Genomic DNA, 112,962 nt, shown 5'->3' on the forward strand with positions numbered 1-112,962 from the left:
ACTGCACCCGGGCGCCCCGGAACAGGAAGCGGGCGAGCAGGTTCATCCGCTGCGCATCGGGCAGCCCGGGCGCGTACGACGCGAAGTTCTCCGCCACCGTGCGGTCCAGGTCGAGCAGGTCCAGGCGCTGCGACAGGTACGCGATCCGGCCGTCGGCCCGCTTGATCTCGCCGCCGGCCGGTTCCAGGTCGCCGGTGACCAGCCGCAGCAGCGTGGACTTGCCGGCACCGTTCGGCCCGGTCAGCGCGATCCGCTCCGGCCCCCGGATCACCAGGTCGGCCCCGTCGCCCGCGAACAGCTCCCGGTCGTCGAAGCGGACCCGCAGCGCCTGTCCGGAGAAGACCGTCCGACCGGCCGGGACGTTGGTCCCGGGCAGGTCCACGACGATCCGGTCCTCCTCGCGCAGCGCCCGGCCGGCCTCGTCGAGCCGGGCCCTGGCCTGGCTGAACCGTGCGGAGTGCGTCTCCTCCGACCGCCCGGCGGACTCCTGGGCGCTGCGCTTCAGCCCGCCGGCGACGATCCTGGCCAGGCCGGCGTTCTTCAGGTTGCGGGAGGCGTTGCTGGCCCGGCGGTCGGCCCGCTCACGGGCCTGCTGCAGCTCTCGCTTCTCCCGCTTGACCTCCTGCTCGGCGTTGCGGACGTTGCTCTCGGCCACCTCTCGCGCCGCCCGCACCGCCTCCTCGTAAGCGGCGTAGTTGCCCCCGTACCAGCGGATCTCGCCCCGCTCCAGCTCGGCGATGCGGTCCATCCGGTCCAGCAGCGCCCGGTCGTGGCTGACCAGCAGCAGACAGCCGGTCCACTGCTCCAACACGTCGTAGAGCTTCTGCCGCGCGTCAAGATCCAGGTTGTTGGTCGGCTCGTCGAGCAGCAGCACGTCGGGGCGGCGCAGCAACTGCGCCGCCAGGCCGAGGGAGATCACCTGGCCGCCGCTGAGCGTGTGCAGGGGCCGATCCAGCGACAGCTCGCCGAGGCCCAGGCGGTCCAGCTCGGCCCGGCTGCGCTCCTCGATGTCCCATTCGTCGCCGATCGTGGTGAAGTGCTCCTCGCTGGCGTCGCCGGCCTCGATGGCGTGCAGCGCCGTGAGCTGCGGCGCGACGCCCAGCACCTCGGCGACGGTCAGGTCACCGGCCAGCGGCAGGGTCTGCGGGAGGTAGCCGAGCACCCCGTCGACGGTGACGCTGCCGGCGGTGGGCCGCAGCTCCCCGGCGATCAGCCGCAGCAGAGTGCTCTTGCCGGCGCCGTTAGGGGCGACCAGGCCGGTACGGCCGCCGGGCACGGTGAAGGACAGCTCCGTGAAGACCGGGGTGTCGTCCGGCCAGGAGAAGGACAGGTTCGAACAGACGATGAACGCATCGGACATGCGAAAAACCTCGAATGGGGTGTGGGCGCGCCGGAGCCCCCCGACGAACGGGGACCGGTGGAACGACGGCATGGCCACGGCGGCTGCGCAGGTGCGCGCCGAACGGTGGCCTGAGACATCCGGTATCACCCGGAGATGTCGTCGTCACCCGCCATGTCTGGTCTCCCTCGTCACCCGCTGACACCCAACGCCAACGAGTCTAACAACGGATCTTCCGCCCGCCACCGCGTTAAGGGTGTATAGGTGAGGCTAAACTTTTCCTCGTGAACCGCCACGTCGTTGGGCGATCAGGACGACAACTGATGTCCCCGACTGGCTGCGGTCGCTACGGCAGGCTGACCCGGCGACGTACCGCTCTGTCAACGTAGCGATCGACATGCTCGCGGAGATCGGTCCGGGTCTGGGGCGTCACATGGTGGACACACTCAGGAATTCCGCGTACGAGGGCTGGGCTTGCCTTCGAGAGGAAACGGAGGGAGGGCTGATGAGCGACTTCCATGACTGGGACGACATCCGGGCCGAGCTGCACGACGGGGACGACGAAGCGCTCGACGCGGAACGTGCCAGAACCGAGGCGTGGATCAGCGCTTTCCATCTTGCCGAGGAGCGGAAGCGGCTGGGCCTGACCCAGCGGCAGGTGGCTGAGTTGATGGGTGTCACGCCCGGCCGAGTCAGCCAGATCGAGAACGGCGATCTGGAGGCCAACGAGGTGGCCACGCTGAGCCGGTACGCACGAGCACTCGGCGCCCGTATGCGGATCATCTTCGACTACGGGGGCGACCTCCGGCAGATAGCCTGATGCGCCCGGCGTGACGACGGGCTGCCCGAGGCGGATCGCAGGAACGTCGGGCAGTCAACTGCGGGCCGGCGGTGTCGGATTCAGCGCTTACGATGGCCGCCATGGCGACGACGATCAATTACGTCACTGGCCAACTGACGAGCCTCGCCGGCGTTCCCTCGTCCGCACTGGAGCGTCTTCCCGGCGATCCTGTCGACATCTGCCGCCTCGCGGCAGGCCTGGTCATCCAGCCCAGTGATGCCAAGGGCCTGTCCCTGCCTGCCGAACGGTTCGCCGAGAACCAGCTTCGCCCGGTCGGCAGGCTCATCGACGCGGTGCTCGCCCTGGACCCGACCCCGCTGGACGTCGCGCGCGAGCCCGACCGCCGAGTGATCGGCACCTGCCGTCACTTCGCGGTGCTGAGCTGCGCGCTGTTGCGCTACCGCGGTGTCGCCGCCCGTGCGCGCTGTGGCTTCGCCACCTACTTTCAGCCGGGGCGAGGTGTGGACCACTGGATCACCGAGTACTGGCACGACAACGACGGTCGCTGGGCGCGCGTCGACCCGGAAATCCTGGGCGGCTCGGTGCTGGTGCGGGCCGAAGACCTCGCGGCCGGAGACTTCCTCACCGGCGGTGAGGCGTGGACTGCTTTCCGAGCTGGTCACCTGGATGCTGCGCACTTCGGTGTGTACGGGACCGGGAACTGGGGCCCGGCCGAGATCCGGGGCAACGCGATCCGGGACCTTGCCGCGCTGAACAAGGTCGAGATGCTTCCGTGGGATGAGTGGGGACGGATGGGCGAGTCCTACCGGGGTGAGACCGGCGCCGACTACGACGGACTCATCGACATGGTCGCTGCCACCTGCGCCAGCGACGCCCCCACGGCAGTCGCTGACCTCTATGCATCCGCGGACCTGCAGGTGCCGACGGAACTCATCGCCTGATCCTGGCAACCAGCGCCGGTCACGTCCGCCGGTACTCGACCTCGGGGCGCCCGGGTGTGCCGTAGCGGGGGCTGCGCACCGCACGCTCGATGGTCAACAGGTACTCCAGGTAGCGGCGGGCCGTCACCCGGGAGATGCCGGTGCGCTGGCTCACCTCGGTCGCGGACAGCCCGCTGTCGGCCTCGGACCGGTCGGCGAGGGCGGAGAGCACCCGATGCAGGGTCTGCACGTCCAGCCCTTTGGGCAGGGTGTGCGGGGCGGCGCCGCGCAGGGTGGCGAACATCCGGTCCACCTCGTGCTGGGCGGCCACCTCACCGTCGGCGAGCGCCTGCCGGCGGTAGTCGGCGTAGCGTTCCAGCTTGTCGCGGAAGGCGGCGAAGGTGAACGGTTTGAGCAGGTAGTGGGTCACCCCGAGCGAGACGGCGGTACGGACCACCGCCAGGTCCCGGGCCGAGGTCACCGCGAGCACGTCGACGCTGCTGCCCGCCGCCCGCAACGCCCGACAGACGTCCAGGCCGTGCACGTCGGGCAGCCGGAAGTCGAGCAGCACCAGGTCGATGTCCGTGCCGCCGCGCTGGCGCAGCGCCGCCATCGCCTCCCGGCCGGTGTGCGCCACCCCGGCCACCACGAAACCCGGCACCCGTTCGGTGTACGCCGTGTGCGCCTCGGCCAGCAGCGGCTCGTCCTCGACCACCAGCACCCGGATGTCGCTCATCGGGCCGCGCCCCGTACCGGCAGCCGGACGGTGAACAGGCTTCCGCCGTCGTCCGAACGCTCCACCTGGTAGCCGCCCCCGTGCCGACGGACCACCTGCCCGACCAGCGCCAGGCCGAGGCCACGTCCGGCGCTCTTGGTGGACCAGCCGCGCCGGAACGCGTCGCTCACCCGGGCCGGGTCCAGCCCGGGGCCGTTGTCGCCGACCCGGATCACCAGCTCGTCGTCCACGGTGCCGACGAAGACCCGGACCCGGCGGGGCGGTGCGTTGCCGGCGACCGCCTCCAGCGCGTTGTCCACCAGGTTGCCCACGACGGTGAGCAGGTCCCCGCTGGGCAAGGGGCTGTCGTCGAGCCGGCACTGCGGGTCGATCACCAGGTCCACGCCGCGCTCGCCGGCCCGCGCCGACTTGCCCAGCAGCAGGGCGGCCAGCGCCGGCTCGGTCACCGCGCCGACCACCCGGTCGGTGAGCTGTTGCGCCGCCGCCAGGTCGCGGGTGGCGAGGCGCACGGCCTCGTCGGTACGGCCCAGCTCCACCAGGGTCAGCACGGTGTGCAGCCGGTTCGCCGACTCGTGGGTCTGCGCCTGCAACGCCTCGGTCAGCGCGCGGACCGAATCCAACTCGCTGGCGAGCGTGCGCAGCTCGGTCTGGTCGCGCAGGGTGAGCACGGTGCCGAGGGTGACCCCCTCGAAGCGGGTCGTGCGCTGGTTGGCGACCAGCACCCGATCGCCGGCCAGCACGGGCTCGTCGCGGGCGTCGCGGGCCGACGTGAGCAGCTCGGCCACCGCGGGCGGAAGGTCGATCCCGGCCACCGGCCGGTCGGTGAGCACCGTGTCCGCGTCGAGCCCGAGCAGCCGGCGGCCCTCGTCGTTGACCAGGGCCACCCGACGGTCGGTGGTCAGCACCAGCAGGCCCTCCCGCACCGAGTGCAGCACCGCGTCGTAGTACTCGTACATCCGGGTCATCTGGGCCGGCCCCAGGCCGTGCGTCTGGCGGCGTAGCCGGCGGCTGAGCAGCCACGAGCCGGTGGCGGCGAGCGCGAGCGCCGGCGCGGCGACGCCGAGCAGCACCGGCCACTGGCCGAGCAGCTCACGGTCGATCGCCTCGGTGGTGATGCCGACCGAGACCAGGCCGACGATGCGCTCCCCGTCGTACACCGGCACCACCGCGCGCACCGACTCGCCGAGCGTGCCCACGTTGGTGGTGGTGAAGGGCCGGCCGGCCAGGGCCGGCGCGATGTCGCCGACGAACGGCTGGCCGATCCGCTCGGGGTGCGGGTGTGAGTAGCGGGTCCGGTCGGGCGCCATCACCACCACGAAATCGGTGCCGGTCGCCAGGCGGGTCGACTCCGCGTACGGCTGGAGGGCGGCGCTGGGGTCGGCGGTGCGCAGCGCAGCGCGGACGTCGGGGGAGCGGGCGACGGTCTGCGCGACCGCCAGCACCTCCTCCTGCGCCGCGTGCCGGGAGTCGCTGCGCGCCAGCCAGATGGCACCCGTGGCGCCGGCCAGGACCAGCAGTGTCACCACCACCGCCTGGAGGGCGAACAGCTGCCCCGCGATGCTCCACTGCCGCCGGGCCACGTTTCCCCTCCTCGTCCGTGCCGTCGTCGCCGGCGACGCGTCGCCCATGCTCCGCCGGGATGAACAGAATGACCGCAAGGCTGCCAAGCGGTGAGACCCACTTCACATTGTCGACATGGACACCACCACAGCCACCACCACACCGAGCCGGCCGGTCCGCCCGGACCGTACCCGCTACCTCTACCTGGCGGTCATCGCGGCCGTCCTGGCCGGCGTCGTGGTCGGCCTCGTCGCCCCCGAGGTCGGCAAGGAGCTCAAGCCACTCGGCACCGGTTTCGTCAACCTGATCAAGATGATGATCAGCCCGGTCATCTTCTGCACCATCGTGCTCGGCGTCGGCTCGGTCCGGCAGGCGGCGAAGGTCGGCAAGGTCGGTGGCCTGGCGCTGGGCTACTTCCTGGTGATGTCGACCGTCGCGCTCGCCATCGGTCTCGTGGTCGGCAACCTCATCCACCCCGGCTCGGGCCTGAACCTGGGCCAGGACCTCGCCGGCGCGGGCAAGGCCGCCGCCGGGGACGAGGCCGGCGGGACGGTCGACTTCCTGCTCGGGGTCATCCCGACCACTCTCTTCTCCGCGCTGACCGAGGGGGAGGTGCTGCAGACGCTGCTGGTCGCGTTGCTGGTGGGCTTCGCCGTACAGGCCCTCGGCCGGCGCGGCGAGCCGGTGCTCAACGCCGTGGGCCTGGTCCAGCGCGTGGTCTTCAAGGTGCTCGCCATGATCATGTGGCTGGCCCCGATCGGCGCGTTCGGCGCCATCGCCGCCGTGGTCGGCGCGACCGGCGTGGACGCGCTCAAGAGCCTCGCGCAGATCATGCTCGGCTTCTACGCCACCTGTCTGATCTTCGTGCTCGTGGTGCTGGGCGCCCTGCTGTGGTTCGTGGCCCGGATCTCGATCTTCTCGCTGCTGCGCTATCTCGGCCGGGAGTTCCTGCTGATCCTGTCCACCTCGTCGTCGGAGTCGGCGCTGCCGCGCCTGATCGCGAAGATGGAGCACTTCGGGGTTAGCAAGCCGGTCGTCGGAATCACGGTGCCGACCGGGTACTCGTTCAACCTCGACGGCACGGCCATCTACCTGACCATGGCGGCGCTGTTCATCGCCGACGCCCTCGGCAAGCCGCTGTCGATCGGCGAGCAGGTCTCGCTGCTGCTGTTCATGATCATCGCGTCGAAGGGCGCCGCGGGCGTGACCGGCGCCGGGCTGGCCACGCTCGCCGGTGGGCTCCAGTCGCACCGACCGGACCTGGTGGACGGGGTCGGCCTGATCGTGGGCATCGACCGCTTCATGTCCGAGGCGCGGGCGCTCACCAACTTCGCCGGCAACGCGGTCGCCACCGTGCTGGTCGGAACGTGGACGGGGGAGTTCGACCGGGACCGGGCCGGTCGGGTGCTGCGCGGCGACGACCCGTTCGACGAGGCCACCATGCTCGACGAGCACGACGAGGACGAGTCCGCGAAGGGACGGCCTGCCGACGAGTCGACCGCTGCGGCCGGCGTACCGGCCTGAGGGCGGGGGTCGCGGAACCACCCGGCTCCGCGTGGGCCGAGCCCGGACGCCACCTCCATCGGCGATGCTGCCGGTGGAGGTGGCGCCGTGGCTTCGACGCCAGTGTGGGACCGGCCGGGACCGGGCGGAACCTCAGTCCCAGCTGTCAATCTTGATGTCGTGGGGGTGCGGCGCGCCCTTGCCGGTCTCGATCAGCGACTTCAGGCTCAGCAGGTAGACCGCCCACTTGGTGCTGCAGTGGTGCATGAAGTCCACCGGCTCCTTCCAGCCCCGGTGGCTGAAGAGCACGACGGCGTGGTCGTCGACCTGAGCGAGGCGCCAGTCCACCTGCGTGCCGATCCACTCGTCGGGTCCGTCGACGACCTCCCACAGCACGCGCCTGCCGCGGTCGAGCTCGAGGACCTTCATGTCGAATCCGCCGGCTGCGAACCGGAACTGGAGCACGCCGCCGAGGCCGTCGCCGACGCTGCGCGTGTCGGTCGTCCACCAGCCGGCCAGTCCCTCGACAGTGGTCAGGGCCGTGTAGACCTCGGCCGTGGACGACGGGATTCCCACTTTGTGCAGGATGTCCACCATCTTCGATCCTTCTCTCCGGTGTCGGTTCTCGGATGACCTTCTGACGTCACTGCTGAGTGGCGCGCTGGTCCTTCGTTCGCTGGACAGCCTCGGCGATCCGCTTGATGCGCCGGAGCCGGGCGTCCCACGCCGCTCCGACCGAGGACAGTTGCCCGACCGCCCGGGCGAGCTGTGCCTCGTCCACGCGGTACCGTCGCTCGCGCCCGGCGGCGGTGGAGCGCACCAGACCGACGCGGTCGAGCACGCCGAGGTGTTTCGCGATGGCCTGCCGTGTCACGGGCAACCGTTCACTGAGGCTGGTGGCCGTACCGTCGCCGTCGGCCAGGAGCAGATCGAGCATCCGTCGGCGGGTCGGGTCGCCGACCGCGGACCACAGGTCGTCGTCGACGGCGGCGGTCATCGGATCGACACCAGCCGTGCGAGGTACGCCCCAAGCCGGGGGACGAAGGTGTCCCAGCCGGCGACGTGGTCGCGGTACAGCTCCTCCAGCTTCGCGGCCTCCCATCCCATCTCCCGGAAGCCGGTCTCGGTGAGCCGGATCCTGGTGCCGGTGCCCGACGGGGTGAGCTCGAAGGTGACCAGCAGCGATGTGGCGGGGTCGTCGACCCGGCCCTCTGGATGACACCAGCGGAACGAGAAGAGTCGGGGAGGCTCGGCGGTGACCACGACCATCGGGACGACCTGCGCCCGGTCGCCCCAGACCAGCTCGCCGACCGCGCCGGGAGTCGCCTCGAAGTCGGCGTCGTCGGTCCACCATTCGGAGATGTGCTCGGGGCTGCTGACCACCTCGAAGACCACCTCCGGTGCGGCGTCGACGTGGATCTCCCGTTCGATGCTCCCGTACTCCATGCTCCACCCCTTGACTTGCAACCATTGGTTGCAAGTCACGCTAGCCGGCCGTTCGTCGTTGCGCAACCATTGGTTGCTTAATGATGGCGTGGCGCTCAGGCGAACGGTGCCCGACGTGCTTGACGAGCGCGGTTGCTCCCGGCTGACCCGTCCTGGGATGCTTCGCGCATGTCCCTCCTCCCCGCGACGTTCGCCGAGGACGTCATCGGCCAGCCGGCCAAGGCCCAGTTCGAGGCGTTCCTCGACGAGCATCGGCGCGCTTTGAACGCCTGCCTGGACGGGTTGACCGAGGAGCAGGCCCGCCGCTCGTTGGTGCCCTCCCGGACCACGCTGCTCGGGCTGGTGAAGCACGCGACCTTCGTGGAGAAGGTCTGGTTCGACGAAGCCGTCACCTGTCGGCCGCGCGCGGAGATCGGCATCCCCGCGACGCCCGACGAGTCGTTCATCCTCGACGACGGCGACACCATCGCCACCGTCCAGCGAGCGCACGCCGAGGCCTGCGAGGCGGCGCGCCGTGCGACGTCGTCACTCGGCCTGGACGACCTGCTGCACGGCAACCGGCGCGGCCCACTCCCGCTGCGCTGGGTGTACCTGCACATGCTGCGTGAGCTGGCGCAGCACTGCGGGCACGCGGACATCCTGCGCGAGCAGCTTCTGAGCGAGTAGCGCGCCGCAGGTCCGCACCTGCTGCGGTCGTTGAACGTCCGTCCGATGGTGGAGCCGTCGAGCGCGGTGCCGCCTCGCGCCGCAGAGGCAACCGATCGAAGCCGACGTTACAGTCGGTGACATCTGGGCGGCCGTTGACGCACCAAATGACGAAGTCAGTTCGCCATTGTGGGCTTCCGTTCAGCGCTCGGTCAGAGCATTCACGGTCTCCTCGGACAGCTGCCGATCGCTGTACAGCAGTCGAATCGCCGAAGCGTCGGGATTCCCCGCGTCGGCACCGCGCCAGGTCAGCCTGAGCCCGGTACGCTCGACTGCGCGCCGAGACCGTTCGTTGCCCTCGAGTACGTGAGCGGTCATCGGCAGGTCGGCGCGCAGAGACCGCGCTGCGGTCGTTGCTGCTGCGCTGATCTCTTGTGCATAGCCCTGTCCCCAGAACTGGGGGCGAAGGCGGAAGCCGAGATTCCACGCGACGCCGTAGCGGATGAAGCACCCCCCTATGCCAACGAAGGTGCTGTCCGCACTGTAAGCAGTCCACATACCCAAGCCGTCACGGCGCCAAGCCGCACGCCAGTTATCGACCATTCTGTTGGTCTGCCCAATTGAGTCGTGGCGAGTCAACGGGTCGGGCCCCCACACTCGTGGGTCGGCGTACAGCTCGAACAGTTCCGGTAGGTCTTCTCGATTCGGCTCTCGCAGGACCAAGCGGTCAGTTGCAACGGCATCAGCTGCGATCTCGGGACCGGACACGCGCCCATGGTGGGCGGAGCAACGGAACATTTCAAGCCATATACCGGACCCGTCCGGGGCTTGCTTCACTTATCCCCAGTTGCGGCCAACTCTCGTGCCGCTGTCAGGGCGCCGGCCGCTGGTCGGCTCGTCACCGTCCGTGCCGCGGTCTGCGTGGCTACGGCATCCGGAACTGGCCGATGACCGGATGCGGGGGATTCAACCGGACGGAAGTGCCGAGCAGCGATGGATCTACGGGCCGCTCGGCGATGCGGTTGTCCGTGCCTCGTCGCGACGAGGCAGCCGGTCAGGCTCAGGCAGGGAACGAAGCAATGCCGGCAGGGCGCCAAACACGAGGGGAAGGCCGCCCAGCTCGCTGATCTCGACCCATGCGATGTCGTCATGCTCCTCAGGTGCACGGTTGGTGGGAGAGCCGACCCAGTCTCTGATTTGCCAGACGCCCACGTGGACGGCGTCCTCGCCACTGCCGCCATGCAGGTCACCCAACCGTGACGAGGACTCCGCCACAATGTGAACCCCCAGCTCCTCGTGCATCTCACGCGCGAGGGCTTGTAGTTCCGACTCACCCGCTTCGACGTGCCCCCCGGGCAGATCCCAGAGATCCGGGTATGCCCGGCGGGTCGGGCTGCGGTGTACCAGCAGGACCGCGCCGTTCTCCACGAGTGCACCGCAGACGACAACATGCATGACGGGATTGGAGCACAGGGGTAGGACAAGCTCGCTCCAGCCAGAGGGCACGCGCAGACATCCGGCTCTGCCGCCGTGCGTGCGCGCCGACTGTTGGATCGTTCGTCACCGCCCGCAACTGGCCTTCGTAGGCGTGAGCACCCTACTTGCCGTTCCTCGGGTCGCGCCCTCGTCGGACCGTAACCTAGGCTGCGTCGTCATGGACGAGTCGCGCGGGTCAGGAGTCCTCCGTCATCAGCCGCTGCATGACGGGTTCGTACCGACGCAAGGGCCGCAGCCGGCCTTCGCCGACGCGATCGACCGACACATCGAGGAACACTTCGGGACTGTCGAGTTCGTCTACCACGAGATCGCCTCGCACCTGGTCGGTGTGCATGTCTATGTCGTGGCACCGACCGAGGAACGCCCGTACCGGACGCTCATCACTTCTGGGATGAGTGAGCTGCCGATGACGGTCCCGGAGGGCCATGACATCAGCCCGTACGCCGAACTGATGCTCAGCCTGCCGGCGGATTGGCCGCTGACTGAGGTAGCCGGGCTCGACGACGCATCCGGGTGGCCACTGCGGATCCTCAAGCAGGTTGCTCGGCTGCCGCATGAGTACGGAACCTGGATCGGTGAGTGGCATTCTGTGCCGAACGGCGATCCCGCACAGCCGTACGCCACCGGCACTCCGTTCGCCGGAGTCGTCGTCACGCCAATGCTGCGTGTGCCGCCCGAGGCCCGGACGATCGAGGTCGGCGAGGGCATCCGGATCGCGTTGCTCGCGCTGATTCCTCTGCACCCGGATGAGATCGCGGTCAAAGTCGAACGCGGCACCAACGCACTCATCGATGTGCTCGATCGTAATCGCGTCACCGAACTGTTGGATCCGCTTCGTCCCTCTTACGCCTGACAGCTCGACCGTGCGCGCTGGCGCCATCGACGCGGAACTGATGCTGGGGCGGGCGTTGCCAGGACCAAGGAGTATCTCACCACCGTATGCACGAGGAAGCCCGAGAGATCCTCGATGTGATCACGTGGGTGGAGGAGGCGTACGACCCCGGACACTACGCAGCTTTCCTCGACAGGTACTACCGAGCTGGGTCCCACTCAGCACATCTTGGCCAGGGCTTCATGCCAGAACCTTCGGCTGCTCCTACGGTGCCGCCTCTCGATGCCATGTCTCGGCGAGGAGGGCGTAGGTGTATCCGTCCACCCAGCCCAGTTCGGCGTGCCAGGAATCGCCGACGCCGTGCTGCTCACGACGCATGCCGACCTTTTCGAGGATTCGCACCGAGGCGAGGTTGTCCGCGAAGCAGCCGGCGGTGATTCTCCGAATGCCCAGCCGGTCGAATGCGTGCGCCACCACCGCGGTGACCGCCTCGGTCGCGTAGCCATTTCCGCCGTAGGCTGGATCGAAGATGTAGCCGAGCTGGGCCTCGGTCCGTGGTGGCATGCCGGGTTGACCCATGCCGTCGACGACGCTGAGCGAGACGGTTCCGATCACCACGCCGTCGAGCGTGGCCGCCATGCTGTGGTCGTCCGGGTCTGCGGCCGCGCGTCGCCATGCCGCGCGGAAGGATGCAGGGTCGACCTGCGTGCGGAGTAGCCAGCGCGTGACCTGAGGCAGATTGCGGTACTCCAGGATCCGGTCGACGTCCTCGTCCCGCACTGGGCGAAGCTCGAGGCGTTCAGTGCGTACGGTGGTGTTCTCCATGAGGCGGGACGCTAGTGGACGCACCCCGGCGAGACGCCCGAATATCGGTCCGCCGGCCCGACATGACGCACTATCTGGTGGTCCCCGCCCCGTGTCCTCGGCAGCACCGGGCGCACGCTCATGCCGCTGTCCGACCCGCCCGCCGGGAGTCCGCACCTATGGTCACATCTCGAAGAGCTCAGTGCGTGCCTGCTACGGCTACTGACGGCGGCGGCTCGCGTGGATACGGTCGTGGTTGTCGATGTTCCCCGACCACCCGAGGAGTGATCGTATGCCACCCTCCCCGTCCCGGCTCTTCGCGCAGATAGCGACGGCCGAGCGGCCCGCCGACACCGCAGTGGTCATGCGGCGTGCGGTGGTGCTCGGTGGCAGCATCGCGGGACTGATGGCGGCTCGGGTGTTGAGTGACCACGCCGACGAGGTGCTGATCATCGAGCGGGATCCGTCCGACGTGGACAACGGGCCCCGGCCCGGTGTACCCCAGGGCAGTCAGGTGCACGCGCTGCTGCCCGCCGGCCAGGTTCAGCTGGAACGGTGGTTTCCCGGCATCGTCGACGAGGCGCACGCGCTCGGCGCCCCGCCGCCGCCGGCGGACGAGAGCGCCGCGAAGATCTTCGTGAACGGCGTACTCGGGTTGCCGCCGGCACCATCCGGCACCGGCCCGACGCTGATCACCACGCGACCGTTCCTGGAGGCGCTGGTCCGGCGGCGGACCCTCGCCGTCGACAACATCCGGATGGCGTACGGCCGGGCGGACGGCCTGGTCTTCGCCGACCGGCGGGTCACCGGCGCGCGGTACGTGCCCGAGGGCGGTGGTGAGCCCGTGGTCGAACCGGCTGACCTGGTGGTCGACGCGATGGGACGCTCCAGCCGGCTGAGCGACTGGCTGGCCGACAACGGGTGGCCCCGCCCGCCGATGCAACGGATGCCGATCAAACTCAACTACGCGACCGCGCTCTTCCGCCAGGACGAAAAGGTCAGCGACGCCTGGGTCGTGGTCTACCACACGATGGCCGGCAAGGGCCGGACCGCCCGGATCGGCGGCATCAACTCGGTCGAGGGGGACCGCTGGATGATGCTGGTCGCCGGCTACGACGGGGACCGGCCCAGCCGCGACGTCGGCGACTTCACCGCCCGCTGCCGCGAGCACTACCCGCAGCAGTTCGGGGACATCGCCGAACACGGCGAGATGCTCGGCGGCGTGGTCACCTACCACCAGGCCGACAGTCGGCGCCGGGACTTCCACAAGCTGGACCGGCTGCCCGCCGGACTGGTCGCCGCCGGAGACGCGATCGCGTCCTTCAACCCGGTGTACGGCCAGGGCATGACCTCCGCGATGCTGCACGCCTCCTGCCTGTCGGCGTACCTGCGCTCGCACCCGAAGCCGCACGCGGAGCCGGCGCGGGCCTACTTCGAACGGGCCCGGGTGGTCGTCGATGCCGCCTGGCAGATCTCCACCTCCGCCGACATCGAGCTTCCCCACGTCGACGGGCCCTACCCGCCCGGTTACCGGGTCACCAAGTGGTTCGGTGACCTGCTCTTCCGGACCTCGCTGACCGATCCGGTGCTCAGCGCCCGACTGGGCCGGGTCACCACCATGCTCGACCACCCGGCGGCGCTGAGCCAGCCCGGCATCCTGCTCCGGGCGCTGCGGCTCGGCCTGTTCCGGCGCCGCCCCGCCACCGGACCGGCGAGCGTCCTCGGGCAGCCCTGACATCGTTCGGACCGGTCAGGAATCGAGAAGCCGGATCAGCGAGCCGCGCCTAGCCTGATCGTCACGGACATCGGCGATCAGCCCGGTCATGCCTCCCGTGACCCCGCGGGCAACCTGGCCCGCATCCGCAGTTCCGCTGAGCCGTACGGTCGACGAGAGGACATTTCCATGTGTCACCCCTCATGGGGGCGCGCGCTGGCCGCGGCGCAGCGCCTCAACGAATTCGCGCGGCTGCGCCGTGTGCGCGACCGGATCGACCGGGAGTACGCACGGCCGCTGGACGTCGAGGCGCTCGCCCGGGGCGCCAACATGTCGGCCGGGCACCTGAGCGCTCGGTTCCGGTTGGCCTACGGCATGTCTCCGTACGCGTACCTACTGGCGCGGCGTACCGAGCGGGCGATGGCGTTGCTGCGTCGCGGTGATCTCAGGGTGGGCCCTGCCGAGGCCGGGCTTCGCACGACATGACTGGAGGAAGCATGACGATCGCGCCGCCGCGGGGGCTCGAGGAGAGGCTGCGGGACACCCGCGCGAGGCTGGCGAGCGACATCGATCTCTGGGTCGCCACGTCGGGCTCGCCGGACGGGGTCCACCTCATTCCGCTCTCGTACCTCTGGGACGGCACCGCGTTCCTCATCTCGACGCCGCGTACCTCGGTCACCGGCCGCAACCTGCTCAGGGACGGCCGGGTGCGACTGAGCCTGGGGCCGACGCGAGACGTGGTCGTCGTCGACGGCACGGCCGAGGCGGTGGACATCGCCGACCTCGGTCCGGCGGCGGTCGCCGCCCTCGCGACCAGGACCGGTTTCGACCCGAGCGAGCTCGACGAGCCCTACCAGTACTTCCTGATCCGGCCGCGACGCATCCAGGCCTGGCGGGAGGCGAACGAGTTGCGGGGACGCGTCCTCATGCGCGACGGCCGCTGGCTCGGCTGACCGCCGCACGGGCACCCAGCGGTGCGCGCCGCAGGCCGCCGGTCGCCGATTGGCCGTGCCCGTCGGGCGCCGCCCCGCCTAGCGTCGGTGGCGTGGACATCGAGCAGGCACAGCAGTTGTGGAAGCCGGAGCCCGGCTGGTTGAACACCGCCTCCTACGGCTTGCCGCCCGAGCCGGCCTGGACGGTATTGCAGGAGGCGCTGGCCGACTGGCGGACCGGGAGCAGTTCGTGGGAGGGCTGGGGGCGGTCCGTGGAGCGCGCGAGGGCCGCGTTCGCCGGTCTGGTCGGCGTACCGGCCGGGGACGTGGCGGTCGGCGCGACCGTGTCCCAGCTCCTCGCACCGGTGGCGGCGGCTCTCCCGGCGGGCGCGACCGTGGTGGTCCCCGAGGTCGAGTTCACCTCGAACCTGTTTCCCTGGCTGGTTCAGGAGCAGCGCGGGGTCCGGGTCCGCACGGTGCCGCTGGCCGGGCTGGTCGACGCGATCGACGCCGACACCGACCTTGTCGCGTTCAGCCTGGTGCAGTCCGCCGACGGCGCGGTCGCCGCGTACGACGAGATCGTGGCCGCGGCCCGGGCGCACGGTGCGCTGGTGGCGGTGGACGCGACCCAGGCGTGCGGTTGGCTGCCGCTCGACGGGAGCCGGGCCGACGTGGTGGTGGTGGCCGGGTACAAGTGGCTGATGGGCCCGCGCGGCTGCGCGTACGCCTACCTGGCGCCGGAGCTGCGCGAGCGGCTGCGCCCGGACGCGGCCGGCTGGTACGCGGGCGCCGACCCGCACGCCTCCTACTACGGCCCGCCGCTGCGGCTGGCCGACGATGCCCGCCGGTTCGACATCTCGCCGGCCTGGTTCAGCTGGGTCGGCGCGGCACCCGCCCTGGAGCTGGTCGCCGAGATCGGCGTGCCGGCGATCCGGGCGCACGACGTGGCCCTGGCCAACCGGTTCCTGGTCGGGCTGGGCCGGCCGCCGGGGGCGAGCGCTATCGTCGCCGTCGACGTGCCCGACGCCGAGCAGCGGCTGGAGCGGGCCGGTATCCGGGCGGCGGTGCGCGCCGGCCGGGTCCGGGCCTCCTTCCACGTCTACTCCACCGACGCCGACGTGGACGCCGCCCTGACGGCGCTCACCGGCTGAGCCCGCGCGGTTGGCCGGGTGGGCGACGGACACCCGTCGCCCACCCGGGCGCCCGGCTCACCGGGCAGCCAACTCCTCGACCCGAGCCGCCGGCTCCTCGACCCGCGCGATCGGCTCGGGGCGGCCCATCTGAGGCGTGCCGTGCCGGCCGGACCAGAGCACCCGGGCGACGATCCCCGGCGCGAAGAGCCCGGGCGGCGGCGTCATCAGGTTCGCGACGCTCAGGAAGCGGCGCCCGACGGCGGGGTGCCGCGCCGCGGCGGCGTGCAGCCGGGTGACGTACCCGTTGAGGAAGCGGGTCCGGCGGCTGCGCGGCCCGACGATCGTGGGGTGGCGCAGGTCGGCGCCGACGGCCATGTCCCACGGCACGTCCACCACCTTCGCCGCACCCGCGAAGAAGCGGCGGGGCAGCTCCCGCCGGCCCTCCCGCAGGCAGTCGCGCAGCACCATGGCCTCCACCGCGGCCACCGTCATGCCCTGCCCGTAGGCCGGGTTGAAGCTGCACATCGCGTCGGCGACGGCGATGAAGCCCTCCGGCAGGCGGGCGAGGTGCTCGTAGCGGCGGCGCACGCTGGTGGGCAGCCGCATCCGCCGGGGCGGGCCGAGCGGCTCCGCCCGGCTCAGCAGCGCGTGCAGCTCCGGGGCGGGCAGCCGGCCGGCGAACGCGAGGTAACCCTCCGGGTCCGTCGGCGGGGCCTGGTCCGGGCCGACGCCGAGCAGGGTGACCATCCACCGGTCGCCCTCCGCCGCGATGGCCACCCCGCCGTACGGCCCGGCCGGCGACGGGCTGCTGATGAACGCGGACCAGTTGGTCTCGCCGGCGGTACGGCGGTAGTCGCGCGAGACGTACACCGTGCGGGGGTCCACCCGGTCCTCGACGGGCGGCTGGTAGCCCAGTTCGGCGAGCCAGGTGGGGCCGCGGTTGCCGCGGCCGGTCGCGTCCACGACCAGGTCGGCGTCGTGGCGCTCCTCCGGGCCGCCCCGGGGCAGGATCCGCGCGCCGGTGACCGTCTCGCCGTCGGTGTCGGCGAGCAGACCCAGCGCCTCGCACCGGTCGCGCAGCTCCACGTTGGGCAGTGCCCGGACCAGGTCCCGGACGTACGCCTCCAGGGCGCGCCGGCTGACGCAGAGCCCCTCCAGCCCGGAGGTGACCCGCGGGATCCGGTGGCCGTCGTTGACCCAGAGGCAGTCCCGCTGGATGTCGATGGCGACGGCGCCCTGGGCGGTCAGGTCGTCGGTCAGGCCGGGGAAGAGCTCCTCCAGGACCTGGCGGCCCCGCGCGAGCAGACCGTGCGAGTGCCCGCTCTGCGGCACACCCTTGCGGTCGGCGGCCTCCGCCGGCAGGTCGTCGCGATCGAAGACGGTCACCTTGGCGTACGACTCGCTGAGCACCCGCGCGGCGAGCAGGCCGCCGATGCTGCCGCCGAGGACGATCGCCTGCCCGGTCTGACTGGTGGTGGACACGGTTGACTCCGTTTCGTTCGAATGGATGTCAACAGTGAGCGGCATGGCGTTGCTTCGGCGAAAGCGAATTGGCGGACGGCTAGCTGACAGTGAATTTCCGGTCAGCCGTGCCGTCCGTTCCGATCTGTCGGGCGGTTGACTTCCCTGCCGTAAAACCACTGCTCAAGGGCTTGCCCAGAGGTCACCGAGCGGCATGGTGACCGATGTCTCAGTCGTTTACCGGTCACTGTTCTTCGGCCGTGGGCTCGCCGAAAGGACGACGATTCGACCTGGCCGATCGGGCAGGAGCCAGCGACCATTGGACCGGCGCGCCGCAACCCGAGGGCCGTGCGGGGCGCGTCGGCTCAGGCGAGATGGCCGCCGATCTTCGTGTACCCGCGCAGCAGGTCCCGCGCGATGATCAGTCGCTGCATCTCGTCGGTGCCCTCGAAGATCCGGTAGAGCCGCACCTGCCGGTACCAGCGCTCGATCGGCAACTCCCGGGTGTAGCCCATGCCACCGTGGATCTGGAGCACCCGGTCCACGACCCGGTTGACCATGCCCGCGCCGTAGAGCTTGCCCATCGAGGAGGCGTGCCGCGGGTCCATGCCCTGGTCGACCGTCCACGCCGACTTCAGGACCAGCCAGCGGGCCGCCTCCAGCTCGGTCTCCGAGTCGGCGATCATCCACTGGATGGCCTGGTTGGCGCCGATCTTCGTGCCGAAGGTCTCGCGGGTGTTGGCGTGGTCGATGGCCATCTGCAACGCCCGCTCGGCGATGCCGATGGCGTGCGACGGGATGGTGTAGCGGCCCTTGCCGATCCACTCCATGCCCAGCGCGAAGCCCTGCCCGATCTCGCCGAGGATGTTGCGGTGCGGCACCCGTACGCCGTCGAAGATCAGCGACGCGGGCCCGCCCTCGCCCATGGTCTGGATGAACTCCGAGCGCCAGCCCATCGCCCGGTCCACCAGGAACGCGGTCGCCCCGCCGTTGCGGGCGCCCTTCTCCCGGTCGGTCACCGCCACCACGATGGCGAAGTCGGCGTCGTTGCCGCCGGTGATGAAGGTCTTCTCGCCGTCGAGGATCCAGTCGTCGCCGTCGCGGCGCGCGGACAGCCGGATGTTCGCCGCGTCCGAGCCGGCGCCCGGCTCGGTGATCGCGAAGCAGGATCGCCGCTCGCCCTCGATGGTCGGGATCAGGAACTCCCGCTTCTGCTCCTCGGTGGCGTGGAAGAGGATGTTGTCCGCCTCCCCGCCGAAGCGGAACGGCACGAAGCTGCGGCCCAGCTCGGTCCAGATCAGCGACTGGAGCACGGCCGGCAGGTTCATGCCGCCGTACTCCTCCGGGGTGGCCAGGCCCCAGAAGCCGAACTTGCGCGCCTTGAGTTGCAGCTCGCGCAGCTCGGAGTGGTCCAGGCCCGGCTGGTGGGCCCGCTCGCGGCGCAGCACCTCCTGCTCCAGCGGCAGCACCTCGCGGGTGATGAAGGAGCGGACGGTGTCGCGGACCGCCCGCTCCTCGTCGGTCAGCGAAAAGTCCACGGTGGTCCTCCTGGCGTCGGCGCTGCCCCTTAAACTAGCGGCGCAAGTTTCGCCGCGTCCAGACCCGCGAGGAGCACCGTGCCCCGACCCCGCGAGCCCCGGCTGAGCCGGCAGCGCATCGTCGACGCCGCCACGGCGGTGATCGACGCCGAGGGGCTTTCGGCGCTCTCCACCCGCCGCCTCGCCACCGAACTGGGGGTGCAGGGGCCTTCGCTCTACAACCACTTCGCCACCAAGGACGAGATCCTCGACGCGGTGGCCGACGCCGTCACCGCCACCGTGGACACCAGCGCCTTCGCCGGGCGGGACTGGTGGGCCGCGCTGCACGCCTGGGCCTGGTCCTACCGCCGGGCGCTCACCGCGCATCCGAACATCGTGCCGTGGCTGGCCCAGGGCCCGCGCCGCCGGCCGGCCGCCCTCGCCATGGCCGACGCCGTCTACGGCGGGCTGGTCCGGGCCGGCTGGCCGCCGGCGCGGGCCACCCACATCGGGGCGGCGCTGCGCTACTTCGTCGCCGGGTCGGCGCTCGGCTCGTTCGCCCGCGGTTTCGTCGAGGACCCCGAGCTCTACGCCGCCCACTATCCGCACCTGCGCCAGGCCCACCGGCTCGCCGAGCACCAGCAGAGCGTGGACGAGGGCGCCTTCGCCCTCGGCCTGGACGCCCTCCTGCACGGCCTGGCCGCCGAGTACGAACGCAGCGTCGGCCCACTCGCCCCGGTCGCACCCACCGGGTAGCGTCGAAACTCCCAGCGCTAGTTTCCGCTCACCCCCGAAGGGACGACATGGACGCCGCCGCCCCGCCGACCGAGCTGCTGCCCGCCGCGCTGCGCGTCCGGCGCCACCTGCACCTCGCCGGCGGGTGGACCGAGCCCTCCGACGGCGACGTGATCCCGGTGGAGAGCCCGACCACCGGGGAGATCATCGGGCAGGTGCCGGCCGGCACCCCGGCAGACGTCTACCGGGCCGTCGCCGCCGCCCGCGCCGCCTTCCCCGGCTGGGCGGCCACCGCCCCCGCCGAGCGCGCCGCACACCTCGACCGGCTGCACACCGCGCTCGCCGCCCGCGCCGACGAGGTGGCCCGCACCATCGCCCTGGAGCTGGGCGCCCCGCTGAAGCTCGCGACCCGGGTGCAGACCGGGCTGCCGCTGACCGTGCTGCGCGACCACGTGGCGCTGGCCGCCCAGCCGCCGGCCGAGGAGATCATCGGCAACTCCCTCGTCGTCCGCGAGCCCGTCGGCGTGGTCGGCGCGATCACCCCGTGGAACTATCCGCTGCACCAGGTGGTGGCGAAGCTCGCCCCCGCGCTGGCGGCCGGCTGCACGGTGGTGCTCAAGCCCAGCGAGCTGACCCCGCTGACCGCGTACCTGCTCTTCGACGCGGTCACCGAGGCCGGCCTGCCGCCGGGGGTGCTCAACCTGGTGCCCGGCACGGGCGCGGTGGCCGGCGCGTCACTCGCCGCGCACCCCGACGTCGACCTGGTCTCCTTCACCGGCTCCACGGCCACGGGCCGACGGATCGCGCACCTCGCCGCCGACCGGATCGCCCGGGTCGCGCTGGAGCTCGGCGGCAAGTCCGCCAACCTGATCCTCGCCGACGCCGACCTGGGTGCCGCGGTCAAGGTCGGCGTCGGCAACGCCCTGCTCAACTCCGGCCAGACCTGCACCGCCTGGACCCGGATGCTGGTGCACCGTGACCGGTACGACGAGGCGCTCGACCTGGTCGCCACGGCGGTGGCCGGCTACCGCCTCGGCGACCCCCTCGACCCGGCCACCCGGCTCGGCCCGCTGGTGTCCGCCGCCCAGGCCGAGCGGGTCCGCGGCCACGTCGAGCGGGCCCTCGCCGACGGCGCCCGGCTGGTCGTCGGCGGCCCGGACACCCCGGTGCCAGCGCGCGGCCATTTCGTCGCCCCGACCGTCTTCGCCGACGTGCGACCCGACAGCGCCCTCGCGCAGGAGGAGGTCTTCGGCCCGGTGCTCGCCGTCATCCCGTTCGCCGACACCGACGAGGCGGTCGCCATCGCCAACAATTCCCGCTACGGCCTGGCCGGCGCGGTCTGGTCCGCCGACACCGACGCGGCCCTCGCGGTGGCCCGACGGCTGCGCACCGGCGCGGTGGACATCAACGGCGCGCCGTTCAACCCGCTCGCCCCGTTCGGCGGCTACAAGCAGTCCGGCCTCGGCCGGGAGCTGGGCGTACACGGAATCGCCGAGTTCTGCGAGCTCAAGGCGATCCAGCGATGAGCGAGCCAGCCCCCGCCGCGCCGGTCACCGTCCGCGCGCTGGTCGCGCGCGCGTCCGGCGCCGACCTGCGGGTCGAGCGGGTACGCCTGCCCGCGCCCGGCCCCGGCGAGCTGCGGGTGACGATCCGGGCCGCCGGTGTCTGCCATTCCGACCTGTCCATGGTGAACGGCACCCTCGCCGCGCGGTTCCCGCTGGTGCTCGGGCACGAGGCGACCGGGGTGGTGGCCGAGACCGGCGCGGGTTGCCGGTTGCCGGTCGGCACCCCGGTGGTGCTCAACTGGGCGCCGGCCTGCCGGGCCTGCTGGTGGTGCCGGCACGGCGAGCCGTGGCTGTGCGCCGCCACCACCGCGCCGACCGTGGCGCGCGGCAAGACCGACGATGGCACCCCGCTGCACCTCACCCTCGGCCTCGGCGCGCTCGCCGAGGCGGTGGTGGTGCCCGAGAGCGCCGTCATACCGGTCCCCGCCGGGCTACCCCCGGAGCAGGCCGCCCTGCTGGGCTGCGCGGTGCTCACCGGCACTGGCGCGGTCCGCAACACCGCCCGCGTCGCTCCCGGCGAGTCCGTCGCGGTGATCGGCCTCGGCGGGGTCGGGCTCGCCGTGCTCACCGCCGCCCGCCGGGCCGGCGCCACGACGATCCTCGCCGTCGACGTCGCCGAGGCGAAGCGGGACCTGGCGCTCGCCGCCGGCGCCACCGACTTCCTGCTCTCCGACGACCGGCTCTCCAAGGAGGTACGGGCGCGCACCGAGGGCCGGGGCGCCGACCACGCCTTCGAGTGCGTCGGCCGCGCCGCCACCATCCGGGCGGCCTGGCGGCTGACCCGGCGCGGGGGAGCGGTGACCGTGGTCGGCATGGGCGCCAAGGACGACATGGTCAGCATCGGCGCACTGGACATCTTCCACTCCGCCCGTACGCTGCGCTCCTCGGTGTACGGCTCCTCCGACCCCGACCGGGAGGTGCCCGAGCTGGCCGAGGCCGCCCTCGACGGCACGCTGGACCTGGCGCCGCTGGTCAGCGGGGTGGTCACCCTCGACGAGGCGCCGGCCGCGTTCGACCGACTGGCCCGCGGCGAGGGCGCCCGCTGGGTGGTCGCCCCGGACTGAGCGGGAAAACCCGGCGCTGCATCCTCCCGGCGGGCGGCTCGCGGTGACCTCGTCTGAAAGCTCGAAGGGCGGCCGGGGCTGTCGTCGGCCGGGAGGCTGACAGGCTAGTTTGCTCGGATGAGTCTCCTGGATGACGTCGCGAGGCGTGACGGCTGGCAATGCTGGGTGTGCGACGAGCCGGTCGACGCCGACATGTCGGTGAACGACCCGCGTGGCCCCAGCGTCGACAGCCGTACCGCCGACCGGAAGGCCAAGGTCACCGAGCGACTCGCGCACCGCGCCTGCAACACCCGCAAGGGCGCGGTCAAGGTGGTCATCGCCTGGCCGGACCGTCTGCACGTGGTGGAGCCCGCGCCGCTGATCACCGTTGCCGAGCGACTCGAGCGCAAGGGTGGCCGCGAGCTGGTCGCCCGCTGTCCGAGCAGGAAGGACGCCCAGGAGGCGGCGGACTGGCTGGTTGACCGGTTCTCCCGGCTGGTACCCGGGCTGCCGGTGACCGCAAGCGTCGACGCAGGCGGCGGCCAGTTCCTCGTCGCCCTGGCCAGCGGCCGACGCTGACCGGTGGTCCTGGTCGGTGAGCCGCCTCGAAGTCCGGGTCGAGGCGGTCGGCCAGACAGGAGACGGCCTGCCGGTCAATCCCCTTGCCCCGTACGAGAGCCGGTCCGTACGGTTGCGCCGTGGCGGCGGATCTTTTCGATGCGACAGCGATGTACGACGAGGACTATCTGCACTTCTTCGCCGCGTCCGGGGCCGACGCACCGACGCACGGGCCCGTCGTGGGTACGGCGTATCCCGGTCGGTCGGCCGCCGCCGATCTCGTCTGGCGGTTGCTGGACCTGGAACCCGGCATGTCGGTGCTCGATCTGGCCTGTGGTCACGGCGTGCTGGCGAACGCCTTGGCCGCTCGAGGTTGCCGAGTCACCGGCCTGGACTCGTCGGCGGTGTTCCTGGAGCGCGCTCGAGCCGACGCGGCGGCCATGGCCGCCGACGTCGAGTACGTCTGCGGCGACATGCGAGACCTGACATGGTCAAGCAGGTTCGATCGGGTGGTCAACTGGACAACCGCGTTCGGATACTTCGACGATCTCACCAACCGAGCCGTATTGGCGGAGATCGCCGGAGTCCTACGGCCCGGTGGGCGTTTAGCCATGGACCTTGACAATCTGGCGAAGTTTCTCATGTCGTACACCGCATCCCGGATCACCGCGACCCGCGACAACAGCGACATGCTCGTCGACCGTCACCACCTTGATCCGGTGACCGGGCGCATCGAAGTGGAACGCACAGTGGTCCGCGACGGCAACGCCCGCACGCTCGCGTTCGTCAAACGGTTGTTCGCCTTCCCTGAACTGCGGGACTGGTGCGTTGCGGCCGGATTCGTCGACGTTCTGGGTACGGCGAGGATGGTCGCCCGCTGAGCATCGACCACAATCGGATGGTTGTGGTCGCCGATCTGCCGTAGCTCTCGGCCGCTCCGCAGCAAGGGACTCTTCGCCAGCCACCATCTGGCTGACCTAACCCCACGCCCGAGCAGGGGTTCGATCCCTTCGACTATCACCAGCCCAGCGATATCTCCTCGACGACGACTGGACCCCTGGTCAACAAATCCGACCAAGAGCCGCTCGCGCGCCTGCGGACACCCAGCACACCCACGACGCCGTGCTGCGAGCCCAGCGTCTGCCCACACCCGGCGATGCCAGCGACGCCCGCCGGCGACCCACTCCGCCACCGACCTCAATGCCCCTTCGAGCTCTTGGGGTGACCAGAGTCGGCATCCACCGTCCGCTGCCACCTCGACCTCGGCCCGCGTCCACCGACGAGCAGTGGGTCGGCCCGCTCAGCGGGATCCTGCCCGGCTGCACGCCCACGGGTTAGCTGGCCGGATCAGCACCGGCAGGATCGGGTGCGCTCATCGGCAGGAGCGCGGTCAGCGGCAGAAGCGTGTGTCTCGATTAGCGAGGCAGGCGCAGCGCTGACTCGGATGCGATGACGCCGAGGTTGAGCAGGTTGCGCGAGTGGTGATCACCACGGCACGCGGGTTCCGTCCCAGGAGAGGAATTCGCCGGTGGGGCCGTCGTCGGGCAGCAGTGCCAGTTGGACCGCGCCAGCTGCGGCTTCGGCCGGGTCTCCGCCGCTGGCGGCGGCGGTCACGTTGAGATTGGTTTTGCGTAGCCCGGGCGCGAGGGCGTTCACCTTGAAGCCGTCGCCGGCGAGCGCCTGGGCGTAGAAGACTGTCAGCGCGTTCAGTGCGGTCTTGGACGATCGGTATGCGGCGAGTGAGCCCGTCGCGGGGAACTGCGGCTGCGGGCCGGTACTCCAGCCCAGTGATCCGGTGCCGCTGGAGAGGTTCACGATCCGGGGCCGGGCGGAGCGGCGCAACGCGGGCAGGAAAGCGTTGGTGACCGCCACGACCCCGAACACGTTCGTTTCGTAGGTGCGGCGGAAGGCGTCAACGTCGGTCTCGGTCACCGGGTTCAGGTCGACCGAAATGCCGGCGTTGTTGACCAGGATGTCCAGGTTTTCGACTTGACGGGCGGCGTCGGCGACGCTCTGGCCGTCGGTGACGTCGAGGGTGAGTAGTCGAGCGTTGCCACCGATCTCGTCGACAGCCCGCTGTCCCCGCTCCGGGTCGCGAGAGCCGAGGTAGACGATCAGCCCGGCGGCCGCGAGCTGCCGCGCGATTTCCTTGCCGATGCCTTGGTTGGCGCCGGTGACCAGTGCCGTGGAATCGTTCATGGTGTTCATGCTGCAACGATGCCGGCGGCGACCGAGCCGATCCAGGGATAACCGATACCTGGCTCTGGAGGGGGGTGGATCATGGCGGGACAGGAGTTGGCGTGGTTCCTTCGGCAGCGGCGGGAAGACCTACGCCCCGCCGATGTCGGCCTGCCCGCCGGTCCGCGCCGTCGTACCCCCGGCCTGCGCCGTGAGGAAGTCGCCCAGCTGGCCCACATGTCCGTCGACTACTACGCCCGACTCGAACAGGCCCGGGGCCCCCATCCGTCGCCGCGGATTCTGGACTCCCTCGCCGACGCGCTGCGGGTCTCCCCAGCCGAGCGGATCCATCTGTTCCGGCTGGCCGGGGCGACTCCGGCACCACCCGTCGGGCCGGTACGCCAGGTCCGCCCGCATATGGTCAACCTGCTGCGCCGCATCCCCGAGGCGGCGGCCGTCGTCACCGACGCCAGCTACGACGTGATCGCCTTCAATCCGCTCGCCGACGCCCTGCTGGGTAACCTCAGGCAGGAGCCCAACCTGGCCCGCCGACGGTTCCTGGGCCTCGACAGCTACGAAAGCTCCAGCGCCGAAGAATTCGGTCACATCGCGGTGGCGCGGCTGCGCGCCGCCGCCGACCGTTACCCCCGCGACGAGCGCCTCGCCCGCCTCCTGACCGGACTGCGCGCCGCCAGCACCGAGTTCACCGAGATCTGGAACACCAACCCGGTACGAGCCCCTAGCCACCGGATCAAGACCATCACCCATCCACAGCTCGGCCCGCTGCGCCTCAACTGCGACGTGCTCACCATCCCCGACGACCAGCAAGTCGTCTTCATCACCGCCGACCACGGCACCCCCACCGCCCGCGCCTTACGCCACCTGGGCGCTGTCGGCTGACGAAACCCTTCATACACCGAGTCGACAAAGCCACCCGCTCTGTCAGCGGCGGTACAGCGAAGGGCCTTGGAGTCGCCGGACCGCCGGCCACGAGCCGCGTGAATCTGTAAGCCACAGCGTCCGCACATCGGCAGAGTTGGACGTTGCAGCGGCGCGACCAGCGGCATGGGTGATTTGCCCGCGTGTCGTTTCGACCGGTCGAGTCTCGTCAGCTGCCTTGTGCTCCTCGGACCGGCCTGCCAAGATCCGCGGATGGATCTCGTAGAGGTAGCAGAGATCGCGCCGGGTGAGTACTCCTTGTCGTTGGAGGCAGGGACCACCGACGTGGATGACATGATCTCCGAGCTTGGCCACGAGCCCAACGGTTACTTCTGGGAAGGGATCGTCGAACTGCTCGTCACGACCGAGGCCCCCACCCTTGAAGGCCGCTTCCTGCCGGATCCAGAGGGCGGCGCCTTCTACGCCACCAGCAACGACCGCCGGGCGCTCGAAGATTTAGCTGTCCTGCTCCGTGCGGTCGCGGTCGACGGGAATCGTCTGCGGCAGCTCATGGAGTTCGCCCAGACCAGTGGCTTCGAATTCGACGACTGAACCGCCGCTACGCTCGCACTACCCGGTGCACTGTCATCGACAGCAGTCAGTAGGGGCGATAGACGAACAGCGCCCAGAGAAGTGGAGCGGCGGCCAACGGCGCCACGGATAAGGCGAGGATCCGCATCCAGGGCGGCAGGCTAGCCCTGAAGGCCACGACAGCGGCCACCGTGGCGTAGCCGCCCGCCAGCAACGCGGTCGGAAGCACGGCCAATGGCTCGGGCCCGCAGTCCGACTTATCCTGCACGAACGGGGGCGCGCAGGCCTCGGACGGAGCCATGGACACGACAAGTTCAAGGCCCGACAGGCACATGATCGGCAGTAGCGGGATCGCCAACAGCGCGAGTGCGACGGTTGCGCCGACGCTGGTGCGACCCTGTGGCGTCGCCCCGCGCTCGTGCTCTCCGCCCGTGCTCCTGCGGTCGGTCATCGTCATCCCCCGTGATGCCTGGGCTATTTTCTTGTCACGCCGGACCATTGCGATCCAACCTCGACGCCTGCCGTCACAGCGCGGTCAACATGACACGGAAGTTGAGTAACGACAACCAGGGATCGACGCTGTCCAACGCGCGATCAGCGGCATCACCGGATGCCCAATCGCCGGTAGCCGGATCCTCGACCATCGATGCCACGATGGCGCTCTGAGGCTGCACCATGTCGGCGATGCCCGCCACAGGCGGACGCACTGTCATCGGCATGAAAGTGCGTCAACTGGCGGGAGCGACGCCGTCTGCCGGTACACGCCTCTCAGTGACGCGCCACTGGCTCGGCGCATGGCATGTCAGTCTTCGCGGACGTACGCCACCGCGATCTCGGATCGCACCGTCCAGCCGAGGGCGCGGTAGAGGCGGCGCCCGTCCTCGGTCGCGACGAGGATGCCGGTACCCAGCTCGTTGCGCGCGGCATGGTCGCTCAGTGCCCGCATGACGGTGGTGCCCAGGCCTCGGCGCCGGTGCTTCGGCGAGGTTTCCACCTGGTCGATGACACCGCACTCGCCGGCAGGTGCCAGGCGTCCGGAGGCCGCCGGGGCGCCGGTAGCGTCAACGACTGTCGCGACGACGACCTCGCCGTCTGTCCTAACTCGGGTCTCGTAGGGCCCGGGGGCGTCGGCGGAGCCCGCGGTGAACGGGGCGGTCATCAGGTAGCCGCTGCTCTCCATGGTCCAGCTTGCGGACAGAGCACCACACAGATCGGCGGCGCTACCGCTGACTTTGATCCAGGTTCCGGGTGTGGTGACCTGCCGGGCGAGGGCCTCGAGCTGGTCGGTGTCCCAGGTGTGCAGCACGTACCGGACCCGGTGGCCGGGTATGTCCACATCGGCTCGGAAGCCACCCGGGACGTCGACGGGAACGGGCACACCACGGGAGACGGCCCAGCCCTGCCCCCACGCCATGACCAGTTCGGGCAGGGTGATCTGGGCACTGCGGGTATGTGTCGGAGACGTTCGCGCGGTACCGAGGAGCGCCGGGGTGTTCGATTCGTCGATCATCGCCGGCATTATTGCAAATCTTGTGCAACAAGGCTGCGGAGGTGTCGGGCGGTGCGGCGGGAGCCGGCCCGCCCGCTACGGGCGGGCCGGCTTCCCGTCACTTGCCGGTGACGATGCCCGGGTTGATGCAGAGCCCCGGGTTGGCGCCGTTCTTCTCGGCGATCTCCAGGCAGCGGGTCACCTTGTCGACCTTCGCGTTGGTCTCGGTGATCTGCTTGGAGATCTCGGCGTTCTTCCGGTCCTGTTCCAGGTTGCGGGTCTGCGCGAGCTTGTCCTGGAAGGCCCGGATGTTGGTCTCGGTCTTCTCGTCGTGGTTCACGCGGGTGATCGTCACCGACAGGACGTCGATGTCGGCGGCGAGCCGGGTCTCCGCGCTGGCCTTGATGGTGTCGGCGAACGGCTTCAGGTCGACGTTCAGGTCGCCGGTCTTCGCGTCGATCTTCTCCAGCGGGTTGTACGCGGCGAAGGCGTCGTTGACGGCGCTGTCGAGCTGCACACCCACCCGCTGACCCCGGAAGCTGCCGAAGTCGCCCTTGTAGTCCATGAACTGCTTCGGCGCGTTCTCCGGCTTGACCTGCCACTCCACCAGAACCTCGACGCAGGCGTCGGCGAGCGTGCCGGTCCGCACCCGTACGCAGTTGTCGCCGCCGATGTGGTCGTACTTCTGCCGGCCGGCGTCCCACTCGCCGACCTTCTGCCAGGGGGCGACCCACTTGAGACCGGAGCCGGTGACCTCGCCGGTGGGCTTGCCGAAGCTCGTGACGATGCCGACCGAGCGGATGGGCACGGAGTGGGCGCTGGAGGCGACTCCGATCAGCAGCGCGCCGACGAGGCAGCCGAGCGCCGTGAGGGTGGCGGTCCGCTTCGCCGCCCTGGCCGGGACGATGAGTGCCAGGACGGCGCATACCACCAGCGCCACCGCCAGGATGATCGCCAGGGTGAAGCCGAAGGGCATGGGATCGGACCTTTCGCTGGGCTGTGTGGATCATCAACCTAGGCGGCCCGGTCAAGCCGGCCCCAGCGGTGACGGTGGGCCGGCCACATGGCGCGGGGGTGGCACGGTGTGGCCGGTCCGGTGCACGGCGACACGACGGGTCCCCGGCGGGACGCGGGATGGCGTCCACACACGTCCCGGGCCGGGCGAATATGGAGCCGATCGACATGGCTCGACCCGCGCGGCCGGCCGTAGGTTTCCTCCACGCGACGGCCCTGTGACCACGGTCACCGATCTGACCGTCGCCGTGAACCTGCGGAGGATGAGGCGATGGCCGGGCAAGCGCTCCTGTCGGCCCGTGGGCTGACCCGCGACTTCCGGGGCTTCCGCGCCGTGGACGGCGTCGACCTCGACGTCGCGCCGGAGAGCGTGCACGCGCTGGTCGGCCCGAACGGCGCCGGCAAGACCACCCTGTTCAACCTGCTCACCGGCTTCCTGAAGCCGAGCGGCGGGCGGATCGAGCTGGCGGGCCGGGACGTCACCGGCCTGCCGCCGGAGCAGGTGGCCCGGCTCGGCGTGGCCCGCTCGTTCCAGATCACCAGCCTCTTTCCGCAACTCTCCGCCCGCGAGCACGTCGAGCTGGCGTTGCAGTCCTCCAGCGGGCTGGGCTGGCGGTTCTGGCGCTCGGCGAAGCTGATGCGCCGCTACACCGACCGGGCCGACGAGCTGTTGGCCATGGTCGGGCTGACCGAGCTGGCCGAGGCTCCGGCCGAGGCGCTGGCGTACGGGCGCAAGCGGGCCTTGGAGCTGGCCATCGCTCTGGCGCTCGATCCGAAGGTGCTGCTGCTGGACGAGCCGACCGCCGGGATGGGCCTCGAAGACGTGGACCGGACCGTGGAGCTGATCGCCCGGGTCCGTACCGGCCGGACCGTGGTGATGGTCGAGCACAACATGAGCGTGGTCGGCCGGCTCGCCGACACCGTCACCGTGCTCCAGGCCGGGAAGGTCCTCGTCGAGGGCCCGTACGAGCAGGTTCGCGCGGACGAGCGCGTGATCACCGCCTACCTGGGAGCCGCTGATGCTGCGCATTGAGAACCTGTCCGCCTGGTACGGCGAGGCGCAGGTGCTGCGCGACGTCAGCCTCGACGTGGCCGCCGGCGAGGTGGTCACCCTGGTCGGCCGCAACGGCGCCGGCAAGTCCACCCTGCTGCGGTGCGTGATGGGGCTGCACCCGGGCCAGCGCGGCACGGTCGAACTGGACGGACGCGACGTCGGGAAGCTGCCGGCACACCGGCGGGCCCGGCTCGGGCTGGGCTGGGTCCCGGACGACCGGGGCAGCTACGCCACGCTGACCGTCACCGAGAACCTCACCCTGCCGCCCACGGTCGGCCCCGACCCGTGGTCGCTGCAGCGGGTGTACGACGCGTTCCCCGCCCTGTACGAGCGACGCGACTCCGCGGCCACGATGCTCTCCGGCGGCGAGCAGCAGATGCTCGCCCTGGCTCGGGTGCTGCGGATGGGCGCCCGGCTGCTGCTCTGCGACGAGCCCACCGAGGGGCTCTCGCCGCTGCTGGTGCAGCAGGTCGGTGACCTGCTGCGGGAGGCCAAGAAGCACGGGGTGACCGTGCTGCTGGTCGAGCAGAACCTGCACTTCGCCACCGGCGTCGCCGACCGGCACTACCTGCTGGCCGAGGGACGCATCGCGGAGGCGATGGATAACTCGGAGGTGCGCTCGCGGGAACGGGAGCTGCTGGCGTACCTCGGGATCTGAATTTTCCGACGACGACCCGCGCGACCGCGCGGGGTGGAGGGATGGGCATGCGGAGGACGGTGGGTGTGGCCGCGGCTTCGGCCGCGGTGGTGCTGGTCGCCGGCTGTGGCGGCGGCGGACCGGCGTCGGGCGGCGAGGAGAAGCTGACCGGCGACAAGATCGTGCTGGGCGTGCTCAACGACCAGTCCGGGGCGTACTCGGAGTTGTCCGGCAAGAACTCGGTCAAGGCCGTGGAGCTGGCCATCGCCGACTTCAAGGCGAAGTACGGCGACAAGGCGGTGACCAAGGACATCACCGTGGAGACCGCCGACCACCAGAACAAGCCGGACGTGGCCAACTCCAAGGCCCAGGAGATGTACGACCGCAAGGGTGTCGACCTGATCCTGGACGTGCCGACCTCGTCGGCGGCGCTCAAGGTGGCCGACGTGGCCAAGGAGAAGAAGAAGCTCTACTTCAACATCGGGGCGGCGACCACCGACCTGACCGGCAAGAGCTGCAACAAGTACACCTTCCACTACGCCTACGACACCTACATGCTGGCCAACGGCACCGGGAAGACCACCACCGAGCAGATCGGCAAGAACTGGTACATCCTGTACCCGAACTACGCCTTCGGTCAGGACATGGAGAAGAGCTTCTCCACCGCCATCGCGGCGGCCGGCGGCAAGGTCGTCGGCAAGGACGGCGCGCCGTTCCCGAACACCAGCGGCGACTTCTCCACGTTCCTGCTCAAGGCGCCGACGCTGAACCCGAAGCCGGACGTGCTGGGCACCATGCAGGCCGGCGCGGAGCTGGTCAACGTGGTGAAGCAGTACAACGAGTTCAAGCTGCGGGAGAAGGGCGTCGGTCTGGCCGTCGGCCTGATGTTCCTCACCGACATCCACTCGCTCACCCCGGCCGCGCTGGCCGGCACCACCTACACCGACGCCTGGTACTGGAACTTCGACGCCAAGAACCGGGAGTTCGCCGACCGGTTCAACAAGGAGACCGGCACCCGGCCGACGTTCGCGCACGCGGCCAACTACTCCGCCGCCACGCAGTACCTGGAGGCGGTGCAGGCCGCCGGCACCGACGACGCGGACACCGTCGTCAAGGGCCTGGAGGGTAAGAGCGTCGAGGACGTCTTCCTGCGCAACGGCAAGATCCGCGCCGAGGACCACCGGGTGGTGCACGACGCGTACCTGGCCCAGGTGAAGCCGCAGTCCGAGGTGGCCGAGCCGTGGGACTACGTCAAGGTGCTCAAGACGATCCCCGCGGCGGAGGCGTTCCGCGCGCCCTCGCCGGACTGCAAGCTATGAGTGGATTTGCCCAGAACACGTTCAACGGGTTGGTGAGCGGGGCGTTCTACGCCCTGCTCGCCCTCGGGCTCGCGGTCATCTTCGGCATGCTGCGGGTGGTCAACTTCGCCCACGGCGCGTTCTACATGCTCGGCGCGTTCGGCGCGTACGTGCTGCTCACCGAGGCGGGCGTGCCGTTCTGGGCGGCGCTGGTGATCATGCCGGTGGGGCTGGGCCTGCTCGGCATGGCGCTGGAGCGCGCTGTGATCCACCGGCTCACCAAGCTCGACCCGCTCTACAACTTCCTGCTCACCTTCGGGCTCACGCTGATCCTGCAGGACCTGGTTAAGCTGCGCTACGGCGTGCAGTCCAGCCCGTACGCCACCCCGGCCGGGCTGCAGGGCTCGGTGAACTTCGGGCTGTTCGACTTCCCGACGTACCGGGTGTTCATCCTGGGCTTCGCGGTGCTCGTCTGCGTCGCGGTGTGGTGGGTGCTCAGCCGGACCCGGATCGGCATGGTGGTCCGGGCCGCCACCGAACGGCCCGAGCTGACCCGGGCGTTCGGCATCGACGTCGGCCGCTGGGTGACCCCGGTCTTCGGCTTCGGCATCGCGCTGGCCGGCCTGGCCGGCGTGCTGGCCGCCCCGATGCGGGCGGTCAATCCGCTGATGGGCGCCGATCTGATCATCGTGGTGTTCGCGGTGGTGGTGATCGGCGGGCTGGGCTCGATCTTCGGCTCGGTGGCCGCCGGCTTCGGCATCGGCCTGATCCAGGCCTGGGGCGAGGCGTACCTGTCCGCCTTCCCGATCGTGTCGCAGACGATCGTCTTCATCGTGATGGCCGTCGTCCTGCTCTGGCGCCCGTCCGGGCTGTTCGGCCGTGAGGAGGCACCCGCATGACCAGCACCGTGGACACCCCGGCCGACGCGGCCCGCCCGGCGCCGCCGTCCGGGCTGGCCGCCGTGGCCCGCGCGCCCGGCTGGGTGCGCTACGCGCTGCTCGCCGTCGGGCTGCTCGTCGCCGTGTGGCTGCCCAACGGGCTCTATCCGGCGGTGGCGGTGGACATCCTGTGCTGGGCGCTGTTCGCCGTCGCGGTGGACCTGCTGCTCGGCTTCACCGGGCTGATGTCCTTCGGGCACGCCGCCTTCTGGGGCACCTCGGCGTACGTCACCGGGCTGGTGGCCATCCACCTCGGCCTGCCGTTTCCGCTCGCCGTGCTGGCCGGGGCGCTCGCCGCGGCCGTGCTGGCGGTGCCGATCGGCTACCTGGCGGTGAAGCGGACCGGCATCTACTTCGCCATGGTGACCCTGGCGTTCGCGCAGATGGTCTACTACGTGGCCAACGAGTGGCGCTCGGTGACCCGGGGTGAGAACGGCCTGCAGGGGGTGCCCCGCGAACTGTTCGGCGCCGACCTCACCGACGATTACTACTTCTACTACGCCATCCTGCCGATCGTGGTGCTCGGCCTGGCCGCCGCCTGGCGGATCGTGCACTCGCCGTTCGGTCGGGTGCTGGTCGGCATCCGGGACAATCCGGCCCGGGCCCGGGCGCTCGGCTACCCGGTGCACCGCTACAAGCTCACCGCCTTCGTGCTCTCCGGGTTCATCGCCGGTCTGGGCGGCGGGCTGTTCGCGGTCGGCCACCGGTTCGTCTCGCTGGACGTGCTGCACTGGACCACCTCCGGCAAGGCCGTCATCGTGGTGGTGCTCGGCGGGATCGGCACGCTCTGGGGCGGGGTGCTCGGCGCCGGCATCGTGGTCCGGCTGGAGGACTGGCTGTCGTTCTCCGGATTCGAGGCGATCGGCCTGGTCACCGGCGGCATCTTCGTCCTGGTCGTGGTGCTGTTCCGGCGCGGCGTCTGGGGCAGCGCCGCCGCGCTGGCCCGACGGATGGCGGCCCGCCGCAGGTAATTTCCGCGCTGCCGCATCCGCGGCGCGCCGCTCCGGCGAACCCCCTGGTAGAGAACACCTACCCGGGGGTACGTCTGGTGCTGACCGATCCGATGCCGGCCGATGCCGTCCAGACCGCGCACAAGCGCGTCTCGCTCGCGGCCGAGGACCTGGACGGCAATCGCGTCGCCGCGATCGTCGTGGAACTGGCCGGCGGCTGGGGGGTGCCGGCGCTCTGGGAGCAGGTGTGTCGGCCGCTGCTGTCCGGGCTGGCCGGGCACACCGCCACCGAGATCGCGGTCGAGCACGCCCTCAGCGAGGGCATCCGGGTCGGACTGGACGTGTTCCGTCGCGAGCCGGGCCGCTCGCTGCCCACCGGCGGGGTGCTGCTGGCCGGCGTCGAGCAGGAGTCGCACTGCCTGGGCCTGCACGCGCTCGCCGCCGCGCTGCGCGAGCGGGGCCGCGGGAGCCTGCATCTCGGCCCCGCGCTGCCCTGGGCCGCGCTGACCAGCGCGGTGTACCGGGCCCGTCCGCACACCGTGGTGCTCTGGTCGCAGACGCCGGTCACCGGGCACGCGTACCGGCTGGTGCGCTTCGCCCGTGACTTCCCGCTGCTGCGGGTGTACGCCGCCGGGCCGGGCTGGATCGAGCCGCTCAGCGCCCCGGCCCGCCACCTCGACACGCTTCCGGCCGCCGTCGCCGCCTGCCAGGCCGATCCGACCCCGCGCTGACGTCGGCGCCTCCTCGCCACGGCGCCCCGGCGTGACGGCCGCCACATACGATACGGATCGGTTCCGTATCGTAAATGCCAGCCGTAGGCTGGCGGTAGTTACGAGTCTGACCCGTATCGTATTGCGCCGCGGGTGAACCGGGGGGAGAACCGGGCATGGAACTGCACGAGAACACCGGACACGCGAGGAGGTGGGCGATCCTGGGGGTGCTGGTGATCAGCCTTCTCGTGGTCGTCCTGGACAACACCATCCTCAACGTCGCCCTGCGCACCCTGGCCGACCCGGTGCACGGCCTCGGCGCCAGCCAGGGTGAGCTGGAGTGGTCCATCAACTCCTACACGCTGGTCTTCGCCGGCCTGCTGTTCACCTTCGGGGTGCTCGGTGACCGCGCCGGCCGCAAGCGCTTCCTGATGATCGGCCTGGTGCTGTTCGGGCTGGCGTCGCTGCTCTCGGCGTACGCGCAGAGCCCGGCCCAGCTCATCGCGGCCCGCGCGCTGATGGGGGTCGGCGGCGCGGCCATCATGCCGGTGACCCTCTCGATCATCTCCAACGTCTTCGACCCGCGCGAGCGCGGCAAGGCCATCGGCGTTTGGGCCGGTGCCGTCGGCCTCGCGGTGGCGATCGGCCCGATCCTCGGCGGCGCCCTGCTGGAGCACTACTGGTGGGGCTCGGTCTTCCTGATCAATGTGCCCGTGGTGGTGGCCGGCGTGGTCCTGGTCGCGCTGCTGGTGCCCGAGTCGCGTGACCCGCGGCCCGGTCGGGTCGACCTGCTCGGCGTGCTGCTCTCCGTGGTCGGCCTGGTCGCCCTCTCCTACGGCATCATCGACGGCGGCGAGCACGGCTTCGACCGGCCGGTGGCCTGGGGCTCGATCCTGGCCGGCCTGGCGGTGCTGACCTGGTTCGTGCAGCACGAGCGGCGCAGCGACCACCCGTCGCTGGACGTCCGGCTGTTCCGGGTGCCGCGCTTCGCCGCGCCGGTGGCCATCGTCGGCCTGGTCTTCTTCGCCGCGATGGGCGTGATGTTCTTCAGCTCGTTCTACCTGCAACTGGTGCGGGGCTACAGCCCCCTGCAGACCGGCCTGCTGTTCCTGCCCTTCGCCGGCGCCCAGCTGATCTTCGCGCCGCGCAGCGCCGCGATGGTCCGCCGCTACGGCGGCAAGGCGGTCGCCACGGTCGGGCTGACGCTGACCGTGGTGGCGCTCGCCGCGTTCGCCTTCGTCGACGCGTCCACCCCGATCTGGATCGTGCTGGTCGTCTTCTTCCTCCAGGGCACCGGGATGGCCAACATCATGCCGCCGGCCACTGAGTCGATCATGTCGGCGCTGCCCCGCGAGAAGGCCGGCGTGGGCTCCGCGGTGAGCAACACGATCCGCCAGGTCGCCGGCGCGCTCGGCGTGGCGGTGCTCGGCTCGGTGCTCTCCGCGGTCTACCGCGCCGACGTGGAGGAGGCGTTGAGCGGCCTGCCCGCCCAGGCCCGCGACGCGGCCAACGAGTCGATCTCCGGCGCGTACGCGGCGGCCGCGCAGGTCGGGCCGGCGGCGCCGCGCCTGATCGCGGCGGCCAACGACGCCTTCGTCACCGCCATGCACACGGCCGCCGCGCTCTCCGCGGTGGTCGCGGCGCTCGGCATTCTGGTGGTGCTGCGCTGGATGCCGGGCCGGGCAGCCACCGCCGCCGCCCCGGTGACTCCGGTCGCCGAGCCGGAGTTGGCCGAGACGGCATAGGTTCGGGGACAATGTCCGACATGATGCCCGCCGCCGACGCTCCGCGGTCGCCTGGGCGACCGCGGAGCGTCCGCGCCGACGAGGCGATCATCGAAGCCACCCTCGACCTGCTCGCCGAGGGCAGCACGGTCGAGGCGCTCTCGATCGAGGCCATCGCCGCCCGCGCCGGGGTCGGCAAGGCCACCATCTACCGCCGCTGGGCGGGCAAGGACGCGTTGCTGCTGGACGCGCTGCGCCGGCTCAAGGGCATCCTGCCGCAGCCCGAGGGGCACTCCGTCCGGGACGACCTGGTGCTGCTCGTCGGGGCGATCGGCAAGAACATCGACCCGCGGGCGGAGAAGATCATGCCCTGCCTGGTGCCCGAGGTGAACCGCAGCCCGGACCACTTCCGGCTCTACCAGAACATCATCGCCCCGCGCAGACAGCTGATGCGCGAGGTGCTGCGGCGCGGCATCAGCGAGGGGGTGCTCCGGGCCGACCTGGACGTGGAGGTGACCATGGCGCTGCTCACCGGGCCGATGCTGATCCAGCGGGTGCTGCAGTGGAACCCGGAGCTGGACGAGCGGACCCTGCCGGAGCAGGTCGTCGACGCCGTGCTGGAGGGCGTCCGCGCCCGCTGACCGTTCGGCCCGTGCGGCGCGGTCGCCCCGGTGGGCGGCCGTGTCCGCCCGGGGGTCTTCAGCCGGCCGGGGTACGCAGGCGGTGCAGCCGCAGCGCCAACTGCACCTCCAGCGCCCGCTCCGGCTTCTGCCAGTCCGCGCCGAGCAGCTGCCCGACCCGCTCCAGCCGCTGGGTCACCGTGTTGACGTGCACGTGCAGCTGCTCAGCGGCACGGGCCAGGCTGCCGCCCACCCCGAAGTACGCCTCCAACGTCTTGACCAGCGCCGTGCCGCGCCGGGCGTCGTAGTCGACCACCGGCCCGACAGTGGTGGTGAGGAACCGGGCCACGTCCTGGTCGCCCCGGTCGCCGACCGTGCCCAGCAGCAGCCCGACGAAGCCCAGCTCCGCCGTGCTCGCGCCCTGCCCGGCCCGGCCCAGCGCGCCGAGCGCGGTGAGGCACCGGTCGGCCTCACGGAACGTGGTGGCCAACGACGTCGGCCCGGTCGACGGGCCACTCGCCCCGGCGGTCACCGGTCGGCCGGTCACCCGGGACAGGTCCCGGGCCACCGCGCGGGCGCTGCCGCCGGCGTCGCGCCCGGGCAGCATGAGCACCACCCGGCCGTCGCGTGCCGCCGCCAACCCACCCCGGGTCGAGGCGTACGTGGTGGCCCAGGAGAGCACGCGCTGCCGGGCCGAGCCGGTGGCGGCGATCGCGTCGTCGCCGACCGCCACCAGCACGTGCGGCGCGTCCAGGTCCACCCCGAGCCGGCGGGCCCGGTCGCGCAGCGCGTCGGCGTCGCGCAACGGCCGGGCGATCAGGTCGTCGAGCAGCTCGCCGCGAACCCGTCCCTCCGCCTCGGCGACGGTGCGGCGGAACAGCAGCAGCAGCGCGGTCACCAGCGCCGCCCGCTCCAGGATCCGCTGGTCGGCGTCGACCAGCTCGTCGTCGGGGCGCAGCACCAGCGCGCCCAGGTTCTCCGCGCCGGCGACCACCGCGGCGTACCAGAGCGGCCCCCGGCGCACGCTGCGTCCCTCGGTACGCGACGCGGCCACCGCCTCCACGATGTCCGCCCGTTCCGGCTCGTCGATCTCGCCCACCCGGGCCAGCAGCCGCCCCTCGGCGTCCAGCGCCAGCAGCGCGCCGCCCAGCACCTCGGTCACCGCGGCGGCCACGTCCTCCACCCCGCCGCCACGCAGCACCAGCGCGGTCATCCGGTCGTGCGCCGCGGCGGCCCGCTCCACCGAGCTGCTGTGCGCCCGGATGGTGGTGTTCGCCGTCGACAGCTCCTCCAGCGCCGAGCGGGTCTCCGCCAGCAGCCGGGCCGTGTCGATCGCCACCGCGGCGTGCGCCGCCAGGGAGACCAGCAGCGCCACCTCCTCGCGGACGAACGGCCGGGCCGAGCGGTTCGCCGCGTAGAGCACCCCGATCGAGGTGGAGCCGAGCCGCAGCGGCACCCCGAGGATGGCCACCAGCCCCTCCTCGCCCACCCCGGCGTCGATCTCGCCGGTGTGGTGGAAACGCTCGTCCTCCGGGTAGTTGGCGGTGACGTACGGGGCGCCCGACTGGGCCACCAGGCCGCCCAGGCCGGCGCCCATCGGCAGCCGCAACCGCTGGAAACGGGCCGAAACCGAGCCGTCGGTGACCCGCATGTAGGTGTCGCCGCGCTCGTCGTCGTTGAGCGTCATGTAGGCCACGTCGGCGCCGAGCAGGTTGCGGGCCCGGTGCACGATCGCGCGCAGCACGTCGTCCAGGTCGCGTAGCCCGGCCAGGTCGCTGACCGTGTCGTACAGGCCGGAGAGCTCGGTCTCCCGGCGCCGCCGGCGCTCCAGCAGCGCGCGCACCCGTAGCGCCACGGTCTTCGCCTGCTCCAGCTCGGCCAGCCGGTCCGCGGGCAGCCCGGCGGCGCGCGCGGCCACCAGCGGCCCCTCGAACTCCACCGTCGCGGCCTCGCGCGCGAGCAGTTCCAGGAACTCCACCGGCGACGACATGGTCGACATTGTGCTCGGGCCCACTAGTTGGCCGTCCAGCCCCCGTCGAGCGCGATCGACGCGCCCGTGATGAACGCCGCCGGCGGCGAGCAGAGGTACGCCAGCAGTTCGGCCACCTCCTCCGGCTCGATCAGGCGCTTGATCGCCGCCCGGGCCAGCATGATCTTCTCGATCACCTCGGCCTCGTCGATGCCGTGGCTGGCCGCCTGGTCGGCGATCTGGCTCTCCACCAGCGCGGTGCGTACGTACGCCGGGTTGATGCAGTTGGCGGTGACCCCGTGCGCGGCACCCTCCAGCGCCACGACCTTCGACAGGCCCTCCAGGGCGTGCTTGGCCGAGACGTACGCCGCCTTGTACGGCGAGGCGCGCACCCCGTGCACCGAGGAGATGTTGACGATCCGGCCCCAGCCCCTCGCATACATGTGCGGCAGCGCCCGGCGGATGATCAGAAACGGTGCCTCGACCATCACCCGCTGGATGTACTCGAACCGCTCGACGGGGAACTCCGGCAGCGGCGCGACGTGCTGGAGCCCGGCGTTGTTCACCACGATGTCGACGTCCACGTCGAGCGCGTCCAGCGCCGCAGCGTCGGCCAGGTCCACCCCCTCGGCGCGACCGCCGGCCTCGGCGGCCACCACCTTGGCCGCGTCGAGGTCGCGGTCCACCACGAGCACCTTGGCGCCGGCCGCGCCCAGCCGCAGCGCGCAGGCCCGGCCGATGCCGCTGCCGCCCCCGGTGACCAGGGCGGTACGACCAGCGAGGTCGACGTGTACGACGTGGGGGACCGCCACGGGTTCTGCCGTCATGGCGCAAGAAGTTACGAGCTGTGTGGCCCGGGGCACATGGGCCCGCGACACATACTCGCCCCCCGTCCTGTGTGGCCCCCGCCGAGCGGTCCCCGTGCGCGTCGGCGCGCACCACCACCATGATCGACAGGGGCGGGCGTGTCTCGTGAGGCTCGTGGGAGCGGGGGCAGTAGGGTGTCGAACACACGTACTGCTGACGGTCGGGGAGGGGGCGGCGTGCGGGTGCTCGGTGTCGACCCGGGGCTGACCCGGTGCGGGGTGGGCGTGGTCGAAGGCGTGCCCGGCCGGCCCTGCACCCTGATCGCCTACTACGTCGTCTACACCGACCCGGCCGACGAACTGCCGCTGCGACTGCTGCACCTGGACCGCTCGCTCACCGAACTGGTCGCCAAGCACGAGCCCGAGAGCGTCGCCGTCGAGCGGGTGTTCAGCCAGCACAACGTGCGCACGGTGATGGGCACCGCGCAGGCCAGCGGCATCGCTGTGCTGGCCGGGGCGCGCGCCGGGCTGCCGGTGCAGACGTACACCCCGAGCGAGGTGAAGGCGGCGGTGACCGGCTCCGGTCAGGCCGACAAGGCGCAGATGACCGCCATGGTGACCCGGCTGCTGCGGCTGGCCGAGCCGCCGAAACCGGCCGATGCCGCCGACGCGCTCGCCCTGGCCATCTGCCACGTGTGGCGCGGCGGCACCCGCTCCAAGCTGGCCGCCGCGGCCGACCGGGTACGACGAGGAGGAACACGATGATCGCCAGCGTGCGCGGCACCGTGACCGCGACGGGTCCGGACCAGGCCGTGATCGAGGTCGGCGGGGTCGGCCTGGCGGTGCACTGCGCCCCCGGGACGATCGCGGAGCTGCGGGTCGGGCAGCCGGCGCGGCTGGCCACCAGCCTGGTGGTCCGGGAGGACTCGCTGACCCTCTACGGTTTCGCCGACGACGACGCCAAGGCGCTGTTCGAGCTGTTGCAGACCGCGAGCGGGGTCGGCCCGCGGCTGGCCCAGGCGGTGCTGGCCGTGCACACCCCGGACGCCGTGCGCAAGGCGATCGCCAACGCCGACATCGCCGCGCTGACCCGGGTGCCGGGCATCGGCAAGAAGGGCGCCGAGCGCCTGGTGCTGGAGCTGCGCGACCGGATCGGCCCGGTGTCCATCGGCGCCGACGGCGCGGGCGGGGTGACCCGCGGCGCCTGGCCCGAGCAGGTCCGCCAGGCGCTGGTCGGGCTGGGCTGGACGGCCGGGCAGGCCGACCAGGCGGTGGCCGCGGTGGCCGAGACGGTCGACGGCGAGACCCCGCCGGTGCCGGTCCTGCTCAAGCAGGCCATCCGCCTGCTGGGCCGCACACGATGAGCGCGAGGACGCGCATTCCGGGGCGGCTCGCCTGGGATGCGGCCGAGCCGGAATGCGCGCCGGAGCCGGGTTTGCCAGCCCCGCAGTCGCGAATGAAGAGGGCACAGTGAGTGACTCCGACGCGCTGGTCTCGGCGTACGTCGCCGACGCGGAGCGGGACGCGGAGGCCACCGTCCGGCCGAAGCGGCTCGCCGAGTTCATCGCCCAGCATCGCGTCCGTGACCAGCTCGACCTGCTGCTGCAGGGCGCCATGCGACGTGGTTCCCCGCCGGACCACATCCTCCTGTCCGGGCCGCCCGGCCTCGGTAAGACCACCCTGGCCAACATCGTGGCGGCCGAGTTGGGGGCCGGCATCCGGGTGACCAGTGGCCCGGCGATCGAGCGCTCCGGCGATCTGGCGGCCATCCTAACCAGCCTCGCCGAGGGCGACGTGCTCTTCATCGACGAGATCCACCGGATCGCCAAGCCGGCCGAGGAGCTGCTCTACAGCGCGATGGAGGACTTCCGGGTCGACGTGGTGGTCGGCAAGGGGCCCGGCGCCACCGCCATCCCGCTGGACGTGGAGCCGTTCACCCTGGTCGGCGCGACCACCCGGTCGGGCCTGCTGACCGGGCCGATGCGGGACCGCTTCGGCTTCGTGGCGCACCTGGACTTCTACGCCCCGGCCGACCTGGAGGCGCTGCTGCACCGTTCGGCGCGGATCCTCGGTGTGCCGATCACCGACGAGGGGGCGGTGGAGATCGCCGGCCGGTCGCGGGGCACGCCCCGGATCGCCAACCGGCTGCTGCGCCGGGTCCGTGACTTCGCCGAGGTGCGCGCAGAGGGTGTGGTCAACCTGGAGACCGCCCGCGCCGCGCTGACCGTGTACGACGTGGACGCGCTCGGCCTGGACCGGCTGGACCGGGCGGTGCTGACCGCCCTGGTCGACTCGTTCCGGGGTGGGCCGGTCGGGCTCTCCACCCTCGCCGTGGCGGTGGGGGAGCAGCCGGACACCGTCGAGGAGGTCTGCGAGCCGTTCCTGGTGCGGGCCGGTCTGCTGGCGCGTACCCCGCGCGGGCGGGTGGCGACCGAGGCTGCCTGGCGGCACCTGGGGCGTACGCCACCCAATGGTACATTTGGTGCGGATGCCCCTCCCGTGCCCGATCTGTTCTCCCTGGACACCGATCAGCCGTGATGTGAACGTGATCTGTGCCGCTACCGGTGTTCCCAGGTGCAGGGATTAGACTCGCCGCGGTCTGTACAGGACGTGAGAATCCGCCTCCGCTCCGGCACTCCCGGTGCCGGACAGGTGGCCAATGGGAAGGTCAGTAACCGTGCTCTACGCAGCAGCGGGTGGTGGGGGAGCGGGCAGCTTCACACCGATCCTCATGATCGCCCTGCTCTTCGGCGTCATGTACTTCATGATGATCCGCCCCCAGCAGAAGCGCCGCCGCGAGTCGGAGGCGATGCAGTCCAACCTCGGCCCCGGCGACGAGGTGGTCACCATCGGTGGCCTCTACGGCACGGTCACCGGCATCGAGGACGACACCGTCCTGCTGGAGGTCGCCCCGGGCGTGCAGACCCGGTACGCCCGACCGGCGATCGCCCGCGTGGTGACCCGGGCCGAGTTGCCGGCCGAGCCGGTCAGCGAGGACGCCGACACCGTCAAGGAGTGATGCTCCCCGACGGGACGGGGCCGGCGTACGGCCGGCGCTCCGGCCCGCGGGGCCGCCCCGCGCCCGACGGGGCAGCGGACGCGACGTGAAAACTGGATAGTTGGGTCGACGCCGGGCGTCGCCACGTACCCGTGAGCATCCGGCGCCCCGCGTCGGTGCGTCGCGGGCCGCCGTGCCGGCCCGGCGCCGACCCAGGTCAGACCCGTCGGCCGGGACCCGGCCCGACACCCGCCGCCGCTGCACCAGCGGCGCGACCGTACAGGGAGACAGGACAGCCGTGGCACCACCTCAGGGACAGATGCGCCCCGGACGGCAACTGGCCGTGCTCGGGTTCATCTTCGTCGTCCTCTATCTTTTGGTGTTCTTCTCGGGCGGCGCCAAGGGCAGCTTCCAGGACCGGCTCGAGCCCAAGCTCGGCCTGGACCTCGTCGGCGGCACCCGGCTGACGCTGGAGGCGACCAACACCGTCGATGGCAAGCCCCCGACGGCCGAGAACCTCGAGGAGGCCCGCCAGATCATCGAGAGCCGGGTCAACGCGTTCGGCGTGGCCGAGGCCGAGGTGGTCACCGAGGGCAACCGGAACATCGTCATCTCCCTGCCCGGTGAGAACCGCGATCTCACCGACGTGGGCAGCGCGGCCGAGCTGCGCTTCCGCAAGGTGCTCAAGGCGGCCGACGGCAGCGGAGCGGTGGCTCCGCCCGCCGCGGCGCCGGCTCCGACCGGCAGCGCCACCCCGGCCCCGTCCGGCAGCGCGTCGCCGAAGCCGTCGGCCAGCGCGTCGGTGAAGCCGTCCGGCAGCGCGTCGCCGAAGGTGACCAGCTCGCCTAGCGGCGGCCAGGGCGGGATGGCCCCGGCGCCCAGCGCCAGCGCCACCCCGACTCCGTCGGCCTCCGCGAGCGCCGCCGCCCCGTCGGCCTCCGCGAGCGCCGCCGCCCCGTCGGCGAGCCCCAGCGCCGAGCCGGTGCCGGCCAGCGTCGAGGAGCAGCGCAAGGCCGTCGAGCAGAAGGTCGGCGCACCCGCGTGGCAGGCCGCCAGCGGGCTGAAGGCCCCGGCCGACCTGGCCAGCGACCCGTCGCTGGCCGACAAGCTCAAGCCGTTCGGCACGCTGTCGCCGCGCGAGGTGGCCGTGCTGCCGGCGACGATGCAGTTCAACGTGCCGACCATCGGCTGCGCCCAGCTCGACAAGCGTCCGCCCGCGTCGATCTCCGACCCGAAGCAGCAGGTGGTCTCCTGCGAGGACGGCGCCTCCAAGAACCTGCTCGACCAGGCCAAGGTGCTCGGCACCGACGTGGACGACGCCGACGCGGTGCTCGACCAGACCAACTCCTGGGTGGTCAGCCTCGACTTCACCGGTGACGGCCAGGGCAAGTGGACCGCCCTGACCCGTGAGGCCTTCAACAACGAGGGTCAGGCCTGCGACGCCACCGCGCTCGGTCAGGACGGCAAGTGCCGCGTGGCTGTCGTGCTGGACAACGAGATCGTCTCCTCCCCGGAGATCCAGGGCGTGCTGACCGGCAACTCCCAGATCACCGGCAACTTCACCCAGAAGGACGCCAGCGCGCTCGCCGGCCAGCTCCGCTACGGCGCGCTGCCGGTGACCTTCGAGCCCCAGGAGCAGCAGAACGTCACCGCCACCCTGGGCGCCAGCCACCTGCGGGCGGGTCTGCTCGCGGCCGGCATCGGCATGCTGCTGGTCATCATCTACGCGTTCTTCTACTACCGGCTGCTCGGCTCGGTGATCTTCCTGAGCCTGATCCTCTCCGCGCTGCTGGTCTTCGGCGCGCTGGTGGTGCTGGGCCGGCAGATCGGCTTCACGCTCACCCTCGCCGGCATCGCCGGTATGATCGTCTCGCTCGGCGTGGCGGCGGACTCGTTCGTCATCTACTTCGAGCGGCTCAAGGACGAGATCCGGGAGGGCCGCAGCCCACGTAGCGCGGTGCCCCGAGCCTGGATCCGCGCCCGCCGGACGATCATCTCGGCGAACGCGATCACGCTGCTCTCCGCCGTGGTGCTCTACGTGGTCTCGGTCGGCACGGTGAAGGGCTTCGCGTTCGCCCTGGGCCTGGCCACCGTGCTGGACCTGGTGGTGGTCTTCCTCTTCCGGCACCCGATCATGACGATGTTCGCCCGCACGCGGGCGTTCCTCTCCCCGCGGGTCAGCGGTCTGGGCCGGGCGCTTCCGGCCCGCACCCAGCAGGCACCGTCCCGCAACCCGCGCGCCAAGGAGGCCTGACATGGCTGAGAATGGTCTGGCGAGCCGCCTCTACAACGGTGAGGCCGGTCTCAACATCATCGGCCGGCGCAAGCTGTGGTTCAGCGTCGCCGGCGCGCTGATCCTGGTCGCGATCCTCAGCTTCGCGCTGCGCGGCTTCCAACTCGGCATCGAGTTCGCCGGTGGCAACTCGTTCCAGGTGCCGGCCAGCGTCGGCACCCTGGACGACGCCGAGCGGCAGGTCGACGCGGCGCTGGCCGCCAAGAACACCGGCGTCGAGGTGGTCACCGCCCAGAAGGTCGGCGGCCCCGGCGGCGACTACTACGAGATGCGCACCGGTCAGCTCAGCGCCGAGCAGGCCAACGCGGTCAAGAGCGACGTCGCCCAGCGGTTCGACATCAACGCCAACCAGATCAGCGGCAACCAGGTCAGCGAGGCGTGGGGCAGCCAGGTCACCGACCGCGCGCTGCTCGGTCTGATCATCTTCATCGCGCTGGTGATGGTCTACCTGATCCTGCGCTTCGAGTGGCGGATGGCGGTCGCGGCCGTCTCGTCGCTGTTCATGAACCTGATCCTCACCGCCGGCATCTACTCGCTTGTCGGCTTCGAGGTCACCCCGTCGACGATCATCGGCTTCCTCACCATCCTGGGCTTCGCGCTCTACGACGTGGTGGTGGTCTTCGACAAGGTGCAGGAGAACACCCGCGGCATCACCGCCAACAACAACCAGACGTACGGCGAGGCGGCCAACCTGGCCATCAACCAGAGCCTCATGCGGTCGCTGAACACCTCGGTGGTCGCCCTGCTCCCGGTGGGCGGTCTGCTCTTCATCGGCGCCGGCCTGCTCGGCGCCGGCACGCTGAAGGACCTCGGTCTGGTGCTCTTCGTCGGTATGGCGGTGGCGTTCCTGACCTCCATCCTGGTGGCCACGCCGCTGCTGGTGCTGCTGAAGAACTACGACCCGCGCATCCAGGCGCACAACAAGCGGGTGCTCGCCCGCCGGGGCGCGGTGGCCCGCGGCGAGATCCCCGCCAAGGGCGCAGCCCGCCCGGCCCAGGCCGGCGAGGACGCCGACGCCCCGCTCGACCCGGAGGCCGCCGCGCTGGCCGGCGCCGCTCCCAAGGTCGGCGCCCGCCCGGTGGGCAAGCGGCCCACCGGCGCCCGGGGCGGACGCCCCGGTGGCGGCGGCAACCGGCCGGGCGGCGCCAAGCGGCGCTGACCGACACCCGGGGCGACCCGGGAGGAAACGCCCCGACGGCGTCCGGCATGCTGTGCGAGCAGCAAGCCGGACGCCGTCGTCCGTGTGAGCAGCGAGCCGACGCCGTCGTCGTGAAGGGAAACACCACTGCCGTGACGGAGACCCACAGCAACGGGGCGCGCGGGGACAGCGGGCCACAGACCGCCCAACTGGTGGCCAGCCGGGTGCTGGACGTGCCCGACTTCCCCAAGCCCGGTGTCCTGTTCAAGGACCTCATGCCGCTCTTCGCCGACGGCGAGGCGTTCCGCGAGGTCATCGACGGGATCATCGCGTACCACGGGCCGGGGTCCTTCGACGCCGTGGTGGGCATCGAGGCGCGCGGGTTCGTCATCGCGGCGGCCGTCGCGTACGCCACCGGAGTGGGTGTGGTGCCGGTGCGCAAGGCCGGCAAGCTGCCCCGACCGGCCTACTCGGCCACCTACGCGCTGGAGTACGGCGAGGCCACCCTCGAACTGCACGAGGACGCCTTCACCGCCGGGCACCGGGTGCTGGTGGTCGACGACGTGCTGGCCACCGGTGGCACCGCCGAGGCCACGCTCGACCTGGTCGAGCGCGCCGGCGGGACCGTCACCGGCTTCACCGTGCTGCTGGAGTTGGGTTTCCTGGGCGGGCGCGAGCGGCTGTCCCCGCGTCCGGTGCATGCCCTCCTGACCGTTTGACCGCCGACCCGTCGGGCCCACCCCGCGCCGACCGTCCGGCGGAGCGGCAGGGGACCGTCCGTGCGGGTAGCATTGCCCTTTGCTGACGCCGGCGGTACCCCCGTCCGGCGGCAGGAGACCAGGCGGGCCGACGTACGGCCGGCTTTTTCCGGCGAGCGGTGAGGAGGCCGGTGTCCCACGATGTCGTCCCTCCGGCGGAGGGCACGGTGCACCCGACAGGCGACGCGGACGGCTCGGTGACCGAGCGGAGCGCTGACGCGAAGGCCCGGGTAACGGACGCCGGCAACGGTTCCGGCCCGGCCGAGATCATCCGCTCCGGTGCGACCCCGACGACCGGCGGCGCGCCCGTGGCGGAGGCGCTGCCCGGTGCCGACGGGGTCGTGGTCCCGTTCCCGACCGACGGCTCGACCGACCCGTTGCCCAGCGGCGGCTTCGGGCTGTCCAACGCGCCCACCGGCCGCCGGGTGCGGGCCCGGCTCGCCCGGTTCAACGCGCCCTGGCAGACCTCGCAGGTCAGCGAGGTCCTGGAGCCGCTCATCGCGAGCCACCGGGACAACCACCCCAAGGCCGACGCGCGGCTGCTCCAGCGCGCCTTCGACACCGCCGCCCGGTGGCACTCCGGGCAGTACCGCAAGTCCGGCGACCCGTACATCACCCACCCGCTCGCGGTCGCCACCATCCTGGGCAACCTGGGGATGGACACCACCACCCTGGTCGCGGCGCTGCTGCACGACACCATCGAGGACACCGAGTACACCCTCGACGCGATGCGCGCCGACTTCGGTGGCGAGGTGGCCCTGCTGGTCGACGGCGTCACCAAGCTCGACAAGGTCAAGCTGGGCGACGCGGCCAAGGCCGAGACGATCCGCAAGATGGTCGTGGCCATGGCCAAGGACCCGCGGGTGCTGGTGATCAAGCTGGCCGACCGGCTGCACAACATGCGCACGCTGACCTTCCTCCCGCGCCCCAAGCAGGAGCAGAAGGCCAAGGAGACGCTGGAGATCCTGGCCCCGCTGGCGCATCGGCTGGGTATGAACACGATCAAGTGGGAGCTGGAGGATCTGTCCTTCGGCACGCTGTTCCCGAAGCGCTACGAGGAGATCAACCGGCTGATCGGGGAGCACCAGCCGCAGCGCGAGGCGCTGCTGCGCCAGGTGACCCAGAAGGTGCAGACCGACCTCAAGGCCGCCAAGATCAAGGCCGAGACCACCGGTCGGCCGAAGCACCTCTACTCGATCTACCAGAAGATGATCGTGCGGGGTCGCGACTTCAACGACATCTACGACCTGGTCGGCGTGCGGATCCTGGTCGACACCGTGCGCGACTGCTACGCGGCGCTGGGCGTGATCCACGCCAACTGGCAGCCGGTGCCGGGCCGGTTCAAGGACTACATCGCCATGCCCAAGTTCAACATGTACCAGTCGTTGCACACGACGGTCATCGGGCCCACCGGCAAGCCGGTGGAGATGCAGATCCGCACCTACGCGATGCACCGCACCGCGGAGTTCGGCATCGCCGCGCACTGGAAGTACAAGGAGCACAAGGGCACCCAGATCGTCGGCCCGCCGGCGCACATCGACGAGATGACCTGGCTGCGGCAGTTGCTGGACTGGCAGCGCGAGGCGGCGGACCCGAGCGAGTTCCTCGACGCCCTGCGCTTCGACCTGTCCAGCCAGGAGGTGTACGTCTTCACCCCGAAGGGTGACGTCATCCCCCTGCCGACCGGGTCGACGCCGGTGGACTTCGCGTACGCGGTGCACACCGAGGTGGGGCACAAGTGCATCGGGGCGCGGGTCAACGGCAAGTTGGTGCCGTTGGAGTCGACGCTGTCCAACGGCGACGTGATCGAGATCTTCACGTCGAAGTCCGACACCGCCGGCCCCACACAGGACTGGCTGGGCTTCGTCAAGAGCCCCCGGGCCCGCACCAAGATCCGGCAGTACTTCAACAAGGAGCGCCGCGAGGAGGCGATCGAGGCCGGCAAGGACGCGATCGTCAAGGCGATGCGCAAGCAGGGCATGCCGTTGCAGCGGATGCTCACCTCCGACGCGCTGATGTCGATCGCGCGGGACCTGCACCTGGCCGACGTGGCGTCGCTGTACGCGGCGGTCGGCGACAGCCAGGTCTCGGCCCAGTCGGTGGTGCAGAAGCTGATGGCCGCGTACGGCGGCGAGGAGGGCGCGGCGGAGGACATCGCCGAGACCGCCGTCGCCACCCGGCCGCCGCGCAGCCGGCAGAGCAGCAGCGACCCCGGCGTGGTGGTCCGTGGCGTCAGCGACGTCTGGATCAAGCTGGCTCGCTGCTGCACCCCGGTGCCACCGGATTCGGTCTTCGGCTTCGTCACCCGCTCCGGCGGGGTCAGTGTGCACCGCGACGACTGCGCCAACGCCGAGGACCTGCGGGCGCAGCCCGAGCGGGTGGTCGAGGTGAGCTGGAAGCTGACCTCCGCCTCGACGTTCCTGGTCGCCATCCAGGTGGAGGCACTGGACCGGCACAAGCTGCTGGCCGACGTCACCCGGGTGCTCTCCGACGAGCGGGTCAACATCCTGTCGGCCACCGTGACCACCACCCGGGACCGGGTGGCGGTCAGCCGGTTCAGCTTCGAGATGGCCGACCCGAAGCACCTGGGCCACCTGCTGGCCACCGTCCGCAAGGTCGACGGCGTCTTCGACGCCTACCGGGTCACCTCCGGCGCCTGACGCGTACCCCGCACACGACAGCGCCCGCCGGCTCAGCCGGCGGGCGCTTCGTCGTGCGTGTGGGCGTCAGCCCTGCGGCGCGCTCATCGTGAGGTCCTTGATGATGACCTCCTTCTTGGGGTGGCCGCCGCCGGCCTGCTGGGCGAACGCCCCGTCGTCGCCGGCCTTGGCCACGTCCTTGACGATGTCCAGGCCACCGGTGACGGTGCCCAGCACGGTGTACGCGGCGTCCAGCGGCGAGTCGCCGTAGACGATGAAGAACTGGCTGCCCGTGCTGCCCGGCTGGCCCGAGTTGGCCATCGCGATGACACCCTCCGGGTACGGCGGACGCTTGTCGGTGGGCAGGTTCTCCTCGGGCAGCTTGTACGACGGGCCGCCGGTGCCGTCGGTGTCCCGCCAGCCCTTGCCGGTCGCGCTCGGGTCGCCGCACTGGAGCACCTTGATGCCCTCGGTTACCAGCCGGTGGCACTTGGTGTTGTCGAAGAAGTTCTTCTCGGCGAGGTGGGTGAAGCTGCCCGCGGTGCACGGCACCAGCGACCGGTCGACCTTGGCGGTGATCGGACCCAGGTTCGTGTCGATCGTCAAGGTCTGCACGCCGGTGCCGGACTGCTGGTTGCTGGGCGCCCCGACGTCCTTGATCTGCTTGGTGCGCTGGTCGGCGGGGAGCTGGTTGTAGACGCACTCGGCCGCGCCGGGGGCCGCGGCGTCGGTGCCGGCCTTCTTGTCGTCACCGCCCAGGCTCATTGCCAGCCACACGGTGCCGGCGACCACGAGCACCAGCGCGGCGCCCGCTCCGATGATCGCCTGGGTCTGCCGGCGCTTACGGGCCCTGGCCGCGCGCTCGGCCATCTCCTTCTCGAGTCGGGCGCGTGCCGCCGCGCGCTGCCGCTCTCTGGTGGACGTCACGCCTGGATCCTCCTGGACTGTCTGCTTCGGGTGCCGCTGGGTGGGGTGGGGCGACCGGTCAGCCGGCGCTCGGGCTGCTGGCCGGAGCGCCGGAGGCCGACGGCGACGGTGTCGCGGCGGTGGCCGGCGCACCGACGGTGAGGCTCTGGATCAGCACGTCGGTCTTGGGCTTGACCTTGGCTCCCGTCCCATTGTCCACGGTCGGGAGGGCACCGATCTTCTCCACCACGTCCAGACCGCCGGTGACCCGCCCGATGACCGAATACTTCGGGTCGGCGGTGGTGAAGTCCTTGAAGAAGATCAGGAACTGGCTGCCGTTGGCACCCGGCGGGTTGGCGATCATCGCCACGGTCCCCTTCGGGTACGTGGGCGGCTGGCCGGGCGCCGGGCTGGCCGACGGGGACGGCGAGGGGGCGGTCGGGATGTTCTCGTCGTAGAACGAGTAGGCCGGCCCGCCGAGGCCGGTGCCGCTGGGATCGCCGCAGCGCAGCGCGCCCTCGGCGGTGATCTCGTGGCACTTGGTGTTGTCGTAGAACGACTTGCCGGCGAGGTGGGCGATGCTCGCCGCGGCGCACGGGGCGGAGGCCAGGTCCAGCTGGGCGGTGATCGGCGCGCCCTGGTTGGTGGTCACGGTCATCGCCCGGGTGCCCTCGGTGGGCAGCCCGGTGGTCTCCGGGGTGCCGACGTCCTTGAGGTTGGTGTTGGCCGTCGCGTCCTGCGGCGTCCAGAGGCAGACGTCCTCCGCGGCCGTGTTCTTCTTCGGGTCGGAGTCGAAGGCGCCCAGCGCCCAGGCCGAGCCGACGACGATCAGCGCGAGGACCACGACGGCGCCCACACCGGCCTGGATCTGCCGACGGCGCCGGGCGGCGGCGGCCCGGCGGGCCAACTGCCGGTCGAGCTTGGCCCGCGCGAGTTTGCGCTGCCGGTCCCTGCTGGAAGCCACGCGTGCTCCCCTTTCCTCTGCCTGGTCGTCGCGGGGGGCCGGGCGGCCCGGCCCGGTGGGCGGCACGTGCGCCGCGCCACACGCCCGCCAGAGTGTACGGCTACCGACTGGGAATGTGGTGTACGAGGGCGGTTAGGCTGCGGGGGCAGGACGACAGCTCGACGGAAGGACAGCGCCCGTGCTCGTGGCCGGCTTTCCCGCGGACGCCTTCGGCACCAACTGCTATGTGGTGGCCACCGCGCCGGGGGAGCAGTGCGTGGTCGTCGACCCCGGCATCGGGGTGCTCGACCAGCTCGACGCGCTGCTCGCCGAGCACCGCCTGCATCCGGCCGCCGTGCTGCTCACCCACGGGCACCTCGACCACACCTTCTCGGTCGCGCCGGTCTGCGGCGCCCGCGGCATCACGGCCTACGTGCACCCGGGCGACCGGGAGATGCTGGCCGATCCGGCCAAGGGCCTGTCGGCCGACCTGAAGGCGCTCTTCGGTGGGCGGCTGAGCTACACCGAGCCCGAGGACGTGGCGGAGCTGACCGACGGCGCGACCCTCGCGCTGGCCGGCCTGGAGATCACCGTCGACCACGCCCCCGGCCATACCGGCGGGTCGGTGCTGTTCCGCCTGCCCGGCGCCGGGTCCTCGTGGGAGGCCGACGAGATCTGCCTCTCCGGCGACGTGCTCTTCGCCGGCTCGATCGGCCGCACCGACCTGCCCGGCGGCAGCATGCCGGCGATGCTCACCAGCCTGCGCGACAAGATCCTGCCGCTGGCCGACGACACCGTCGTGCTGCCCGGGCACGGCCCCACCACCACCATCGGCCGCGAACGCGCCAGCAACCCGTACCTCATCGAGGTGGCGGAGGCCGGCCGCCCGGCGGCTCCCACCCGGGGCCTCTAGCCCCCGCGTCCGCGCCGTGCGCGGACCCCAGACCGCACCCGCGCCACGACGCGGAACCGCAAGGAGTACGCCGATGAGCAAGCCCACGCCCATCTCCGGCTTCCCGGAGTGGACGCCCGCCCAGCGGATGATCGAGCAGTTCGTGCTCGACCGGATCCGGGCCACCTTCGAGCTGTACGGCTTCGCCCCGCTGGAGACCCGCGCGGTCGAGCCCCTCGACCAGTTGCTGCGCAAGGGCGAGACCTCGAAGGAGGTCTACGTGATCCGGCGGCTGCACGCCGACGCCGAGGGGGCGGCCGGTGACGACCAGCTCGGCCTGCACTTCGACCTGACCGTGCCGTTCGCCCGCTACGTGCTGGAGAACGCCGGCAAGCTGGCCTTCCCGTTCCGCCGCTACCAGATCCAGAAGGTGTGGCGGGGCGAGCGGCCGCAGGAGGGGCGCTACCGGGAGTTCATGCAGGCCGACATCGACATCGTCGACCGGGACACCCTGGCCCCGCACCACGAGGCGGAGATGCCGCTGGTCATCGGCGACGCCCTGCGCGCCCTGCCGATCCCGCCGGTGACCATCCAGGTCAACAACCGCAAGATCAACGAAGGCTTCTACCGGGGCGTCGGGCTGACCGACCCGGTGGCGGCGCTGCGCGCGGTCGACAAGCTCGACAAGATCGGTCCGGCGAAGGTGGCCGAGCTGCTGGCCGAGACCGCCGGGGCGAGCGAGGCGCAGGCCAAGGCGTGTCTGGCGCTGGCGGAGATCTCCGCACCGGACGCCTCGTTCGCCGACGCGGTGCGCGCGCTGGGCGTCGACGACCCGCTGCTGGACGAGGGCATCGAGGAGCTGGTCCGGGTGGTGGAGACCGCCGCCGAGCACTCGCCTGGTCTGTGCGTGGCGGACCTGCGCATCGCCCGCGGCCTGGACTACTACACCGGCACGGTGTACGAGACCCAGCTGCGCGGGTACGAGCGCTTCGGCTCGATCTGCTCCGGCGGCCGGTACGACAGCCTGGCCACCGCCGGCGCGGTGTCGTACCCGGGCGTGGGCATCTCGATCGGGGTGACCCGGCTGCTCGGGCTGCTCTTCGGCGCCGGGGAGCTGTCGATCTCCCGTGAGGTGCCGACCGCCGTGCTGGTCGCGGTGCTGAGCGAGGAGCGGCGCGGGGTCAGCAACCGGGTGGCCGAGGAACTGCGCGGGCGCGGGGTGCCGACCGAGGTGTCGCCGAGCGCCGCAAAGTTCGGCAAGCAGATCCGCCACGCCGAGCGCCGGGGCATCCCGTACGTCTGGTTCCCGGGCGTCGACGGTGCGCCGGACGAGGTGAAGGACATCCGTTCCGGCGAGCAGGTGGCGGCGAACGCGGGGGAGTGGACGCCGCCCCGGGAGGACCTGAAGCCGCTGGTCCACTGACATTACTGGCGCGTACGGCCGCGGGGACCTACGGTGGCGTAAGTTACGCCACCGTAGGGAGTTTCTCGTGACCGTGAGCACCACACTCAGCCAGACCGCCCTGCTCGTCGAGCTGGAGCCGGTGGTCGCCCGCAACCTGGACCGCCACCTCGCGGTCGCCAAGGAGTGGTTCCCGCACGAGTACGTGCCGTGGAGCGAGGGGCGCACCTTCGACGGGCCGCTCGGCGGGCAGCCGTGGGCGCCGACCGACTCCACCATCCCGGACGTCGCGCGTACCGCGCTGATCGTGAACCTGCTGACCGAGGACAACCTGCCCTCGTACCACCACGAGATCGCCACCCTCTTCGGCCGGGACGGCGCCTGGGGCACCTGGGTGCACCGCTGGACCGCCGAGGAGGGCCGACACGGCGTCGCCATCCGCGACTACCTGACCGTCACCCGGGCGGTCGACCCGGTCGCGCTGGAGCGCGCGCGGATGACGCACATGTCCGAGGGCTACCAGAACGCGCACGGCGACGAGGTGCTGCACTCGCTTGCGTACGTGTCGTTCCAGGAGCTGGCGACGCGCATCTCGCACCGCAACACCGGCAAGGCCACCGGCGACGCGACCTGCGAGGCCCTGCTGGCCAAGGTGGCCGCCGACGAGAACCTGCACATGATCTTCTACCGCAACCTGCTCGCGGCCGCCTTCGAGCTGGCGCCCAGCCAGGCCATGCGGGCCGTCGCCGACGTGGTGGCCGACTTCCAGATGCCGGGCAACGGCATCGAGGGCTTCGCCCGCAAGTCGGTGGCGATCGCCCTGGCCGGCATCTACGACCTGCGCCAGCACCGCGACGAGGTGCTGGTGCCGGTGCTGCGCCAGTGGGACGTGTTCAACGTGACCGGCCTCAACGCCGACGGCGAGGCCGCGCGTGAGCAGCTCGCCCGCCAGCTCGACGACCTGGAGCGCGCCGCCTCCCGCTTCGAGGAGAAGCGCGCCGCCCGCGCCGCCCGTCTCAGCTCCGTGCGCTGACCCGGTTGCCCGTCAGTCCAGGGGAAAGAGGAGACAGGTGCTGGTGGCGTGGGCCACCAGGCGGGACCGGGTGTCGGTGAGCCGGGCCTCGGCCAGGGCGGTGCGGCGACCCCGCTGGAGCACGGTGCCCTCGCACCGCAGCGTGCCGCTCGCCACGGTGACCGGCCGGAGGAACTTCACGCTCAGGTCCAGCGAGGTGTAGCCCACCCCGGCGGGCAGCGTGGTGTGCACGGCGCAGGCGGCGGCGGTGTCCAGCAGGGTGGAGATGACGCCACCGTGGACGGTGCCGAGTGGGTTGTAGTGGAACTCCTGCGGCACCAGTTCCACGGCCACCCGGCCCTCGTCGGCCTCCATCCGGGCCATGTCCATCAGGTGCATCACCGGCGGTGCGGCCAGCTCACCGGCGATCATCGCGCGGAGCAGCTCCAGGCCGCTGCGCTGGCCGAGCTGCGCCGCGTTCGCCGCCGGATCCGACCAGGTGAACGTCCGGCTGCGCGCCGGCTCCTGCGTCTGTGTCATGGACTCAGCCTGGCAGCGCGTTGCTGAGTCTGTCAATGAGACCTAGCCTGGTCGGATGAAGCCCGCGGCGCTGGACTGGTCGGTCGAGAACTGCACCATCGCGAGGGCGATGGAGATCCTCGGCGAGCGGTGGACGATGGTGGTGCTCCGCGAGGTGTTCAGCGGCGTGCGCCGCTTCGACGACATGCGGGTGCGTACCGGCATCCCGCGCCAGGTGCTCACCAACCGGCTGGGCGCCCTGGTCGAGCAGGGCGTGCTGCGCCGGGAGCCGTACCGCGAGCCGGGCAGCCGGTTGCGCCACGAGTACCGGCTGACCGAGAAGGGCCTCGACCTCTGGCCGGTTCTGGTCGCCGTGCTCGGCTGGGGCGACCGCTACCTCGCCGATCCGGACGGCTCGCCGCTGAGCGTCGGGCACCGCGACTGTGGCGCCGAGGTGCGCGTCGAGTTGCGGTGCGCGGACGGGCACGAGGTGCGTCAACCCCGCGACGTGGTGCCGCGGCCGGGCCCTGGCGCCCGCCGCCGTACCGCCTGACCCTCATCCGTCGCCGAGCCGCAGTGCGGCGCGCTGTCCGGAACCGATCCGCCGCGGCCGCGGTGTGACGGCGGGGGTCTCCGGATGTGTCGGGGGTGTTGCGGCGGTGTGACCGGCGAAGATCGACGAATCCGGACGAAACCAGGTCTTGTCAATGATCTTAAGTATGTGAATACTTCAGTTCAGCCTGGCCAGTTTCCCCAGATCGGCCGGGTTGTCCCCCCGGGTCTCACCGTCTCCGGTGCGACCCGATCCCCCGCCCAGGAGGTTGTTACATGCGACCCACGAGGTCCTCGCTCCGCCACGCGGTCACCACCGCCGCCGTGGCCGGAACCCTGGTCGTCGGCTCGCTCATCGGCGCGCCCGCTCAGGCTGCCCCCGCCGCCTCGCCCGACGCCGGAGCCGCCCTCGCCGCGCAGCTCGGTGACCGCTCCGCCGGCTCGTACATCGACGCCAGTGGTAAGACCGTCGTCACCGTGACCGACGCGGGCGCCGCCCGCAAGGCCAGCAGCGCCGGCGCCACCGTCCGCTACGTCACCCGCGGCGCGGCCGAGCTCAACCGGGCCACCGCCGAGCTGGAGCGCTCCGCGAAGATCCCGGGCACCGCCTGGTGGAGCGACCCGGTGACCAACCAGGTCGTCGTCTCCGTCGACAGCACCGTCACGGGCGCCAAGCTGGAGCGGGTCAAGGCCGCCGCCGCGCGGGCCAACGGCGCGGTACGGATCGAGGCCGAGGCCGGCGTGCTGAGCACCCGGATCTCCGGTGGCCAGGCCATCTACGCCGGCGGCGGTGGACGCTGCTCGCTCGGCTTCAACGTGCGCAGCGGCAGCACCTACTACTTCCTGACCGCCGGGCACTGCACCAACATCTCGTCGAGCTGGTACTCGAACTCCGCCCAGACCAACCTGATCGGCACCCGGACCGGCACCAGCTTCCCGGGCAACGACTACGGCATCGTGCGGCACAGCAACTCCGCCAACGCCGCCGGCAACGTCTACCTCTACAACGGCAGCTACCGGGACATCACCGGCGCCGGCAACGCCTCCGTCGGCCAGGCGGTGCAGCGCTCCGGCAGCACCACCGGCCTGCGCGGCGGCTCGGTGACCGCGACCAACGCCACGGTGAACTACGCCGAGGGCTCGGTCTCCGGCCTGATCCGGACCAACGTCTGCGCCGAGCCGGGCGACAGCGGCGGCTCGCTGTTCGCCGGCGGCACCGCGCTGGGCCTGACCTCCGGCGGCAGCGGTAACTGCCGCACCGGCGGCACGACCTACTTCCAGCCGGTCACCGAGGCGCTGAGCCGCTACGGCGTCAGCGTCTTCTGATCGATCCACCACCTGCGGGCCGCCGGAGAACTCCGGCGGCCCGCGTCGCGCGTACCCCGGCTATCCCGGGCGATGGTCGGACCCGGCGCGACGCGGTGCGGGCCGATCCGCGTGGGGGAGCGGGAGGGCCGTTCCGGCGAGGTGCGCCCGCCGGGTGGAGAGCACCGCCAGCAGCGGCCAGAGCGCGACGGCCAGCGCCGCCACCCGCTCGGCCAGCCCGGTCCGGGAGCCGCCGGTCACCTCGTACACGAACCAGCCGAACAGGCACAGCAGCACCGCGGTGACGCTCAGCGCCACCGACCGGCGGAACGCCCAGGGCCGCTGCGGCCGGGTCGGGTGCGCGGCGTCCGGGCCGCGCGGCAGCCACAGCGCCGAGCCGGCCGGCCAGAGCACCAGGGCGAGCACGGCCACGGTCGCCACGGTGCCGTGCTCGATGGAGCCGCCGACCTGCGGCCGGGGGAAGGCGACCAGCGCGATGGTGGCCATCCCGCCGACGGCGAGCAGGAAGCGACTGGGCAGACCCGCCGCGTGCAGCACGGCGGCGGTCGCCAGGTAGCAGCAGCCGAGCAGCACGAGACAGGCGGTCATGATCCAGGCGTCGGTCGCACCCGACCCCGCCAGTTCGCTGATGGTGTCCCGGACCGGGTCGTAGCCGGCGGGCTGTCGCGCGCCGGCGACCGTCCATCCGGTCACCAGCAGCGCGGGTGCCGCCGCCGCGGTGGCCACGGCCCAGTTCGGTACGGCGCGCATCCGGTCACGGTAACCGTGCGGCGGCACCACCGAGCCGGAGTTCGCCGGCCTGCCCCGGCGACCATTCGTCCCGGCCTGCCGGGTGCCCGGGAGGAACGACCGCCGCCCCTGACAGAATGCCGGTGAGGACTGTTCCACGATGAGGAGTTGCCAGCCGTGATCCGTACCCACAATGCCGGAAGCCTGCGCGCCGCGGACGCCGGCTCGACGGTGACGCTCGCCGGGTGGGTGGCCCGCCGGCGCGACCACGGCGGCGTCATCTTCGTCGACCTGCGCGACGGCTCCGGCGTGGTCCAGGTGGTCTTCCGCGAGGAGGACGCGCACGCGTTGCGCAACGAGTTCTGCGTGAAGGTCACCGGCGAGGTGACCCGCCGCCCGGCGGGCAACGAGAACCCGGAGCTGCCCACCGGCGAGGTCGAGGTGACCGCCGCCGAGCTGGAGGTGCTCTCCGAGGCCGCGCCGCTGCCGCTGCCGGTCGACGACCAGGTCGAGGCCGGCGACGACATCCGGCTCAAGTACCGCTACCTGGACCTGCGCCGCAGCGGCCCGGCGAAGGCGATGCGGCTGCGCTCGCGCGCCAACCAGCTCGCCCGGGGCGTGCTGCACGAGCGGGACTTCCTGGAGATCGAGACCCCGACGCTGACGCGGTCCACGCCGGAGGGTGCCCGCGACTTCCTGGTGCCGGTGCGCCTGCAGCCCGGCAGCTGGTACGCGCTGCCGCAGTCGCCGCAGCTGTTCAAGCAGCTGCTCATGGTCGGCGGCATGGAGCGGTACTACCAGATCGCCCGCTGCTACCGCGACGAGGACTTCCGCGCCGACCGGCAGCCGGAGTTCACCCAGCTCGACATCGAGATGTCCTTCGTCACCGAGGAGGACGTGATCGACCTCGGCGAGGCGATCGTCTCGGCGCTCTGGAAGGACCTGGCCGGGCACGAGATCTCCCGGCCCATCCCGCGGATCACCTGGCACGACGCCATGGCCCGGTACGGCTCGGACAAGCCGGACCTGCGCTACGGCGTGGAGCTGACCGAGCTGACCGACTACCTGCGCGGCACCGAGTTCCGGGTCTTCGCCGGCGCCATCGACGCGGGCGGCTACGTCGGCGCGGTCGTGATGCCGGGCGGGGCGGCGCAGAGCCGCAAGGAGCTGGACGGCTGGCAGGACTGGGCCAAGGCGCGCGGCGCCCGGGGCCTGGCGTACGTGGTGCTCGACGCCGAGACCGGCGAGGCGCGCGGCCCGGTGGCGAAGAACCTCTCCGCCGAGCACCTGGGCGGGCTCGCCGACGCGGTCGGCGCCAAGCCGGGCGACGCGGTCTTCTTCGCCGCCGGCGCCCACGCCCGCGAGGCGCAGGAGCTGCTCGGCGCGGCCCGCATCGAGATCGCCAAGCGGTCCGGCCTCATCGACGAGAGCGCCTGGGCGTTCTGCTGGGTGGTCGACGCGCCGATGTTCGAGCGCACGGACGAGGGTGGCTGGACGGCCGTGCACCACCCGTTCACCTCGCCGAACGCCGAGTGGGTGGACCGGTTCGAGGAGGCGCCGGACCGGGCGCTGGCGTACGCGTACGACATCGTCTGCAACGGCAACGAGATCGGCGGCGGCTCCATCCGTATCCACCGGGGCGACGTGCAGAAGCGGGTCTTCGACCTGCTCGGCATCACCCCCGAGGAGGCGCAGGACAAGTTCGGCTTCCTGCTGGAGGCGTTCAAGTACGGCGCCCCGCCGCACGGCGGCATCGCGTTCGGCTGGGACCGGGTCTGCATGCTGCTCTCCGGCGCCGACTCGATCCGCGAGGTCATCGCCTTCCCGAAGACCCGGGGTGGCTTCGACCCGCTGACCGGCGCCCCGACGCCGATCACCACCCAGCAGCGCACCGAGGCCGGCATCGACGCCAAGCCGAAGCCGCAGGCCACCGCCCACACCGGCACCGCCGGCCCCGCCGCCCCGGTAGCCGACCCCGTCTGACCGCACCACCCGTTTGGTTGATCAAGAGGTTTGCGTCATCATCGCCCGGTCGAGGTGACGCGAACCTCTTGATCGTCTACGGGGGAGTGGTGTGATGCGGGTGCTCGTGGTGGGGGCCAGTGGGTTTCTTGGTGGGCAGGTGTGCCGGCGGGCGCTGGGCCTCGGGTGGTCGGTGGTCGGGACGTACCACTCGGGTGTCCTTGAGGTGCCGGGGGTCACGGGGCGCCGGTTGGACGTGACCGACCGGACCGCAGTGCGCGCGCTGGTTGCCGAGGTGCGGCCGGATGCCGTGGTGGGTACGCCCTACCGGTACGGCGACTGGACGGTCACCGCCGACGGGGCCGCCAACGTGGCGGTGGCCGCCGCCGAGGTGGGTGCCCGGCTGGTGCACCTGTCCAGCGACGCGCTGCACGCCGGCCGTCGGACGCCCTACGCCGACGACGAGGCGCCCACCCCGGTGTACGCGTACGGAGCCGCGAAGGCGGCGGCCGAGACCGCCGTGCGGGCCGTCGATCCGGGCGCCGCGCTGGTGCGCACCTCGCTGATCCTGGGGGAGGGCAGCAAGCAGATCCAGCTCTGCCGGGACGCGCTCGCCGGCCGGGCCGCCCTGTTCAGCAACATGATCCGCTGCCCGGTCGACGTCACCGACCTGGCCGACGCTGTCCTCGAACTCGTCGACGACGACCACGCCGGCCCGCTCAACGTGGCCGGCCCGGACGCGGTCAGCCGCGCCGAGCTGGGCCTGCTCGTCGCCGCGCGGCACGGCCTGGACCCGGCCGGCCTGAAGACCACCACCAGCGTCGCCGCCGGCGTGGGTGGACCCACCGAGGTACGCCTCGACTGCACCCGCGCCGCCGCCCTGCTGCGTACGCGCCTGCGCGGGGTCCGCGAGCTGCTCACGCCCTGACCGGCCCCGCTCATCCTCTCCGGTGCACACTTTCTTTGCACACCTCTTGTGCATAGAAAGTGTGCACAGTTATTGTGCTAATCATGAGCGGGGACATGGACGACGACGGGACGAGGCGGCGGCCCGAGCCGCGCGCGGTGCGGCTGGACCACCGGCAGGTGCGGGTGCTGGCGCACCCGCTGCGCATGCGGCTCGTCGGGGCGCTGCGGGTGCACGGCCCCGCCACCGCCACCGCCCTGGCCGAGCGGCTGCACACCAACACCGGCGCCACCAGTTACCACCTGCGCCAGCTCGCCGAGGTCGGCCTGGTCGTGGAGGCCCCCGACCTCGGCAGCGGCCGGCAGCGGTGGTGGCGGGCGGCCCACGACGTCACCGACTGGGAGCCCACCGACTTCGACGACGACCCGGACGCCCGGGCCGCGATCGAGTGGATCCAGGGCGACCAGGTACGCCACCTGGTGGAGCACGCCGAGCGCTGGTTCGCCGTCCAGCACGAGTGGTCGCCCGCCTGGCGCGACGCCCTCGGCATGGGCGACATCTTCATGACCATCCCGCCCGCCCGGCTGGAGGCGCTCAAGGAAGAGCTGTGGCGGGTCCTGGAGCGCTACCACGCCGAGGCCGACCCGGACGAGCCCGGTGCCGAGCAGGTGCAGATCTTCCTGTCCGCCTACCCGCTGATCGAGGAGGGGCGATGAGCACCCTGTCCGTATCCCAGGTCCGGCGCCGTTTCCTGCTGCTGCACGGCCTGCGCTGGCTGCCCACCGGACTGATGATCCCGGTCATGATCCTGCTCATGCAGGAGCGTGGCCTGACCCTGCCACAGATCGGCCTGGTCGGCACCGCACAGGGCCTGCTGGTGCTCGCGTTGGAGCTGCCCACCGGCGGGCTCGCCGATGCCCTCGGCCGCCGGCCGGTCCTGCTGGCCGCCGGCGCGCTCAACCTCGTCTCCCTGGCACTGTTCGCGGTGGCCGACTCGTTCGCGCTGTTCTTCCTGGTGTGGGCGTTGCAGGGCGTCTACCGGGCCCTGGACAGCGGCCCGCTGGAGTCCTGGTACGTCGACGCCACCCTCGCGGCCGACCCGCAGGCGACGTACGAGCGCGGCCTCGGCCATGCGGGCACCGTCATCGGCGCGGCCATCGGCGCCGGCGCTCTGCTCAGCGGTGGCCTGGTCGCGCTGGGTCCGGTCGGTCCGGTCAGCGCGCTGACCCTGCCCGTCCTGGTCGCCGTCGTCGCCCAGGCGGCGGCTCAGCTGGCGCTGCTGGTCCTGCTGGTCGAGCGGCGGCCGGCCGTCGGCGTGGCGGCGCTGCGCGCCTCGGTGGCGCAAGCCCCCCGCATGATCGGCGAGGCGGTGGGGCTGCTGCGCCGATCCCGGGTGCTGCTGGCGCTGGTGGCGGTGGAACTGTTCTGGGGCTTCGGCATGGTGACCTTCGAGTCTCTGCTGCCGCTGCGGCTCTCCGAGGTGCTCGGCGACCCGGAACGCGCCGCCGCGCTGCTCGGGCCCGCCAGCTCCGCCGCCTGGCTCGCCTCTGCGGCCGGCGCCGCGCTGACCCCGCTGATGCTGCGCTGGCCCGGCGCCGCGCCCGGTGCCGCCCTGCTCCGGATCGCACAGGGCGTGACGGTGGTCGGGATGGGCCTGTTCGCCGGGCCGGTCGGGGTGCTGCTGGCCTACCTGGCCTGCTACGCCGTGCACGGCGCGTCCAACCCGCTGCACAGCGGGCTGCTGCACCGGCAGGTCGACGGCCCGTACCGGACCAGCGTGCTCTCGCTGAACTCGATGATGGCGCAGCCGGCCGGCGCGCTCGGCGGGGTGCTCCTGCTCGGGCTCGCCGCCACCACCAGCGTGACCACGGCGATGGTGGTCGGCGCGGTGGTGCTGGCCGTGGCCGCGCCGCTCTACCTGCCGGCCTGGCGGGCCGGCCGGGCGGTCCGGTCCGACGCGGCGTCGGCCGGTCAGGTCGACGGCGAACCTGACCTCGACCCGGCCGGTCCAACCTCCGGCCTGCCGGGCGCGGACGACCGCACCCCGGCCGGCGCCACCGGAGCGAGCGGCAACGCCACCTGAGGCGGTGCGCTGATGGTGCCGCCTGGTGTTAGCAAGGGGCCCCTGCCCTGCGTCCGGCGTTAACAGGGGGCCCTTCCTTCACCTCAGCCAGGTGCAGGGAGCTGCGAGGCAGCGTGCCGGTGAAGCCGAGCCGCCGGTACAGCCGGATCGCGCCGACGTTGTCGGTGTAGACGCCCAGCCCCACGGTGTCGTGCCGGGTGAGCAGGGCGCGGGTCATCCCGGCGGTCAGCGCCGCGCCCAACCCGCGACCCCGCTGCTCCGGCGCCACGGTCAGGCCGGCGACGAAGCCGATGTCGCCCCGGCTGCGGTCCGCGCCGCAGGCCACCAGCCGGTCGCCGTCGCGGATGCCGTACCAGTCGACGACCCGGGGATCCCCCGGACGGGAGGTGGTGGTCGGGAACGCCGCGTCGATCAGCGCGGTCAGCATCGGGTGGTCGGCGTCGGTGAGCCGTTCCACCCGCTCCTCGCCCGGCTGCGCCGGCGGCGGCGTACCGGTCCAGAGGAAGTCCCACTCGTCGTGCCGGACCACCGGTAGCCGCCCCGGCAGCCAGGCCGCGTCCACCCGGGGCAGGTGCACCCACTGGCCGGCCCGCAGGAGCCCGTCGCCAGCCAACGCGACGCAGACGTCGAGCGCCGCCGCGGCCGGCCCGATCGCGCCGGCGGCCGGGCCGTGCTCCGCCGGCAACAGCCAGACCACGGCGCCGTCGTGCCGGTAGCCGCGCGCCGGTGCGCCGCGCCACAGCGCGTGTCGGGCGTACGGGTGGTGGCCGGCGGCGGCCAGGATGGCGGCCCGGCCCTGGAGAACCTGGTCGGCGGTGATCATGCCCTCCAGCCTAGGAGCCGGCCAGGCGCCGGGCACCGGGTGTCCGGCCGGGCGGGGCGGTCCAGGATGGAGATTGGCGAGTCGACCGATTGGGTACATCCCGCGCCGACCTACTGGTAACCCCCACCGGAGGATTCACATGCTCGCCATTCTCGCGGCCATCGTCTTCGGCTTCGCCCTCCTGATCGACCTGCTCAACACGGACTTCGGCGCGCCGGACCTGTTCAACCAGACCACCCTGTTGATGCTCGGCCTCCTGCTGCTCTCCCTCTACCTGGCCGGGGTGGGCAGCGGCCCCCGCGGCGGTGGCGGCGGGCGCTGGTACCGCGGTCGGCGCCCCGGTCGCGGCTGACCGGAACAGATCACCGACGGCCCGGCCCACGGCGCGATTCCGGCGTCGCGGGTCGAGCCCGGTACTGTCTTCGTGATGGAGTCCGACGCCCTCTTCTCCCTCGGTGCACCCGCCGGGACGCCCAGCGCGCCCCCGGGTCCCGCCGGTGTCGACGGGTTCACTCCGGTAGCGGACGATTCGCCCCTGCCCGTCCGGATGCGTCCCGCCAACCTCGACGAGCTGGTCGGGCAGGACCACCTGCTCGCCCCGGGCGCGCCGCTGCGGCAGCTGGTCTCCGGCGCCACCCCGATGTCGGTCATCCTCTGGGGACCGCCGGGCAGCGGCAAGACCACCATCGCGCACCTGGTGGCAGGGGCCACCGACCGCCGCTTCGTGGCCATGTCGGCGCTCTCCGCCGGGGTCAAGGACGTCCGGGCGGTCATCGAGACGGCACGCCGCCAGCGCCGCTCCGGCGGCCCGCAGACCGTGCTCTTCATCGACGAGGTGCACCGGTTCAGCAAGACCCAGCAGGATTCACTGCTCGCCGCCGTCGAGGACCGTACGGTCACACTGCTGGCGGCGACCACCGAGAACCCGTACTTCTCGGTCATCTCCCCACTGCTGTCCCGGTGCGTACTGCTCACCCTCCAGCCGCTGGACGACGCCGCCGTACGCGGCCTGCTGCGCCGCGCGGTCGCTGACGAGCGTGGCCTGGGCGGCGCGCTCACCCTCGAAGCCGGGGCCGAGGACCATCTGGTGCGGCTGGCCGCGGGTGATGTCCGCAAGGCACTCACCGCGCTGGAGGCCGCGGCCGCCTCCGCCACCGCACTCGGCACCGGGCGGATCGACCTCGCCACCGCCGAGCAGGCGGTCGACGTGGCGGCCGTGCGCTACGACCGCGACGGCGACGCCCACTACGACGTCACCAGCGCGTTCATCAAGAGCATGCGCGGCTCGGACGTCGACGCGGCGCTGCACTGGCTGGCCCGGATGCTGGTCGCCGGCGAGGACGCCCGGTTCATCGCCCGCCGGCTGGTCATCTTCGCCAGCGAGGACGTCGGCATGGCCGACCCCGGCGCGTTGAGCGTGGCCACGGCCGCAGCCCACGCGGTCGAGTACGTCGGGCTGCCGGAGGCCCAGCTCAACCTGGCCCAGGCGGTGATCCACCTGGCCACCGCACCCAAGTCGAACTCGGCCACCACCGCCATCGGCGCCGCGATCGCCGACGTGCGTGCCGGTCGGGGTGGGTCGGTTCCGCGCGGGCTGCGCGACGCGCACTACGCCGGCGCCCGGGGGTTGGGCCACGGGACGGGCTACCGCTATCCGCACGACGACCAGCGCGGCGTGGTCACCCAGCAGTACGTCCCCGACGACCTGGTGGGCACCGACTACTACCGGCCGAGCCCGCACGGGGCGGAGCGGTCGGTGGCCACCCGGTTGCCGGTGCTGCGCCGGATCGTGCGCGGGCTGCCGGCCCCGGCCACCCGACCGGAGCCCCCGGCGGCCGGGCCGAGCGCCGAGCCTGCGGCGAACGGTGCGGGCACGCACGGTCGATCGACGACGGGCACCGGCGGTGCCGGCACGGCGCAGGAGAGCGGCAGCGACGCCGCGGGAGAGGGTCAACAGTGAAATCGCGTGGTGCGGAACGGCCGGACGAGGGCCCGGACGAGCGGCGCGATCCCCGCGCCAAGGGCCGCCGCTGGGGTCGCGGCCGAGCCGAGGCCGAGCCGGAGGAGCCGGTCGCCGGCGAGGAGTTCGGCTGGATCGACGACCTGCGGTCGGCCCAGCAGCAGCGCACCGAGCTGGGCCCGGACGGCGCCCCGGCGGGTCCCGGTGCGCCGCGCGGCGCGTCGGCGCCCGCCGGTCCCGGCCGACCGGGTCCGGACGCGCCCCCGCCCGGACGCGCCTCCGGTGGACCGTCCGCCACACCGCCGGTGCGCCGTGGCGAGCCGGACGGCGCCGGCCCGCGCCGCCCCGTCGACGGGCCCTGGCCCGGCGAGGCGCCGCCACCAGCCCAGCGCCGCCCGGACGAGCGGCCCGCCACCGACCGACCCCAGGCCGGCCGCGCCGGCACCCCCGGGCAGCCGGGACCGGGTCAACCGGTGCGGCGCGGGGCGGTGCCGGTGCCCGGCACCGGTCCCCGACCCGCCGCGGCACCGCCGCCCGGCGCTGCCCGTCCGGTCGGGGAGGACCCGGCCACGCCGCGCCCGACCTCCGGCTCCCCGACCGGCCCGACCCGCCCGCGCGCGGCGGCGGCGGTCCCGCCGGTCGGCCCGCCGACCTCGGCCACCCCGCCCGGACGCCCATCGGACGCCATGCCAGCGGGACGCGCATCGGACGCCATGCCACCGGGGCGTCCCGCGGACGTGCCGCCCGGGCGCCGCCCCGAACTCGACCAGCAGGGTCGGCGGCCCGCGCCCACCGAGCCCGGTCGACCGCTGCCTCCCGACGCGGCCGGCCGGCGTCGCCCCGGCCCGGTCGATCCCGCCGCGCCCGCCGGACCGGAGCCGACCGGTCGCGCCGCCGCCCGGCCGGCCACCGGTGGGCGCCGCCGAGCCGCCGAGCCCGACGAGCCGGTGGTACCGCGTTCGGGCAACGCGCCGCCGGTACCGACCCGTGCAGCCGCCGCTCGCGCCGCCGCGCCGCCCCCCGCCTCGGAGGACGGCCCCGAGCGCCACCGACGCGCCGCGTCCGAGCAGCCCGACCCGTCCCGGCGGGCATCGTCCGAGCAGCCCGACCCGTCCCGGCGGGGCGGCGAGCCCCGGGCCGACCGCCCGGAACGGCCGGCCGACTGGCTGCGCCAGGCGGGTCGCCTGCCGCACACCGATCCCGCGCTGCCGGTGATCAACCGTTCCACGGCCCCGCCCGCCGGCGACCCTGGACGACGCGCGGCAGCACCACCCGCGGACGATCCGACCGACCGGTCCCTCGGCCGCCGCTCCGCCGCCGCGGACCGGACGGCGGAGCGCGCCACGGGCCGTCGGGCTGGCGAGACGTCCGGCCAGCAACCGGCCGTGGCCGGTCCGGGTGGCCGGCAACCCGCCCGGCCCACCGGCGATGCCCCGACCGGCGAGCAGCCGACCGGCGGTCGGGGCAGCGCCCCGCCACAGCCGGGCCGCCCCACCGGCGAGCGCCCGACCGGCCGTCGGGGCGCCCCGCAGCCCGGCGTACCCGGTGTCGAGTCCACCGGCCGTCGAGGTGAACCGCAGCCCGGCGCGTCCCGCGGTGCCGTCCGGCCCGGTCCGGACACCCGCCGGTCCGGTCCGGACACCGCCGGTCGCGGCCTCCGCGCTGCGGAAGGCGCTGTCCCGCCGCGTTCCGCCCCCGACGGTCGGGGCCGGCCGGTCTCCGGCGCCGGCCCCGCGTCCGCCACCCCGCCGGTCTCCGGTGCGGTCCGCCGTGGGGTCGACGGTCCGCCCCGGCCCGAGCAGGATCCCGAGGCGGCCCGAGGTGCCGCCCGGCCGGGCGGCGAGCGGCCGGCCCGTGCGGGCGCCGGTTCCGATGGTCCATCTCGTTCGGACGGTCCGGTCCGCGCCGCCGCGCGGCCCGTCACCGGCCCCGGCGGTCCACCTCGTCCGGACGGCCCGGTCCGCGCCGCCGCACGCCCGGTCTCCGGGCCCGACGGCCCGGGTCGCCCACCCGCCCCCGACGAGCGGAGCGGCAACCCACCGAGCGGCGCGGCGCCGGTGGTCCGGGCCGCCGCCCGACCGGCGCCGGCAGACCGTGCCGCCGGGCGGGCCCTGCCACCGCACCGCGAGCCGGGCCGCCCCGAGCCGACCGGTGTCCCCCCGGTGCCGCCGCCACCCGGCCGCCCCGGCGAGCCCGTCGCGGTGGCTCGGGCCGCCGCGGTGGTGCCACCGGTCGGTCCGGTGCCCGAGCACCCCACGCCGGAGCCGGCGGACGGCCCCGGGCTGCGCCCGACCGGTCCGGACGGGGCCGACGACGACGCCCCCACCGGCTCGGGTGGTGCCCGCTCCGAGCTGCGCCGGCAGATGCGCGAGCGTCGGCGGCTCCGGATGGCGGTGCTGGCGCTGGTGAGCCTGGTGCTGCTGGGCGCACTGCCGCTCTACTTCGGCATCCGGACGCTGAGCCGGGACCCGGTCTTCGACACCCTGGACCAGCTCAACGTGCCGGGTTGGGCGGCGGCTAAGACGGTGGACGACGTCAGCGGCAGCCGCTGGTGCCTGCTCGACTGTCGACTGCGCGAGCGCACGGTCACCTCCCAGAAGTCACCGGACGAGACCGCGAAGGTCTACGAGAGCGCGCTGCGCCAGGACGGCTGGCGTCCCTGGAAGGTCACGCGCTGCCCGGAGCAGCCCGCGAAGGGCAAGTACACCTGCTGGCGCCGCGACGAGCTGACCCTCGACCTCTGGGTACGCGAGCCGACCTGCGTACCGCCGCCGGTCGACGGCGAGCCGGCGATCGTGCCGTCTCCCGATCCGTCGGCCGCAGCGGGAGAGTGCACCGGCTCGTTGGTGTCGGTGAAGGTCCGCAACGCGATCGACGACGAGCGGACCCGACCACAGCCGAGCACCGATCCGTCACTGACCGGAGAGGACCCGTTCCCCACGGTCAGCGCGGACCCACTGGGCGACGTGACACCCTCACCGTCGTGAGCCGGTTTCCATCACGGACGGTAGGGTCTGGGGCTGGCGGGCCCACCCGCTCCCGTTGACCGGTGGCGGATCGGCGGGCCCGACGTGGGTAGGACGGCCGTGCGTTCCGGGGGCGTCGGGTCCCCGGAACTCTGCTTGAGGAGGACAGGCGTGGACGACATGGGACAGATCGCAGCGCTGATCGCGGCGATCGCGTTCGCGGCGCTGGTGCTGATCCTGACGCTGCCCATCCTGCGGCTGCGGCACACGGTCGACGCCACCACTCGCATGATCAACGACCTCAACGACCGGACCGCGCCGCTGCTCGGTGACGTCAACACCACGGTGAAGAACGTCAACACCGCGTTGGAGCAGGTGCAGACCTCGCTCGACGGTGTCAACCTCCAGCTCGCCAAGGTCGACACCATGACCAGCCACGCGCAGAACGTCACCGCCAACGTCGCCAACCTGGCCACCGTCGTCTCCGCCGCCGCGGCCAACCCGCTGGTGAAGGTGGCCGCGTTCGGCTACGGGGTCCGCAAGGCCGCCTCCGCCCGCCGGCACGCCGAGACCGAGCGCGAGGTGCGCGACACCATCAAGCAGCAGCGGCGCGCCGCCCGACGCGGCGACCGCTGACCCGCCCGCGCACCAGGAGGTAGCGAAGATGAGGCGCTTGTTCTGGCTCGGCATCGGGCTGGCCGTCGGCGTGGTGGTGGTCCGCAAGGCGACCCGGACCGCGCAGGCGTACACGCCGGCCGGCATCGCCAGCACGTTGTCCGAATCCGCTGGCGGGCTGGTCGAGTCGCTGCGTAGCTTCGTGGAGGACGTTCGCATCGGGATGGCCGAGCGCGAGCAGGAGATCCACCAGGCGTTCGCCCAGGGCGAGGCGTTCGACGACCAGTTCGCCGAGCTGCGGGAGGACCCGCGGATCGGCGATCGACACATCTTTCCGGAGGAACACCAGCGATGAAGACGGCGGAGATCAAGCGGCGGTACCTCGCGCACTTCGAGGCGAATGGCCACGCCGTGGTGCCGTCCGCTCCGCTGCCCGCCATCAGCGACCCGAACCTGCTGTTCGTCAACGCTGGCATGGTGCAGTTCGTCCCCTACTTCCTGGGTCAGCAGACCGCGCCGTACCGGCGTGCGGTCAGCGTGCAGAAGTGCATCCGCACCCCGGACATCGACGAGGTCGGCAAGACCAGCCGGCACGGCACGTTCTTCCAGATGAACGGCAACTTCTCCTTCGGTGACTACTTCAAGGAAGGGGCCATCCCGCTCGCCTGGGAGCTGTCCACGAAGCCGATCGCCGAGGGCGGTTACGGCCTGGACCCGGAGCGGATCTGGCCGACGATCTACCTGGACGACGACGAGGCGTTCGAGATCTGGCGGTCGGTGGGTGTGCCGGCCGAGCGGATCGTCCGGCGGGGCAAGGCGGACAACTTCTGGTCGATGGGCATCCCCGGCCCCTGCGGTCCGTCCTCCGAGCTGTTCTACGACCGCGGCCCGGAGTACGGCCGTGAGGGCGGCCCGGCGGTCGACGAGGACCGCTACATGGAGTACTGGAACCTCGTCTTCATGCAGTTCGAGCGGGGGCCGGGCACCACCAAGGAGGACTACCCGATCCTGGGTGACCTGCCCGCGAAGAACATCGACACCGGCATGGGCCTGGAGCGGATGGCCTCCATCCTGCAGGGGGTCGACAACCTCTACGAGATCGACGAGGTCCGGCCGATCCTGGACCGGGCGGCCGAGCTAACCGGCAAGCGGTACGGCGCGCACTCCGGGCACGTGGCCAGCGAGTCGCACCCGGACGACGTCCGGCTGCGGGTGATCGCCGACCACGTTCGCACGGCGCTGATGCTGATCGGCGACGGGGTGACCCCGAGCAACGAGGGGCGCGGCTACGTGCTGCGCCGGATCATGCGCCGGGCGATCCGGTCGGTCCGGCTGCTCGGTTGGCAGGAGCGGGCGCTGCCCGAGCTGCTGCCAGTGGCCCGGGACTGCATGGCGCCGTCCTACCCGGAGCTGGCGACCGACTTCGACCGGATCGCGGACTACGCGTACGCGGAGGAGGACGCCTTCCTGTCCACCCTGCGCGCCGGCACCACGATCCTGGACACGGCGATCGCGGAGACCCGCACCGCCGGCGGAAAGGCGCTCTCCGGCGAGAAGGCCTTCCAGCTGCACGACACGTACGGCTTCCCGATCGACCTGACCCTGGAGATCGCGGCCGAGCAGGGGCTCCAGGTCGACGACGAGGGCTTCCGCCGGCTGATGGCCGACCAGCGGTCCCGGGCGAAGGCCGACGCGCAGGCCCGCAAGACCGGGCACACCGACCTGTCGGCGTACCGGTCGGTGCTCGACGCCGGCGGCCCGGTGACCTTCACCGGCTACAGCGAGGTGTCCCGTGAGTCGACGGTCCGGGCGCTGCTCGGCACCGACGGTCCGCGTCGGGCGGCGGTCGAGGGTGACACGATCGAGCTGGTGCTCGACACGACCCCGTTCTACGCCGAGGGCGGTGGTCAGCAGCCCGACCAGGGCATGATCACCGTGGGCGGCGGTCAGGTCGAGGTGCTCGACGTGCAGCAGCCGGTGCCCGGCCTGATCGTGCACCGGGCCCGGGTGATCCGTGGCGAGGTGCGAGCCGGCGAGACCGGCTTCGCCGAGATCGACACCACCCGCCGGCGGGCCATCTCCCGCTCGCACACCGCCACCCACCTGGTGCACCAGACGATGCGCAACTTCCTCGGCGAGTCGGCGACCCAGGCCGGTTCGCTGAACGCCCCGGGCCGGCTGCGCTTCGACTTCAACACCCCGACCGGGGTGGCGCCGAGTGTGCTGCGCGACGTCGAGCAGCAGGTCAACGAGGTGCTCCTGGCCGACCTGGAGGTGCACGCCTTCATCACCTCGCTGGACGAGGCGCGGCGGATCGGCGCGATGGCGCTCTTCGGTGAGAAGTACGGCGAGGAGGTGCGGGTCGTCGAGGTGGGCGACTACGCCCGGGAGCTGTGCGGCGGCACGCACGTGGCGCGCTCCGCTCAGCTCGGCCTCGTGAAGATCCTCTCCGAGTCCTCGATCGGCTCCGGCGTACGCCGGGTCGAGGCGCTGGTCGGCATGGACGCCTTCGGCTTCCTGGCCCGGGAGCACCTGCTGGTCTCCCGGCTGGCCGAGCTGTACCGGGTGCCCAACGACCAGGTCGCCGAGCGGGTGGAGCAGACGGTCACCCAGCTGCGTGACGCGGAGAAGGAGCTGGAGAAGCTGCGCGCCCAGTTGGTGCTGGGCGGGGCGTCGGCGCTGGCCGCGCAGGCGAAGGACGTGCGCGGGGTGGCGTACGTCGGCACCGAGGCGCCCGAGGGCGCGGCCGGCAACGACGTGCGGACCCTGGCGCAGGAGATCCGCGGCAAGATCGACCCGGCGCGGCCGGCGGTGGTCGCGGTGTCGGCCCGGGCCAACGGCAAGGCGTCCCTGGTGGTGGCGGTGAACCAGGCCGCCCGTGGCCGGGGCCTGGCGGCTTCGGCCCTGGTGAAGGCGGCCTTCTCCGGGCGTGGCGGGGGCAGCCCCGACCTGGCCCAGGGTGGCGGCCTGCCCGCGGCGGAGGCGCCGAGCCTGCTGCTCACCGTCGAGAAGGCGATCGCCGAGGCGTGAAGATCGACGATGCGGGATCAGGGCGGACCCTCCGGTCCGCCCTGGTTCGTACCGCCGGGGGAGTGACCGCGGGTGACTGAGTTGACGCGCGGGGTCCGCCTCGGGGTGGACGTCGGCCAGGTCCGGGTGGGGGTGGCCCGCTCGGATCCGCACGGTGTGCTGGCCACCCCGCTGGTGACCCTGGCCCGCGACCTGACCGCGGCGCCGGACGCGGTGCCGAGTGACCTGGCCGAACTGGCCGCGCTGGTCGCCGAGCACGAGGCCGTCGAGGTGGTCGTCGGCCTTCCGGTCAATCTCGCCGGCAAGCTCGGCCCGGCGGCGGTCCATGTGCAGGCGTACGCTGACCGACTGGTCGATGTGATAGCGCCCGTCCCGGTAACGCTCACCGACGAGAGGATGTCGACGGTGGTCGCTTCTCGTAGGCTGGCCGAGCGTGGTGTCCGGGGCAAACGTCAACGAGCGGTCGTCGATCAGGCGGCCGCGGTGGAGATTCTGCAGAGCTGGCTGGATGCGCGGCGGAGGCGGACGTAATGATCGACGATCTGGATCTGGGGTTTGACGAGCCGGAGCGGGGGGAGAAGGGCCGGCACCGGCGCGGCTTCGTCCGTAAGCGCAACGGTGGGTCCGGGGGTGGCCGGGGCAAGACGTTCCTGGCCCTGCTGCTCGCCCTGGTGCTGCTGGGTGGCATCGGCGGTGGTGCCTTCTACGGCTTCGACCGGATCCAGAACTACTTCGTCACCCCCGACTACGACGGCTCCGGCACCGGCGAGGTGACCGTGGAGATCAAGCAGGGTGCGCTGCTCGCCGACATGGCCGACGCGCTGGTCGCCGCCGACGTGGTGAAGAGCCAGAAGGCGTTCGTGGAGGCCGCCGAGGCGGACTCGCGCAGCAAGAACATCCAGCCGGGCACCTACAAGCTGCGCAAGCAGATGAGCGGCGCGAGCGCGGTGACCGCGATGCTCGACCTGAAGAACCGGATCGTCAACGGGATCACCATCCCCGAGGGCCGCACCGCCAAGAACATCTACAAGCTGCTCTCCGAGAAGACCAAGATCCCCGTCAAGGAGTTCGAGGCCGCCGCGAAGGACCCGGAGGCGCTCGGCATCCCGGACTGGTGGTTCAACCGCACCGACGGCAAGAAGGTGACCAGGTCCGTCGAGGGGTTCCTCTACCCGGACACCTACGAGATCCCGCCGAAGGCCACCGCGGAGAGCATCCTCAAGCTGATGGTCAGCAACTTCCTCACCGTGACCGAGGAGATGAAGTTCGCCGACCGGGTGCAGAAGGAGCGCAAGATCAGCCCGTACGAGGCGCTGATCGTCGCGTCGCTGGCCCAGGCCGAGGCCGGCAACAAGGACGACCTCGGCAAGGTCGCGCGGGTGGCCTACAACCGGGCGTACGGCGAGTTTCCCTGCAACTGCCTGGAGATGGACGTCACGGTCAACTACTACCTGGAGCTGACCGGGCAGAAGACCAAGACCTCCGCGCAGATGACTGCGGCCGATTTGGACAACCCGAAGAACCCGTACAACCGCAAGCTGCGGGGCCTGGTGCCGACCCCCATCGACAACCCCGGCAAGCAGGCACTGGAGGGAGCGATGGCTCCGCCGGTGGGCAAGTGGCTCTACTTCGTGGCGATCGACAAGGAGGGGCACTCCGAGTTCGCCGAGACCTACGAGCAGCACGAGCGCAACGAGGCGAAGGCCCGGGAGGCCGGGATCATCTGATCCCGGTTGGCGGGGCGGGGGAGTGAGGTGACGGTGTACAGGGCCGCGGTGCTGGGCAAGCCGATCGCGCACTCCCTCTCCCCGGTGATCCACAACGCCGGGTACGCGGCGGCCGGGCTGACCGGTTGGTCGTACACCCGGATCGAGTGCGCGGCGTCGGAGTTGCCCGGCCTGGTTGCCGGCCTGGGTCCGGAGTGGGCCGGGCTGTCGGTGACCATGCCCGGCAAGGAGGCGGCGCTCGCGGTGGCCGCCGAGGTGTCGCCGGTCGCCGCCGCCGTCGGCGCGGCCAACACGCTGGTACGCCGCCCGGACGGCTCCTGGTACGCGGACAACACCGACGTCTCCGGCATGGTCGAGGTGCTGACCGGCGCCGGGGTGCGTCCCGGGGCGACGGTGACCGTGTTCGGCGCGGGCGGGACCGCGCGTGCGGCGCTGGCCGCAGCGGCCCGCCTGGCGTCCGGTCCGGTGACCGTGGTGGCCCGCCGGGCGGACGCGGTCGACGAGTTGCGGCCGGTGGCCGACGCCCTCGACCTGGCGCTGACCGGCGCCGACTGGTCCGACGCGGCCCGGCATGCCGGGGCGGACGTGGTGCTCTCCACCGTCCCGAGGGGGGTCGCCGATCCGCTCGCCGGCGCGGTGGCGTGGCGGCCGGGCACCGTCCTCTTCGACGCGCTCTACGACCCGTGGCCCACCCCGCTGGCGGCGTCGGCCGAGGCGGCGGGCTGCCGGATCGTCTCCGGCCTGGACCTGCTGCTGGCTCAGGCGGTCGGGCAGTTTGAGCAGTTCACCGGCGTGGCCGCGCCGAGAGCGGCGATGGCCGCCGCGCTGGCAGCGGCGCGCGCCGGCTGACGGAGCGCTCGTGAGTCGCGTCCGGCGCCGGCGTCCGCCGGTGCCGCGCTGGACACGTTGACCGGGGTCCCCGGGCTTCAACGAGTGGGACATCTCCGCGCTGGTCACCGGCGGGGCGCGTTGCGTTGGGCCCGGCGCACCCTGCGGCGCAACCCCCGGGAGCCGCGCGCCTACCTGGCCCTGGCGATGGCCGGGCGGGTGGTCCGGGCCGACGCGGTGCTGCGGATGCTGCACAAATGCGGCCGAGGGATCTGAGTCGAGGCGTCGACGTCCGGGTGGACCGGGCGTCGGCGTGCCGGCGGCGGCGTCCGTAGGGCGGGACGCGGCGGGCACCGCACCGGGGCGATGACCCGGCGTGACAGACTGACCGCTGTGTTGCGCTGGTTGACTGCAGGTGAATCGCACGGCCCCGCCCTCGTCGCGCTGCTGGAGGGGGTGCCCGCCGGCGTGGAGGTGACCACCACCGAGATCGCCGACGAGCTGGCGCGCCGCCGGTTGGGTTACGGCCGCGGCGCCCGGATGGCGTTCGAGCGGGACGAGGTCGAGGTCATCGGTGGCCTGCGGCACGGCCTCACGCTGGGCAGTCCGGTCGCGATCCGGGTGGGCAACTCCGAGTGGCCCAAGTGGCGCACGGTGATGGCCGCCGATCCCGTCGACCCCGACGAGCTGGCCCGGCAGGCCCGCAACGCGCCGCTGACGCGTCCCCGCCCGGGCCATGCCGACCTGGCCGGTATGCAGAAGTACGGCCACACCGACGCCCGGCCGATCCTGGAGCGGGCCAGCGCCCGCGAGACCGCCGCCCGCGTCGCCGTGGGCACGGTCGCCAAGGCCCTGGTCCGTCAGGCGCTCGGTATCGAGATCGTCTCGCACGTGGTGGAGCTGGGGCCGGTCGCCGCGAAGGCCGGGCTGCGCCCGCGCCCCGAGGACGCCGCCCGCATCGACGCCGACCCGTTGCGCTGCCTCGACCCGGAGGCCAGCGCCCGGATGGTCGCCGAGGTCGATGCCGCGAAGAAGGCCGCCGACACCCTCGGCGGCGTGGTGGAGGTGCTGGCGTACGGGGTGCCACCGGGCCTGGGCAGCCACGTGCAGTGGGACCGTAAGCTCGACGCCCGGCTGGCCACCGCGCTGATGTCGATCCAGGCGATCAAGGGCGTGGAGATCGGCGACGGCTGGCAGCAGGCCCGCTCCCGCGGCTCCGAGGCGCACGACGAGATCATCCCCTCGGCCACCGGCGTCCGCCGGGTCACCGACCGGGCCGGCGGGTTGGAGGGCGGCATCACCACCGGCGAGCCGCTGCGGGTCCGCGCGGCGATGAAGCCGATCTCGTCGTTGAACCGGGCGCTGGCGACCGTGGACGTCACCACCGGCGAGCCGGCCACCGCGATCAACCAGCGCTCGGACGTCTGCGCGGTGCCCGCCGCGGCCGTGGTCGCCGAGGCGATGGTGGCGCTGGTGCTGGCCGAGGCGGCCACCGAGAAGTTCGGCGGCGACTCGGTCGCCGAGATCCGCCGCAACGTGGCCGGCTACCTCGACGCGCTGGTCATCCGCTGATGGCCCCGGTCGTCGTGCTGGTGGGCGCGCCGGGCTGCGGCAAGACCACCGTCGGCCGGGTGTTGGCCGCCACCCTCGGTGTCGAGTTCCGCGACACCGACTGCGACATCGAGTCGATGGCCGGCAAGCCCATCCCGGAGATCTTCATCGACGAGGGCGAGGCGCACTTCCGCACCCTGGAACGGGCGGCGGTGGCGGCGGCGTTGGCCGGCGGCACCGGGGTGCTGGCCCTCGGCGGTGGCGCGGTGCTGGCCGAGGAGACCCGCGCCGCCCTGCTCGGGCACCGGGTCGTGCACCTCTCGGTGGAGCTGCCCCACGCGGTGAAGCGGGTCGGTCTCGGCGCCGGTCGGCCACTGCTGGCGATCAACCCGCGGGCCACCCTCAAGCATCTGATGGACCAGCGTCGCCCGCTCTACACCGAGGTGGCCACCGCGACGGTGGCCACCGACGGGCGGACCCCGGAGGAGATCGCCGGCGAGATCGCCGCGCTCCTGCCGCGCTGAACCGGCGGCCCGCCCGGCGTCGCTCAGCCGGCGATGCGGTCGAGCACGTCGGCCAGGGCCTTCGGCTCGCTGAGCATCGGCCAGTGCCCGGTGGGCAGCGCGTGCAGCTCGCCACCGGCCAGCCCGGCGAAGAACGGGTGCCCCTGCCCGATCATCTGCTCCACCACATCGAGGGGGAAGGTGCTGGCCACCAGCGCGGTCGGCGCCGGACGCCCGCCGGTGCGCCGTACGGGTTCGGTGGCCGCGCCCAGCGGGTGCGGGGTGGCCCGCGCGCGCAGCAGCGCCAGCGTGGACTCGTCCAGTCCGGCCAGGTTCTGCGGGTCCGCCGCCGGGTCCCAGGCCGGCGGTGGCAGCAGGTGCCCGGCGCCGATCAGCGCGCGCAGCCGCTCCTGCTCCTCGGGCGGTACGGTGTCGAACTGCGCCGTGCCGTCCGGCAGTGGCCCGCTCTCCACGTACACCACCCGGGCGATCCGCTCCGGGATCCGGTCGGCCGCCTGGGCGACTGGCATGCCGCCGCCGGAGTGCCCCACCAGCAGCACGTCGCGCAGATCCTCGACCTCGATCAGCCGGACGATGTCGGTGGTGTGCGTCTCCAGGCCCACCTGCGGGCCGGCCAGATGGGCCCGCTCGGCGACCCCGGTCAGCGTCATCGGGTACACCTCGTGGCCCTGCGCCCGCAGGGTCGCGGTGACCTCCCGCCACGCCCAAGCACCCAGCCAGAACCCCGGCACCAGTACGAACGTCGCCATCTGTCACTCCTTCTCTCGGCTACCGGAAAGACCGTACGATCGCATCCGGACAGAATCCGCCCGGTTTAGAGGAGTGGTTCGTGTCACATCCCGCCGGCCGGGTGCTGGCTCTGCTGGAGCTGCTCCAGACCCGGCACCGGTCGACCGCCGCCGAGCTGGCCGGCCGGCTCGGCGTGGACGAGCGCACCGTGCGCCGGTACGCGGCGACCCTGGTCGAGCTGGGCATTCCGGTCACCGCCGACCGGGGCCGCCACGGCGGCTACCGCCTGCGCCCCGGCTTCAAGCTGCCGCCGCTGATGCTTACCGACGACGAGGCCGTCGCCGTGCTGCTCGGCCTGGTGGTGGCCGAACGGTTGGGGTTGGGCACGGAGCAACCGGCCACCGCGACCGCACTCGCCAAGATCCACCGCGTGCTGCCGGCGGCGCTCGCCGACCGGCTCGCCGCCGTGCAGGAACACCTGGGTTTCACCCTGCGCCGCGCCGAGCCCGAGCAGCGGCCGGCGTCGGGCACCCTGCTCACGCTCGCCGCGGCCGCACGCCACCGGCGTCGGGTGACGTTGGACTACCGCTCCTGGCGGGGGGAGCCGTCGCACCGCGACCTCGACCCGTACGGGCTGGTCTTCCACGCCGGCCGCTGGTACGTCACCGGCCACGACCACCGGCGCGCGGAGGTGCGGACCTTCCGGCTGGACCGGATCGGTGCAGTGACCACCGGCGCGGCGACGTTCACTGTGCCGGCGGACTTCGATCCGGTGGCCTGGGTGACCCGCTCGCTGGCCGGTGTGCCGTACACCCACGAGATCGAGGTGCTGTTGGAGACCGATCTGGCCACCGCCCGGCGCGGCGTCCCGCCCAGCGTGGCCGAGCTGACCGACACCGCCGACGGCGTGCTGCTGCGGGGCCGGGCCGAGAGCCTGGCCGGAGCCGCCCGACTGCTCGCCGGGCTGGGCTGCCCGTTCACCGTGCGCCGCCCGGAGGCGCTGTGCGCCGAGGTGGCCGCGCTCGCCGGCAGGCTGGCGGGGTGGGCGGCCCGGCCAGCAGGTGGACAGCCGCCGTCGCCGCGCCGTCCGCTCGACTAGGCTGCCGGCGATGGACGAGGTGACCCGGATCCCGGTCGGCGGCGAGCGGCCGTACGACGTGCTGGTGGGACGCGACCTGCTCGACGCCCTGCCTGAATTGCTGCCCGGCGCGACCCGGGCGGCGGTGCTGCACACGCCCCGGCTCAAGGACCTGGCCGACGCGCTCGGTGAGCGGCTGCGCGCGGCCGGCGTCGAGCCGCTGCCGATCGAGGTGCCCGACGCCGAGGCGGCCAAGCAGGTCGAGGTGGCCGCCGGCTGCTGGGACCGGCTCGGCGCGGCCGGCTTCACCCGTACCGACGCGGTGGTCGGCGTCGGCGGCGGCGCGGTCACCGACCTGGCCGGCTTCGTGGCCGCCTGCTGGCTGCGCGGCGTGCGCTGGGTGCCGGTGGCCACCTCGCTGCTGGGCATGGTGGACGCCGCTGTGGGCGGCAAGACCGGCATCAACACCGCCGCCGGCAAGAACCTGGTGGGCGCGTTCCACCCTCCGGTCGGCGTGCTCGCCGACCTGGCCACCCTGGACAGCCTCCCGCCGCCCGACCTGGCCGCCGGGCTGGCCGAGGTGGTCAAGTGCGGCTTCATCGCCGACCCGGTCATCCTCGACCTGGTCGAGCGCGATCCGGCGGCGGCCACCGATCCGCGGGGGCCGGTGGCCCGGGAGCTGATCGAGCGGGCGATCCGGGTCAAGGCCGATGTGGTCAGCGGTGACCTGCGCGAGTCCGGCGTGCGGGAGGTGCTCAACTACGGGCACACGCTGGCGCACGCGATCGAGAAGGTGGAGAGCTACCGCTGGCGGCACGGCGACGCCGTCGCCGTCGGCCTGGTCTACGCCGCCGCGCTGGCCCGCCTCGCCGGCCGGTTGGACGCGGCGACCGCCGAGCGGCACCGGGCCACGGTGGAAGCGCTCGGCCTGCCGGTGAGCTACCCGGCGGATGCCTGGCCCCGGCTGCTGGCCGCGATGCGGGTGGACAAGAAGGCCCGGGGCAGTCTGCTGCGCTTCGTGGTGCTGGACGGGCTGGCCCGCCCGGCGATCCTGGAGGGCCCGGACGACGCGCTGCTGGCCGCCGCCTACCGGGAGGTCGCGTCCCGATGAAGGTGTACGTCCTCAACGGGCCGAACCTGGGTCGGCTGGGCACCCGCGAGCCGCAGGTGTACGGGGCGACGACCCACGCCGACCTGGTGACACTCTGCGAGTCCACCGGCCGCGAGCTGGGCCTCGACGTGACCGTACGGCAGACCGACGCGGAGCACGAGCTGCTCGGCTGGCTGCACGCCGCCGCCGACGAGGGCGCCGCCGTCGTTCTCAACCCGGCCGCCTGGTCGCACTACTCGTACGCGTTGCGCGACGCCTGCGCGATGCTGCGCGGCCCGCTGGTCGAGGTGCACATCTCCAACATCCACGCGCGGGAGCAGTTCCGGCACCACTCGGTGGTCTCCGCGGTGGCGACCGGGGTGATCTGCGGGCTCGGCGTCGACGGGTACCGCCTCGCCCTGCACCACCTGGCCACCCGCGCCACCTGAGCCAGCCCCGCCAGCTCAGCCACCCCGAGCCAGCTCGACCCCCCGGGCCAGCTCAGCCACCCCGGGCCAGCTCGGCCACCCACCTGGCCGCCCGCCTCGTCCTGGCTGCCGGCCGGGCAGCCGCCCCTCACGTTGGGTGATCGGTGCCTGCTCTTTCGAGAGGAGTCACTCACTGCCACCATCAGACCGAGCCGGTCCAGCAGCCGACCGTCGCTTCCACCGCTTTGCTCTGCTTCAACGGACGCAACACCATCGCTGAACTGCGGTGATCCGATCCGGGACCGTTCGGCGATGTCTGCCAAGTCGCACAGCGCGTGACTGTTGCGTCGAGTGAAGCAGTGTAAAGGGGAGAGCGGAGGGCCCTCGGTCCCTGACCATAGGTGACGCTCTGTCACTGAGGCAGGTGTCGGCGACCCCCGCGCGAGCCCCGTGCGGCCTCCACCTGGCGCCCATCCGGCCACAGGCCGAACACGGCGGGGAGCGCGGCCGGCGCAGCTAGTAGACTTGCCAGGTCTGTCCGCCAATTGATGATCAAGGCAGGAAATGGCTTCCACCAACGACCTCAAGAACGGCCTGGTACTCAACCTCGACGGGGAGCTCTGGGCCGTCGTTGAGTTCCAGCACGTCAAGCCCGGTAAGGGTGGTGCCTTCGTGCGCACCACGCTGAAGAACGTGCTGTCCGGCAAGGTGGTCGACAAGACCTTCAACGCGGGCACCAAGGTCGAGACCGCGACCGTCGACAAGCGCACGATGCAGTACCTGTACGCCGATGGCGAGGACTACGTCTTCATGGATCTGGAGACCTTCGACCAGATCACCGTCCCCGGCGGCACCGTGGGCGAGGCGGCCAACTACCTCCTGCCCGAGGCGGAGGCGACCGTGGCCACCCACGAGAGTGTTCCGCTCTACATCGAGCTGCCCACCAGCGTCGTGCTGGAGGTCACCTACACCGAGCCGGGTCTGCAGGGCGACCGCTCGACCGGCGGCAACAAGCCGGCCACCGTGGAGACCGGTGCGACCGTGCAGGTGCCGCTGTTCATCACCACCGGTGAGAAGATCAAGGTCGACACCCGCGACGGCCGTTACCTCGGCCGCGCCTGATGGCCGAGGGTCCCAAGCAGCAGATGCCGGCGCGCCGTAAGGCGCGCAAGCGGGCGCTGGACGTCCTCTACGAGGCGGACCTGCGGGACAAGCCGCCGGTGGAGGTGCTGGCCGGCTACCTGCAGCGCATCGAGAAGCCCCACCCGGAGCACCTCGGTTACGCCGTGGGCCTGGTCGAGGGGGTCGCCGAGCACCTCAACCGGATCGACGAGCTGATCGCCAGCTACGCCGAGGGCTGGACGCTGGAGCGGATGCCGGCGGTCGACCGCAACCTGTCCCGCATCGCGGTCTACGAGTTGCTCTACGTTGACGAGATCGACGACGCGGTGGCGATCAGCGAGGCCGTGGAGCTGGCCCGGCAGATGTCCACCGACGACTCGCCGCGCTTCCTCAACGGGTTGCTCGGCCGGATCGCCGAGTACGCCACCCGCTGAGCGGACACGCACCACACGACGCGAAGGGCCCGTGCCGATCGGCACGGGCCCTTCGCGTCGGTCAGCGATCAGGAGGCGAAGAACGCCCGCGGGTCGGCGACCAGCACACCGTGCTCGGTGAGCCGCTCGATCAGGCCGGACGGCGAGGCGTCGTAGACGATCGCCAGCGCCCGCAGGTCGTCGGCGCGGATGGAGAGCACCCGGCCGTTGTAGTCACCGCGCTGCTGCTGGATGGCACGGGCGTAGCGGGCGACGTAGGCCAGGTCCTCGGAGGCCTCGTCGTAGAGCCGCTCCAGGTCCAGGACGATCTTGCTGGTGGGCTCGTGCCGGACCCCGCTGCCGTCGGGCAGCAGCTCCGAGACGGGAACACGGTAGAACTCGGCCAACTCGGCCAGGCGGGACACCGTCACGGCCCGGTCGCCGCGCTCGTACGAGCCGACCACCACGGCCTTCCACCGCCCGTTCGACTTCTCCTCCACACCCTGCAGGGAGAGCCCCTGCTGTTGGCGGATGGAGCGCAGGCGGGCGCCCAGAGACTTGGCGTATTCAGAGGGCATTCGGACACTCCCAGTGCTGCTCGGGGTTCTCCCGTCGATCGCTACGGAGCGTGACGGTACGGGGAATGCGACACGTGGTCAAGTGGTCGTGACCTTACCGTTGGGGAGCACCGGGGGAGTTATCCCCATTTCGCCATCCTGATCCGGTGGTCAGTGGCCGGCGTCCGTCGGCCCGGTGACCACTGGTAACGTGGCGTGAAGCCCCGGCCCGGCGCGTCCGCGCGGTCCGGCCGGAGGTGCCCGACATCCTTTAACGACCCGTCCCGTGAGGCGGGGAAGGAGGTCCGCCGTGGCATACCCACCGGCTGCCCGCTCGTCACCACCGCGACAACCCTCGGTGAAGGTGATCCTCACCAGCGCCGACGTGCAACGCGTGGTCGACCGCATCGCACACCAGATCCTCGAGAAGACCCAGGGCGCCGCCGACACCGTGCTGCTCGGCATCCCCACCCGGGGCGCGCCCCTCGCCCGGCGGCTCGCCGCCCGGATCAGCACCTTCGAGGACGTGGCCGTACCGGTCGGTGTGCTCGACATCACCCTCTACCGCGACGACCTGCGCCGGCACGCGACCCGCGCGGTCGGCCCGACCCAGCTGCCACCCGGCGGCATCGACGGCAAGCGGGTGATCCTCGTCGACGACGTGCTCTTCTCCGGCCGCACCGTGCGGGCCGCGCTCGACGCGCTCAACGACGTGGGCCGCCCGGCGTCCGTGCAGCTCGCCGTCCTGGTCGACCGCGGCCACCGGGAGCTGCCCATCCGCGCCGACTACGTCGGCAAGAACATCCCGACGTCGCTCGCCGAGAGCGTGAAGGTGACGCTCGCCGAGCCCGACGGCGTCGACGAGGTCAAACTCTTCGGGGGGACCGCACAGTGATCCGGCACCTGCTCTCCGGCGCCGACCTGGACGCCGACACCGCCACCGAGATCCTGGACACCGCCGCCGAGATGGCCACCGTCGCCGGCCGGGAGGTCAAGAAGCTGCCGGCGCTGCGCGGCCGGACCGTGGTCAACCTCTTCTACGAGGACTCCACCCGCACCCGGATCTCCTTCGAGGCGGCCGCGAAGCGGCTCAGCGCCGACGTGATCAACTTTTCCGCCAAGGGCTCCAGCGTGACCAAGGGCGAGAGCCTGAAGGACACCGCGCTGACGCTGCAGGCGATGGGCGCGGACGCGGTGGTCGTCCGGCACCCCGCCTCGGGCGCCCCGCACCGGCTCGCCAACTGGGTCGACGGGTCGGTGGTCAACGCCGGCGACGGCACCCACGAGCACCCGACCCAGGCGCTGCTGGACGCGTACACCATGCGCTCCCGGCTGGGCCGGCTCGCCGGCCTGTCGGTCGCGGTGGTCGGGGACGTGCTGCACTCCCGGGTGGCCCGCTCCAACGTGCTGCTGCTGTCCACCCTCGGCGCGAAGGTCACCCTGGTCGGCCCGCCCACGCTCATCCCGGTCGACATCACCGGCGCACTCGCCCCGGGCACCGATGTCTCCTACGACCTGGACGCGGTCCTGCCCAGCGCTGACGTCGTGATGATGCTGCGGGTGCAGCGGGAGCGGATGAACGACTCCTACTTCCCCTCCGCCCGTGAGTACGCCCGCCGCTACGGCCTGGACGGGCCCCGGATGCGCCGGCTGCCGGAGCACGCGATCGTCATGCACCCCGGCCCGATGAACCGGGGCATGGAGATCACGCCCGAGGTGGCCGACTCGCCCCGCTCCACCATCGTCGAACAGGTCGCCAACGGGGTCTCCGTGCGGATGGCCGTCCTCTACCTGCTGCTCGGGGGGAACAACCGGTGAGCTCGTACCTGATCACCAACGTGAGCGTCGTCGGCGCCGCGCCGGCCGACCTGCTCATCCGCGACGGAGTCGTGGCCGAGGTCGGCTCCGGGCTGTCCGCGCCGGACGCGACGGTCGTCGACGGCACCGGGCTGGTCGCCCTGCCCGGCCTGGTCGACCTGCACACCCACCTGCGCGAGCCGGGCCGGGAGGACGCCGAGACGGTGGAGTCCGGGTCCCGGGCGGCGGCGCTCGGCGGCTACACCGCGGTCTGCGCGATGGCCAACACCTCCCCGGTGGCGGACACCGCCGGCGTGGTCGAGCAGGTCTGGCGGCTCGGTCGGGAGGCCGGGCTGGTCGACGTGCAGCCCATCGGCGCGGTCACCGTCGGTCTGGCCGGCGAGCACCTGGCCGAGTTGGGCGCGATGGCCGACTCCGCGGCCCGGGTGCGGATCTTCTCCGACGACGGGCACTGCGTGGCCGACCCGAAGCTGATGCGCCGGGCCCTGGAGTACGTCAAGGCGTTCGACGGCATCATCGCGCAGCACGCCGAGGAGCCCCGGCTCACCGAGGGCGCCCAGATGCACGAGGGTGAGGTCTCCACCCGGCTCGGGCTGACCGGCTGGCCGGCGGTCGCCGAGGAGGCGATCATCGCCCGGGACGTGCTGCTCGCCGAGCACGTGGGCAGCCGCCTGCACGTCTGCCACGTCTCCACCGCCGGCAGCGTCGAGGTGCTGCGCCAGGCCAAGGCACGGGGGGTGAAGGTGACCGCCGAGGTCACGCCGCACCACCTGCTGCTCACCGACGAGAAGGCCTCGACCTACGACCCGGTCTTCAAGGTCAACCCGCCGCTGCGTACCGCCGGTGACATCGCCGCGCTGCGGGCCGCGCTGACCGAGGGCGTGATCGACATCATCGCCACCGACCACGCGCCGCACGCCGTGGAGGACAAGGAGTGCGAGTGGGCGTACGCCCGGCCGGGCATGCTCGGCCTGGAGACGGCGCTCTCCATCGCACTGGACGTGCTCGGGCCGCAGTGGGACCTGATCGCCGAGCGGATGTCGCGCACCCCGGCCCGGATCGCCGAGCTCGCCGGGCACGGCGTCGACCCGGCCCCGGGGGCGCCGGCCAACCTGACCCTGGTCGACCCGGCCGCGCGCCGGGTCATCGAGCCGGCGGAGCTGTCCAGCCGGAGCCGCAACACCCCGTACGCCCGCATGACGCTGCCGGGTCGCATCGTGGCGACCTTCCTGCGCGGCGAGCCGACGGTTCTGGACGGAAAGGCTGTCAAGTAATGGTCAAGCGCAGGCCCGCGATCCTCGTTCTCGAGGACGGGCGCACGTTCACCGGCGAGGCGTACGGCAGCGTCGGGGAGACCTTCGGCGAGGCGGTCTTCAACACCGGCATGACCGGCTACCAGGAGACCCTGACCGACCCGTCCTACCACCGGCAGGTGGTGGTGCAGACCGCGCCGCACATCGGCAACACCGGCGTCAACGGCGAGGACGACGAGTCCGCCCGGATCTGGGTCGCCGGCTACGTGGTGCGCGACCCGGCCCGGATCGGCTCGAACTGGCGGGCCACCGGTGGCCTGGAGGACCGGCTCGCCGCCGAGGGTGTGGTGGGTATCAGCGGGGTGGACACCCGGGCGCTGACCCGGCACCTGCGCGAGCGCGGCGCGATGCGGGTCGGCATCTCCAGCGTCGACGACGACCCGCGGGCCCTGCTGGCCCGGGTCCGGCAGGCGCCGCAGATGGTCGGCGCGGACCTCTCCGCCGAGGTGACCACCGCCAAGCCGTACGTCGTGGAGGCGGTCGGGGAGCACCGGTTCACGGTCGCCGCGCTGGACCTGGGTATCAAGCGCAACGTGCCGCGCCGGCTCGCCGCCCGCGGGGTGACCACCCACGTGCTGCCGGCCGGCTCCACCATGGACGAGCTGCTGGCCACCGGCGCGGACGCGGTCTTCCTCTCGCCCGGTCCGGGCGACCCGGCCACCGCCGACGGCCCGGTGGCCCTGGCCCGGCAGGTGCTGGAGCGCAAGATGCCGCTGTTCGGCATCTGCTTCGGCAGCCAGATCCTCGGCCGGGCGCTCGGCTTCGGCACCTACAAGCTGGGCTACGGCCACCGCGGGATCAACCAGCCGGTGCTCGACCGGGTGACCGGCACGGTCGAGGTGACCAGCCACAACCACGGCTTCGCGGTCGCGTGGCCGGGCCGCGAACACCAGAGCGGCGGCATCGAGGTGCCGGGCGCCGGGCAGGGCGCGGTGGTCCCCGACCAGGTGATCGAGACCGAGTTCGGCGGCGTTCAGGTGTCGCACGTCTGCCTCAATGACAACGTGGTCGAGGGGCTGCGGGCGATCGACGTGCCCGCCTTCACCGTCCAGTACCACCCGGAGGCGGCGGCCGGCCCGCACGACGCGGACTACCTCTTCGACCGCTTCGCCGACCTCATCGAAGGCCGGACCCACAGCGAGGGGCGCACGAATGCCTAAGCGGACCGATCTGAAGCACATCCTGGTCATCGGCTCCGGGCCGATCGTCATCGGCCAGGCCTGCGAGTTCGACTACTCGGGTACCCAGGCCTGCCGGGTACTGCGCAGCGAGGGGATCCGGGTCAGCCTGGTCAACTCCAACCCGGCGACGATCATGACGGATCCGGAGTTCGCCGACGCCACGTACGTCGAGCCGATCACCCCCGAGTTCGTCGAGCTGGTCATCGCCAAGGAGCGCCCGGACGCGATCCTGGCCACCCTGGGCGGGCAGACCGCGCTGAACACCGCCGTCGCGCTGCACGAGGCCGGCGTGCTGGAGAAGTACGGCGTCGAGCTGATCGGCGCGAACATCGACGCGATCAACCGCGGCGAGGACCGGCAGCTGTTCAAGGACATCGTCGCCAAGGCCGGGGTCCGCCTCGGTATCGACGACCCGACCGGCCTGGTGCCGCGCTCCCGGGTCTGCCACTCGATGGACGAGGTCGAGGCGACCGTCGCCGAGCTGGGCCTGCCGGTGGTGATCCGGCCGTCGTTCACCATGGGCGGGCTGGGTTCCGGCATGGCGCACACGCCGGAGGACCTGGCCCGCATCGCCGGCGACGGCCTGGCCGCCAGCCCCGTGCACGAGGTGCTGATCGAGGAGAGCGTGCTCGGCTGGAAAGAGTACGAGCTCGAGCTGATGCGCGACCGGAACGACAACGTCGTGGTGGTCTGCTCGATCGAGAACATCGACCCGATGGGCGTGCACACCGGTGACAGCGTCACCGTGGCCCCGGCCATGACGCTCACCGACCGGGAGTACCAGCGCCTGCGTGACCTGGGCATCGCGGTGCTGCGCGAGGTGGGGGTGGACACCGGCGGCTGCAACATCCAGTTCGCGGTCAACCCGGCCGACGGCCGGATCGTCGTGATCGAGATGAACCCCCGGGTGTCCCGCTCCTCGGCGCTCGCGTCCAAGGCGACCGGCTTCCCGATCGCGAAGATCGCCGCCAAGCTGGCCATCGGCTACACCCTCGACGAGATCCCCAACGACATCACCCTCAAGACCCCGGCGGCGTTCGAGCCGACCCTGGACTACGTGGTGGTGAAGATACCCCGGTTCGCGTTCGAGAAGTTCCCCGGCGCGGACCCGGAGCTGACCACCACGATGAAGTCGGTCGGCGAGGCGATGAGCCTCGGGCGCAACTTCACCGAGGCGCTGAACAAGGCCATGCGCTCGATGGAGACCAGGTCCGTCGGCTTCTGGACCCAGCCGGACCCGGCCGGCGCGACCAAGGAGAACACCCTCGCCGCGCTGCGGATGCCGCACGACGGCCGGCTCTACACCGTCGAGCGGGCGCTGCGTCTGGGCGCCTCGATCGCCGAGGTCGCCGCGGCCTCCGGCGGGATCGACCCGTGGTTCCTGGACCAGATCGCCGCGCTGGTGGAGCTGCGCGCGGAGATCGTGGACGCACCGGTGCTCGACGCCGGGCTGCTGCGTCGGGCCAAGCGGGCGGGGCTGTCCGACCGGCAGCTCGCCGCGCTGCGCCCGGAACTGGCGGCCGAGGATGGCGTACGGACCCTGCGGCACCGCCTCGACGTGCGGCCGGTCTACAAGACCGTGGACACCTGCGCCGCCGAGTTCGAGGCGAGCACGCCGTACCACTACTCCACGTACGACCAGGAGACCGAGGTGCTGCCCTCGGCGCGGCCGAAGGTGCTGATCCTGGGCTCCGGGCCGAACCGGATCGGGCAGGGCATCGAGTTCGACTACTCGTGTGTGCACGCGGTCCAGGCGCTCCGCGCCGTCGGCTACGAGACGGTCATGGTCAACTGCAATCCGGAGACGGTCTCCACCGACTACGACACCGCCGACCGGCTCTACTTCGAGCCGCTGACCTTCGAGGACGTGCTGGAGGTCTGGCACGCCGAGGACAGCTCCGGGCGGGCGGCCGGCGGGCCGGGCGTGGTCGGGGTCGTGGTTCAGCTCGGCGGGCAGACCCCGCTGGGGTTGGCGCAGCGGCTCAAGAACGCCGGCGTTCCGGTGGTCGGCACCTCGCCGGAGTCGATCCACCTGGCCGAGGAGCGCGGCGCGTTCGGCGCGGTGCTGGCGCGGGCCGGGCTGCGCGCGCCGGCGCACGGCATGGCCACCTCGTACGACGAGGCCAAGGCGATCGCCGACGAGATCGGCTACCCGGTGCTGGTGCGCCCGTCGTACGTGCTGGGCGGTCGGGGCATGGAGATCGTCTACGACGATCCGACGCTGCGCGACTACATCGGCCGGGCCACCGACATCTCGCCGGACCATCCGGTGCTGGTGGACCGCTTCCTCGACGACGCCATCGAGATCGACGTGGACGCGCTCTGCGACGCCGACGGCGAGGTCTACCTCGGTGGCGTGATGGAGCACATCGAGGAGGCCGGCATCCACTCCGGCGACTCGTCCTGCGCGCTGCCCCCGATCACCCTGGCCGGGTCGCACCTGGCCGAGGTACGTCGGTACACCGAGGCGATCGCGCGGGGTGTGGGCGTACGCGGCCTGCTCAACGTGCAGTACGCCCTGAAGGACGACGTGCTCTACGTGCTGGAGGCCAACCCGCGGGCGTCCCGGACGGTCCCGTTCGTCTCCAAGGCGACCGCGGTGCCGCTGGCCAAGGCGGCGGCCCGGATCGCGCTCGGCGCGACCATCGCCGAACTGCGCGCCGAAGGGCTGCTGCCCACCAGCGGGGACGGCGGCACCATGCCGGCCGACGCGCCGATCGCGGTCAAGGAGGCGGTGCTGCCGTTCAAGCGCTTCCGGACCCGCTCCGGCAAGGGCATCGACTCGCTGCTCGGCCCGGAGATGAAGTCCACCGGCGAGGTGATGGGCATCGACACCAACTTCGGGCACGCCTTCGCCAAGAGCCAGTCCGCGGCGTACGGGTCGCTGCCGACCGCCGGCAAGATCTTCGTCTCGGTGGCCAACCGCGACAAGCGCGGCATGATCTTCCCGATCAAGCGGCTGGCCGACCTGGGCTTCGAGATCGTCGCGACCACCGGCACCGCCGAGGTGCTGCGCCGGCACGGCATCGCCTGTGAGCAGATCCGCAAGCACTACGAGGCCGGCGGGGGCGAGGACGCGGTGTCGCTGATCCTCGGCGGCGACGTGGCACTGGTGATCAACACGCCGCAGGGTTCGGGCGCGAGCGCCCGCTCCGACGGCTACGAGATCCGCAGCGCGGCCGTCACCGCGGACATTCCGTGCATCACCACGGTGCCCGGCGCCGCCGCGGCGGTCATGGGCATCGAGGCGAGGATCCGCGGCGACATGCAGGTCCGTCCACTGCAGGACCTGCACGCCACCCTGCGGGCCGCCCAGTGATCTTCGAGAGGGTGGTACGGCCCCGGCTGTTCCGGCTCGGGGGTGGGGACGCCGAGACGGCGCACGAGTGGACGCTGCGGCGGCTTGCGGCGCTGTCCCGGCAACCGGCGGCCCTCGCCGCGCTGCGGGCGCGGTACGCGGTGCGCGCGCCCCGCACGGTGTTCGGGGTGGAGTTCCCCAACGCCGTGGGGTTGGCCGCCGGGATGGACAAAGACGGCGCCGCGCTGCCGACCTGGCCGGCGCTGGGCTTCGGCTTCGTCGAGGTCGGCACGGTGACGGCGCACGCCCAGCCGGGCAATCCCCGGCCGCGGCTGTTCCGGCTGCGCGACAGCGAGGCCGTCGTCAACCGGATGGGCTTCAACAACGCCGGGGCCGACGCGCTCGCCGCCCGGCTGGCGGCCCTGCCGCGCCCGATCGGGGTGCCGCTGGGCATCTCGCTGGGCAAGTCCAAGGTGACCCCGCTGGACGATGCCGTCGAGGACTACCTCGCCTCCTACCGGGCGCTGCGAGGGCACGGCGACTACTTCGCGGTCAACGTCTCCTCGCCGAACACCCCGGGCCTGCGCTCGCTGCAGGACCGGGCGCACCTGGACGCCCTGCTGGCCGCGCTGGTCGGGGAGAAGCCGGTCCTGGTCAAGATCGCCCCGGACCTGACCGAGGCCGCGATCGCCGAGCTGCTGGAGGTCTGCCTGGCCCGGGGCGCGGCCGGCGTGATCGCCACCAACACCACCCTGGCCCGCGACGGTCTGGCCCCGGCCGACCGCGAGCGTGGCGCCGAGACCGGTGGCCTCTCCGGCCGGCCGCTCACCGGCCGGGCCCGGGAGGTGGTCTCCTTCGTCCACCGCGAGACCGGCGGCCGGCTGCCGATCATCGGCGTCGGCGGCATCCTCGATCCCGACGACGCCACCCGGATGTTCGACGCCGGCGCCGCCCTGGTGCAGCTCTACACCGGTTTCATCTACCGGGGACCGGCCCTGGTCCGGGCCGCCGCCCGCGCGATGGCACCGGCGCCGGACCCGGTCGCCGGTCGGTGACCCGCCCCGCACCCGGCCTGCGGGGCGCGCCCGACCTCGCTGCCGGCCGGCCCGGCGCGCCTGACCTCGCTGCCTGCCGGACCGGCGCGGCGGCGAGATCGGAGACCGAGCCGTTCCCGGCATGCATGCCGGGAACACCGCCCGGGCCAGATGGTCCCGCACGCCCTTTGCTCTGCTTCAACCCACGCAACGCCCGCCGTTCGGTATCCGGACGTCAGGTGTCGCGTCCGGTGAAGCAGAGCAAAGGCGGCGGACGGTGGGTGCCTCGGACCGCCGGGGCCGGGACCGTGGCCGCTGCCCACCGTGCCGCCGTGCCCGCTGTTCTGCCCACCGACGCCCGGAAGGAGCGCGTGTGACGCCCGAGGAGATCCTTGCCGCCGACCGGGCGCACGTGTGGCATCCGTATGCCGCCATGCCGCCGGCGAGCCTGCCGTACGTGGTGGAGAGCGCCGAGGGGGTCCGGCTGCGGTTGGCGGACGGCCGGGAGCTGGTGGACGGGATGTCGTCCTGGTGGGCGGCGATCCACGGCTACCGGCACCCCGTGCTCGACGCGGCCGTGACCGACCAGCTCGGTCGGATGAGCCACGTGATGTTCGGGGGGCTCACCCACGAGCCGGCGGTCCGGCTCGCGCAGACCCTGGTCGAGCTGGCCCCGGAGGGGTTGGAGCACGTCTTCCTGGCCGATTCCGGCTCGGTGAGCGTCGAGGTGGCGGTGAAGATGTGCCTGCAGTACCAGCGGGCCACCGGTCGCCCCGAACGCCGTCGGCTGGCCACCTGGCGGGGCGGCTACCACGGCGACACCTTCCACCCGATGAGCGTCTGTGACCCGGAGGGCGGCATGCACCACCTCTGGGGCGACGTGCTGCCCCGGCAGGTCTTCGCGCCGGTGCCGCCGGGCGGGTTCGCCGACGAGCCCGACCCGGCGTACGTGGCGGCGCTGGTCGACGCCGTCGAGCGGCACGCGCACGAGCTGGCCGCGGTGATCGTGGAGCCGGTGGTGCAGGGCGCCGGCGGAATGCGTTTCCACCACCCGGGGTACCTGCGGGTGCTGCGCGAGGTGACCCGCGCGCACGGGGTGCTGCTGATCTTCGACGAGATCGCCACCGGCTTCGGCCGTACCGGCGCCATGTTCGCGGCCGAGCACGCCGGGGTTAGCCCGGACGTTCTCTGCGTCGGCAAGGCGCTCACCGGCGGGTACCTGACCCTGGCCGCCGCCCTGTGCACGGCGGAGATCGCCCGTGGCATCTCCGCCGACGGCGTGCTGGCGCACGGTCCCACCTTCATGGGCAATCCGCTGGCCTGCGCGGTGGCCAACGCCTCCCTCGGGTTGCTGAAGGCCGGGGACTGGGCTGGCGAGGTGGCCAGGATCGGCGCCGGCCTGCGCGGCGGTCTGGAGCCGTTGCGGGGTACGCCGGGGGTGGCCGACGTGCGGGTGCTCGGCGCCATCGGCGTGGTGCAGCTCGACCACGAGGTGGACCTTCCGGCGGCCACGGCGGCGGCGGCCGAGCGCGGGGTCTGGCTGCGGCCGTTCCGGGATCTGGTCTACACCATGCCGCCGTACGTCACCGACGACGCGGACCTGGCCCGTATCGCGGCCGGCATCGCCGCGGCGGTCGCGGCCGGCTAGGCCCGGCCGCCGGGGCCGTGGTGGCAGCCGGCTCGGTCGGGAGGACGCGGGCGGTGGCCACCGCCCACGAAGGAGTGCGACGAGAGGGGAAGTACCGGATGGAGAGCTTCGGCACCCGACTGCACCGGGCGGTGACCGAGCGGGGACCGCTCTGCGTGGGCATCGATCCGCATCCCGGTCTGCTGGCCCGGTGGGGGCTCGCCGACGACGTCCAGGGGCTCGACCGGTTCGCCCAGACCGTCGTGGAAGCCCTCGGTGACCGGGTTGCGGTGGTCAAGCCTCAGTCGGCCTTTTTTGAGCGGTTCGGCTCCCGAGGTGTGGCGATTCTTGAGTCAACTATCCGACAGTTACGCGATGCCGGCTCGCTCGTTCTGCTTGACGTCAAGCGTGGCGACATCGGCTCGACGGTCAGCGCGTACGCCTCGGCGTACCTTGATCCATCCAGTCCGCTGTATGTCGACGCGGTCACCGCGAGCCCTTACCTCGGAGTAGGTTCGCTCGCGCCGATGTTCGAGCTGGCCGCCGAGCACGGTGGCGGGGTGTTCGTGCTGGCGCTCACCTCCAACCCGGAGGGCGCGGCCGTGCAGCGCGCGCGCACGGCCGACGGTCGCACCGTGGCGCAGACCGTGATCGACGAGATTTCCCAGCTCAACGAGGGTGCGCAGCCACTCGGCAGCTTCGGGTTGGTGGTCGGGGCGACCATCGGTGACACCGGTCACGACCTCTCCCGGGTGGGGGGCCCGCTGCTGGCTCCGGGGCTCGGCGCACAGGGTGCCGGTGCGGCGGACCTGCGTACCGTCTTCGGTTCGAGCCTGCCCGCGGTGCTCCCGTCGTACTCCCGCGAGGTCCTGAACGCGGGCCCGGACACCGCCGCCCTGCGGGCCGCGGCGGACCGGGTGCTGGCCGAATGCCGGACCGTTCTGGCCGCTGCCTGACTGACTGACGGCTCGGTCACTCTGCGATGATCATCGCGCGTCCACGTTGCCGAAAGCTCCGTTGACCGCTAGTTTTCCCCGCGCTGGGAACCACGGACCCCTTGGTTCACAGCGACACCACGTTTCACAGATGCGGCGGTGCGCCCCGCCCGTCGCGATAGGGACCTGAGGAGAACTGGTGCCGCTCCCGTCACTGACCCCCGAACAGCGCGCTGCCGCGCTCGAGAAGGCCGCGGAGATCCGCAAGGCCCGTGCCGAGCTGAAGGAGCAGCTCAAGCAGGGCAAGACCACCCTCGGTGCCGTCCTCGAGCGCGCCGAGAGCGACGACGTCGTGGGCAAGCTCAAGGTGTCGGCCGTGCTGCAGGCCATGCCGGGCATCGGCAAGATCCGGGCTACCCAGATCATGGAGAAGCTCAAGATCGCTGACAGTCGTCGCCTGCGTGGCCTCGGCGAGCAGCAGCGCAAGGCACTGCTTGGAGAGTTCGCCGCCAACTGAACCTGGCAGCGTGTAGAAACAAGCAGTGAGCACGGATGACGAGGCGCGCCCGGCGGCTCGGCTCACTGTCCTGGCTGGACCTTCGGGTTCCGGCAGGGAGAGTGTCGTCGAGCTCGTCCGGGCGCGTTCTCCGTCCGTCTGGACCCCGGTGCCGGCGACCACCCGACCGCGCCGGGAGCGGGAGGTCGACGGCGTCGACCGGGTCTTCCTCGCCCCCGCCGAGTTCGACCGTCTGGTGGCCGCCGGCGAGCTGCTGGAGTGGTCCCGGATCGGCCCGCACCACCGCGGGACCCCGTACGGGCCACTGCGCGCCCGGCTCGACGCCGGCCAGCCGGTGCTGCTCCCGCTCGACGTCCCCGGAGCCCTGCTGGTCCGGGCGCGGCTGCCCGCCGCCCGGCTGGTGCTGCTGCTCCCGCCCGGACACCGGCCCGACCCTGCCGTCGCGGGCGCCTTCGACCTGGCCGTGACCCACGACCTCACCGATCGGGTGGCTGACGAGCTGGTAGGCTTGTTCGGTTCTTCTTATCCGGATCCGGCCCGGCCGCGCGTGCGCGGCTGAGACCGGCCGCGGTTGAGACTCAGCACCGCGTCCGCGCGGCTCGAAAAGACGCAGAGGTTAATTCGTGGGATCCATCGCCAACCCCGAAGGCATCACCAACCCGCCGATCGACGAGCTCCTCGAGAAGACGACGTCGAAGTACGCGCTGGTCATCTTCGCCGCCAAGCGCGCGCGCCAGGTCAACGCCTACTACAGCCAGCTCGGTGAGGGCCTGCTCGAGTACGTCGGCCCGCTCGTCGAGACCACCCCGCAGGAGAAGCCCCTCTCCATCGCCATGCGCGAGATCAACTCGGGCCTGCTCACCGCCGAGCCGACCGACCAGCCGTAACCCCCACACGTCGATGTCCGCCGGGATCGTCCTCGGGGTCGGCGGCGGCATCGCCGCCTACAAGGCCTGCGAGCTGCTGCGCCTCTTCACCGAATCGGGTCACCGGGTTCGTGTCGTGCCAACCGCGTCGGCGCTCCGTTTCGTCGGGGCGCCGACCTGGGCGGCACTCTCCGGTCAGCCGATCGCCGACGACGTCTGGTCCGACGTGCACGAGGTGCCCCACGTCCGACTCGGCCAGCAGGCCGACCTGGTGGTGGTCGCGCCGACGACCGCCGACCTGCTCGCCAAGGCGGCCCACGGCCTCGCCGACGACCTGCTGACCAACACCCTGCTGACCGCCCGCTGCCCGGTGCTGCTGGCCCCGGCCATGCACACCGAGATGTGGGAGCACCCGGCCACCGTGGCCAACGTCGCCACGCTGCGCGCCCGGGGCGTGCGGGTCATCGAGCCGGCCGTCGGCCGACTCACCGGCGCCGACACCGGCAAGGGTCGGCTGCCCGACCCGGCGGAGATCTTCGCGGTCGCCCGGCGGACCCTCGCCCGGGGCGGGGACGCCCCCGCCGACCTGGCCGGTCGCCGGGTGGTGGTCACCGCCGGCGGCACCCGCGAGCCGCTGGATCCGGTCCGCTACCTCGGCAACCGCTCCTCGGGCAAGCAGGGCTACGCCTTCGCCCGCGCGGCCGTGGCCCGGGGTGCCCGGGTGACCCTCATCGCCGCGAACGTGACGCTGGCCGACCCCGCCGGTGTCGACCTGGTCCGCGTCGGCACCACCGCCGAGCTGCGCGAGGCCACCCTCGCCGCCGCCGCCGAGGCGGACGCGGTGGTGATGGCCGCGGCTCCGGCCGATTTCCGGCCGGCGACGTACGCGCCTGGCAAAATCAAGAAGTCGGACGACGGCGTCGCGCCGACCATCGAGCTCGTCACGAACCCGGACATCGCGGCCGAGCTCGGCCAGCGCCGCCGGCCGGAGCAGGTGCTGGTGGTGTTCGCCGCCGAGACCGGCGACGCCGAGGCCAACGGCCGGGCGAAGCTCGCCCGGAAGCGGGCCGACCTGGTCGTGGTCAACGAGGTCGGCACGGACAAGGTCTTCGGCGCCGACACCAACGCGGCGACGGTCATCGGCGCGGACGGTTCGATGACCCGGCTGTCCGAGCGGTCCAAGGAGGACGTGGCCGACGCCGTGTGGGACCTCGTCGTGGCGCGGCTGGCCGGCCGCTCCTGACGGGTGGAACGGCACGCGACCGACCCCGCCACCGTCCGCAGCGGTGACTAGACTGCCGCGGAACGACTTTCACACGCTTAGGAGTGCCGTGACACGCCGCCTCTTCACGTCCGAATCGGTCACGGAAGGCCACCCGGACAAGATCGCCGACCAGATCAGCGATGGCATCCTCGATGCCCTGCTCGCCGAGGATCCGCACAGCCGGGTGGCAGTCGAGACCATGATCACCACCGGCCAGGTGCACATCGCCGGTGAGGTGACCACCAAGGCGTACGCCGACATCCCGACCATCGTCCGGCGGACGATCCTGGACATCGGCTACGACTCGTCGAAGAAGGGCTTCGACGGCGCCTCCTGCGGCGTCAGCGTCTCCATCGGCGCGCAGTCCGAGGACATCGCGCAGGGTGTGGACAACGCCTTCGAGCTGCGTACCGGGGCGTCGGAGAGCGCGCTGGACGCGCAGGGCGCGGGCGACCAGGGCATGATGTTCGGCTTCGCCTGCTCGGAGACGCCCGAGCTGATGCCGCTGCCGATCGCGCTGGCGCACCGGCTGGCCCGTCGGCTCGCCGCGGTGCGCAAGGACGGCACGATCCCGTACCTGCGTCCGGACGGCAAGACCCAGGTCACCATCGAGTACGACGGGCTGCGCCCGGTCCGGCTGAACACCGTGGTGGTCTCCAGCCAGCACGCCGCGGACATCTCGCTGGACTCGCTGCTCACCCCCGACGTGCGCGAGCACGTCATCGCCCCCGAGCTGGAGAGCCTCGGTCTGGACACCGAGGGCTACCGGCTGCTGGTCAACCCGACCGGCCGGTTCGAGATCGGCGGCCCGATGGGCGACGCCGGGCTGACCGGTCGCAAGATCATCGTTGACACGTACGGCGGCTACGCCCGGCACGGCGGCGGCGCGTTCTCCGGCAAGGACCCGTCCAAGGTGGACCGGTCGGCCGCGTACGCGATGCGCTGGGTCGCCAAGAACGTGGTCGCCGCCGGCCTGGCCGAGCGGTGCGAGGCGCAGGTCGCCTACGCGATCGGCAAGGCCCACCCGGTGAGCCTGTTCATCGAGACGTTCGGCACCGAGACCGTGCCGGTCGCCTCGATCGAGAAGGCCGTCACCGAGGTGTTCGACCTGCGTCCGGCCGCCATCATCCGCGACCTCAACCTGCTCCGCCCGATCTACCGGCAGACCGCCGCGTACGGCCACTTCGGCCGGGAGCTGCCGGACCTGACCTGGGAGAGCACCGACCGGGCCGCCGACCTCAAGTCGGCCGCGGGAGCCTGACCGGCATCAGGCGAGGCGACCGGCGACCCGCGGACGGGTCGCCGGTCGCTCGCGTCTGCGTGGACGTGCCGCTGGCCCACCTGGACCGGCCCTTCGACTATCTGGTGCCGGCCGAGCTGGACGCGGTGGCGGTGCCCGGCACCCGGGTGAAGGTGCGCTTCGCCGGCCAGCTCGTCGACGGCTGGTTGCTGGAGCGCGCCGACGACTCCGGGCACACCGGCCGGCTGGCCTACCTGGAGAAGGTGGTCTCCCCGGAGCCGGTGCTGGCGCCGGAGATCGCCCGTCTGGCGCGCGTGGTCGCCGACCGGTACGCGGGCAGCCTCGCCGACGTGCTCCGCCTGGCCGTGCCGCCCCGCCACGCCCGGGTCGAGAAGGAGCCGCGCGGCGTCCCCGGCCCAGCCGCCGACCGACCCGAGGCCGTCCCGCCCGGCGACGCTGCGACCGGCACCCCGGTCGGCGATGCTGCGACTGGCACCCCGCCCGGTGACGCTCCGACCATCGCGGGCGACGCCCCGACCGCCCCGACCGCCGCGACCGGTCCGTCCGGTCGGGCCGCACCGGTGCTCGACCCGCGGGGCTGGCGGGACTACCCGACCGGGCCGGCGCTGCTGCGCGCCCTCGCCGACGGCCGGGCCCCCCGCGCGGTGTGGTCCGCCCTGCCAGGGGAGGACTGGGCCGCCCGGTACGCCGACGCGGTGGCCGCCACGGTGGCCGGCGGACGCGGCGCGGTCGTCGTGGTGGCCGACGCCCGGGACCTGGACCGGCTGGACGCGGCGCTCACCGACACCCTCGGCCCGGGGCGGCACGCCAGCCTCTCCGCCGCCCTCGGCCCGGCGCGGCGCTACCGGGCCTTCCTCGCCGCCCGACGCGGCGAGGTGCCGGTGGTGATCGGCACCCGTGCGGCGATGTTCGCCCCGGTGGCCCGGCTCGGCCTGGTCGCCATCTTCGACGACGGCGACGACCTGCACGCCGAGCCGAGGGCCCCCTATCCGCACGCCCGTGAGGTGCTGCTCACCCGCGCCCAGCTCGCCGACGCCGGCGCGCTGGTCGGCGGGTACGCCCGCACCGCCGAGGCGCAACTGCTGGTGGAGACGGGTTGGGCCCGGGAAGTGGTCGCCGACCGGGCGACCGTGCGGGCGCGTACCCCGGCCATCGCGCCCACCGGCGACGACCCGCAGTTGGCCCGCGACCCCGGTGCGGCGACCGCCCGGCTGCCCAGCCTGGCCTGGACGGCCGCCCGCGACGCCGTTCGGGCGGACCTGCCGGTGCTGGTGCAGGTGCCCCGCCGCGGCTACCTGCCCTCGATTTCCTGCGCGGACTGCCGCACCCCGGCCCGCTGCCCGCACTGCGCCGGTCCGCTCGCGCTGCCGTCGGCCGGTGGCACCCCGGCCTGCCGTTGGTGCGGGCGGGTGGCCGCCGCGTACGCCTGCCCGGAGTGCGGCGGGCGGCGGTTGCGGGCCGCGGTGACGGGCGCCCGGCGTACCGCCGAGGAGCTGGGCCGGGCCTTTCCCGGCGTGCCGGTGCGCACCTCCGGGCGGGAGGAGGTGCTGACCGGCGTGCCCGGCGGCGCTGCCCTGGTGGTCGCCACGCCTGGGGCCGAACCGGTCGCCGAGGGCGGCTACGGCGCGGTGCTGCTGCTGGACTCGTGGGCCCTGCTGACCCGGGCGGACCTGCGGGCGGGGGAGGAGGCGCTGCGCCGCTGGCTGGCCGCCGCCGCGCTGGCCCGGCCGGCCCCGACCGGGAAGGTCGTGGTGGTCGCCGACGGCGCCCTCGCCCCGGTGCAGGCGCTGCTGCGCTGGGACGCGGCCTGGTTCGCCGCCCGGGAGCTGGCCGAGCGTCGCGAGCTGGGCTTCCCGCCGGCGGTGCGGATGGCGAGCGTCACCGGCGTGGCCGAGGCGGTGGCCGACCTGCTCGCCGCGACCCGGCTGCCCGACGGCGCGGAGGTGCTCGGGCCGGTGCCGGCCGAGGAGGGTCGGGAGCGGATGCTGGTCCGGGTGCCCCGGGCCCGGGCCGCCGCGCTCGCGGAGGCGCTGCACTCGGCGGCCGGGGCGCGGGCGGCCCGCAAGGCGGCCGACCCGGTCCGGCTCCAGGTGGACCCGCTGACCCTGTTCTGAGCATCCGCGGCTGCGGTCGCGGCGGTGCCGCCCGGGGCCGACGGCGCAGGCCAGAGGGCCTCTCGCACACCGCGTCCGGTAAAGCGGTGGCGGCCAAGTGGTAGCATCGCCCGTCATGCCCGGGCCTACGAATGGCGCGACGAAGGCGGAAGCGCGTCGGTCGGACGCGATATCGATGATGTCAATCAGCCGGTGATCAGGGGTGGACCAGTCGTGACCGTTCGTCAATCGATCGTCTTCAACGGCGACCTCGGCAGCGGCAAGAGCACCGTGTCGGTGGAGATCGCCAAGCGGCTCGGGCTGCGCCGGGTCAGCGTGGGTGACCTGTACCGCGAGATGGCACAGCAGCGGCAGATGACCGCTCTGCAGCTCAACCTGCACGCCGAGCTCGACCAGGCCGTCGACGGCTACGTCGACCAGCTCCAGCGCGACATCGCCGCCTCCGGCGAGCACCTCGTCATGGACTCCCGGCTGGCCTGGCACTTCTTCACCGACGCGCTCAAGGTGCACATGATCACCGAGCCGGGCGAGGCGGCCCGTCGGGTGCTGGCCCGCCCGTCCGGGCCGGCGGAGAGCTACACCTCACTGGAGGAGGCCAAGGCCAAGCTGCGCGAGCGCAGCGAGAGCGAGCGGAGCCGGTTCATCGTCCGCTACGGGGTGGACAAGGCGCGGCTGCGCAACTACGACCTGGTCTGCGACACCACCCGGGCCTCCGCGGCCGAGGTGGTCGAGCACATCGTCGCCGCGTACGAGGGCACGCTCGGCGCCGACGTGGTGCACGACGCCCCGCCGCTGCTGCTGCTGGACCCGGCCCGGGTCTACCCGACCGAGGACATCGCCACCCTGCGCGGCCTGTGGGACAGCGAGTTCGTCGGTGAGGTGGCCGAGGCCGGCGACGAGGCACTGCAGCCACTGAAGATCGGCTTCACCGGCGAGTACTTCTTCGTCGTCGACGGCCACCGGCGGCTCAGCGCCGCCCTGCAGAACGGCTTCTCCCTGGTGCCGGCCCAGCTCGTCGCCGAGGTCGACGAGCCGGTGGTGGGCGGGATGAGCGCGATCGACTACTTCGCCGCGCAGGTGCGCCCCGGCCTGGTCTACGACTGGGAGGCGGCCCACAAGATCCAGCTTCCGCTGCCCGAGCCGGCCCTGCTCGGCGGCGACGCGGTGCTGGCCGGGGAGCCGGGCGCCGGCGCCTGACGCGACCGCCCGGCGCACCGGCACCGCACCGGCGGGGATGCCGGCGGCCCCGCCGATGGGCATGATGAAGCCTCCGACGTATCGACACCGGAGGCCGGTCATGGATCCTGCCGAGGCACTCGCGCTGCTCATGTCACCGCAGGGGCGCATCGACCCGTATCCGACCTACGAGCGGCTGCGCGCGCACGGACCGTTGGTCCAGGCCGGGCCGGTGTTCTCCGTGGTGACCGGCTATGCCGAGGCCGACGAGATCCTGCGCGACTCCCGGTTCGGGGTGATGGACGACGCGTTGCGCGACCAGTTTCTCCCCGGGTGGCGGGACAGCCCGGCCGTCGCGTCGATCTCCCGGTCGATGCTGCGCACCAACGCTCCCGACCACAGCCGGATGCGGCGGCTCGCCGCCGGCGCCTTCACCCCCCGCCGGATCGCCGCCATGCGCGCCGTGGTCGAGGCGCAGGCCGAGGAACTGGTCGGCGCGATGCGGGAGCGGGCCCGGGACGGGGAGCCCGTCGACTTCATGGCCGAGTTCGCGTACCCGCTGCCGGTGGGAGTGATCTGCGCGCTGCTCGGCGTGCCGGCCGCCGACCGGCCGCTGTTCCGGCGCTGGGCCGCCGACCTGACCGGGGTGCTGGAGCCGGAGATAACCCCACAGGAGTTGGCCGTCGCCGACCAGGGCGCCACCGAGCTGCGCGACTACTTCGCCGCGCTGGTCCGCGACCGCCGCGCCGCGCCCGCCGACGACCTGACCACTGCCCTGGTCGGGGTGCACGACGCCGACGGCCATGATTCGGCCTCCGCGCCGCGAGGCGGCGCTCCGGACCGAATGAGGGCCGACGGTGCCCGGCTCTCCGGCGAGGAGCTGCTGGCCAACCTGGTGGTGCTGCTGGTCGCCGGCTTCGAGACCACCACCAACCTGCTCGGCAACGGCCTCGTCGTGCTGCTCGACCACCCGCGCGCCGCGGACGCGCTGCGCGAGCGGCCCGACTTCGCCCCCGGGTACGTCGAGGAGCTGCTGCGCTACGACTCCCCGGTGCAGCTGACCACCCGGATCAGTCAGGCGCCGGCCACCTGTGGCGGGGCCGAGCTGCCGGCGGGAAGCTGGACGCTGCTGCTGCTCGGCGCGGCCAACCGGGATCCCCGGCGCTATCCCGAGCCGCAGCGGTTCGACCCGTGGCGCCAACAGGTCCACCCGCTGTCGTTCGGGGCCGGGGCGCACTACTGCCTGGGCGCCGGGCTGGCCCGGCTGGAGGCGCAGGTCGCGTTCCCGCTGCTGCTGCGCCGGTTCCCCGGCCTCGCCCTGGCCGGCCGTCCCCGGCACCGGACCCGACTCACCCTGCGCGGCTACGAGACCCTGCCGGTGACGCTGGGCACATCCCCGCTGGCCGATCGCGGTACGCCGGCCGGGGTCCGTCCGGGCACTCCGTAGACTGGTACGGCACCGCTCGTCCCACCCATGAAGGAGCCGTCCCGCGTGACCGTTCAGCCCATCCGTCTGTTTGGGGACCCGGTGCTGCGCACGCCGGCCGATCCGGTCGTCGACTTCGACGCCGAGCTGCGCAAGCTCGTCGCCGACCTGACCGACACGATGCGGGAGCAGAACGGCGCCGGCCTGGCCGCGCCGCAGCTCGGTGTGGGCCTGCGGGTGTTCACCTTCGACGTCGACGACGTGCTCGGCCACCTGGTCAACCCGGTGCTGGAGTTCCCCGACTCCGAGGAGCAGGACGGCCCGGAGGGCTGCCTGTCGATCCCCGGCCTCTACTTCGACACCAAGCGGCGGCTCAACGTCGTCGCCAAGGGCTTCACGGCCTTCGGGGACCCGGTGCAGATCGTCGGCACCGGCCTGATGGCCCGCTGCGTCCAGCACGAGACCGACCACCTGGACGGGGTGCTCTTCCTCGACCGGCTGGACGCCGAGGGGCGCAAGGAGGCCATGAAGGCGATCCGTCAGGCCGACTGGTACGACGCGTCCGCCCCGCCCACGGTCAAGCTCAGCCCGCACCTCAGCGATCCATTCGGTCTGGGCCGGTGACGACGTGCGCGTGATCTTCGCTGGTACGCCGGCCGTCGCGGTCCCCGCGCTCGCCGCCGTCGCCGCGTCCCGGCACGACCTGGTGGCCGTGGTCACCCGGCCGGACGCGCCCGCCGGGCGCGGACGCGGCCTGTCCCGGTCTCCGGTGGGCGAGTGGGCTGACGAGCACGGCGTCGAGGTGCTCACCCCGGCGCGTCCCCGCGAGCCGGAGTTCCTCGACCGGCTGCGCGAGCTGGCACCGGACTGCGTACCGGTGGTCGCCTACGGCGCGCTGGTGCCGCCCGCGGCACTGGAGATCCCCCGGCACGGGTGGATCAACCTGCACTTCTCGCTGCTGCCGGCCTGGCGCGGCGCCGCGCCGGTGCAGCACGCGGTGCTGCACGGCGACGAGCTGACCGGGGCCAGCGTGTTCCAGTTGGAGCAGGGGCTGGACACCGGCCCCGTCTTCGGCACCCTCACCGACGAGATCCGCCCCGGCGACACCTCCGGCGACCTGCTGCAGCGGCTCGCCGAGTCGGGCGCCGGGCTGCTGGTGGCGGTGCTCGACGCGATCGCCGACGGCACCGCCCGGGCCGAGCCGCAGCCGGCCGACGGGGTGTCGCTGGCACCGAAGCTGACCGTGGAGGACGCCCGGGTGCGCTGGAGCGACCCGGCCTTTGCGGTGGACCGCCGGATCCGGGCCTGCACCCCGGCCCCCGGCGCGTGGACGACGTTCCGGGGCGAGCGGGTGAAGCTCGGGCCGATCGTCCCGGCCGCCGACGGCCCCGACCTGAAGGCGGGGGAATTGCTGGTGGAGAAGAATCGGGTGCTGGTCGGCACGGCCACCGTGCCGGTGCGGCTGGGTGAGGTACGGGCCGCGGGCAAGCGGGCCATGCCGGCGACCGACTGGGCGCGTGGCGTCCGCGTCAGCGCCGGCGAGGACCTCGCGTGACGGCCCCGGACGGTCCGACCCGCAGCGACAGCCACTCCGGCGCCGAGCGCTCCGGCGCCGACGCTGGGCAGCGGCCGCGCAACGACCGGTTCTCCGGTGACCGGCGCGGCGAGCGCTCCGACGGCGGCGGACGGCCGGCGCGCGGCGGCCAGTGGGGTGCGCGTGGTGGAGACCGCGGCGGTGAGCGTCGCCCGGCCCGGCCGCCGATGGACCGGCCCCGGCGGGCCGCGTACGAGGCGGTGGCGGCGGTGCACCGCGACGACGCCTTCGCCAACCTGGTGCTGCCGACGATCCTGCGCGACGAGGGGCTGTACGGGCGCGACGCCGCGTTCGCCACCGAGCTGACCTACGGCACCCTGCGTCACCTGGGCACCCTGGACGCGATCCTGACCGACGCGGCCGGCCGGGACGTGGCCCGCATCGACCCGCCGGTGCGCGACGCGCTGCGGCTCGGGGCGTACCAGTTGCTGCACACCCGGGTGCCGGCGCACGCGGCGGTCTCCTCGACCGTGGACCTGGTCCGCTCGGTCGCCCCGGGCGCCACCGGGTTCGCCAACGCGGTGCTGCGCGAGGTCTCCACGCGTGACGCCGACGCCTGGGTCGAGAAGCTGGCCCCGGCACGGGAGAGCGACCCGGTCGGCTACCTGTCTCTGGCGTACAGCCACCCGCAGTGGATCGTGCGGGCCTTCGCCGAGTCGCTCGGCGGTGACCTGGGCGAGACGGAACGCCTGCTGATCGAGGACAATGAGCGCCCGCCGGTGCACCTGGCCGCCCGGCCCGGGCTGATCGATCCGGTGGAGCTGGCCGACCAGGTCGGCGGTGCGCCGGGCGCGTTCTCCCCGTACGCCGTCTACCTGCCCGGCGGCGCCCCCGGTGACGTGGCTGCGGTGGCCGACGGCCGTGCCCACGTCCAGGACGAGGGCTCCCAGCTGGTGGCGAACGCGCTCGCCGAAGCGCCGCTGGACGGCCCGGACGGGCGTTGGCTGGACCTCTGCGCCGGGCCCGGCGGCAAGGCCGGTCTGCTCGGCGCGCTGGCCGCCCAGCGTGGTGCCCGGGTGACCGCGGTCGAGGTGGCCGAGCACCGGGCGCGGCTGGTCGAGCTGGCGACCCGGGGTCTGCCGGTGTCCGTGGTGGCCACCGACGGGCGCACGGTGGGCGCCGACCCGAAGCTGCCGGAGGGGCACTTCGACCGGGTGCTGGTGGACGCCCCGTGCACCGGGCTGGGGTCGTTGCGCCGCCGGCCGGAGTCGCGGTGGCGCCGTCAGCCCTCGGACCTGCCGCCGCTGACCCGGCTGCAACGCGAGCTGCTCGGCGCGGCGTTGCGCGCGGTGCGCCCGGGTGGCCTGGTCGCCTACGTCACCTGCTCGCCGCACACCGTCGAGACGCATGTGACGGTGACCGAGGCCGCCCGCCGCAGCGGGGTGTCGGCGGACTTCGTCGACGCCCGGCCGTTGCTGCCCGCCGGCATGCCCGGCCTGGGTGACGGGCCGACCGTGCAGCTCTGGCCGCACCGGCACGGCACCGACGCGATGTTCCTGGCCGTGCTGCGCCGCACCTGACCCCGCGTGTGAGGAGGGGCCCCCTGTTAACGCCTGGCGTTAACAGGGGGCCCTTCCTTACAGCTGGGTGGTGCGGTCAGGTGACGGGCAGGCCCTTGGTGCCGGCGCCCTTCATCGAGCGGGTCAGGTTGCGGTCGCTGACCCAGAGGAAGCACTGCACCCCCCGGTTGCCGTTCTTCCACTCCTGCTCGTACGGCTGGTAGTAGATCGTCCCGGCGCGGAAGTCCAACTGACCGTTGTCCGGCACCTTGGCGTACCGGGCGGTCAACGTCTGACAGGCGCGGTGGGTCCGCTTGTCGGTCCGGTTGAACTCCGCGTAGCTGATGTCCGGCGCCTGCCAGACCCCGACGAACTCGGCGTGGTGCTTGGCGGTGCAGGAGACGGGCACCATCTCGTCGACGTCGTCCTTGACCACCTTGGGGTTGAAGCAGCGGTACGCCAGCGGCGCGGCGCCGGTCAGCGCCCCGCGGAGGCTGTTCGTGCGCAGGCCGGCCGAGGTGTCGTCGAGGCCGGCGATCTCGATGACGTCGCAGCGGTACCAGCGGGCGCCGCCGGCCCAGGCGGGCGGCGAGGGCAGCACCACGGTCAGGCCGAGCCGACCGGAGCGCCAGTCCGCGCCGACCGCCTTGCTGACCTCCCGGTCGCAGCCTGCCTGCGCGGCGCGCATGCCCGCCGATCCGGCCGGCGGGGGTGAGTTCCGCTCGGCGCCCGGCCCGGTGAGCGTGCCCACGTGGAGGGTCTCCACCCGGTGCGCCTCGGTGCACGCCACCGGGTTGTAGCCGCTGAGGTAGCCGACCTGCTGGAAGGCCTGGTGGCAGACGTCGGCGGCGGGCACGAACTGCTGCGCGGCCACCGGTGCCGGCCAGTCGTCGGTGAGGTTCTCGTCCACCCCGGCGGGGGCGCCGCACCCGGTCAACGCCAGGGCCACCGCCGCGCCTCCGGCGACCGCCGCCAACCACCGTCGCATCCGCCGACCTCCCGCCGATCGTGGTCTCCGGCCGCCCCGAGCCGCCGGTAGCGCCACGGCGCAGCAGCATACGGCACAGGTGCTAGATCGCGGGGAGTCCCTGCGGGCCGGCGCCGCGCATGGAGCGGGTCAGTTTCCGGTCGTCGCTCCACAGGAAACAGCGCACCCCGCGGTCGCCCTCCTCCCACTCCCGCTGCGACGGTGGGTAGTAGATGGACCCGGCCCGGTACGGCAGGTCGCTGTTGTTGGGCACGGCCGCGTACGCGGCGATCAGCGCCATGCAGCGCCGGTGTGCCTGCTCGGCCGAGCGGGTGAACTCCGCCCAGCTCATGTCGCGCTCCACGTAGACGCCGACGAACTCGGCGCGGTGCGGCTCGGTGCAGAGCACCGGTGCCATGTAGTTGAGGTTGTCGCCGATCAGCTTCGGGTCGAAGCAGCGGTGGGTCAGCGGGGAGTCACCGATCATCGCGCCGCGCAGGCTGCCGCTGCGGTTCACCGGTCGGGTGTTGTCGATGCTGTCGGTCTCGCTGAGGTCGCAGCGGAACCACCGGGCGCCGCCGATCCAGGCCGGTGCCGACGGGAGCGCGATGTTCAGGGTGAGCCGGGCCGAGTGCCAGTCGCCGCCGAGCACCTCGCGGGCCCGCTGGTCGCACTCGGCGCGGGCGGTGCGCAGCGCCGTGGAGCCCGGTTCCGGGCGGGTGGCGGCCTGCGCGGTGGCGCCGGTGAAGGCGCCGACGTGGATCGCCTCGGCCAGGTGGTTGCGCGCGCAGTCGACCGTCTCGTACGTGCTGGCCTGCACGATCGAGGTGATCCGGGGCAGGCAGGTGTCCGTGGCGGGAACGAACGGCCTCGGCGCCCGCAGCGCGGGCCAGTCGTCGGTGAGGTCACCGTCCGCCCCGCGCGCCGGTACGCAGCCCGCCAGCAGGATCGTGGTGGCGCCGGCCAGCGCCAGCGCTTCGAGCCACCGTCGCATCTCCGCCCTTCCCGGGAGCTGACGGCCGGTCACCGAGACCCGCGGTGACGCACCGCGGGCGTACGGCTGTCGGCACCGTCCCTGTTGGAGTGTTGTCGCGTTCCCGTCGATCGGCCAGCCACGGATGTCTCTTCGTCCGGATTCGGTCAGCCGGATCGGTCAATTCTGCACCACAGGTCACCGCTGGATCACAGCGCGTCCCGGTTGGTGCCGCGATGCGGGCGGCGGGTGGCCGCGTTCGTACACTGGCCCCGTGACCGTACCGCCGCCGATCGTCGCGCCGAGCATCCTGGCCGCCGATTTCGCCCACCTCGCCGAAGAGGTCCGTGCCGTCGAGGACGCCGCGGACTGGTTGCACGTCGACGTGATGGACAACCACTTCGTGCCGAACCTGACCATCGGTCTGCCCGTGGTGCAGAGCCTGCGGGCCGCCACCACGCTGCCGTTCGACGTGCACCTGATGATCACCGACCCACGGCGGTGGGCTCCCGGCTACGCCGACGCCGGGGCGTACAACGTCACCTTCCACGCCGAGGCGTGCGACGACCCGGTGGCGCTGGCGAAGGACCTGCGCTCGGCCGGGGCGAAGGCGGGGCTGGCGATCGACCGGGACACCCCGATCGAGCCGTACCTGGACCTGCTGCCCAGCTTCGACACGCTGCTGATCATGACCATCAAGGCCGGCTTCGGCGGGCAGCGGTTCCTCCCGCACCTACTGGACAAGGTCCGCGCCGCCCGCCGGCACGCCGACGCCGGTCACCTGGAGTTGCGCATCGAGGTGGATGGCGGGATCGCCGCCGACACCATCGAGCAGGCCGCCGCCGCCGGCGCCGACGCGTTCGTCGCCGGCACCGCGGTGTACGGCGCGGCCGACCCGGCGGAGGCGGTACGGCGCCTGCGCGCGCTGGCGGAACGCGCGGCGCCCGGGGCCTGAGGTGGACCCCGACGGCGACCGCAAGGACATCATCCTCGTCGTCGACGACGACGCCGACATCGCGCGTTTCGTCGAGTTCAACCTGCGGCTGCACGGCTTCGACGTGCTCCTCGCCAGCGACGGCCAGGAGGCGCTGGAGATCATCGAACAGCAACGACCGGACCTGGCCGTGGTCGACCTGATGATGCCCCGCATCGACGGCCTGGAGCTGACCCGGCGGCTGCGCGCCGACCCGATGACCTCCGCCCTGCCGGTCATCATGCTGACCGCCAAGGGCATGACCGTGGACAAGGTGCACGGGCTCAGCGCCGGCGCCGACGACTACCTGGTCAAGCCGTTCGACACCGCCGAGCTGCTGGCCCGGGTCAGCTCCACGCTGCGGCGCAACAAGGAGTTCCGCGAGGTCTCGCCGCTGACCGGGCTGCCGGGCAACAGCCGGATCCGTCGGGAGATCAGCGACCGGGTCCGCCAGGGGGTGGACTACGCGGTCGGCTACATCGACATCGACCGGTTCAAGAGCGTCAACGACCGGTACGGGTTCGTCCGCGGCGACGACTTCATCTCCGCGCTGGCCCGCAGCCTGCACCGGGCGGTGGTGGCGGTCGGGTTGCCGCCGGCCTTCCTCGGCCACGTCGGCGGCGACGACTTCGTCATCGTCTGCACGCCGTCCCAGGTCCGCCCGCTGACCTCCCGGGCGGTGCTCGACTTCGAGAAGGCCGCCGACTCGCTCTACGACCCGACCGACCGGGAGCGCGGCTTCGTCGAGTTGAAGGACCGGCGCGGCACCATCCGCCGGGCCGCCCTGGTCACGCTCTCCATCGGGGTGAGCCTCTCCGACGCCGGCAAGCGCTTCACCGACCCCCTCGAGGCGATCGCGGTGGCCTCGGAGATGAAGACCGTGGCCAAGAGCCAGCCCGGGTCGTACGTGGCGGTGGACCGCCGCCGCGGGGTCACCTGAAAGGTACTTGCTCTGTGAAGTACATCCCTCGGTGGCGACGGACGCCGTTCGGCGTGTAAGACTTCCGGGGTACCCACCACGCGCTGGCGGGACTCGGTGTAATTCCGAACCGGCGGTGATCCACGGTCCGACCGTGGTAAGCCCGCGACCCGGACGGCTCTGCCGCCCGGTGGACCTGGTGAGAACCCAGGGCCGACGGTTGGGGGCGGTTCGTCCGCGCCCAGACAGTCCGGATGGGAGACAGCGCGCGGGACGGACGGGTCCGAGCCGGCCGCTGGCTTCAGCGTGCTGTGCCGACCCCCCGGGACGGCTGCGCCGTACCCGGAATCCGCCGCCGCCCGCTTGCGGCCCCCATGGCCGATGCCTCCCTCACCGCCCGCGCATGGACCGGCGAGTGAGAGGGCAGGGACAGGGCGATGGCCAGCGTCACCGTCGACGAGGCGATGCGGCGCGCGATCGAGCTGGCGGCGCGGGGACTCGGCACCACCAGCCCCAACCCGGTGGTCGGGTGCGTGCTGCTCGACACCGACGGCCAGGTCGTCGGCGAGGGCTTCCACGCCTACGCCGGCGGGCCGCACGCCGAGATCGTCGCGCTGGCCCAGGCCGGCGAGCGGGCCCGTGGCGGCACCGCCGTCGTCACACTGGAGCCCTGCGACCACACCGGCCGCACCGGCCCCTGCAGCACCGCGTTGGTGCAGGCCGGGGTCGGCCGCGTGGTGATCGCCGTGCCCGATCCGAACCCCGTCGCCTCCGGTGGCGCCGCCACCCTGCGCGCCGCCGGTGTCCAGGTCGACCTGGGGGTACGCGGGGACGAGGCCGAGGCCGGCAACGTGGCCTGGCTCACCTCGATGCGCCGGGGCTGGCCTTACGTGATCTGGAAGTACGCCGCCACGCTGGACGGCCGCTCGGCCGCCGCCGACGGCACCAGCATGTGGATCACCTCCGAGGCGGCCCGGATGGACGTGCACGCGCTGCGCGGCACGGTCGACGCCGTCATCGCCGGGGTGGGCACCGTGCTCGCCGACGATCCCCGGTTGACCGCCCGGAACCTGCGCGACGGCAGCCTGGCCATCCGGCAGCCGCTGCGAGTGGTGGTGGACAGTTCGGGCCGTACCCCGGCCGACGCCCGGGTCCGCGACGGCGCCGCCCGTACCTGGGTCGCCACCACCGCCGAGGTCGGAGCCGGCGCGGACGGCCGGGTCGACCTGCCGGCGCTGCTCGCGGCGCTGCACCAGCGCGGCGTCCGCGCGGCGCTGCTGGAGGGCGGCCCCCAGCTGGCCGGCGCGTTCCTGGCCGCCGGCCTGGTCGACAAGGTCGTCGGGTACGTGGCGCCCCGGCTGCTCGGCGCCGGCCCGACCGCCCTGGTCGACGCCGGCGTGAGCACCATCGCCGAGGCCATCGATCTGGAGCTTGTCGACGTTACGCAGGTCGGTCCCGATCTGCGGATCACCGCGTTGCCCCGAAAGAGGGAGGGCTGAGATGTTCACCGGAATCGTCGAGGAGTTGGGCGAGGTCGTCCGGGTGACGCCGACGGCGGGGGACTCGGCGCTGGTCGCCGTGCGCGGCCCGCTGGTCACCTCCGACGCCCGCCATGGCGACTCCATCTCCGTCAACGGCGTCTGCCTGACCGTGGTGGACACCGCGGACGGCGTCTTCACCGCCGACGTGATGGGTGAGACGTTGCGCCGCTCCGCTCTCGGCACGCTGCGCCCGGGCGACCCGGTCAACCTGGAGCGCGCCGCCGCGCTGGGCAGCCGGCTCGGCGGGCACCTGGTGCAGGGGCATGTGGACGGTGTCGGCGAGCTGATCTCCCGGGAGCCGGCCGAGCAGTGGGAGACGGTCCGCTTCCGGCTGCCCGCCGCGCTGGCCCGGTACGTGGTGGAGAAGGGCTCGATCACCATCGACGGGGTCTCACTGACCGTGGCCGAGGTTGGCGCGGACGAGTTCGCGGTCGGGCTCATCCCGACCACCCTGAAGCTGACCACGCTCGGCGCCCGACGCGTGGGCGACCCGGTCAACCTGGAGGTCGACGTGCTGGCCAAGTACGTCGAGCGGCTGCTCGGCGCACGGCTCACCGACGGCGCTGTCGTGCCCGGCGTGGCCGGCCCGCTCGGCGGCGTCGCCGGCGAGGTCGCCTGATGGGCCCGCTCGGCTGGCTGTTGGACGCCCAGGTCGGTGTCGCCGGCTCGCCGGTGCTGGTCCGGGAGATCGTCGGCAACGTCTTCGGGCTGGCCTCCGCGCTGCTCGGTGTGCGCCGACTGCTCTGGGCCTGGCCGGTCGGCATGCTCGGCAACGCGCTGCTGTTCACCGTCTTCCTCGGCGGGGTGTTCGCCACCCCGCAGGCCCACGACCTGTACGGGCAGGCCGGCCGGCAGATCTTCTTCTTCGCCGTCAGCGTGTACGGCTGGTGGCGCTGGACGCGCAACCGCCGCGCGGAGGGCGCGGGCGGGCACGCCGCGGTGACCCCGCGGTGGGCCACCTGGCGGGAGCGGGCACTGCTGCTGCTCGCCGCCGTCGTCGGCACCGCCGCGGCGTACCCGGTGCTCGCCGCGCTGGGCTCCTGGGGCCCACTGCCCGACGCCTGGATCCTCACCGGCAGTCTGCTGGCCACCTACGGAATGGCCCGGGGCTGGGTCGAGTTCTGGCTGATCTGGGTCGCCGTGGACGCGGTTGGCGTGCCGCTGCTGCTGCGCGGCGGGTTCTACCCGTCCGCGGCCATGTACCTCTTCTACGGCGCATTCTGCGTCTGGGGCTTCGCCGCCTGGTGGCGCACCTCGCGTGCCACCCGGCCGGTCACCGCCCCGATCCCGTCCACCTACACGGAGGCCGTCGCATGACCAACTTCGCCAGTATCGAGCAGGCGGTCGCGGACATCGCCGCCGGCCGACCGGTCGTCGTGGTCGACGACGCCGACCGGGAGAACGAGGGTGACCTGATCTTCGCGGCCGAGCTGGCCACGCCGGAGCTGCTCGCCTTCATGGTCCGCTACACCTCCGGTTACGTCTGCGTGCCGCTGACCGAGAGCGAGGCCGACCGGCTCGACCTGCCGCCGATGCACCACACCAACCAGGACCGGCGCGGCACCGCCTACACGGTGACCGTGGACGCCCGGGAGGGGGTCAGCACCGGCATCTCGGCGGCGGACCGGGCGCACACCATCCGGCTGCTCGCCGACGCGTCCACCGACCCGACCGACCTGGCCCGGCCCGGGCACGTGGTGCCGCTGCGCGCCCGCGAGGGCGGGGTGCTGCGCCGCCCGGGGCACACCGAGGCGGCGGTGGACCTGACCCGGCTGGCCGGGCTGCGCCCGGCGGGCGTGCTCTGCGAACTGATCAACGACGACGGCACCATGATGCGTCTGCCGGACCTGGAGAAGTTCTGCGCCGAGCACAGCCTCACGCTGATCACCATCGCCGACCTGGTCGCGTACCGGCGGCGTACCGAGAAGCAGGTCGAGCTGGTCGCCGACGCCCGGATGCCGACCCGGCACGGGGTGTTCCGGGCGCTGGGCTACCGGGCCGAGCACGACCCGGCCGAGCACGTCGCGATGGTGCTGGGCGACCTCGGTGACGGCCAGGACGTGCTGGTCCGGGTGCACTCCGAGTGCCTCACCGGCGACGTGTTCGGCTCGCTGCGCTGCGACTGCGGCCCGCAGCTGGACGCCGCGCTTGCCCGGGTGGCGCAGGAGGGGCGGGGCGTTGTGCTCTACGTGCGCGGGCACGAGGGGCGCGGCATCGGGCTGCTGCACAAGCTGCAGGCCTACCAGTTGCAGGACCTGGGTCGGGACACCGTGGACGCCAACCTCGACCTGGGGCTGCCGGCCGACGCCCGGGACTACGGCACCGGCGCGCAGATCCTCTACGACCTGGGCGTGCGCTCGATGCGGCTGCTGACCAACAACCCGGCCAAGCGGGCCGGCCTGGAGGGGTACGGCCTGACCGTCACCGGCCGGGAGGGGCTGCCCGTCGGGGCGAACGCGGAGAACGTGCGCTACCTGCGGACCAAGCGGGACCGGATGGGTCACCTGCTGGACGAGTTGGACGAGGTGGCGGAGGCCCCGCTGGGGCGTCCGGTCGCCAACGACGAG

The 112,962-nt window shown here is 72.5% G+C and carries 108 protein-coding genes, 2 pseudogenes and 1 riboswitch (2 of these 111 only partly in view); of the genes and pseudogenes, 83 read left to right on the forward strand and 27 right to left on the reverse strand.

Translation table 11 applies throughout. The features are described 5' to 3' along the window. Positions 1–1,360 carry the 5' portion of a ribosomal protection-like ABC-F family protein gene (abc-f, locus tag ACFOW4_RS07885; protein WP_377525858.1) on the reverse strand. It extends 278 nt beyond the left edge of the window, so only the first 1,360 of its 1,638 coding nucleotides appear in the window; its start codon is at positions 1,358–1,360; its stop codon lies off the left edge, out of view. A 484-nt stretch (positions 1,361–1,844) separates the two neighbouring features. Here abc-f and ACFOW4_RS07890 point away from each other — a divergent pair, with 484 nt between their 5' ends. Both ACFOW4_RS07890 and ACFOW4_RS07895 read left to right on the forward strand, forming a co-directional pair. Further along, entirely contained in the window at positions 1,845–2,159 is a 315-nt protein-coding gene (locus tag ACFOW4_RS07890; RefSeq protein WP_377525860.1) for a helix-turn-helix domain-containing protein, read from the forward strand. Between the two features lie 101 nt (positions 2,160–2,260). Then, positions 2,261–3,082 carry a transglutaminase-like domain-containing protein gene (locus ACFOW4_RS07895; RefSeq protein ID WP_377525861.1) on the forward strand — a complete coding sequence of 274 codons (822 nt, stop codon included), beginning with the start codon at positions 2,261–2,263 and terminating at the stop codon, positions 3,080–3,082. A 19-nt stretch (positions 3,083–3,101) separates the two neighbouring features. Here the strand turns inward: ACFOW4_RS07895 and ACFOW4_RS07900 are convergent, their stop codons facing one another. Together ACFOW4_RS07900 and ACFOW4_RS07905 are read right to left on the reverse strand one after the other, a co-directional pair. Next, the gene (locus ACFOW4_RS07900) at positions 3,102–3,797 is read right to left on the reverse strand and encodes a response regulator (RefSeq protein WP_377525863.1); all 696 of its coding nucleotides are present in this window, start codon (positions 3,795–3,797) and stop codon (positions 3,102–3,104) included. After that, on the reverse strand, positions 3,794–5,377 hold the full coding sequence (locus ACFOW4_RS07905; RefSeq protein WP_377525864.1) for an ATP-binding protein: 1,584 nt from the start codon (positions 5,375–5,377) through the stop codon (positions 3,794–3,796). Before ACFOW4_RS07905 ends, ACFOW4_RS07900 begins: the two co-directional genes overlap by 4 nt. A gap of 115 nt (positions 5,378–5,492) precedes the next feature. On the opposite strand from ACFOW4_RS07905, the gene ACFOW4_RS07910 reads away from it, so the two are divergent. Then, the gene (locus tag ACFOW4_RS07910; RefSeq protein WP_377525866.1) at positions 5,493–6,881 is read left to right on the forward strand and encodes a cation:dicarboxylate symporter family transporter; all 1,389 of its coding nucleotides are present in this window, start codon (positions 5,493–5,495) and stop codon (positions 6,879–6,881) included. A 132-nt stretch (positions 6,882–7,013) separates the two neighbouring features. Here ACFOW4_RS07910 and ACFOW4_RS07915 read toward each other — a convergent pair whose 3' ends face one another. From ACFOW4_RS07915 to ACFOW4_RS07925, 3 genes are read right to left on the reverse strand one after another with little or no spacing between them, the layout of a single operon-like run. Further along, on the reverse strand, positions 7,014–7,457 hold the full coding sequence (locus ACFOW4_RS07915) for an SRPBCC domain-containing protein (RefSeq protein WP_377525867.1): 444 nt from the start codon (positions 7,455–7,457) through the stop codon (positions 7,014–7,016). Positions 7,458–7,503: 46 nt separating this feature from the next. Next, positions 7,504–7,857 carry an ArsR/SmtB family transcription factor gene (locus ACFOW4_RS07920; protein WP_377525869.1) on the reverse strand — a complete coding sequence of 118 codons (354 nt, stop codon included), beginning with the start codon at positions 7,855–7,857 and terminating at the stop codon, positions 7,504–7,506. Beyond that, positions 7,854–8,306: an SRPBCC family protein gene (locus tag ACFOW4_RS07925; RefSeq protein WP_377525870.1), complete on the reverse strand. Its 453-nt coding sequence runs from the start codon at positions 8,304–8,306 to the stop codon at positions 7,854–7,856. The genes ACFOW4_RS07920 and ACFOW4_RS07925 overlap by 4 nt, the downstream gene beginning before the upstream one ends. Positions 8,307–8,474: 168 nt before the next feature. Between ACFOW4_RS07925 and ACFOW4_RS07930 the strand changes: the two genes are divergently transcribed. Then, a complete protein-coding gene (locus ACFOW4_RS07930; RefSeq protein ID WP_377525872.1) occupies positions 8,475–8,972 on the forward strand; it encodes a DinB family protein in 498 nt (165 codons plus the stop codon). 180 nt (positions 8,973–9,152) lie between these two features. Here ACFOW4_RS07930 and ACFOW4_RS07935 read toward each other — a convergent pair whose 3' ends face one another. Further along, positions 9,153–9,719 (reverse strand): GNAT family N-acetyltransferase, encoded by a 567-nt coding sequence (locus ACFOW4_RS07935; RefSeq protein WP_377525874.1) that lies wholly within the window; start codon positions 9,717–9,719, stop codon positions 9,153–9,155. Between the two features lie 231 nt (positions 9,720–9,950). Then, positions 9,951–10,406 (reverse strand): NUDIX domain-containing protein, encoded by a 456-nt coding sequence (locus ACFOW4_RS07940; RefSeq protein WP_377525875.1) that lies wholly within the window; start codon positions 10,404–10,406, stop codon positions 9,951–9,953. 199 nt (positions 10,407–10,605) lie between these two features. Between ACFOW4_RS07940 and ACFOW4_RS07945 the strand changes: the two genes are divergently transcribed. After that, on the forward strand, positions 10,606–11,301 hold the full coding sequence (locus tag ACFOW4_RS07945; RefSeq protein WP_377525877.1) for a suppressor of fused domain protein: 696 nt from the start codon (positions 10,606–10,608) through the stop codon (positions 11,299–11,301). Positions 11,302–11,544: 243 nt separating this feature from the next. Here ACFOW4_RS07945 and ACFOW4_RS07950 read toward each other — a convergent pair whose 3' ends face one another. Then, the gene (locus ACFOW4_RS07950; RefSeq protein WP_377525878.1) at positions 11,545–12,105 is read right to left on the reverse strand and encodes a GNAT family N-acetyltransferase; all 561 of its coding nucleotides are present in this window, start codon (positions 12,103–12,105) and stop codon (positions 11,545–11,547) included. A gap of 271 nt (positions 12,106–12,376) precedes the next feature. On the opposite strand from ACFOW4_RS07950, the gene ACFOW4_RS07955 reads away from it, so the two are divergent. From ACFOW4_RS07955 to ACFOW4_RS07970, 4 genes and pseudogenes are all read left to right on the forward strand, one after another. Next, complete coding sequence (locus ACFOW4_RS07955) at positions 12,377–13,819, forward strand: FAD-dependent oxidoreductase (protein WP_377525880.1); 1,443 nt, start codon at positions 12,377–12,379, stop codon at positions 13,817–13,819. Positions 13,820–13,987: 168 nt separating this feature from the next. Next, positions 13,988–14,251, forward strand: a pseudogene (locus ACFOW4_RS07960) (helix-turn-helix domain-containing protein); the annotation flags it as partial. A gap of 44 nt (positions 14,252–14,295) precedes the next feature. Next, positions 14,296–14,751, forward strand: a complete 456-nt coding sequence (locus ACFOW4_RS07965) for a pyridoxamine 5'-phosphate oxidase family protein (RefSeq protein WP_377525882.1) — start codon at positions 14,296–14,298, stop codon at positions 14,749–14,751. A gap of 92 nt (positions 14,752–14,843) precedes the next feature. Then, positions 14,844–15,881, forward strand: a complete 1,038-nt coding sequence (locus tag ACFOW4_RS07970) for an aminotransferase class V-fold PLP-dependent enzyme (RefSeq protein WP_377525883.1) — start codon at positions 14,844–14,846, stop codon at positions 15,879–15,881. 57 nt (positions 15,882–15,938) lie between these two features. Here ACFOW4_RS07970 and ACFOW4_RS07975 read toward each other — a convergent pair whose 3' ends face one another. Together ACFOW4_RS07975 and ACFOW4_RS07980 are read right to left on the reverse strand one after the other, a co-directional pair. Beyond that, on the reverse strand, positions 15,939–17,345 hold the full coding sequence (locus tag ACFOW4_RS07975; RefSeq protein ID WP_377525885.1) for an FAD-dependent oxidoreductase: 1,407 nt from the start codon (positions 17,343–17,345) through the stop codon (positions 15,939–15,941). 344 nt (positions 17,346–17,689) lie between these two features. Beyond that, a complete protein-coding gene (locus tag ACFOW4_RS07980; protein WP_377525887.1) occupies positions 17,690–18,862 on the reverse strand; it encodes an acyl-CoA dehydrogenase family protein in 1,173 nt (390 codons plus the stop codon). 78 nt (positions 18,863–18,940) lie between these two features. Between ACFOW4_RS07980 and ACFOW4_RS07985 the strand changes: the two genes are divergently transcribed. The 5 genes from ACFOW4_RS07985 (at position 18,941) to ACFOW4_RS08005 (ending at position 23,623) form a co-directional block, all read left to right on the forward strand. Beyond that, complete coding sequence (locus tag ACFOW4_RS07985; RefSeq protein WP_377525889.1) at positions 18,941–19,597, forward strand: TetR/AcrR family transcriptional regulator; 657 nt, start codon at positions 18,941–18,943, stop codon at positions 19,595–19,597. Between the two features lie 47 nt (positions 19,598–19,644). Continuing rightward, complete coding sequence (locus ACFOW4_RS07990; RefSeq protein WP_377525890.1) at positions 19,645–21,102, forward strand: aldehyde dehydrogenase family protein; 1,458 nt, start codon at positions 19,645–19,647, stop codon at positions 21,100–21,102. Further along, positions 21,099–22,205, forward strand: a complete 1,107-nt coding sequence (locus ACFOW4_RS07995) for an alcohol dehydrogenase catalytic domain-containing protein (RefSeq protein ID WP_377525892.1) — start codon at positions 21,099–21,101, stop codon at positions 22,203–22,205. Before ACFOW4_RS07990 ends, ACFOW4_RS07995 begins: the two co-directional genes overlap by 4 nt. Before the next feature lie 117 nt (positions 22,206–22,322). Next, positions 22,323–22,763, forward strand: a complete 441-nt coding sequence (locus ACFOW4_RS08000; protein WP_377525894.1) for a hypothetical protein — start codon at positions 22,323–22,325, stop codon at positions 22,761–22,763. Positions 22,764–22,882: 119 nt separating this feature from the next. After that, positions 22,883–23,623, forward strand: coding sequence for an SAM-dependent methyltransferase (locus ACFOW4_RS08005; RefSeq protein WP_377525896.1), 741 nt, complete (start codon positions 22,883–22,885; stop codon positions 23,621–23,623). Between the two features lie 604 nt (positions 23,624–24,227). Here the strand turns inward: ACFOW4_RS08005 and ACFOW4_RS08010 are convergent. Next, entirely contained in the window at positions 24,228–24,950 is a 723-nt protein-coding gene (locus ACFOW4_RS08010) for an SDR family oxidoreductase (protein ID WP_377525898.1), read from the reverse strand. A gap of 72 nt (positions 24,951–25,022) precedes the next feature. On the opposite strand from ACFOW4_RS08010, the gene ACFOW4_RS08015 reads away from it, so the two are divergent. Then, positions 25,023–25,820, forward strand: a complete 798-nt coding sequence (locus ACFOW4_RS08015; RefSeq protein WP_377525900.1) for a helix-turn-helix transcriptional regulator — start codon at positions 25,023–25,025, stop codon at positions 25,818–25,820. A gap of 252 nt (positions 25,821–26,072) precedes the next feature. After that, positions 26,073–26,411 carry an Imm51 family immunity protein gene (locus ACFOW4_RS08020; RefSeq protein ID WP_377525903.1) on the forward strand — a complete coding sequence of 113 codons (339 nt, stop codon included), beginning with the start codon at positions 26,073–26,075 and terminating at the stop codon, positions 26,409–26,411. Positions 26,412–26,457: 46 nt separating this feature from the next. On the opposite strand, the gene ACFOW4_RS08025 is transcribed toward ACFOW4_RS08020, so the two are convergent. From ACFOW4_RS08025 to ACFOW4_RS08040, 4 genes are all read right to left on the reverse strand, one after another. Continuing rightward, positions 26,458–26,847 carry a hypothetical protein gene (locus tag ACFOW4_RS08025; RefSeq protein ID WP_377525904.1) on the reverse strand — a complete coding sequence of 130 codons (390 nt, stop codon included), beginning with the start codon at positions 26,845–26,847 and terminating at the stop codon, positions 26,458–26,460. A 67-nt stretch (positions 26,848–26,914) separates the two neighbouring features. Beyond that, positions 26,915–27,103, reverse strand: coding sequence for a hypothetical protein (locus ACFOW4_RS08030; RefSeq protein ID WP_377525907.1), 189 nt, complete (start codon positions 27,101–27,103; stop codon positions 26,915–26,917). A gap of 89 nt (positions 27,104–27,192) precedes the next feature. Further along, complete coding sequence (locus ACFOW4_RS08035; RefSeq protein WP_377525908.1) at positions 27,193–27,900, reverse strand: GNAT family N-acetyltransferase; 708 nt, start codon at positions 27,898–27,900, stop codon at positions 27,193–27,195. 97 nt (positions 27,901–27,997) lie between these two features. Next, the gene (locus ACFOW4_RS08040; protein ID WP_377525909.1) at positions 27,998–28,855 is read right to left on the reverse strand and encodes an SPFH domain-containing protein; all 858 of its coding nucleotides are present in this window, start codon (positions 28,853–28,855) and stop codon (positions 27,998–28,000) included. Between the two features lie 309 nt (positions 28,856–29,164). On the opposite strand from ACFOW4_RS08040, the gene ACFOW4_RS08045 reads away from it, so the two are divergent. The 8 genes from ACFOW4_RS08045 (at position 29,165) to ACFOW4_RS08080 (ending at position 36,845) form a co-directional block, all read left to right on the forward strand. Next, positions 29,165–29,926, forward strand: coding sequence for an ABC transporter ATP-binding protein (locus ACFOW4_RS08045; protein ID WP_377525911.1), 762 nt, complete (start codon positions 29,165–29,167; stop codon positions 29,924–29,926). Beyond that, on the forward strand, positions 29,913–30,605 hold the full coding sequence (locus tag ACFOW4_RS08050; protein WP_377525912.1) for an ABC transporter ATP-binding protein: 693 nt from the start codon (positions 29,913–29,915) through the stop codon (positions 30,603–30,605). Before ACFOW4_RS08045 ends, ACFOW4_RS08050 begins: the two co-directional genes overlap by 14 nt. A gap of 41 nt (positions 30,606–30,646) precedes the next feature. After that, the gene (locus tag ACFOW4_RS08055) at positions 30,647–31,903 is read left to right on the forward strand and encodes an ABC transporter substrate-binding protein (protein WP_377525914.1); all 1,257 of its coding nucleotides are present in this window, start codon (positions 30,647–30,649) and stop codon (positions 31,901–31,903) included. After that, positions 31,900–32,781 carry a branched-chain amino acid ABC transporter permease gene (locus tag ACFOW4_RS08060; RefSeq protein ID WP_377525915.1) on the forward strand — a complete coding sequence of 294 codons (882 nt, stop codon included), beginning with the start codon at positions 31,900–31,902 and terminating at the stop codon, positions 32,779–32,781. Before ACFOW4_RS08055 ends, ACFOW4_RS08060 begins: the two co-directional genes overlap by 4 nt. Beyond that, positions 32,778–33,791 (forward strand): branched-chain amino acid ABC transporter permease, encoded by a 1,014-nt coding sequence (locus ACFOW4_RS08065; RefSeq protein ID WP_377525917.1) that lies wholly within the window; start codon positions 32,778–32,780, stop codon positions 33,789–33,791. The genes ACFOW4_RS08060 and ACFOW4_RS08065 overlap by 4 nt, the downstream gene beginning before the upstream one ends. 77 nt (positions 33,792–33,868) lie before the next feature. Further along, a complete protein-coding gene (locus tag ACFOW4_RS08070; protein ID WP_377525918.1) occupies positions 33,869–34,501 on the forward strand; it encodes a transcriptional regulator in 633 nt (210 codons plus the stop codon). A 155-nt stretch (positions 34,502–34,656) separates the two neighbouring features. Continuing rightward, positions 34,657–36,225 (forward strand): MFS transporter, encoded by a 1,569-nt coding sequence (locus ACFOW4_RS08075; protein ID WP_377525919.1) that lies wholly within the window; start codon positions 34,657–34,659, stop codon positions 36,223–36,225. A gap of 11 nt (positions 36,226–36,236) precedes the next feature. Beyond that, positions 36,237–36,845 carry a TetR/AcrR family transcriptional regulator gene (locus ACFOW4_RS08080; RefSeq protein WP_377525921.1) on the forward strand — a complete coding sequence of 203 codons (609 nt, stop codon included), beginning with the start codon at positions 36,237–36,239 and terminating at the stop codon, positions 36,843–36,845. 58 nt (positions 36,846–36,903) lie between these two features. On the opposite strand, the gene ACFOW4_RS08085 is transcribed toward ACFOW4_RS08080, so the two are convergent. Further along, positions 36,904–38,838, reverse strand: coding sequence for a helix-turn-helix domain-containing protein (locus ACFOW4_RS08085; RefSeq protein ID WP_377525922.1), 1,935 nt, complete (start codon positions 38,836–38,838; stop codon positions 36,904–36,906). Further along, positions 38,838–39,620: a 3-hydroxybutyrate dehydrogenase gene (locus ACFOW4_RS08090; RefSeq protein WP_377525924.1), complete on the reverse strand. Its 783-nt coding sequence runs from the start codon at positions 39,618–39,620 to the stop codon at positions 38,838–38,840. Before ACFOW4_RS08090 ends, ACFOW4_RS08085 begins: the two co-directional genes overlap by 1 nt. A 216-nt stretch (positions 39,621–39,836) precedes the next feature. Here ACFOW4_RS08090 and ruvC point away from each other — a divergent pair, with 216 nt between their 5' ends. From ruvC to ACFOW4_RS08130, 8 genes are all read left to right on the forward strand, one after another. Further along, entirely contained in the window at positions 39,837–40,364 is a 528-nt protein-coding gene (ruvC, locus tag ACFOW4_RS08095) for a crossover junction endodeoxyribonuclease RuvC (RefSeq protein ID WP_377525925.1), read from the forward strand. Continuing rightward, a complete protein-coding gene (gene ruvA / locus ACFOW4_RS08100; protein WP_377525927.1) occupies positions 40,361–40,963 on the forward strand; it encodes a Holliday junction branch migration protein RuvA in 603 nt (200 codons plus the stop codon). Before ruvC ends, ruvA begins: the two co-directional genes overlap by 4 nt. A 106-nt stretch (positions 40,964–41,069) precedes the next feature. Next, on the forward strand, positions 41,070–42,137 hold the full coding sequence (gene ruvB, locus ACFOW4_RS08105; protein ID WP_377525928.1) for a Holliday junction branch migration DNA helicase RuvB: 1,068 nt from the start codon (positions 41,070–41,072) through the stop codon (positions 42,135–42,137). Positions 42,138–42,276: 139 nt separating this feature from the next. Beyond that, positions 42,277–42,618, forward strand: a complete 342-nt coding sequence (yajC, locus tag ACFOW4_RS08110; protein ID WP_377525929.1) for a preprotein translocase subunit YajC — start codon at positions 42,277–42,279, stop codon at positions 42,616–42,618. A 277-nt stretch (positions 42,619–42,895) separates the two neighbouring features. Beyond that, positions 42,896–44,851, forward strand: a complete 1,956-nt coding sequence (gene secD, locus ACFOW4_RS08115) for a protein translocase subunit SecD (RefSeq protein ID WP_377525931.1) — start codon at positions 42,896–42,898, stop codon at positions 44,849–44,851. Between the two features lies 1 nt (position 44,852). Next, positions 44,853–46,049: a protein translocase subunit SecF gene (secF, locus tag ACFOW4_RS08120; RefSeq protein ID WP_377525932.1), complete on the forward strand. Its 1,197-nt coding sequence runs from the start codon at positions 44,853–44,855 to the stop codon at positions 46,047–46,049. A 131-nt stretch (positions 46,050–46,180) separates the two neighbouring features. Continuing rightward, positions 46,181–46,747 (forward strand): adenine phosphoribosyltransferase, encoded by a 567-nt coding sequence (locus ACFOW4_RS08125; RefSeq protein WP_377525934.1) that lies wholly within the window; start codon positions 46,181–46,183, stop codon positions 46,745–46,747. Between the two features lie 170 nt (positions 46,748–46,917). Next, the gene (locus ACFOW4_RS08130; RefSeq protein ID WP_377525935.1) at positions 46,918–49,446 is read left to right on the forward strand and encodes a RelA/SpoT family protein; all 2,529 of its coding nucleotides are present in this window, start codon (positions 46,918–46,920) and stop codon (positions 49,444–49,446) included. A gap of 66 nt (positions 49,447–49,512) precedes the next feature. Here the strand turns inward: ACFOW4_RS08130 and ACFOW4_RS08135 are convergent, their stop codons facing one another. Together ACFOW4_RS08135 and ACFOW4_RS08140 are read right to left on the reverse strand one after the other, a co-directional pair. Beyond that, complete coding sequence (locus tag ACFOW4_RS08135) at positions 49,513–50,352, reverse strand: peptidylprolyl isomerase (RefSeq protein ID WP_377525936.1); 840 nt, start codon at positions 50,350–50,352, stop codon at positions 49,513–49,515. A gap of 58 nt (positions 50,353–50,410) precedes the next feature. Further along, positions 50,411–51,295 carry a peptidylprolyl isomerase gene (locus ACFOW4_RS08140; RefSeq protein ID WP_377525938.1) on the reverse strand — a complete coding sequence of 295 codons (885 nt, stop codon included), beginning with the start codon at positions 51,293–51,295 and terminating at the stop codon, positions 50,411–50,413. Positions 51,296–51,473: 178 nt separating this feature from the next. Here ACFOW4_RS08140 and ACFOW4_RS08145 point away from each other — a divergent pair, with 178 nt between their 5' ends. The 3 genes from ACFOW4_RS08145 (at position 51,474) to ACFOW4_RS08155 (ending at position 54,601) form a co-directional block, all read left to right on the forward strand. Further along, positions 51,474–52,187: an MBL fold metallo-hydrolase gene (locus ACFOW4_RS08145; RefSeq protein ID WP_377525939.1), complete on the forward strand. Its 714-nt coding sequence runs from the start codon at positions 51,474–51,476 to the stop codon at positions 52,185–52,187. Positions 52,188–52,260: 73 nt separating this feature from the next. Further along, positions 52,261–53,589, forward strand: a complete 1,329-nt coding sequence (gene hisS, locus ACFOW4_RS08150) for a histidine--tRNA ligase (RefSeq protein WP_377525941.1) — start codon at positions 52,261–52,263, stop codon at positions 53,587–53,589. A gap of 67 nt (positions 53,590–53,656) precedes the next feature. Further along, a complete protein-coding gene (locus ACFOW4_RS08155) occupies positions 53,657–54,601 on the forward strand; it encodes an acyl-ACP desaturase (RefSeq protein ID WP_377525943.1) in 945 nt (314 codons plus the stop codon). Between the two features lie 12 nt (positions 54,602–54,613). On the opposite strand, the gene ACFOW4_RS08160 is transcribed toward ACFOW4_RS08155, so the two are convergent. Beyond that, complete coding sequence (locus tag ACFOW4_RS08160) at positions 54,614–55,120, reverse strand: PaaI family thioesterase (RefSeq protein WP_377525945.1); 507 nt, start codon at positions 55,118–55,120, stop codon at positions 54,614–54,616. 55 nt (positions 55,121–55,175) lie between these two features. On the opposite strand from ACFOW4_RS08160, the gene ACFOW4_RS08165 reads away from it, so the two are divergent. Continuing rightward, on the forward strand, positions 55,176–55,652 hold the full coding sequence (locus ACFOW4_RS08165; RefSeq protein WP_377525946.1) for a winged helix-turn-helix transcriptional regulator: 477 nt from the start codon (positions 55,176–55,178) through the stop codon (positions 55,650–55,652). A 275-nt stretch (positions 55,653–55,927) separates the two neighbouring features. Next, positions 55,928–56,977 carry a S1 family peptidase gene (locus ACFOW4_RS08170; RefSeq protein WP_377525947.1) on the forward strand — a complete coding sequence of 350 codons (1,050 nt, stop codon included), beginning with the start codon at positions 55,928–55,930 and terminating at the stop codon, positions 56,975–56,977. A 60-nt stretch (positions 56,978–57,037) separates the two neighbouring features. Here ACFOW4_RS08170 and ACFOW4_RS08175 read toward each other — a convergent pair whose 3' ends face one another. Then, positions 57,038–57,727, reverse strand: coding sequence for a DUF998 domain-containing protein (locus ACFOW4_RS08175; RefSeq protein ID WP_377525949.1), 690 nt, complete (start codon positions 57,725–57,727; stop codon positions 57,038–57,040). A gap of 156 nt (positions 57,728–57,883) precedes the next feature. Here ACFOW4_RS08175 and aspS point away from each other — a divergent pair, with 156 nt between their 5' ends. The 4 genes from aspS (at position 57,884) to ACFOW4_RS08195 (ending at position 62,658) form a co-directional block, all read left to right on the forward strand. Next, positions 57,884–59,689, forward strand: a complete 1,806-nt coding sequence (gene aspS, locus ACFOW4_RS08180) for an aspartate--tRNA ligase (RefSeq protein WP_377525950.1) — start codon at positions 57,884–57,886, stop codon at positions 59,687–59,689. A 94-nt stretch (positions 59,690–59,783) separates the two neighbouring features. Continuing rightward, the gene (locus ACFOW4_RS08185) at positions 59,784–60,596 is read left to right on the forward strand and encodes a sugar nucleotide-binding protein (protein WP_377525952.1); all 813 of its coding nucleotides are present in this window, start codon (positions 59,784–59,786) and stop codon (positions 60,594–60,596) included. 95 nt (positions 60,597–60,691) lie between these two features. Then, positions 60,692–61,291 carry a helix-turn-helix domain-containing protein gene (locus tag ACFOW4_RS08190; RefSeq protein WP_377526115.1) on the forward strand — a complete coding sequence of 200 codons (600 nt, stop codon included), beginning with the start codon at positions 60,692–60,694 and terminating at the stop codon, positions 61,289–61,291. Further along, positions 61,288–62,658 (forward strand): MFS transporter, encoded by a 1,371-nt coding sequence (locus ACFOW4_RS08195; protein ID WP_377525953.1) that lies wholly within the window; start codon positions 61,288–61,290, stop codon positions 62,656–62,658. The genes ACFOW4_RS08190 and ACFOW4_RS08195 overlap by 4 nt, the downstream gene beginning before the upstream one ends. Before the next feature lie 28 nt (positions 62,659–62,686). On the opposite strand, the gene ACFOW4_RS08200 is transcribed toward ACFOW4_RS08195, so the two are convergent. Continuing rightward, positions 62,687–63,481, reverse strand: a complete 795-nt coding sequence (locus ACFOW4_RS08200; RefSeq protein WP_377525955.1) for a GNAT family N-acetyltransferase — start codon at positions 63,479–63,481, stop codon at positions 62,687–62,689. Between the two features lie 139 nt (positions 63,482–63,620). Between ACFOW4_RS08200 and ACFOW4_RS08205 the strand changes: the two genes are divergently transcribed. From ACFOW4_RS08205 to ACFOW4_RS08260, 12 genes and pseudogenes are all read left to right on the forward strand, one after another. Further along, entirely contained in the window at positions 63,621–63,833 is a 213-nt protein-coding gene (locus ACFOW4_RS08205) for a hypothetical protein (protein ID WP_377525956.1), read from the forward strand. A gap of 75 nt (positions 63,834–63,908) precedes the next feature. Next, positions 63,909–65,441 (forward strand): replication-associated recombination protein A, encoded by a 1,533-nt coding sequence (locus tag ACFOW4_RS08210; protein WP_377525958.1) that lies wholly within the window; start codon positions 63,909–63,911, stop codon positions 65,439–65,441. A 2,363-nt stretch (positions 65,442–67,804) separates the two neighbouring features. Beyond that, the gene (locus ACFOW4_RS08215; protein WP_377526117.1) at positions 67,805–68,428 is read left to right on the forward strand and encodes a hypothetical protein; all 624 of its coding nucleotides are present in this window, start codon (positions 67,805–67,807) and stop codon (positions 68,426–68,428) included. A gap of 159 nt (positions 68,429–68,587) precedes the next feature. Then, positions 68,588–69,043 carry a DUF948 domain-containing protein gene (locus ACFOW4_RS08220; RefSeq protein WP_377526118.1) on the forward strand — a complete coding sequence of 152 codons (456 nt, stop codon included), beginning with the start codon at positions 68,588–68,590 and terminating at the stop codon, positions 69,041–69,043. Between the two features lie 28 nt (positions 69,044–69,071). Beyond that, entirely contained in the window at positions 69,072–69,377 is a 306-nt protein-coding gene (locus ACFOW4_RS08225; RefSeq protein ID WP_377525959.1) for a hypothetical protein, read from the forward strand. Beyond that, positions 69,374–72,052 (forward strand): alanine--tRNA ligase, encoded by a 2,679-nt coding sequence (gene alaS, locus ACFOW4_RS08230; protein WP_377525961.1) that lies wholly within the window; start codon positions 69,374–69,376, stop codon positions 72,050–72,052. Before ACFOW4_RS08225 ends, alaS begins: the two co-directional genes overlap by 4 nt. A gap of 72 nt (positions 72,053–72,124) precedes the next feature. Further along, positions 72,125–72,583: a Holliday junction resolvase RuvX gene (gene ruvX / locus ACFOW4_RS08235; RefSeq protein ID WP_377525963.1), complete on the forward strand. Its 459-nt coding sequence runs from the start codon at positions 72,125–72,127 to the stop codon at positions 72,581–72,583. Continuing rightward, positions 72,583–73,779 carry an endolytic transglycosylase MltG gene (mltG, locus tag ACFOW4_RS08240; protein WP_377525965.1) on the forward strand — a complete coding sequence of 399 codons (1,197 nt, stop codon included), beginning with the start codon at positions 72,583–72,585 and terminating at the stop codon, positions 73,777–73,779. Before ruvX ends, mltG begins: the two co-directional genes overlap by 1 nt. A gap of 27 nt (positions 73,780–73,806) precedes the next feature. Further along, the gene (locus ACFOW4_RS08245) at positions 73,807–74,628 is read left to right on the forward strand and encodes a shikimate dehydrogenase (protein ID WP_377525966.1); all 822 of its coding nucleotides are present in this window, start codon (positions 73,807–73,809) and stop codon (positions 74,626–74,628) included. 99 nt (positions 74,629–74,727) lie between these two features. Next, a pseudogene (locus ACFOW4_RS08250) lies at positions 74,728–74,883 on the forward strand (glycosyltransferase family 2 protein); the annotation flags it as partial. Between the two features lie 117 nt (positions 74,884–75,000). Beyond that, complete coding sequence (gene aroC, locus ACFOW4_RS08255; RefSeq protein ID WP_377525969.1) at positions 75,001–76,179, forward strand: chorismate synthase; 1,179 nt, start codon at positions 75,001–75,003, stop codon at positions 76,177–76,179. Then, entirely contained in the window at positions 76,179–76,682 is a 504-nt protein-coding gene (locus tag ACFOW4_RS08260; RefSeq protein WP_377525971.1) for a shikimate kinase, read from the forward strand. Before aroC ends, ACFOW4_RS08260 begins: the two co-directional genes overlap by 1 nt. Positions 76,683–76,705: 23 nt before the next feature. Here ACFOW4_RS08260 and ACFOW4_RS08265 read toward each other — a convergent pair whose 3' ends face one another. Further along, positions 76,706–77,431: an alpha/beta fold hydrolase gene (locus ACFOW4_RS08265; RefSeq protein WP_377525974.1), complete on the reverse strand. Its 726-nt coding sequence runs from the start codon at positions 77,429–77,431 to the stop codon at positions 76,706–76,708. A gap of 80 nt (positions 77,432–77,511) precedes the next feature. Between ACFOW4_RS08265 and ACFOW4_RS08270 the strand changes: the two genes are divergently transcribed. The 5 genes from ACFOW4_RS08270 to nusB all read left to right on the forward strand — a co-directional run bounded on the left by ACFOW4_RS08270 (position 77,512) and on the right by nusB (position 81,563). Then, the gene (locus ACFOW4_RS08270) at positions 77,512–78,510 is read left to right on the forward strand and encodes a helix-turn-helix transcriptional regulator (protein WP_377525976.1); all 999 of its coding nucleotides are present in this window, start codon (positions 77,512–77,514) and stop codon (positions 78,508–78,510) included. A 10-nt stretch (positions 78,511–78,520) separates the two neighbouring features. Then, positions 78,521–79,600, forward strand: coding sequence for a 3-dehydroquinate synthase (gene aroB / locus ACFOW4_RS08275; RefSeq protein WP_377525979.1), 1,080 nt, complete (start codon positions 78,521–78,523; stop codon positions 79,598–79,600). Further along, positions 79,597–80,028 carry a type II 3-dehydroquinate dehydratase gene (gene aroQ, locus ACFOW4_RS08280; protein ID WP_377525981.1) on the forward strand — a complete coding sequence of 144 codons (432 nt, stop codon included), beginning with the start codon at positions 79,597–79,599 and terminating at the stop codon, positions 80,026–80,028. Before aroB ends, aroQ begins: the two co-directional genes overlap by 4 nt. 543 nt (positions 80,029–80,571) lie before the next feature. Continuing rightward, positions 80,572–81,129: an elongation factor P gene (gene efp / locus ACFOW4_RS08285; RefSeq protein WP_018785069.1), complete on the forward strand. Its 558-nt coding sequence runs from the start codon at positions 80,572–80,574 to the stop codon at positions 81,127–81,129. Positions 81,130–81,152: 23 nt separating this feature from the next. Further along, on the forward strand, positions 81,153–81,563 hold the full coding sequence (nusB, locus tag ACFOW4_RS08290) for a transcription antitermination factor NusB (RefSeq protein WP_377526120.1): 411 nt from the start codon (positions 81,153–81,155) through the stop codon (positions 81,561–81,563). Positions 81,564–81,631: 68 nt separating this feature from the next. On the opposite strand, the gene ACFOW4_RS08295 is transcribed toward nusB, so the two are convergent. After that, entirely contained in the window at positions 81,632–82,120 is a 489-nt protein-coding gene (locus ACFOW4_RS08295; protein WP_007458348.1) for a transcriptional regulator, read from the reverse strand. A gap of 289 nt (positions 82,121–82,409) precedes the next feature. Here ACFOW4_RS08295 and pyrR point away from each other — a divergent pair, with 289 nt between their 5' ends. The 19 genes from pyrR to ACFOW4_RS08390 all read left to right on the forward strand — a co-directional run bounded on the left by pyrR (position 82,410) and on the right by ACFOW4_RS08390 (position 105,043). Then, positions 82,410–82,994: a bifunctional pyr operon transcriptional regulator/uracil phosphoribosyltransferase PyrR gene (pyrR, locus tag ACFOW4_RS08300; RefSeq protein ID WP_377525983.1), complete on the forward strand. Its 585-nt coding sequence runs from the start codon at positions 82,410–82,412 to the stop codon at positions 82,992–82,994. Continuing rightward, positions 82,991–83,917 carry an aspartate carbamoyltransferase catalytic subunit gene (locus ACFOW4_RS08305; protein WP_377525984.1) on the forward strand — a complete coding sequence of 309 codons (927 nt, stop codon included), beginning with the start codon at positions 82,991–82,993 and terminating at the stop codon, positions 83,915–83,917. Before pyrR ends, ACFOW4_RS08305 begins: the two co-directional genes overlap by 4 nt. Then, positions 83,914–85,191, forward strand: coding sequence for a dihydroorotase (locus ACFOW4_RS08310; protein WP_377525986.1), 1,278 nt, complete (start codon positions 83,914–83,916; stop codon positions 85,189–85,191). Before ACFOW4_RS08305 ends, ACFOW4_RS08310 begins: the two co-directional genes overlap by 4 nt. Further along, a complete protein-coding gene (carA, locus tag ACFOW4_RS08315; protein WP_377525987.1) occupies positions 85,191–86,390 on the forward strand; it encodes a glutamine-hydrolyzing carbamoyl-phosphate synthase small subunit in 1,200 nt (399 codons plus the stop codon). Before ACFOW4_RS08310 ends, carA begins: the two co-directional genes overlap by 1 nt. Next, positions 86,383–89,730 carry a carbamoyl-phosphate synthase large subunit gene (gene carB / locus ACFOW4_RS08320; protein WP_377525989.1) on the forward strand — a complete coding sequence of 1,116 codons (3,348 nt, stop codon included), beginning with the start codon at positions 86,383–86,385 and terminating at the stop codon, positions 89,728–89,730. The genes carA and carB overlap by 8 nt, the downstream gene beginning before the upstream one ends. Beyond that, the gene (locus ACFOW4_RS08325; protein ID WP_377525990.1) at positions 89,727–90,764 is read left to right on the forward strand and encodes a quinone-dependent dihydroorotate dehydrogenase; all 1,038 of its coding nucleotides are present in this window, start codon (positions 89,727–89,729) and stop codon (positions 90,762–90,764) included. Before carB ends, ACFOW4_RS08325 begins: the two co-directional genes overlap by 4 nt. A gap of 352 nt (positions 90,765–91,116) precedes the next feature. Continuing rightward, positions 91,117–92,391 carry an adenosylmethionine--8-amino-7-oxononanoate transaminase gene (locus ACFOW4_RS08330; protein WP_377525992.1) on the forward strand — a complete coding sequence of 425 codons (1,275 nt, stop codon included), beginning with the start codon at positions 91,117–91,119 and terminating at the stop codon, positions 92,389–92,391. Positions 92,392–92,489: 98 nt separating this feature from the next. Further along, positions 92,490–93,326, forward strand: a complete 837-nt coding sequence (pyrF, locus tag ACFOW4_RS08335; RefSeq protein ID WP_377525993.1) for an orotidine-5'-phosphate decarboxylase — start codon at positions 92,490–92,492, stop codon at positions 93,324–93,326. A gap of 178 nt (positions 93,327–93,504) precedes the next feature. Continuing rightward, positions 93,505–93,822, forward strand: a complete 318-nt coding sequence (mihF, locus tag ACFOW4_RS08340; RefSeq protein ID WP_007458370.1) for an integration host factor, actinobacterial type — start codon at positions 93,505–93,507, stop codon at positions 93,820–93,822. Between the two features lie 25 nt (positions 93,823–93,847). Further along, a complete protein-coding gene (locus ACFOW4_RS08345) occupies positions 93,848–94,381 on the forward strand; it encodes a guanylate kinase (protein ID WP_377525996.1) in 534 nt (177 codons plus the stop codon). Between the two features lie 64 nt (positions 94,382–94,445). Then, positions 94,446–94,709, forward strand: a complete 264-nt coding sequence (gene rpoZ / locus ACFOW4_RS08350) for a DNA-directed RNA polymerase subunit omega (RefSeq protein ID WP_030335666.1) — start codon at positions 94,446–94,448, stop codon at positions 94,707–94,709. Between the two features lie 13 nt (positions 94,710–94,722). Next, on the forward strand, positions 94,723–95,931 hold the full coding sequence (coaBC, locus tag ACFOW4_RS08355) for a bifunctional phosphopantothenoylcysteine decarboxylase/phosphopantothenate--cysteine ligase CoaBC (RefSeq protein ID WP_377525997.1): 1,209 nt from the start codon (positions 94,723–94,725) through the stop codon (positions 95,929–95,931). An 88-nt stretch (positions 95,932–96,019) separates the two neighbouring features. After that, complete coding sequence (metK, locus tag ACFOW4_RS08360; protein WP_377526000.1) at positions 96,020–97,213, forward strand: methionine adenosyltransferase; 1,194 nt, start codon at positions 96,020–96,022, stop codon at positions 97,211–97,213. Positions 97,214–97,272: 59 nt separating this feature from the next. After that, on the forward strand, positions 97,273–99,327 hold the full coding sequence (locus tag ACFOW4_RS08365; protein WP_377526001.1) for a primosomal protein N': 2,055 nt from the start codon (positions 97,273–97,275) through the stop codon (positions 99,325–99,327). Between the two features lie 213 nt (positions 99,328–99,540). Next, positions 99,541–100,524, forward strand: a complete 984-nt coding sequence (locus tag ACFOW4_RS08370) for an AAA family ATPase (protein ID WP_377526002.1) — start codon at positions 99,541–99,543, stop codon at positions 100,522–100,524. A 100-nt stretch (positions 100,525–100,624) separates the two neighbouring features. Next, the gene (locus ACFOW4_RS08375; RefSeq protein WP_377526004.1) at positions 100,625–101,950 is read left to right on the forward strand and encodes a cytochrome P450; all 1,326 of its coding nucleotides are present in this window, start codon (positions 100,625–100,627) and stop codon (positions 101,948–101,950) included. A gap of 45 nt (positions 101,951–101,995) precedes the next feature. Next, on the forward strand, positions 101,996–102,553 hold the full coding sequence (gene def / locus ACFOW4_RS08380; RefSeq protein WP_377526005.1) for a peptide deformylase: 558 nt from the start codon (positions 101,996–101,998) through the stop codon (positions 102,551–102,553). 4 nt (positions 102,554–102,557) lie between these two features. Further along, positions 102,558–103,484 (forward strand): methionyl-tRNA formyltransferase, encoded by a 927-nt coding sequence (fmt, locus tag ACFOW4_RS08385; protein WP_377526007.1) that lies wholly within the window; start codon positions 102,558–102,560, stop codon positions 103,482–103,484. A gap of 206 nt (positions 103,485–103,690) precedes the next feature. Further along, positions 103,691–105,043, forward strand: coding sequence for an RsmB/NOP family class I SAM-dependent RNA methyltransferase (locus tag ACFOW4_RS08390; protein WP_377526122.1), 1,353 nt, complete (start codon positions 103,691–103,693; stop codon positions 105,041–105,043). Between the two features lie 76 nt (positions 105,044–105,119). Here ACFOW4_RS08390 and ACFOW4_RS08395 read toward each other — a convergent pair whose 3' ends face one another. Further along, positions 105,120–106,010 carry a septum formation family protein gene (locus tag ACFOW4_RS08395; RefSeq protein ID WP_377526008.1) on the reverse strand — a complete coding sequence of 297 codons (891 nt, stop codon included), beginning with the start codon at positions 106,008–106,010 and terminating at the stop codon, positions 105,120–105,122. 82 nt (positions 106,011–106,092) lie between these two features. Next, a complete protein-coding gene (locus ACFOW4_RS08400; protein WP_377526010.1) occupies positions 106,093–106,983 on the reverse strand; it encodes a septum formation family protein in 891 nt (296 codons plus the stop codon). A gap of 253 nt (positions 106,984–107,236) precedes the next feature. On the opposite strand from ACFOW4_RS08400, the gene rpe reads away from it, so the two are divergent. From rpe to ACFOW4_RS08430, 6 genes are all read left to right on the forward strand, one after another. Then, positions 107,237–107,917, forward strand: a complete 681-nt coding sequence (gene rpe / locus ACFOW4_RS08405; protein ID WP_377526011.1) for a ribulose-phosphate 3-epimerase — start codon at positions 107,237–107,239, stop codon at positions 107,915–107,917. Between the two features lies 1 nt (position 107,918). After that, complete coding sequence (locus ACFOW4_RS08410) at positions 107,919–108,875, forward strand: response regulator (protein ID WP_377526012.1); 957 nt, start codon at positions 107,919–107,921, stop codon at positions 108,873–108,875. 78 nt (positions 108,876–108,953) lie between these two features. Then, positions 108,954–109,124, forward strand: a riboswitch (FMN riboswitch). 167 nt (positions 109,125–109,291) lie between these two features. Next, complete coding sequence (ribD, locus tag ACFOW4_RS08415) at positions 109,292–110,353, forward strand: bifunctional diaminohydroxyphosphoribosylaminopyrimidine deaminase/5-amino-6-(5-phosphoribosylamino)uracil reductase RibD (RefSeq protein WP_377526014.1); 1,062 nt, start codon at positions 109,292–109,294, stop codon at positions 110,351–110,353. A 1-nt stretch (position 110,354) separates the two neighbouring features. Then, positions 110,355–111,014: a riboflavin synthase gene (locus tag ACFOW4_RS08420; protein WP_377526015.1), complete on the forward strand. Its 660-nt coding sequence runs from the start codon at positions 110,355–110,357 to the stop codon at positions 111,012–111,014. Continuing rightward, positions 111,014–111,712, forward strand: a complete 699-nt coding sequence (gene pnuC / locus ACFOW4_RS08425; RefSeq protein ID WP_377526017.1) for a nicotinamide riboside transporter PnuC — start codon at positions 111,014–111,016, stop codon at positions 111,710–111,712. The genes ACFOW4_RS08420 and pnuC overlap by 1 nt, the downstream gene beginning before the upstream one ends. Next, on the forward strand, positions 111,709–112,962 hold the 5' portion of the coding sequence (locus ACFOW4_RS08430) for a bifunctional 3,4-dihydroxy-2-butanone-4-phosphate synthase/GTP cyclohydrolase II (RefSeq protein ID WP_377526018.1). Its footprint extends 12 nt past the window's final position; the window shows 1,254 of its 1,266 coding nt (coding positions 1–1,254); it begins with the start codon at positions 111,709–111,711; the stop codon falls past the right edge of the window. Before pnuC ends, ACFOW4_RS08430 begins: the two co-directional genes overlap by 4 nt.

This window comes from Micromonospora sp. GCM10011542, assembly GCF_042650685.1.
GTDB lineage: Bacteria > Actinomycetota > Actinomycetes > Mycobacteriales > Micromonosporaceae > Micromonospora.

Coding starts and splice junctions, on each gene's coding strand:
- ACFOW4_RS07950 (WP_377525878.1), bottom strand. CDS start 12,105: ATGGAGAACACCACCGTACGCACTGAACGCCTCGAGCTTCGCCCAGTG.
- ACFOW4_RS08000 (WP_377525894.1), top strand. CDS start 22,323: ATGAGTCTCCTGGATGACGTCGCGAGGCGTGACGGCTGGCAATGCTGG.
- ACFOW4_RS08395 (WP_377526008.1), bottom strand. CDS start 106,010: ATGCGACGGTGGTTGGCGGCGGTCGCCGGAGGCGCGGCGGTGGCCCTG.
- ACFOW4_RS08390 (WP_377526122.1), top strand. CDS start 103,691: ATGGACCGGCCCCGGCGGGCCGCGTACGAGGCGGTGGCGGCGGTGCAC.
- ACFOW4_RS08040 (WP_377525909.1), bottom strand. CDS start 28,855: ATGCCCTTCGGCTTCACCCTGGCGATCATCCTGGCGGTGGCGCTGGTG.
- ACFOW4_RS08165 (WP_377525946.1), top strand. CDS start 55,176: ATGAAGCCCGCGGCGCTGGACTGGTCGGTCGAGAACTGCACCATCGCG.
- ACFOW4_RS07940 (WP_377525875.1), bottom strand. CDS start 10,406: ATGCATGTTGTCGTCTGCGGTGCACTCGTGGAGAACGGCGCGGTCCTG.
- ACFOW4_RS08170 (WP_377525947.1), top strand. CDS start 55,928: ATGCGACCCACGAGGTCCTCGCTCCGCCACGCGGTCACCACCGCCGCC.
- aroQ (WP_377525981.1), top strand. CDS start 79,597: ATGAAGGTGTACGTCCTCAACGGGCCGAACCTGGGTCGGCTGGGCACC.
- ACFOW4_RS08090 (WP_377525924.1), bottom strand. CDS start 39,620: ATGACGGCAGAACCCGTGGCGGTCCCCCACGTCGTACACGTCGACCTC.
- coaBC (WP_377525997.1), top strand. CDS start 94,723: ATGTCCGCCGGGATCGTCCTCGGGGTCGGCGGCGGCATCGCCGCCTAC.
- ACFOW4_RS08080 (WP_377525921.1), top strand. CDS start 36,237: ATGTCCGACATGATGCCCGCCGCCGACGCTCCGCGGTCGCCTGGGCGA.
- ACFOW4_RS08190 (WP_377526115.1), top strand. CDS start 60,692: ATGGACGACGACGGGACGAGGCGGCGGCCCGAGCCGCGCGCGGTGCGG.
- ACFOW4_RS07965 (WP_377525882.1), top strand. CDS start 14,296: ATGACGATCGCGCCGCCGCGGGGGCTCGAGGAGAGGCTGCGGGACACC.
- ACFOW4_RS08220 (WP_377526118.1), top strand. CDS start 68,588: ATGGGACAGATCGCAGCGCTGATCGCGGCGATCGCGTTCGCGGCGCTG.
- nusB (WP_377526120.1), top strand. CDS start 81,153: ATGCCGGCGCGCCGTAAGGCGCGCAAGCGGGCGCTGGACGTCCTCTAC.
- ACFOW4_RS08050 (WP_377525912.1), top strand. CDS start 29,913: ATGCTGCGCATTGAGAACCTGTCCGCCTGGTACGGCGAGGCGCAGGTG.
- efp (WP_018785069.1), top strand. CDS start 80,572: ATGGCTTCCACCAACGACCTCAAGAACGGCCTGGTACTCAACCTCGAC.
- ACFOW4_RS08025 (WP_377525904.1), bottom strand. CDS start 26,847: ATGACGATGACCGACCGCAGGAGCACGGGCGGAGAGCACGAGCGCGGG.
- hisS (WP_377525941.1), top strand. CDS start 52,261: ATGAGCAAGCCCACGCCCATCTCCGGCTTCCCGGAGTGGACGCCCGCC.
- ACFOW4_RS08010 (WP_377525898.1), bottom strand. CDS start 24,950: ATGAACACCATGAACGATTCCACGGCACTGGTCACCGGCGCCAACCAA.
- ACFOW4_RS07925 (WP_377525870.1), bottom strand. CDS start 8,306: ATGGAGTACGGGAGCATCGAACGGGAGATCCACGTCGACGCCGCACCG.
- ACFOW4_RS07915 (WP_377525867.1), bottom strand. CDS start 7,457: ATGGTGGACATCCTGCACAAAGTGGGAATCCCGTCGTCCACGGCCGAG.
- ACFOW4_RS08295 (WP_007458348.1), bottom strand. CDS start 82,120: ATGCCCTCTGAATACGCCAAGTCTCTGGGCGCCCGCCTGCGCTCCATC.
- ACFOW4_RS08060 (WP_377525915.1), top strand. CDS start 31,900: ATGAGTGGATTTGCCCAGAACACGTTCAACGGGTTGGTGAGCGGGGCG.
- ACFOW4_RS07900 (WP_377525863.1), bottom strand. CDS start 3,797: ATGAGCGACATCCGGGTGCTGGTGGTCGAGGACGAGCCGCTGCTGGCC.
- ACFOW4_RS08225 (WP_377525959.1), top strand. CDS start 69,072: ATGAGGCGCTTGTTCTGGCTCGGCATCGGGCTGGCCGTCGGCGTGGTG.
- aroB (WP_377525979.1), top strand. CDS start 78,521: ATGGACGAGGTGACCCGGATCCCGGTCGGCGGCGAGCGGCCGTACGAC.
- ribD (WP_377526014.1), top strand. CDS start 109,292: ATGGCCAGCGTCACCGTCGACGAGGCGATGCGGCGCGCGATCGAGCTG.
- ACFOW4_RS08260 (WP_377525971.1), top strand. CDS start 76,179: ATGGCCCCGGTCGTCGTGCTGGTGGGCGCGCCGGGCTGCGGCAAGACC.
- ACFOW4_RS08215 (WP_377526117.1), top strand. CDS start 67,805: ATGCGCGAGCGTCGGCGGCTCCGGATGGCGGTGCTGGCGCTGGTGAGC.
- ACFOW4_RS08030 (WP_377525907.1), bottom strand. CDS start 27,103: ATGACAGTGCGTCCGCCTGTGGCGGGCATCGCCGACATGGTGCAGCCT.
- ACFOW4_RS08205 (WP_377525956.1), top strand. CDS start 63,621: ATGCTCGCCATTCTCGCGGCCATCGTCTTCGGCTTCGCCCTCCTGATC.
- ACFOW4_RS08055 (WP_377525914.1), top strand. CDS start 30,647: ATGGGCATGCGGAGGACGGTGGGTGTGGCCGCGGCTTCGGCCGCGGTG.
- mltG (WP_377525965.1), top strand. CDS start 72,583: ATGATCGACGATCTGGATCTGGGGTTTGACGAGCCGGAGCGGGGGGAG.
- ACFOW4_RS08195 (WP_377525953.1), top strand. CDS start 61,288: ATGAGCACCCTGTCCGTATCCCAGGTCCGGCGCCGTTTCCTGCTGCTG.
- ACFOW4_RS08045 (WP_377525911.1), top strand. CDS start 29,165: ATGGCCGGGCAAGCGCTCCTGTCGGCCCGTGGGCTGACCCGCGACTTC.
- ACFOW4_RS08160 (WP_377525945.1), bottom strand. CDS start 55,120: ATGACACAGACGCAGGAGCCGGCGCGCAGCCGGACGTTCACCTGGTCG.
- ACFOW4_RS08420 (WP_377526015.1), top strand. CDS start 110,355: ATGTTCACCGGAATCGTCGAGGAGTTGGGCGAGGTCGTCCGGGTGACG.
- ACFOW4_RS07930 (WP_377525872.1), top strand. CDS start 8,475: ATGTCCCTCCTCCCCGCGACGTTCGCCGAGGACGTCATCGGCCAGCCG.
- ACFOW4_RS08265 (WP_377525974.1), bottom strand. CDS start 77,431: ATGGCGACGTTCGTACTGGTGCCGGGGTTCTGGCTGGGTGCTTGGGCG.
- ACFOW4_RS08020 (WP_377525903.1), top strand. CDS start 26,073: ATGGATCTCGTAGAGGTAGCAGAGATCGCGCCGGGTGAGTACTCCTTG.
- ACFOW4_RS08210 (WP_377525958.1), top strand. CDS start 63,909: ATGGAGTCCGACGCCCTCTTCTCCCTCGGTGCACCCGCCGGGACGCCC.
- ACFOW4_RS07895 (WP_377525861.1), top strand. CDS start 2,261: ATGGCGACGACGATCAATTACGTCACTGGCCAACTGACGAGCCTCGCC.
- ACFOW4_RS08015 (WP_377525900.1), top strand. CDS start 25,023: ATGGCGGGACAGGAGTTGGCGTGGTTCCTTCGGCAGCGGCGGGAAGAC.
- ACFOW4_RS08175 (WP_377525949.1), bottom strand. CDS start 57,727: ATGCGCGCCGTACCGAACTGGGCCGTGGCCACCGCGGCGGCGGCACCC.
- ACFOW4_RS08200 (WP_377525955.1), bottom strand. CDS start 63,481: ATGATCACCGCCGACCAGGTTCTCCAGGGCCGGGCCGCCATCCTGGCC.
- carB (WP_377525989.1), top strand. CDS start 86,383: ATGCCTAAGCGGACCGATCTGAAGCACATCCTGGTCATCGGCTCCGGG.
- carA (WP_377525987.1), top strand. CDS start 85,191: ATGGTCAAGCGCAGGCCCGCGATCCTCGTTCTCGAGGACGGGCGCACG.
- pnuC (WP_377526017.1), top strand. CDS start 111,014: ATGGGCCCGCTCGGCTGGCTGTTGGACGCCCAGGTCGGTGTCGCCGGC.
- ACFOW4_RS07995 (WP_377525892.1), top strand. CDS start 21,099: ATGAGCGAGCCAGCCCCCGCCGCGCCGGTCACCGTCCGCGCGCTGGTC.
- ACFOW4_RS08400 (WP_377526010.1), bottom strand. CDS start 106,983: ATGCGACGGTGGCTCGAAGCGCTGGCGCTGGCCGGCGCCACCACGATC.
- secF (WP_377525932.1), top strand. CDS start 44,853: ATGGCTGAGAATGGTCTGGCGAGCCGCCTCTACAACGGTGAGGCCGGT.
- pyrF (WP_377525993.1), top strand. CDS start 92,490: ATGGAGAGCTTCGGCACCCGACTGCACCGGGCGGTGACCGAGCGGGGA.
- ACFOW4_RS07945 (WP_377525877.1), top strand. CDS start 10,606: ATGGACGAGTCGCGCGGGTCAGGAGTCCTCCGTCATCAGCCGCTGCAT.
- ACFOW4_RS07955 (WP_377525880.1), top strand. CDS start 12,377: ATGCCACCCTCCCCGTCCCGGCTCTTCGCGCAGATAGCGACGGCCGAG.
- ACFOW4_RS08375 (WP_377526004.1), top strand. CDS start 100,625: ATGGATCCTGCCGAGGCACTCGCGCTGCTCATGTCACCGCAGGGGCGC.
- ACFOW4_RS08035 (WP_377525908.1), bottom strand. CDS start 27,900: ATGATCGACGAATCGAACACCCCGGCGCTCCTCGGTACCGCGCGAACG.
- ACFOW4_RS07920 (WP_377525869.1), bottom strand. CDS start 7,857: ATGACCGCCGCCGTCGACGACGACCTGTGGTCCGCGGTCGGCGACCCG.
- ACFOW4_RS07990 (WP_377525890.1), top strand. CDS start 19,645: ATGGACGCCGCCGCCCCGCCGACCGAGCTGCTGCCCGCCGCGCTGCGC.
- ACFOW4_RS08185 (WP_377525952.1), top strand. CDS start 59,784: ATGCGGGTGCTCGTGGTGGGGGCCAGTGGGTTTCTTGGTGGGCAGGTG.
- alaS (WP_377525961.1), top strand. CDS start 69,374: ATGAAGACGGCGGAGATCAAGCGGCGGTACCTCGCGCACTTCGAGGCG.
- ACFOW4_RS07890 (WP_377525860.1), top strand. CDS start 1,845: ATGAGCGACTTCCATGACTGGGACGACATCCGGGCCGAGCTGCACGAC.
- ACFOW4_RS08065 (WP_377525917.1), top strand. CDS start 32,778: ATGACCAGCACCGTGGACACCCCGGCCGACGCGGCCCGCCCGGCGCCG.
- ACFOW4_RS07910 (WP_377525866.1), top strand. CDS start 5,493: ATGGACACCACCACAGCCACCACCACACCGAGCCGGCCGGTCCGCCCG.
- ACFOW4_RS08075 (WP_377525919.1), top strand. CDS start 34,657: ATGGAACTGCACGAGAACACCGGACACGCGAGGAGGTGGGCGATCCTG.
- ruvA (WP_377525927.1), top strand. CDS start 40,361: ATGATCGCCAGCGTGCGCGGCACCGTGACCGCGACGGGTCCGGACCAG.